The sequence below is a fragment of the Bacillus cereus group sp. MYBK222-1 genome (genome assembly GCF_051916425.1).
In the GTDB taxonomy this organism is placed as follows: domain Bacteria; phylum Bacillota; class Bacilli; order Bacillales; family Bacillaceae_G; genus Bacillus_A; species Bacillus_A paranthracis.
In genome coordinates, this window is sequence record NZ_JBQAGP010000003.1 from 112,925 (window position 1) to 228,267 (window position 115,343).

Here is a 115,343-nt window from a genome sequence, read left to right on the forward strand (position 1 = left end):
TCTTTTTATAAAAAGATACGTACAATTAAAACTCACTTCAATATACTATACCTACCTTTTTGACTTCCAAATCATCTTATTACATAAGGAGATGAACATATGAATCAATATATACGATATACAATAGCTGTCCTGTTTGCTATTATCGGCGGAACAATCTGCTTCTGGACAAACACTCAGCTTGGAGAGAATATCATTTTTAATGGAATCGAAACACTTGTAAGCGCTTCAATTTTAGGTGGATACATTTTCTTCCTCTTTAATCCAGAAGAAAATGCGCAAAAAACAATGTTATTAACAATGATCGGAATTGTCGGCGGATGTATTTCCTACTCAATGACTAACTATACATTACCACTTCAATTAAGCTCAGCTTTCTTCCACGGTCTATGGACTTGGTTCATTGCCTTCTGTCTAGCAGATGTATTCAACCTATTACAAGACAACGAAGAAGAAAACGGTCGCCAAATTGAAAGTAACTCGTAAGCTGGAAGAGATTCTTCCAGCTTTTTTTATGTTGGTTTGCAGACCCCGTCACCATAATAAAAAGAAGCTACTCTACAGCAACTCCTTCCCTATATACCCCATCTGGTAATCGCCGGAATATATCAGCGATTTTTCAAATATATCGACGATTTCTCCACTTATATCAGCGATTTTTTCATTATATCGACGATTCGACACAGGATATCGACTTACCGACATCTTTCGACACTAAAGACGCTCAACATACCCTATCCCCCAAGCAATTTACTGCCGAACTCTACGATTAAAAAGATAATTAATAAGATCGCGAGTATTTTTAATGCTACATATGCCACTTTAAAAACAACATAAATGAGCAAGACGATTAAAATAATCGTTAAAATTTCCATCTAGAATTCCTCCAAGCTTTGCTCTTCTTATCTTATTTTACTCGCCCCACACTTTTTATGGAACGGCATAAGAAGACATAGAAAAAAGAGGTTACCTCACCCATCGTAAGATACCCTCTTCTTTAGCTGCTCAAACCATTCTCTCTCTAATTGTAAATATCCCATTCCACTCTTCTCAGCGCTCTTCAATTCTTTATCAGCTTTCCTCATATAAATGTGTGACGCTTCCATATCGCCCTCTAAATATTTAATAATTCCTTGTGTGCGATAATATCCGTTTAGGTCCATTTTTGTAATAGCCTTCCCATGTTCCCTCGCTTCTTCTAAAGAAAGACTATCCATCTCATAAAGGGCTTTATATAAAAGGTACCAACTATGAAAACTACTAACGAAAAACTTATTTTCTTTCGTTACAGGTAGTTGAACAATTTGTTTTATATACGGTACGGCTCTTTCCATTCCCTCTTGATCCGCACGAGCCAAAAAGACGAGCATAAGTCTACTCATTATCTCTCTTATCCCTTTATTCTCTTTTATTTTTTCCTCACTCAGTTCTACCAATCTTTCATCCCAATCTCTCGGTCTTTTATAACTAAATAACTCACTCGATATTTGAATCTCATATAAATGATTTCTAGCTCTTTCATCATCTTTAATTAAAATAAGAAATTGCATCCCATCACTCATAAGCGTTCCTTTTATCGGCACAATTGTAACCGCAAAGATTGCAAAATGGAAAAAGGAAAAATATAAAAGATATTGATAATAACTCACCATATATATATAACCTGAAGTAATACCAAATAGTAAACTCGTAATCGGTCCACCTAAAGTAAGCCATGCCCACTTTTTCGAAAGGTTCGGTGTCTCTATAGAAGGTGGTACTAGTGTTGCAACGCCTCCAAAGTACGCCCATAATTTATTTTCTCGAATGCGTACTTTCCCCTTCTCTTTTTGAACAGTAATGGGTCCTACTGTCATAAATTTAAAATTCAAACCACCTATTACACCGAATGCTACATGCCCTAGCTCATGAATGGCTAATACTAACAATGAAATTCCAACTATTGCCCATAGATTCAAAATTACTTCTAATTTCCCAGTTCGGATTACTCCGTATAAAATGGACAAAACTAACGCCGCCGTCATAGTACCAGCTGGCCTTCTTAAAATATCCACCTTTTTCTCCCCTTAATAAATCATTTTTCTATGCATTTCGTACATATATGTTCCAACATGTAAAACCCAAACGAACGAAATCATAATGACCATAAAATAATCTTTCCCATCTAAAAGTACATACGCAATTGCCACTAACCATGCACAGGCAAGTGTCATATTTGTATATTGATATGCCTTATATCCCGCCTCATGAACAATTTGTTTTTGTCCTTCATCTGCATTCTTTGCCCACATTTCCATTGACTGAGAATACGTAACACTCTGTTCTGGATATAAAGCGTTATACCTTTTCCTCATTACAGACCCTAACCAAGTTATAGCAATAAAGCACACTGTAGATACCACAATACTTACACTAACAAAGAGCAAGCTCCCTTCTTTTGTATACGTTCTATAAAACGCAATAACTGAGCAAACAAACCATGATGGAATAATAATTTCCATTACTCGAAAATAAATAAGCACTATCCCTAACCTTCGTCCCTTAACATTTTCTTCTTCATCTTTCGTTTGTGCGAGTACTCTTGTACGCTTCCAAATATAATATATAGCTATTACGCCAAATAAACTCATCATGCCAATGCTAATAACAGGGGATATTTTACTAGTTCCCTCTGTTGCACTATCCCCTACTACATACCCTATGAACCCGCCACATATCACTCCTGCTAACAGCTTCAGTATAGCCAACATTTTCCCCTTTACTTTACCCTTCACCATCATCTTCCCCCTCCACTAACGTAAATATTTCCTCCACCGGTACATTGAAAATTTGTGCGATTTTTAACGACAATACGATAGATGGTGCATAATCCCCGCGCTCAATTAAACTAATCGTTTGCCGCGATGATCCAATCGCTTTCCCCAAATCCCCTTGTGATAAACGATGCTTTGCTCGCAATTCCCTCACTCGATTTTGAAGCTTCATATCTTCCCTCTTTTTCATTTATTTAATTAAAATTGTAAATAATATCCTTATTTTTGTCAATTATAATTGTCATTTTGACGTTAATAATTGACAATATAATCTATAAATTTTTAAACAGGTAAACAAAAACTTATTAAAATAAAAAAGGCAGTGCATCTGCACTGCCTTCCTAAATTCTGACATAGAATGGATTCCATATTAACTTGCGTTTTGTAATAATGCTCGTTTTAACTGTTTACGGAAACGAACTCCTAACGTAATTGCTACAATCGCAATCACTCCAAAAATAATTTTACCGATATGACCTTCTAGCGCTCCAAAAATATCATGTAAATTGCCACCTAGCCAGTAACCACCGATTAAGAAGAATGATACCCAAAATAGAGCACCTGAGTAAATTGTAATTGCAAAACGGCGGAACGGTAAGTTAATAATTCCCGCAAAGTATCCTGTAAAGTGACGTACACCAGGAATAAAGAAACCGATAAAAATCAAGAAGTATCCATACTTATCAAACCACATTCTTGTTAAGTCGATTTTTCTTTGTGTTAAAAATACGTATTTCCCATACTTTTGAACAAAGGGCATTCCTAATTTATTTCCTAAAAAGTATTGGATCGTCATTCCTACACTTGTCCCAATGAAGGATAGGATAATTAAAATCGGTAAACTTAAATCACCCTTATGTGCTAAAAATCCCGCATATGCTAACGTTGGCTCTCCCGGAAACGGAAGTGCAATATATTCTAACAGCAAACCAACAAGTACAACATAGTACCCGTATTGCTGAAATAATTCATGAATCCATTCCATGTCATCTCTCCTTTCAATCACGTGCAACTTCTTACTAATATTGTATAAAAAAATTGTCGAAATAACTATCACAATAGCTTACATTTTTATTACATTTTTGTAAGGCTCTCACTAAACTTTTCCGTTCTTTATTTACTTTCATTTTCAGACAACTTAACAAGTATATAACGTGAGAAACCAAGGCCTTAATATGCATTTTTTATCCATTTTTTAACACTTGAAAATCGTTATATTTTGTTCTTAATAAAAAACCACTACAAACTCATACGAACTTCATATTAGCTTCATATACGTATTGTAAGATTATATCGGAATTTGTTTAAAAATTTAACTAATATATGACTAAACATTAATTTGAATAAATATTAATCGCTTTTCGAAATTGAAAAAAGGGTGAATACGAAATGGAAGCTTATAAGATGCACGATTTTATTAATACAAATGTTGAATCTCACCAAAATGAAACCGTTTTTAATTTACACATATGTGAAACAAATGAATTTGACGTAAGTTTAACAAAGTCTACAACACTGTCTTTTATCGTTTCAAAAAAGAACATTAAGATTGTTACGAAAAAATGGATTAATTCAAATCAAGAAAGCATGATTGGCAAAAGCTACATCATTCCAACGAAAGCTTTTCACTACTTCTTACCAATTATTTCTGAAACGGAAGATGAATTAAATATTCAAGTTCAAAGTTTTGGACTACATGGCGAACTTTTATTAAATGAAAGATTACTTATTGATAAAAACAACAAACACAATGCCAAAATTACTACTTTCTTTGAAACATTAGATGAAAATGTAAATAAAGTATTACGAGGATTGCAAATTCATTGTATGTAAGACTATTACAATAGTAAAAAGGAGAATATAATGAAAAAACTATTATTAGGCGCACTATTATCATTAGGATTTTTAACTATTCCATTCACAAATGCTGAGGCAGCTACAACGAAAGATCAACTGATTGTAAACACACAGTTAAATAAAATGGATTATTATCAAAACGGAAAATTCATAAAAAGTTTTACTGTCGCTACTGGAAAAGCATCTACTCCTACACCTAAAGGTACTTTCCAAATCGTAAATAAAATTAAAAATCGTCCTTATTACACAGGCAAAATTAAAGGCGGCGATCCACGTAATCCGCTTGGTGACCGTTGGCTCGGACTAAACATGGCAGGAACTTACGGAACAACTTATGCGATTCATGGTACGAACAATAATCAGGCAATTGGTAAGTGGACAACACTAGGTTGTATTCGTATGTATAACAATGATATACACTGGTTATTTGAGCGTATTCCCCAGCAAGCTACTGTCACTGTAAAATAACCTCAAAGCGCGATTTACGTGTAGCCAAGAATTTTATGTCTTGGCTTATTTTATTTCTTCATTTACAGTAGCAAAACAACTGTATTTACATATATAATAGGAATAGATTGTGTTAGGTAACATCCAAACATTGATAAACATGGATATTAAAATTATACAGTTATAATATTTTATAAATTTTACAATACATACTATAATAGAATTACTGTAATTCTTAAATATTCAGTTTCACTAAACAACTCCCCTTGCTACTTTCATGATTATTTTATGGCGGGGGCTTATTATATGTATAAACAATCTGAGTCATCGAAAAAATGATGAATTCGAATATTGCAGTAAAAAGCGTTATTTAGGAGGTGTTACTATGACGCATATACTGGTGATTGAAGACAACCCAGATATACAAGAACTAATTCGTGAATTTCTAATGGCACAAAACTTTACTGTTGATGTCGTTGGTGCTGGAACAGAAGGTATACTTCTTTTCCAAAAAAATTCATACGATCTTGTCCTCCTTGATGTGATGTTACCAGATATAGATGGCTATAGTATTTGTAAAATTATGCGAGGACAATCTGATGTACCAATCATTATGTTAACAGGCTTACATAATGAAGAAAGTGAAATTAAAGGATTTGAATTAGGTATTGATGACTATATTACGAAACCGTTCCATTACACCGTATTTATTAAACGTGTAGAAGCTGTATTAAGAAGGGCAGCAACGAAGGAAGCCGAAGCTGCGACTATACTACAATTCCATGAATTGATGTTAAATTCTACAGCATACGCCGCTTATGTTCATGGTAATCAAATTGAATTGACAACAAAAGAATTTGAAATTATTTATACTTTACTGCAAAATCGAGGAAAAGTATTATCAAGAAGTGATTTGTTGAATAAGGTATGGGGCTATGAACATTATGGTGATGTAAGAGTTATAGATACACATATTAAAAACTTACGAAAAAAATTAGGAATTCCTTATATTAAAACGGTGAAAGGCATTGGCTACAAAATCGAGTCGTAGCAAAGACAACATCACCAAAAATATTTTCATCAAAACCTTATTATTTTGTATTCTTTTATCACTTTGTCTTTATCAAGTTATTTACTTCTTAGCTTCAAACTACGATAAAGAACGTTTTGCGAAAGAAAATGGAACGCATACTACAGAACAAGCGGATTCAGATAAACAAAACGATCAAAGTAAAACGAATCAAAATAAAGCTGTATCACAGGGGGACATGTTTAATTTCCAATCTGCTATTATAGATTATAATTCTCTCTCTACAGCTATCAATCACCTTTTGCAGCCTAGCCAAACTGCAAAAGCAAAAGAACATGCTCAAAATATTTCGGGGGAAAATAGCGCTTCTGCTCCATCTACAGAAATGGAAAAGCAAGTCGCTACTAATGATGCCTTACATAAACAAAATGCAGCAAGTAAAGCAAATGATGCACAAGATAATCCAAAATTAACAGATGTCCTGCAGCAATTAGCTCCACATATTGGCGCAACAATGCTTGCACTCTCTCTGCTCGGATCTTTAATTTATGCAAAACTAATTGCTAAACCTTTTCAATATATGAGTGATGCTTTAAAAGATATTATGAATCTTGATTTCTCAGATAAAAAGCTACTCAACAAAAATACGGATCAAACAGATTTTAATTTACAAGTAGCTGCTTCACAAATACCAAATATAGTGAAGAATTTACATGCAAGCAATCAAGATTTAAGAAATGAACTCAAAAAGGAACAACAATTAGAACAATCTCGTAAAGAATTTATGTCTATGGTTTCCCATGAATTAAAAACACCAATCGCAGCCGTTATGGGACAACTAGATGGCATGATTCACGGAATTGGAGCTTATAAAGATAGAGATAAATATTTAAAACGTTCCTATGAAATGATGCAAGACATTAACATATTAACGGAAAAAATGTCGGAATTATCCAAAATACAAAACCCTCAATTTAAACCTGATTTAAAAGTTATCTCATTAACTAATATTATTGAGGATGTTATGAAGAAAGTAGATTATTTCGTATCTGTAAAGCAGTTAAATGTTCAATCTAACATTAAACAAGATGTACAAGTTTTAGCTGATCCTAAATTTATTCAAACTGCCATTTTTAACATTATTTCAAATGCAATTCATTATACAATTGACCATCAGCATGTATATATAAAGCTTTATGAAAAGCCAAACGGTTACGCATTAGAAGTATTAAATACAGGTTCACAAATAGATGAGGATAAACTTGCTCATTTATTTGAGCCATTCTATCGCGCAAACCCTGACAAACACGGCTTAGTACAAGGTAGTGGTCTTGGGTTATACATTGTAAAACAAATACTAGATAAACATCAATTTCCTTATGGTATACAAAACACGCCTCAAGGTGTAAAATGTTCTATTGTATTCCCAAAAGCAATGTAAAAACCTACTACAATTTCATATCCCAAATTCATACTTCGTATGAGTGGCGGAATTTTGTAGAGTATATGACTCTGTTTCGTTCGCCCGTTATCCTATTTGGATAGCGGGCGTTTTTTATTATGTAAAAGGAGGATTTTCATGGAGAAATTTAAGTATTCATTACTCGTTTTATTCGGAGCTTGTAGCTACGGCGTACTTTCAACTATTTTCAAACTCGGATTCATTAATGGATTTTCAGCACATCAACTATTAGGAGGACAATATGTCTTCGGATGGATTGGTCTTCTTCTGCTCGTTCTTTTCGTTTCACGTCATAAAGTAACAAAAAAGCAATTCTTTTCCTTACTAACAGTTGGCACAACGATGAGTATGACCGGTATCTTCTACGCTATTTCTGTAGAAGAACTACCAGCATCTATCGCTGTCGTTCTACTTTTCCAGTTCACATGGATTGGTGTCGTTATTGAAGCAATTGCAAACCGAACATTTCCAAGCCGTGAGAAAGTTATATCTATCATTATTTTATTTGCTGGAACATTGTTTGCAGGCGGTGTCTTTGAAGGTCTCGGACAAAACTTTTCCACGAAAGGTATGATCTTTGGTCTATTAGCCGCTGTCTCTTTTTCATTCTATGTTTTCGCCAGTGGGCGTGTTGCTACAGAAGTTCCGCCTTATACGAAAAGCTTTCTTATGACAACAAGCGCTACGCTTATCGTATGCCTATTCTTCCCGCCAACCTTTTTAACAGATGGTGCCCTGCAAGCTGGCCTATGGAAATATGCTTTCTTCCTCGGATTATTCGGCGTTGTCGTACCTGTCATTTGTTTTTCGATTGGCGTACCGAAAGTAGGAACAGGACTTGGTACAATACTAGGTGCAGCTGAATTACCAACAGCCATTATTGCTTCTATTACACTTGTACATGAAGTCGTAACGTTCATGCAGTGGATTGGGATTATCGTTATATTACTTGGGATTTTCACTCCTCAACTTCTTACAGCTAGGAAAGAAAAAAAACGTAATCGCGTGTATAGTGCTTAAAAATATTAACTTGCTTATAAATGGAAATAAAGTTACAATGTGGTATAATTTCAAATCTATTTGGAGGTATAAATGACTATTTTAAGCGTAGCCTTTTTTGCCATTATGTGTATCTTCTTCCTAATAAGATATATGAAAGAAAAGAAATTTTACGATGTGCTCGTCATTCCTATTTGCATATATTCTGGAGCAGTCAAAACCCCTTTGGTGGAGTACTTAAACTTTAATACCACATTCAAAATAACATATGATATTGCAGCTATTATTCTCGTAATCCTTGCCGTGCTTTTCTTCTTAAAGGATAAGAAAGAGAATCCTACTGCATAACAAAAGACCTTTCATTTACTTGAAAGGTCTTTTTCTCTATCTCACTTTATTGCTCCATATAGCTTTTCTAACTCACGCTCAATTTGTTTTACATCAATCCGTTCAAATAGTGGTTGCACGCTATCAATTCTACTTGGCAACGTATGTTGAGGCTCCCAATTTCGGTTCACAATCGATAATGTGTTTCTAATTCTTTCACTTGAAAATGGTAAAAACGGTTCAAGGAGATTTGCAAAATTAGCGATTAGATAAACACAATTATAAATCGTTTCTTCGCATGAAACTGGATCATCCTCCCTTTGTTTCCAAGGCTGCCTCTCATCAAAGTATTTATTTGCAAAACGTACTGCATCAAATATTGATTCTAGCGCTACCTTAAATTTAGTTTGCTCAATCGCCTCTCCTACATGTTTATATAATCCTTCTACTTTATCTTTCAGCTCTACATCAATACTTCCTTTCGGCACGATACCACCATAATATTTTTCAATAAACTTTAATGCCCGGTTCACAAAGTTCCCGTATGCACCTAATAATTCACTATTATGACTGTAAATAAATTCTCGCCACGAAAAATCAGTATCGCGATTTTCTGGTGCGTTGACGGTTAAAAAGTAACGAATAGAATCTGGATCATAGCGTTCTAATATGTCAGGCACCCATACCGCCCAGTTTTTACTTGTAGATAATTTTCTTTTTTCCACTGTTAAATATTCATTTGAAACGATATGACGAGGAATTGCCCCTTCTCCTATTCCAAGCAATACCGCTGGCCAAATGACGGAATGAAATGGAATATTATCCTTTCCGTGTACATAATATGTTTTCGCTTCGCTATCCCAAAACTCTTGATCATCTTCCCCTGTTTTTTCAGCCCAATGTTTACTCGCTGAATAATAGCCTGTCACTGCTTCAATCCATACGTAAATTTTCTTATCTTCATACCCTTCTACTGGAATTGGTACCCCAATTGGTAAATCACGTGATACAGCCCTATCTAGTAATCCTTCCTTTACATATCTCTCTGTTAGTTGAATCGCATTGTCGCGCCATGTTCCTGTTTGTTTGGCGTTTTCTACAGCCGTTTTGATTTGCTCCTGAAATGTATGCAATGCAAAATAGAAATGCTCTGTTTCCTGTACGGATGGTGTACTACCACATAACTTACATTTCTTTTCTAACAAATCGAGTGGATCTAAAATAGCTGAACACGCATCGCATTGATCTCCTCTTGCTGCTTCATGGCAATGCGGACATATCCCTTCTACATAACGATCAGGTAAAAATTGTGTACACGTTTCGCAATATGCTTGTTCCACTGTTTTTTTATAAATATGTCCCTCTTCTAATAAACGTAAAAAAACATTTTGAACCGTTTCATGATGGTGCTCACTATCTGTACGTGTATAGCAATCATACGTAAAACCAAGGCTACGAAAACATCGCTGGAACTCTTCATGATACTTATTAGCAATTTCCTTCGCCGTCACACCTTCTTGTTTTGCCCGAATTGCAATTGGTGTTCCATTACAATCACTTCCCGAAACATACAACACATTCTCACCTTTTGCCCGATAATAACGTGCTAAAATATCTCCAGGTAACAAACTCGCAATATGTCCAAGATGTAACGAACCATTTGCATACGGCCAAGCGCCTCCAATAAAAATACTCATCTTACATTCCTCCTTTAAAATATAAAAAGCCCCGCCCTTATCTAAAAAAAGATAAGGGCGGGGCTGTATAAACAGTCGCGGTACCACCTTATTTCGCCAATTACTCACATAATTAGCCTTAACAAGTACGGAGCTATATGCTCTTATACTGTGGTTTTGATAACGAGTACCAACTCTCGTCGTCGCCTACTATTATCATTTGATAAGTTCAGGACGAAGCTCAAAGGCCATTGTTCAAATGAATATTCTTGCTTCTTCTCAGCTACCGAAGCTCTCTGGAAAGAATGTGTTCATCCTACTTTTCCTTTTCAACGCTTTTACGTATAACACGTATTTTACGACTTAATAACAGAAAAATCAAACTTTTATCTAGAAAGAAAAGGAAATTCCATCCCCCTGCCGAATACCTATACGTTCACAAAAGGAGTGATACGATTGAATCAAAAACAACTAAGCACACGTAATGAAAAAAGCTGGAATGCAGCTGCTTATGAAGCTTGGACGAATCGTCACGGGGCACCAGCTGATTATGCGAAAAAAATCATAGAAGACCCTATGCGTGAGGTAGATCACTATTTACCTTACATACAATCTCCGAAAGGAAAACGTATTATTAATTTACTCGGGTCAAAAGGAAATAAAGCTGTTGCTCTCGCTCTTTTAGGAGCTGACGTAACAGTTGTTGATATTTCAGCAAGTAATGCAAAATATGCAAATGAACTTGCGGACGCAGCCGGTGTCTCTATCGAATATGTCGTTTCTGATGTATTACATGTGCAGCTCTCCGAATCATTTGATATCGTATTGCTGGAACTCGGTGTACTCCATTATTTTTTAGATTTAAAACCGCTCTTTCAAAAAATTGCTACTTTACTTAAAGAAGATGGAATGCTAATCCTTCGTGACTATCACCCTGTTTATACTAAATTATTAGGAGTCGACCACCCATCATTTCGAGCAAATGGAAATTATTTTGATGAAGAATTGATTGAAGATGATGTTGCTTATAGCATCCTTCTTACAGAAGCGCAGAAAGAATCGTTACCTAAAACAACCATCCGTCGCTGGACGCTAGGAGAAATCATTACAACACTTGCAGAAGAACATTTTAAAATTGAAAAACTAGTTGAAGAACACGGGCCTCATCAAAGATGGGTCTTCCCTTCTACTGCACCGGAAGGAATGGAAGAGCGTGTACCGGGTCTCTATACATTAATTGCGACAGCATGCAAAAAAGGATCCCTTCACGGATAGGATCCTTTTTGCATGCTCACGCATATAAGTTGAGGTTGGAGATTACCATAATTCTGTAGAATAGGACACAAGATATTTCAACATTTCGTCTCTGACTTACGTCGTCAAAAAGGGGTATGACCAACATAACGAAGAGTAATGTCTTAGTTGATACTGATAATCGTTATCAACTAATTAGAAGTATACATGATGTTATTTCAAATTACAATAGCATTTCTCATTTTTATTGATGAATTTTTTGATATACAAATGTATACATTTTAAGAACATTTACTCATATCAATCTGCCATATTCCATTATCTGCTATAATTTTTATTGAACAGATTAATAACTTCATAATGATGTTTTTATTAATTCTGCTCTAAATATTTATAAATTATAATAAACAGTTTTTAAAAGGCAGGGGTAACGATGAAATATGTTAGTATTCGAAAAAAACTACTGTTCACACTCTTAAGCATTTCTTCTTTATTTAGCATTGCTCTTATTGTTATTCTTTCATTCGCTATAAGCCAAGCGAGCGAAATTGAAACGTTAAAAAATGATGTTTCCAAAAGAGCAACCATTTTAAAAGAACGTGGCGATTGGTTCCAAGCACAAGTTGCTGGTTTACAAGAATATTTACTGTCACATGATCAAAAAGGATTGGATAAATTCAACCGAGAAGGAAAAAAACTAGCTGATACGAGAGAAAAAGTAACCAGTGATAAAAAACTTTCGGAAGGAATGAAAGAAGCCATTTTAATGGGAGGAAAATGGCGAAGCGTCATAGATAATGAAGTCCTCCCTCTCGCTCGCGAAGGAAAATGGGACGAAGCATCCAAAATCGCTTTAGCTCAAACCGATTATGTAAATGACCTTTTAAGTCGTTTTACGAAATATGCAAATGAAGAAAATGATAAGCGTGACGCATTAATTGCCGACGTGGAGTCTTCTTCATCGCTTATTCAATATATTATTTTCTTATCACTTATTGCATGTACAGTAACGTCTATTTTATTAGCATGGTGGTTCTCTGGTAAGCTCGTTAAACCGATACGACAAATTGATGAGAAATTAAAAGAATTAGCTTCGCAAGATGGTGATTTAACTGCTAGATTGCATGTAACGAGTAAAGATGAAATTGGTGATATCGCCAATTCCTTTAATCAAATGCTCACTAATTTACAACGTATAATAAAACAAGTGCAACAAACATCAACAAGTGTAAAAGAAGCATCTGAAAATGTGTTTATCGAAACAACTGCTTCTATGGAAAATACGGCCAAAACTGAAGAGACTATGAATGCTCTTGAGCATAATATTCGTTCACAAGTTTCCAGCATCGAAGAAAGTTCAACTGCAATGGACGATATGGCAACAAGTGTTCAACGTATTGCAGAATCCGCCTCTTCTGTTGCTAGCCTAGCTGTTACTACTTCAGAAAAAGCTGATAGTGGGAATAAAGTCATTGAGAAATCTATTACACAAATGCATACCATTAATGAAGCTGTGAACGCTACATCACAAGTAGTAGAACGACTCATTACACATACAAATCATATTGATACTGCACTTCAATCTATTTCTAATATCGCGGAACAAACGAATTTACTCGCTTTAAATGCTTCCATTGAAGCGGCTCGTGCTGGTGAACATGGAAAAGGCTTCGCTGTTGTTGCCGATGAAGTACGAAAGCTTGCTGAACAATCTCAGCTAGCAGCAACTGATATTAACCATTTACTTCATCAAATTCAAGCAGATACAAAAATAGCAAATGAAATGATGACGCAAGGTCAATCAGAGGCTTCTGAAGGCATTACAGTCATTCGTACTGCTGGATCTTCATTCTCAGAAATTGTTAACCACATTAACAAAGTTTCTACACAAATGCAGGAGGTGTCTGCAACTGCTGAAGAAATGGCCGCAAGTTCTGAAGAAATGAACGCAGCTTTAAATAACATCGCTTCTATTTCAAATGAGGTTGCCGCCGAAACATCACAAACAGCAACTTCAGCTGGTGACCAAGTAACCAAAATGAGTGTCGTTGCTAAAAAAGCATCTGAAATGAAAACGACTGTACAAGAACTTGAAGTTCTCGTTTCTCATTTTAAAACAAATGCTTAAGGTGAAAAAAGAGAGATTTACAATCTCTCTTTTTTCACTTTAAAATATCTCTTTCTATCTCTCATTCCGTCTGCTATAATTCCTAAAGGAAAGAAGAAAGCTTTATTCCAGACGGAGTAAAGCTTTCTTTCAATTTTTCACATTAATTAATTCTAATACTATGATTTCACAAAGGAGGATTTTATTATATGAGTTTTATTAGCATTCGAAAAAAACTAATGTTCATGATGGGAACGATTTGCGCTTTATTTGGAATCGCCTTAGCTTTTATTTTATTTTTTGCCATTGATCAATCTCGTCAAGCTGAAGCATTACAAAAAGAAATTTCTCCTCTAGCAACACAATTAAAAGAGCGCGGGGATGCTTATCAAGTACAGCTCTCTGCTTTAAGAGGTTATTTATTACAACATGATCAAGTTGAATTTGACAAATTTAACGAAATGAGTAAACTTCTTGAAGATAAGAAGGATGAGCTTCTTTCAAATCCTAATCTTTCTCAATCTGTGAAAAGTACAATGGAATCAGGATTGGCTTGGAGAAAATTTATTGAAGAAAAAGTTTTCCCTCTTGCAAAAGAACAAAAGTGGGAAGAGGCCCTGCAAGTAGCTTATGCAGAAAATGGTACTGTTTATAAAGTAATTGGTGACTTCACAAATTACAGTAATGAACAAGCTAAGTTACGTGATCAATCTATTAAAAAAATTGATCAATCTTCACTACAAATTGAATATGTTGTTTTCTTATCACTTGTTATTTGTATTATTGTAGCTATGATTCTTGCATGGTGGTTCTCAGGTAAACTTGTAAAACCAATTCAACAAATTGATAGTAAACTAAAAGAATTATCATCTCAAGAAGGTGACTTAACAGCCCGCCTACAAGTAAACAGTAATGATGAAATTGGTACGATCGCAACATCATTTAATAAAATGTTAGAAAACCTACAACATATCATTAATCGTGTTCAAAAAACATCTGTAGAAGTACAAAACGCTTCTGAAAACATGCTAGAAAAGACGAATATATCACGCGAGGCAACGATAAAAGTTCAAAGCACAATGTCCAACTTAAATGAGAGTATTCAATCACAAGCCGCTAGCATGGAAGAAAGCTCAACTGCAATGGACGATATGGCAGTAAGTGTTCAGCGCATTGCTGAATCTGCCACATCTGTAACTGAACTTGCTGTAGCTACATCTGAACAAGCTAACGATGGAAATACTGTTATTCAAAAATCCGTTTCACAAATGACAACGATACACGACGCTGTAAATGCTACGTCAGAAGTGGTCGAACGTCTAATCACCCACACGAAATATATTGATACAGCTGTACAATCTATTTCTAATATCGCGGAACAAACAAACTTACTTGCTTTAAATGCATCTATCGAAGCAGCTCGTGCTGGCGAACAAGGAAAAGGCTTCGCTGTCGTAGCTGACGAAGTTAGAAAACTTGCTGAACAATCTAAAACTGCTGCAACAGATATTAACCAATTACTACATCAAATTCAACAAGACACTGAAACTGCGAGCTCTATGATGTCACAAGGCCGTTCGGAAGCATCTGAAGGCATTCATGTCATTCGTGAAGCTGGCAATTCTTTCACAACAATTGTGGAGCAAGTAAATAAAGTATCTACTCAAATGCAAGACATCTCAGCAACTGCTGAAGAAATGGCTGCAAGTGCTGAAGAAATGAACGCTTCACTGAATAACATCGCTTCTATTTCGACTGAAGTATCTAGTGAAACAGCGGCAACAGCACAATCTGCTGAGAAAAAAGTCGTTACGATGAATGAGATGACACAAACAGCTAAACAAATGAAACAAACAGTTGAAGAATTAGATCAACTCGTATCTCATTTTAAAACTGAATAGCCATTCCAAAAATATTCCTCTTCCAAGAGGAATATTTTTTTGAGCTCATTTCCTGCACTTTATGTATATATCCGTTATAATGAGAATCGATATCATTAATATGTAGGGGGTGCTACACATGTCACAACAAGCATTTGAAGAAAAGTTATATGCAAACTTAGAAGCTGTTATTGACCCTGAACTCGGTGTTGATATTATTAATCTTGGATTAGTTTATGACGTTACAGCAGATGAAAATAATAATGCTGTCATTACGATGACTATGACTTCTATCGGTTGTCCAATGGCTGGGCAAATTGTATCAGACGTAAAAAAAGTATTATCAACGAACGTACCTGAAGTCAATGAAATAGAAGTAAATGTCGTATGGAATCCGCCCTGGTCTAAAGAACGTATGTCACGTATGGCGAAAATCGCATTAGGTATTCGCGACTAAATACAGAAAGACCTGACATCCTAGTCAGGTCTTTTTCTCTTATTATTTTACGCCTACTGCATCATAAGCTTTCGTTACAGCTTGTACAGCTTTAGAGTTTTTACCATATAAATCTTCAGCTGACTGAAGTGCTGCTTGGCGCATCATCTTAAAGTCAGAGTTTGCAGTTAAATATTTCGTAAGAGCACGGTAATAAATTTTTTCTGTCGCTTCACGGCCTACTCCTGTTACTTTCACGCCGTAATGCTCCCCGCCTTCAGATACTAAGTATGCAGCTTTATTGTTAATACTACTGTTAATATGAACGCCGCCGTTATCAGCTGTTCCAGTGTAGCGTTTATTATAATGATCTGGGTAACCTTCACCTGGTTTTAATGGATTTGGAATAGACGCTGGATCTTTCAGAGAACGAAGTGCATCACCAGGTTTTCCAGGTGTATAAATGTCAGCACCTAAATCCCAGCTCTTCTTCTCAACCATGACACCCATAATATCAGATAACGATTCATTTAACGCACCTGACTCATTTTTATAAACAAGATTTGCTGTATGTTCCGTTACAGCATGCGTTAATTCGTGACCGATAACATCTAGTCCAGCAGATAATGGAATAAATGTCGTACCATCGCCATCACCATACATCATTTGTACACCATTCCAAGCTGCGTTATTCCAGCTTTCTCCAACGTGAACAGTCGAAATAAGCTTCGCGCCTTTATCATCGAAAGAGTTACGATTAAATGTCTTTTTGTAGTAATCATATACTTTTCCTGCGTTTACATGCGCATCAACTGCAGCTTTATCTTCGAAGAACTTAGATTTACTTTCAACTTCTTCTCCTGTATATCCAAGCCATTGTGAGAATAAATTAAACAAGTTTTCATCCATATTTTCTGCATCAAACGTATGGATACCTTGTCCTCGTTTACCATCAAACAAGTTGAATTGTCCTGTTTTCTCATCTTGAGCAATTTCAAATGATTGTCTAGCTCCTAGTACTCCGTAACCAAATCCTGTAATGTGATCTACAGCATTATATTTCTCAATCACATTTCCATTCGTTGCATCAACAAAATAATGCCAATATCCTGGAGCTGGCTTTGAAATCGATGCTTTCACTAAATATGCAAGATAGTAATTTCCATCTTTTTCATACACAAATAAATCTTTTTTCACACCGTCATAATTCTTTACTTTACCCACTTCTTTTTCAATATCTGCCTTTGCAATTGTTTCTGCTTGCTCTGCACTAATCTTTGCAAACTCAGGAATATTTTTATCCTCTAAATTCGGAATAACTTGTCCGAAGAATGCTTTTACATTATTCTCTTTATCTAGTGTAACTGTTTGATCTGAACCGTACACAGGAATGTTATTATGTTTCTCAACTAGCTTCACGTGTGTTGTACCGGATTCAGCATCTTTTTCTTCCCCAACGACATTAAAGTGTTTATCAATATTTCCTGCTAATTTGAACATATCTTTCTTACTCTCTAAATATTGAAAGACCGTTTCTTTTTTATCTAGTCCTTCCGGTGCTTTCCATTCTTCACCTATGTATGCAGGCGTTTTAAATTCTTGATGGTATTGAATTTTTTGTTCTTCCGCTTTCGTTGTCGTTGCTCCAAATGTTCCAAATCCCCCGGCGATAACAGTTAACGCTAATGCTGATGAAATGACTTGCTTTTTCACTATAACATTCCCCATTCCCTAAAGATTTTTGACACTTTTATACAGTTCTTGGTTTTCAAGTGGATACCTTTACCTAAAATTTGAGAAAGTTTTTTCTGACAATTCTACTCAAAAAAAGAGGACATCCTATCGGACGTCCTCTTTTTTATAAACATTTTATTGCTTTTTCAATTCAATTGCTAAATAGTGTGATTGCTCTTTCGCTTCAATATGAATATCTTCTTCAATCGCTTCTGCTGCATCACGCATAACAAGTGTCTCACCATTGATTACACTACTACCTTCAATTTGTACAACATACAATTGACGGCCTTCTTTCACTGGAAAATGAATTTCTTTTCCTGCTTCTAACGATAAAGAATATAAATTCGCATCTTGATGAATTTGAATTGGTGCCCCGCCTTCTACTTGAGATACCATATGAAACCATTCATTTTCACGCTTGCTCCAATCAAATGTAAACTCACCATAGTTTGGCTTATGATCCTCACGGTCTGGTAAAATCCAAATTTGTAATAAACGTAATGTTTCATTTCCTAAATTATGCTCACTATGAAATACACCTGTGCCAGCACTCATATATTGAACATGTCCACGCTCAATTGTTCCGCGGTTCCCCATGCTATCTTCATGTGTTAAAGCACCGTCTACAACGTACGAAATGATTTCCATATCGCGGTGTGGATGCATATCAAAACCAGTTTGCGGTGCTACTAAGTCATCATTAATTACACGTAATGCACCAAAGTTCATGTTATTAGGATTATAATAATTGGCAAAGGAAAAATGAAAATGTGTATTTAACCAACCGTGATTTGCTCTTCCCATATTTTTATGATCAACTTTTCTAAACATACCGTTCACCTCATATTATCTCGAATTCAAGATTTATTTTTAAATTTTTCTCACTGTAACTTTTTTAGTAATTGTAGTAATTGATGTTGTTCTTCTACATTTAAATTTTGAAACTGCTCCGCTTGGAATGTTTCTTGAGGCGGGACGATTTCTTCATATAAAGCTCTTCCCTTTTCTGTTAACGAAATATATTTTGTAGTACCTTCTTGTTCACGACGAATCCACTCAAGCTGCTCCATTTTATTTAAAAGCTGCGTAATATTTCCTTTCGTAACAAATAGCTTATTTCCAAGCTCTTGCTGCGTTAAACGATCATGCCCTCCAACTTGAGCTAGTACATCAAACTGAGCGGCAGATACATTCCATTCTTTCAAATGCTGATTCGTCTCACGAATACTTTTGTTATAAAAACGTGATAAACGAAACCATAGGAGTAAACCTAGTCTATCTTCTGTTTTCATTTCATCACCTCGCTCGTTTCATACCATTAGTTTAGAACTAAACTTTATAAAAGTCAATTACTTATTTTTAGTAAGAAACAAAGAAAGCACAGCGTCATTTCTCCACTATGCTTTACATTAGCTTTCTATTTTTATATTCATCTAACTTCCTCTCCGCGAACTTTCTCGCATCTTTCTCAATCCATCTATCTTCGTACAATTCACTTCCCACATATAATACTTCGCTCTTATGCTGCATTGCATGACGAAATTCATGCAGTAGTGTTTTAAGGACTTGCTCATACTCTTCCCACATACAAACAAAAATTAATTGTTTTTCTTTATGATAAAAACCACCTACCGGGAATAAAAATTCCTCTTCTTCTTCTCCTAATGATAAAAGGACATGATTCGCATCACACGTATCACAAAAAATAACCGGTGTTTTACATACTTCAATCAGTGAAAATAAATCGTCTCTAAGCCTTTTGACATCCCAAGGAAGCTCCGAATCCAACACATACCAATTCTCCACCTGTTGATATACATTTTGAAACTGGAGTTCCATTTCTCTTTATTCCCCTTTCCAAGCATCCTTTTTCTATATGTATGCCACAATATAGTAAATATTAAACGTATTCTTTCATCCTTGAAAAAATGCCAATCAAAAAGGAATCTATATCGACATAGATTCCTTTTTTATAAATATCTTGTACTTTTATTTTTAAAAATTTAGCTCTTCTTCCTATCCCACTTAAAGACTTTATTTAAAAATTTATATACATTCTTTGACTCTTTCGTCAGAAGTGGACCTAAGATAGATAGTATAAGCACGTATAGTGCTGAAAATGGCTTCAAGACTGACATTAAACCACCAGCGATACCGATATTGGCCATAATGATGGAGAATTCTCCTCTTGAAACAATTGTTAATCCAATATTTGTTGACGCTTTATGAGATAATCCAGCTTGTCGTCCTGCAATCATCCCTGCTATAAAGTTTCCGATGATTGTAAGAAGGACAGCACCTAACGTTAACCATATCGCTCCGCCCAGTGAGAACGGATCAATGCTTAATCCGAAACTGAAGAAGAAAATAGCTCCGAAAAAGTCTCTAAATGGAACAACGAGATGTTCAATTCTGTCACTATGCTCTGTCTCAGAGAAAACTAACCCTAAAAGAAGTGCTCCAATTGCTTCAGCAACGTGAATTGTTTCCGAGAATCCTGCAATAAAGAATAATGAAGCAAATACTACAATAATGAAAATTTCATCTGAACTAATATTGAGCAATTTATTTAATAACGGCGTCGCCTTTCTAGCTACAATAAAGAATAGAAGCATATATCCTAAAGCAATTCCGATTGAAGTAAGGGCACCTAAGAATGAAGCGTGATCCCCTAGAACTAATCCAGAAACGACTGATAAATATACAGCCAGGAATATATCTTCGAACATGATAATTCCTAAAATTAATTCGGTCTCATTATTACCAGTTCTTCTTAAATCCACTAACACCTTTGCAACGATAGCGCTAGAAGAAATCGTAATAATCCCCGCAATAATTAAGATTTCTAGTAAAGGGAATCCCATTATAAATCCGTATAATAACCCAAGTGAAAAGTTAATTAAAATATAGATCGTTCCACCAATCGCAATAGAACGTCCAGATTTAATTAGTTTTTTCATTGAAAACTCTAGTCCTAGATAGAACAGAAGAAACAGAACGCCAATCCGTCCAAGGAAGGAAATGACATTTGCACTTTCAATAAATTTGAAATCGATCACACCTATTGTCGGCGCATGTGGTCCCACTAGCATCCCAAGAACAATTAGAAACGGAATGACTGAGAATTTAAACTTTCCAGCAATTACTGCCGCAATTGCAACTAATACTAACGCTGTACCAACTTCAAAAATTAACGTATCCATCTAGTCAGTCCCCCTATTCGAAAGTAACTCATTAATAATTTTTTTAATTTCTTCTCTCTCGCCTGAAACTACAAGCATATCGCCTTCCTCAATTACTGTTTCTGGTCCTGGATTAAATAACTTTTTCATATTCTTTTTCATAACTGCAATAATCGTTACGCTATAGTTTTTTCTTATTTCAAGATCACCAATTGTTTTTCCAATTGCTGGCGCTGCATTCTCTACTTTAAACCACTCAATCGCTAAACCTTCAAAGACCATTTCAACATTTTCTAATGCTCTAGGTTTATACACCATTCCACCTAATATTGCTGCAATTTGTCTTGCCTCTGAGTCGCGTAATGAAATACTTGAGATACTTTCTTCATGGTCTGAATCAAAATGATACATTTCTCTACGTCCGTCATCATGAATAACAATTACCATCTTTTCATTACCTTTCGTAACGATTTGAAATTTATAGCCAATACCCGGAAGTTCACTTTCTCTAATATTCATCTTTAGCTCCTCCTCGAATTTTATTTAAATTTTCTGTTTTTCTATCTTTTGTTCATCCAATCCATTTTAGAAATTCTAACCATTCAGGATACCTGTGATTTGGAAATCTTTTATTGTAATAATAAGTGGCTCCTAAAAAGATACTAAAAGATGTAATGATAAAACATATATTACTTCTCATTTTCAAACTCTCAAGGCTTACTTTCCATAAAGATTCTTCTTTCAAATCATCCCCTCTTTCTCGCTTTACATTTAGTTTTTTAAAATGTAAATAATTCTAAAAATATTATCATGTAACATAATCATAACACAAAATAGATTTAAGTAACATGATTTTTTAGAAAAATTGATTCTCGTATATTTTTTGCATATAATTTTCTTATTACGGAAAAAAGGAAGTGTATTATATGGTTGATATCTTTAGCAGATTCCTTGAGGTAACGAATAATATTTTATGGTCATATATTCTTATTGCAATGCTAATCGGCTTCGGTCTTTATTTCTCTTTTAAATTGAAGTTTGTCCAAATTACTCATTTCGGTGAGATGGTCGGTTTAATTAGTAAAGGATTTAATCGAAAAGAAAAAAAGAAAGATAGCATCTCCCCGTTCCAAGCATTTTGCTTAAGTGCAGCTGCACGTATCGGTATCGGAAACTTAGCTGGTGTAGCATTAGCTATCTCAATGGGCGGACCTGGCGCAGTATTTTGGATGTGGTTTATCGCTATCCTTGGAGCAGCTACTAGTTTCGTAGAATGTACGCTCGCGCAAATTTATAAAGTAAAAGATGGAAGCAGATTCCGTGGTGGCCCAGCATATTATATGGAAAAAGGATTAAACAAACGCTGGATGGGTGTTTGGTTCTCACTTCTTATTACAGTTGCGTACGGATTAATTTTCAACTCTGTACAAGCAAACACAGTAACAATAGCATTTGAAAATGCTTTTGGACTAGAGCGAACGATCGTAGGAGCTCTATTAGCTTTATTAGTTGCAGTTATTATTTTCGGTGGTATTAAGAGCATTTCACGTATTACGGAAATGATTGTTCCTCCAATGGCAATCATTTATATTGGTGTGGCTATTTTTGTTGTTATTAACAACTTTACTATGTTACCAAGCATTTTTATGGAAATATTTAATGGCGCATTCGGTTTAGACCAAGCCATCGCTGGTGGTATTGGAGCAGCAATTAAGTTCGGAATTCAGCGCGGTCTATTCGCAACAGAAGCAGGTATGGGTAGCTCCCCTAACGCAGCCGCAACATCAGATGTATCTCACCCTGTCAAACAAGGACTTGTTCAAGCGTTAGGTGTTTTCGTAGACACGTTCTTAGTATGTACATCAACAGCATTTATCGTATTATGTTCGGGCCTTTACAAAGGAACAAACTTACAAGGTATCGAATTAACACAAAATGCATTAAGTTCACAAATCGGACCATGGGCAAGTACTTTCTTAGCAATTATTATTTTCCTATTCGCGTTCAGTTCTTTACTAGGAAACTACTATTATGGTGAAACAAACATCGCATTTATTAAAGAAAGCAAAACTTGGTTAATGATTTATCGCGTTGCAGTTGTCGGAATGGTATTCTTCGGATCGATCGCTGCCCTTCAAACAGTTTGGAGCTTAGCTGATTTATTCATGGGACTAATGGTATTGACAAACTTAATTGCCATCTCATTCCTAAGCAAATTCGCCTACGCAGCATTAGTAGACTATATGAAGCAAAAGAAACAAGGAAAAGATCCTGTTTTCGTTGCAAGTTCTATCCCTGGCTTACAAAATACAGAGTGCTGGGATGGACAGGATGTAGAAGAGAATAAAAAAGCTGTATAACAGCTAAAAGCGGAAGCGGCTCGTTCAGAACAAGAGCTATATATCAAACAAAATCCCTATTACTCTACAGTAATAGGGATTTTTATTTACACAGTTCATAATTTGTTCAAATTAATTCCAGCAAAAGGGTTGATTTATATGAATTCCTAGATTATAATAATTATAAATTAGTAATTGATATCACATAACAACTCAAAAGGAGATTGATCATAATGAACAAACAAGTAATCGAAGTATTAAACAAACAAGTAGCAGACTGGAGTGTTTTATTCACAAAACTACACAACTTCCATTGGTACGTAAAAGGACCTCAATTCTTCACATTACATGAGAAATTCGAAGAACTTTACACAGAATCAGCTACTCACATCGATGAAATTGCAGAACGTATTTTAGCAATTGGCGGCAAACCAGTAGCAACAATGAAAGAGTACCTAGAAATATCTTCTATTCAAGAAGCAGCATACGGAGAAACTGCAGAAGGGATGGTCGAAGCAATCATGAAAGACTACGAAATGATGCTAGTCGAACTGAAAAAAGGCATGGAAATCGCTCAAAACTCTGACGACGAAATGACATCTGACCTACTACTAGGCATCTACACAGAACTAGAAAAACACGCTTGGATGCTACGTGCGTTCTTGAATCAATAATAGACTTTAAAGCGGAAGCGGCTCGTTCAGAGTCGCTTTTTTCTATGGAATGGTCGCGCGTGCTGGTACATGAAATTTATATCAACGATTTTCCCTATATATCGACGATTTTTCAAATATATCAACGATTTTTTCATTATATCGACGATTCGACATAGGATATCGACTTACCGACAAATCACGACAATATTAGCACCTCCCTATCCCCTACTTTCATCAATATATTACAATCTCTTTTATGTTAAGATATAGGAAACACCCTTTAGTAAAATAGATCCAAAAAAGCTTTTCCATATTCATCATTTACTACTTAAATGGCGGGAGTGGTTCAGTTGAAAGACTACTTAATTAGAGCATTTTTTGCATTAATAACAGTTGGGATTGTCTTACTTATAGCTAATATTTTCAATATACGTATCGAGGTGAAAGACTATGCTTTCCTCGTTGTTGTAGCAATTAGTGGCGGCTGGGGTGGCTGGTACTTGTATAAAAAACAAAGTAATCAAAGTGATAAAGGCATTCCAAAGTAATACGGAATGCCTTCTTTTTATTTCCGCCTATAATAAATAATGAAATTCAAACCACTAATACAAACTATCCCAATAAACATATCAAACGAAACCGAATCTCCACCTAAATTATACTCATCAACAATAAACCCAGACATAAACAACGTGATCGCGGAAACACCGATACATAGTATCGAAATAAACCAAAGCGAAAACGCATTAATCAGCTCTTTCTTCTGTATTGAAACAATTAGCATAACAAGAATAGATGCTGCTAAAATACATTTAAAAACCGGCCTTAAAAATACGAATTCCTCCATCTATTTCTCCTTTTCCCAAAACATTACACCTTAACATTAACATATTTAACCAAATTAAAAACACATGCCTTTTGAAGATAAAATGACATGTGTTTCCAAAATTTCCTATACAATTGTATTATAATAATTGCTTCCACTTCGTTCCTAAAACAGGACGCTCGTAATTCTGTATTTCATGAATTAATTTATCGGCCGTCTCAGCGGCAACGATTAACTCTTTATTCGATGGATTCATGAATCCCTCTTCTGCTGCACGTTCAACCATTTGCAGAATTGGTCCATAAAAATCTTTTATGTTCAATAAACCAACTGGCTTATTATGTATACCAATTTGTGACCAACATACTGCTTCAAATAGCTCTTCAAACGTTCCATATCCGCCTGGTAGTGCAATAAAAGCATCCGCAAGCTCTGCCATTTTCGCTTTACGTTCATGCATCGTTTCTACTTCAATTAATTCTGTTAACCCTGTATGAACGATCTCTCCTCGGAATAGACCGCGCGGCATAACACCTGTTACACGACCACCTAAGCGAAGAACTTCGTTTGCTACTTCTCCCATTAATCCGACGCAAGAACCACCGTATACAAGCTCATAATCATTCTCAACAAACATTTTACCTAATTCAATTGCCTGCTCTTTGAACTCTGGTCTCTCCCCTAAATTGGAACCTGCAAACACACAAATCTTTCTCATCCTTACACCCCAGAACTATATATTGTTATGATACAATGAACATTGTACAACATATGGAGGGGATGAGAAAGAAATGGATATCGTCGCATTTGAAAGATGGGTTGAGGAATTTTACGAAAAACGAAGCTGGTCACAGTATAATGCCTTTATTCGGTTAAATTTCTTAACAGAGGAAGTTGGGGAAGTTTCACGCGTTGTTCGCGCAATCGAAATCGGTCGGGATCGTCCTGATGAAAACGCGAAAACAGAAGAAGAGCTAAAACAAGAACTAAAAGAAGAACTTGGTGATGTACTATCTAACCTTATTATTCTTTCACAAAAATATGATTTAGATTTGCAAGACATTATGGAAGCACACGTCACAAAGCTTTCGAAAAGGTTTGAAACACCTAAATGAGAATATTATCAATTATGATATAATATTCTTGTCACAATACTAAGGGGGATTTTATGTTATCTAAAAAATTGCACGACGCACTAAACGATCAAATGAACTTTGAATTTTACTCTGCCCACGCTTATATGGCAATGGCTGCTTACTGTACGGCGGAGAGCTATGATGGATTCGCTAACTTTTTCCTTGTACAAGCTGAAGAAGAACGTTTCCACGCAATGAAGCTTTACAACTACATTAATGACCGCGGTGAGCGCGCTATTATTACTGGATTTGATAATCCAAATAACGAATATGACTCTGTACTGAACGCTTTTGAAGTGGCACTTGAGCACGAGCGTGAAGTAACGAAACGTATTTACAACCTATCTGATATCGCCTGGGATGAGCGTGAACACGCAACAATTACATTCTTAAAATGGTTCGTCGATGAGCAAGTAGAAGAAGAAGCTTCATTCGATAGCATCATCCAAAAATTAAAACGTATTACAAGCGATTCAAACGCATTATTTATGCTAGATGCTGAATTAGAGAAACGTACATTTACGCCTCCAGCTGAGTAGTATTTCAATCACCTTAATGAATGGATTAAGGTGATTTTTTTATTTCTTCTCTAAGTTGAATAACCCTCGCCACATCCTTTTTATAGAGCCCAGAAACCTTTTCAACAAAGTCACTATGAGTAAAAGTTCCATCTCCTTCTTCTACTATACTCAAATGTCCATGTATAAATTTCAAAAACGCTCTAGCATCTTCTCCAGTTAAACGATTAATGTTATCTATAACCTCATCAAATTCCTTTAAACTATTCTGTGCTTTCACCCTAATTCCCCCTCTCCACACTATTTATCATACCAAAACAAAAAAAGCCGTTCATCCCTCTAGGCGAGAGATAAACGACCTCTTTACTATTTATTAAAGCATAACCCCAACGATAACCGCTGATAATATACTTACTAACGTTGCACCGTATACAAGTTTTAATCCGAATGATGATACAACGTTTGCTTGTTTGCCATCGATACTCTTCGTTGCACCTGCGATAATTCCGATTGATGAGAAGTTCGCAAATGATACAAGGAAGATAGATAAAATACCTACTGTACGAGCTGATAAATCACCAGCTACTTTACCAAGGTCAAGCATTGCAACGAATTCGTTCGTTACTAATTTCGTTGCCATAATTTGTCCTGCTGTTAGCATCTCTGATGTTGGGATACCCATTACGAATGCTAATGGTGAGAAAATGTATCCTAAAATGCTTTGGAATGTGATTCCGAAAATTGAATCGAACACACCATTAATTGCTGTAATTAATGCTACGAAACCAATTAACATCGCCGCTACTGTTACAGCGATAGAGAAACCAAGCATAATATATTCGCCTAACATTTCAAAGAATGTTTGCTTTTTATCTTCTTGTAATTCTAAAATGTCGTCTTCTTCTTTCACGTCATATGGATTAATAATATGAACGATAATGAATCCACTAAATAAGTTTAATACAAGTGCCGTTACTACATATTTTGGATCAATCATTTTCATATAAGAACCGACAATTGACATCGATACTGTAGACATGGAAGATGCACAAAGTGTGTATAAACGATTTTTCGGTAATTTGCTTAATTGATCTTTTACTGTAATGAATACTTCCCCTTGACCAACAATCGCAGCTGCTACTGCATTATATGATTCTAGTTTTCCTAAACCGTTCACTTTACTTAATAGGAAACCGACTGCACGAATGATAATCGGTAAAATTTTAATATGTTGTAAGATCCCAATTAATACTGCTAAGAAAATGATTGGTAATAATACCGTTAAGAAGAATGGTGCTTGTCCATCATTTGCTAGACCACCAAATACGAAATTAACCCCTGCTTCCGCAAATTTTAAAATAGCGCCAAACCCATCTGCAATCCCTTTTACTAATACAAATCCGACTTTTGTATTCAGTAAGAAATATGCAAGTACCAATTGAATGACAAGCATAAGTGCAATTGGTTTATATTTAATTTTCTTACGATCTGAACTGATAAGGAAACCTAGTACAAATACTACAAGTAAACCGACTAGAAACATTACTATTTTCATATGTGAATCCTCCACTTCTCCCACGAGTTATTGGTCGTATAACGTATAACGAATGACGTCTGACCATTGATGTTAAAAAAATTTAAAACCCCTAAATACTATTCAACTGTTATCTAAAATCAGTAAGCGTTTACATAAATTGCAATTTATTAAAGGTAGCCTCTTCTCTCCTACTATACTTGAAAGTCTGAAATTGATACCACCTACAAATCAAATTGTAAGCGTTATCTAACTGAAAAGCAATATAAATTTAAAAAGATTTTTATATGTTAATATATTCCTAATTAATTGGTTTTTCTATGCAAATTTACCATAAAAAAATAGCCCTAGCTATGAGCTAGGACCATCTTTTTTATAACATAACACCAACGATAATCGCTGATAAAATACTTACTAATGTCGCACCGTACACAAGGCGTAGACCGAATGATGATACAACATTTGATTGATTTTCATCGATACCTTTCGTTGCACCTGCGATAATTCCGATTGATGAAAAGTTCGCAAATGATACAAGGAATACAGAAAGAATACCAACTGTACGAGCTGATAAATCACCAGCTACTTTTCCAAGATCAAGCATCGCAACAAATTCGTTTGATACTAATTTCGTTGCCATAATTTGTCCCGCTGTTACCATCTCTGCTTGCGGAATACCCATTACGAATGCTAATGGTGAGAAAATGTATCCTAAAATAGCTTGGAATGTAATACCGAACATAGAATCAAACAAGCTATTGATTGCTGTAATTAATGCTACGAAACCAAGTAACATGGCTGCTACTGTTATCGCGATTGTGAAACCAAGCATAATATATTCGCTTAGCATTTCAAAGAATGACTGTTTTTTCTTATTTTCTAATTTCAGTGTATCTTCTTCTTCTGTAATATCGTACGGGTTAATAATATGAATAATAATGAAACCACTAAATAAATTTAATACAAGTGCTGTTACTACATATTTTGGTTCGATCATTTTCATGTAAGAACCGACGATTGACATCGATACTGTAGACATGGAAGATGCACATAATGTATATAAACGGTGTTTTGGGATTTTACTTAATTGATCTTTTACTGTAATAAATACTTCCGCTTGCCCAACAATGGCAGCTGCTACTGCGTTATATGATTCTAGTTTTCCTAGACCATTTACTTTACTTAACAACGTACCAATAGCACGAATAAATATCGGTAAAATTTTAAAGTGTTGCAGAATTCCAATTAAAACGGCAAAGAATACGATTGGTAATAACGCTGTTAAGAAGAATGAAACCTCTCCTTTATTAACAAGGCCACCAAATACGAAAACGATTCCAGCTTCTGCATATCCAAGAAGCGCGCCAAATCCATCTGAAATTCCTTTTACTAAAATATAACCAACTTGTGTATTTAATAAGAAATAAGATAATGCTAGCTGAATAATAAGCATAATTGCGATTGGTTTATACTTAATCTTCTTTCGATCGGAGCTTATAAGAAAACCGAGTACAAATACAACGAGTAATCCTACAAGAAACATAACAAACTTCATTAATAAAATCCTCCATTTAACTCTTCATTAACGTTGAACGTCTGACCACTAAAACAAGAAATAACCCGAACTTTCCATTTCCCCTCCAAAATCTTCAATCAGATAGGAAAAATCATAAAACCTCTTGTTTCAAAGGCATTTTCCATTCTAACATAAATCACAACTCATATCCGCACTTTTCTTTAAAAAATTACATTTTATTATAAAACACTCATTAATGTTCGTCTTTTACTACCGACAAAATCTGGATAAAACAAAAAATGAGCATCAAGTTTCACTTGATGCTCACCTCATTATACCGCTTTTTCTTTATCTGCTACTTGCTCTTCCCAGCACTCTGTATTTTTCAGACCTGGAATTGAATTCGCATAGAAGACTGGATCTTTTCCTTGTTTCTTTTGCTTTACATAATCTGATAATGCCGCAAAAGCGTACTTAGAAAGGAATACGATTGCCACTAAGTTAATAACAGCCATAATACCCATGAATAAATCTGCTAAATCCCAAACGATTTGAATTGTTGCTACAGAACCTAACATAACCATACCAAGTACAGCAATGCGGTAAGCTGTTAATAGCACTTTACTTCCATTTAAGAATTCAATATTCGTTTCACCATAGTAGTAGTTACCTACTAATGAACTAAATGCAAACAAGAAGATTGCAACTGCTACAAATATAGAAGCCCATGGACCGATATGTTGACTTAACGCTTGTTGCGTTAATTGAATACCATTTAAATCAGCTGCATTATGCACATCTGATAAAAGAATGATAAATGCTGTACAACTACAAATTAATAATGTATCTGTAAATACCCCTAAAGTTTGAATGAAACCTTGTTTAACTGGGTGCGTTACGTTTGCAGTCGCAGCCGCGTTCGGCGCACTCCCCATACCTGCTTCATTTGAGAATAATCCGCGTTTTACCCCTAATAAAATCGCAGCTCCTAATCCTCCGCCTACTACTTCTTTAATTCCGAAAGCATGTAAGAAAATTTCTTTAAATACATACGGAATTGCCGTAATGTTTGTTACAACAACGAATAATGCTACTGCTACATAAATAATTGCCATTACTGGAACAATCATTTCAACCGCACGTGCAATTCGCTTTACCCCACCAAAAATAATAACTGCTAGTAAACCAGCCATTACAAGACCTACTAATCTACTATCTGTTTTGAATGCCCCATCAAAAGCAGCCGCTACAGTATTAGATTGTACAGCATTAAAAATTAATCCAAAACTTACTGTTATTAATACAGAGAAAATAGCTCCAAGCCAGCGCTTATTTAAACCCTTTTCCATATAATACGCTGGGCCACCACGGAACGTATTCCCATCTTTCACTTTATAAATTTGCGCTAATGTGCTCTCGACAAATGCAGAAGCACCCCCAATTACCGCGATTAACCACATCCAAAATACTGCGCCTGGACCACCTGCTGAAATTGCAATAGCTACACCAGCTAAGTTACCAGTACCTACACGAGAAGCTGTACTCATACAAAAAGCCTGGAATGATGATACACCACTCTTCTCTTTTTGTGCTTTCCTCGTTTTCGAACTCGCCCCATCCCCAAGCAATCGAATCATTTCACCGAAGTAACGAACTTGGACAAATTTCACACGAAATGAAAAGTAAAGTCCTAACCCAATTAACATCGCAATAATGATATATGACCAAAGGACATTATTTATATCCCCAATTACCTTAGCTAAAAAATCCATAATTGCATTGCCCCCTCTTCCTAACAATAAGAAAATTATATTCTAAAAACTCTTAGTAATCAAGAACTTTATGTTAGGTTTTCTAACATAAGTAGGTTAACTTTCTTAACACATGTGTTTTTTTACGCAAAATTATAACTAGTACGCGCATTTATCCAATACTAAATCACTCATCCTATGTGACCAGCCATACCTTTAAGACAGTACGTTCCCTACAAATAATATGAGAAATGAACAAACAAAAATTATATTAACAATTACCTCTCATCCTTTTCATCCTTTACTACAACAAAAAAAGGCGAGCATCGAATTCAACTCGATGCTCGCCTTTTCATTTACACTGCTTTTTCTTTATCCGTTACCGCTGACTTATCCCAACACTCTGTATTCGTTAAACCAGGAATAGAATCTGCACGGAAGACTGGATCTTTTCCTTGTTTCTTTTGCCTTACATAGTCTGCCAATGCCGCATACGCAAATCGGCCAAGAAGTGTAATCGCAATTAAGTTTGTGATTACCATTAGACCCATAAATAAGTCTGCCATATTCCATACAACTTGAAGCGTCGCAACAGAACCGAATAATACCATTCCCACTACCGCAATACGGTAAATTGTTAACCAAGTTTTACTTTGTTTAATGAATTCAATATTCGTTTCACCATAATAGTAGTTTCCTAAAAGTGAACTAAACGCAAATAAGAAAATAATAATCGCTAAGAAGCTACTTGCCCATGGGCCAATTTGTGAACTTAATGCATTTTGTGTTAGTTCAATACCTTCTAAATTCGTTGCTTTATATGCACCAGAACATAGTACGATAAACGCTGTTGATGTACATACTAAGAATGTATCTACTAATACGCCAATTGTTTGAATAAAACCTTGTTTTGCTGGATGCGTTACATCAGCTGTTGCTGCCGCGTTCGGCGCACTACCCATACCTGCTTCGTTCGCAAATAATCCGCGCTGAATACCATATTTCATCGCAGCACCGATACCACCACCTACAGCTGAATCTAAACCGAATGCACCTTTAAAGATTTCTGTAAACACATCTGGTATTAAATAGAAGTTTTTAATGACAACGAAAATAGCTACCGCAATATAAATAAGCGCCATTGGCGGAACAATCATTTCCGACATACGTGCGATACTTTTTACACCACCAAAAATAATAACTGCAACTAATACAGCTAATACAATCCCAACAATATAACGTTCTAAACCAAATGCATTTTTAAACGCTAATGTAACTGTATTTGCTTGTACTGAGTTGAAAATTAAACCGTAACTAACTGTAATAAGGATAGAAAACCAAATTCCCATCCAACGTTTATTTAAACCTTTTTCCATATAATAAGCAGGACCACCACGGAAGCCACTGCCGTCTTTTACTTTATAAATTTGGGCAAGCGTACTTTCTACAAAACTTGAAGACGCCCCAATAATCGCAATAACCCACATCCAAAATACTGCTCCAGGTCCTCCCATAGAAATCGCTAAAGCTACCCCAGCTAAGTTACCGATACCAATACGGGCTGCTGAACTCATACAAAATGCTTGGAAAGAAGATACACTACCTTTTTTACGCGTCTTTCCAGTTAATCCATCACTCATTAATCGAATCATTTCCCCTAAATGAGTAATTTGTACGAATTTCAATTTAATAGAAAAATAAAGACCTAAACCAATTAACATTGCAATAAGAATATACGACCAAAGAATTGTATTCGTCGATGAAACGAATTGTTCCAAAATATTCATACAATTAACCCCTCCTTTTCTCCATAAAACGAATTATATTTAAAAAATATTTAAAAATCAACATTTTTCGACAATTTTCGATTTCCAAATATTAGAGGTTTCATGACTCCTCTTTTTAGCAAATGTACATACTAAAACAAAAAACAAATTCCTAAACAACCCATTGACAAAAATACCAACCTGTAACTATAATGATTACAACAGGTTGTAACAAACCTAATTACAATACATTCATTCACTTTCAGATATACACTTTAACAAAACACTTTGGAGGGATTTATTATGAAAATCGGAATTATTGGAGCAACTGGTAAAGCAGGAAGTCGTATTTTAAAAGAAGCATTGGATCGCGGACATGAAGTAACTGCAATCGTAAGAAATGCTGCAAAAATTACAGAAGAAAACGTAAAGGTTTTAGAGAAAGACGTATTCTCTCTTACATCTAACGACTTACAAGCATTCGACGTAGTTGTAAATGCATTCGGCGCTCCAGCAGGCGAAGAACACCTTCACGTAGATGCAGGAAACGTACTTATTGAAGCTATGAAAGGTGCACCAAATACAAAATTACTTGTAGTTGGCGGTGCTGGAAGCTTATTTGTAGACGAAGAGAAAACAACACGTGTATTTGAAACGCCAGGTTTCCCAAAAGAATACCTTGCAACAGCTCAAAACCAAGGTAAAAACTTAGAAATTCTGCAACAAACTAACGATATTACTTGGACATTCATCAGCCCTTCTGCACTATTCGCATTAGGAAAACGCACAGGTTCTTATACAGCTGGCAAAGACAATCTTCTTGTGAACGCAAAAGGTGATAGCTACGTAAGTTACGAAGACTTCGCAGTAGCAGCACTTGATGAAATCGAAAATCCAAAACACGTAAACGAACGCTTCACAGTTGTTTCTGAAGCTGAATAATAAAAAAAGCTCGTAAAACATAGTGTTTTACGAGCTTTTTATTATTGTACTTGTTCTAAACCATTTGGAGTAATCTTGAAGGAAATCTCTTTAAATTTCTTCGCATCTCCTTTTCCAAGTAACTCACCAGTTTTATACCAACTTAAACGATCAGATTCTGCATGATACACTTTTATCGTATCCCCATACTGGAATGGCGTACCGTTTACTTGCTCAGCAAAATTCTTTGAAGTTTCTTGTCCTTCTGCTGTTACATGTTTTTTCTCTTTTCCATTTCCATCATAAATTGTAAGACCTATATACTGTTCATTTACAAAACGGTAATGGATCGTATCATTTGTAAATGTTGCATGTAATTTCTTTTCATCATGGTTTAATGTAACAATCGAACGCGTTACATTGGACACACCTTGATATACTATACTATCTCCATATGTAACTTCTACAGGAACTTCTGTCACTTTCTTATTTCCAAAGCGATCTTTCGTTTCTACTTTCGCTGTTTGTTTACTAATCTTCGATGTATCTAGCATCCCTACAAAACCGACTACTTCTCCACCTTTTACTTCAACAAACTTCTTCGCATCTAATGTTTCACTGTTTGTTCCGATTACCACTTTTTGTGGCAACGCTTTTACTTCTTGCTGCGCTCCCATTTGTTCAAAACCGTGCGCTGTCACTTTAAAGAACACTTCGTTAACACCATACTTCGCATCAATGAATTCATTCTTTTTATACACTTTAAAACGATCAAATTCTTTTTGATAAATTTTTACTATATCACCATATTCAAAGGCCATACCGTTGAATTGTGCTGCAAATTCTTTTGTATTTTCAGATGCTCTTACTGATAAAGCTTTCTTTTCTTTTCCATCTTTATCATATACATTCATTCCCATATACTTCTCATCTGCAAATGAAGTATGCATTGGACCTTCTGAATCTGTTGTACTGAATTTCTTTTCTTCATGATTTAATGTAACAATCGATTTAATATTCGTTCCGTCGTGCCATGTACCGAAGAACATAATGCTATCTCCGTAAATCACTTCTACTGGCACTTCTGTTATTTGCTTATTTCCGAAACGATCTTTCGTTTCTACTTTTACTGTTTGTTTACCGATTTTCATTGTATTTGGTTTCTCCGCAAATCCAACTACTTCTCCGCCTTTTACTTCAACAAAGTTTTTCGCATCTAGCTTTTCAATTTCTGTTCCGACTACTACTGTTTGTGGCTTTGCTGTTACTTCTTGTAGCATGTCCATTCTCTCAAAACCTTTTTCTGTCACTTTGAAGAATAGTTCTTTCGTTCCTTGTTTCTCACCTTGACCAATAAGATTGTTATTTTGATACCATTTCAAACGATCTGGTTCCGCATGAAATACTTTCACTACATCTCCATACTCGAACTGCATACCATTCACTTGCTTCGCAAAGTCCTTTGAAGTTTCTTGCCCTTCTGCTGTTACATGTTTTTTCTCTTTTCCTTCTCCATCGTATAACGTCATTCCCATGTATAGCTCTTTATTAAAATATTTATGGATTTGACTATCCATATCAGTCGCATGGAATTTCTTATCATCATGCTTTAAAGTTACGATTGAAGCAATGTCATTGTTATATCCCACATATGCGATACTATCTCCATACGTCACTTCTAATGGTACTTCTGTCACTTTCTTATTTCCAAAACGATCTTTCGTTTCTACTTTTACTTTTTGTTCACCGATTTTTGTTGTATTTGGTTTTTCTACAAATCCAATTACTTCTCCATCTTTCACTTGAACAAAGTTTTTTGCGTCTAATGTTTCACTGTTTGTTCCGATTACTACTTTTTGTGGCAACGCCTTTACTTCTTGCTGGGCCCCCATTCGCTCAAAGCCCTTTTCTGTTACTTTAAATAATAATTCTTTCTCTACCTTTGCCTTACCTTGACCGATAAAGTCATTATTTTGATACCAATTAAAGCGATCTGATTCAGCGTGATACACTTTCACTACATCACCATACTCGAACTCTAACCCATTAATTGATTTCGCGAATTCTTCCGCATTTTCAACACCTTTTACTGTTGCTTTCTTTTTCTCATTTCCATTTTGGCCTAGTAATGAGAATTCAAAATACGTGTCTTCTTTAAAATAATAGTGTACTGGATTTGAATCGGCCATCGCACTAAACTTTTTCTGATCATGTTGCAGTGTTACGATGGATTTAATATTAGTATCATAATTAAGCCCTTTAAATACTAAACTATCACCATAACCAATATTCACTACAACAGGAATGAAATTCTTATTCCCTTTTTCATCCATAATCTCTACTTTTACAGTTTTTTCTCCAACTTCGGGCTTATCTTGCATAATTACGCCCGTTGTTTTGACACCCTTCCCTAAATTCTGTACGAGTTCTTTTGCCTTTTTCTCATCATATGTAGTACCAATTTCTACATTTTGGATTTTTGTATCATTCGGCTCACCGTATGGAACCTCATATAATCCAGTTTGTTTTTCACGAATTGGATTGCTGTCTGTAGATAACCATATTTCTTTTTCTAATTTCGGTAAATTTAATTTCTCTATCTTGTCTCTAGTATCATCCTTTGGAGTTAATCCCCATTTTTCAAAGAAAGGAGTTAAATTTTGACCAGCCAGCTTTGATGTCATGTAAATAAACAACTGCTTTTTCTCTTCATCAGATTTAGGCATTTCTGTATTTTGTAACATACGATACATCTGATGTAGTTTCGGATAAAATTGATCTCCATAAGCTAAATGCAATTGCCAAAACATAACCAACTTCTCGAACTCATTCATCTTCTCTTGTGCATCTGTTTGACCTAAATAAGCAAAAGCTGCCTTGTAGCGCTCCTCTTCTTCCAGCCTCGTTTGATGACCAAACTTAGTTTGAACTGCTAAAGAGTAAATATTAACGGTTACCTCTCCCAGGTCTTCCCACTCCCAAGGTGCCTGCTGATGTAAATGCCCAACTTCATGCCAAGGCCCCCATCCATCAGTTTTTAACTCTTTACTGTCTAATACATACTTCATCGCATTCTTAACATAAGAAGTGCGGTAATAGTATGCATTCATCCAATCGCCCTCTTCTGGATATCTATTTTCAACAAATTGAACATAGTGTTTTGGCGCTTTCGCCACTCCTACACTCTCTTCAGATAATCCCGAAATCTTATTTTCTATGCGAATGATTTGATCATGCAGCTTCAATAATTCTGTTGGATCTGTATTTTTCATATAATCTTGTACAGCATCATAGCTTGATGTGATTAGGCTTCTTTCTCCTCTTAATTCCACTGCATATGGATTCTCATACTTTTTCAGCATTTCATCCCAATCTTTTTTCGTATGCTTTCCTAATATGAATAATGGAAAATGACTTCCACCATTAGTAACTTCAGCTGTGATATCACCTTGATTGTTCGGGTTATAGAAATACAGTATCCCGCCCACTGGAGATGATATTACATTTTCACCAGGTGTTAAATCAAATTCCTTAGGGTCTTCTTCATCATACGCATGTGTTCCTATAAAAGCTTTAATAGACTTATCACCTTTTATTTTAATTTTCATTTCTTCATTTGGCTTTGCATAAATCCCAGTTGGTTCATTTGCCGCTAGTTCCCAGTCCACCTTTAAACGATCTCGTTCCTCAGTGACATCACCTTTTCCAGGCACATAAAACGTCCTCTGCTCCAAACGACTCTCTTTGCTCTCTTCCAACTTTCCACCTTTAACCTCTTCCAAAGGCGCTGCATATCCTTTCGATGCTTCAAAAGCTACTGGTGATAATAATGTGGATATGCATATACCAGCTACTAATACCCTACTCTTTTTCTTCTTCGACATAATCTGTGTCCCCTGTTCCTTTATTTAGAAAAACCATCCTATATATTTATTTAATGAAAAATCCTATTATTTTTATAAAAACATGTAATAAATAGACGAATACCTCGCGCACCTGTATCTATTACTACCGCATTTCCCTCCATGTATTCGCTTTCTTACTTTGTAAAATTTTTATGTAATATGTCCTCCTCACTTCTCTCTATTTGTGATGAGTTCTATTCGTACATAAAAAAAGAATAGCAAAAGATATCATTATAGTATTGTCATCTATACATCTAAAAATAAAAATAGCAATAGAATCTTACATTTTCTTCATATATGACCATCTATAGGTAGTTTTTCCAACTGAATTGTACATGCTTTCTACTTTGTTTGATAGCCTTTTCAATTAGAATAATGTTACAATTTTGTGAATTTAATCAGTTAATCTTAACGTTCGGATTTTATTATATTTGAATATCTTTCACAACATAAAAACAATGTTTTATTTGGTTAATAATTATCTTAATATAATTTTATGTTTCATAGATAAAAAGCATTGGTGTTAACCAATGCTTTTTTATCTTACCTTTTATATTGATTTGGTTTATGCGGTTCGTTTGGAGTATGTGGTTTATTATTATCATGACCATTTCCTTTTTTCCAACTTACTGATAACTCCGGACTTGTTTCTTCTTCACTGCGCTCAAGTAATACAACTGCATTTTGAATTGTTGGTGTACCTTTATGCGCAATGCCTTGTAGCTTCGTTAATTTCCCGATTACTTTAAAGCTAAATCCACCAGCTGGTGTTTGTTTCGGAACTAAAATGCGGAACTTTTCTCCTACATTAAATTCCGTTTTTGCTTCGCCTTTTTCATTTACAAATTTCGCTCCCGCTGGTGCACCTGTTGCTTGCACTTTATACGTTCCACTTTTTGCATTTGTTTCTACTGTATATAAGCCTGTTTCAAAGAAATCATTTTTCAATACTGCTTCTTGTTCTTCTGTAGGAGTTACACTCATTGTAATTTCTTGTAACTCTTCACTAGCACTTGCTTTTGCAACGATATCTTTCGTTACCTTTTCTACATTTTTATTGCGGAAATCTAAATCATTAATATCGATTTGTTTTAACGCATTCCATACTGCAAGCTGCGTTGCATAATGAGCTTCTCTCCAATCGGAAACACCTAATTCTTGCGGGCTCTTTTGTGGATATCCATTTAATAATACACGGTATACGTTAATATCCACTTTCCCCATTTCCGGTAAATCTTGACCGCTTGGAGATTTTAAATCTACATTTAAGCAAAAAGCAATTTTGCCATCTGCCGTTTTAATAAGCTCTGTTCGGATTGGTTTCTTCTTAGACTTACTGTAACTCCAATCCATTTGATACTTTGTATGGTCCATGACTTCTGCGAATGCTTTTTGAAGCGGGAATAACACAAATAAAACACTTAAAAACATAGCTAAAAGTTTGAACGATTGCTTTATATTCATGTTTACAGCCCCTTATAACAAACTTGATACTAAGTAGTATTTATTTAGAAACTATTTTTATGCAAAAAAAAAGAGTGCTTTTACGCACTCTTCTTTCTTACCCTAATCTTAGAAATCGAAGTTATCAGGATCTGGACCAACGCGGTGATTTTGGTTTAACGCATCGATTTTTTCCATATCTTCTTTCGTTAATTCAAAGTTAAATACATCAGCATTTGCAATGATACGGTGTTCTTTCGTTGATTTTGGAATTGTAATTACTCCATTTTGAAGATCCCAACGTAAAATCACTTGCGCTGTTGTTTTGCCGTGTTTTTCAGCAATCTCTTGTAATGTTTCGTTATCTAATAATTGACCTTGCATTAATGGTGACCATGCTTCCATTTGAATACCTTGTTCTTTACAGAAAGCTTGTAGTTCTTTTTGTGTTAAACGAGGGTGGTATTCTACTTGGTTAATCATTGGTTTAATTTCTGCATCTTTCATTACATCTTGTAAGTGATGGATTTGGAAGTTACTTACACCAATTGCACGTACGCGCTTTTCTTTATAAAGTGTTTCTAACGCTCTCCACGTATCTTTATATTTTCCTTCTGAAGGCCAGTGAACAAGATATAAATCTAAATAATCTAGTCCTAATTTTTTTAGACTCTCTTCGTATGCAGCGATTGTTGTTTCATATCCTTGGTCTGCGTTCCACACTTTTGAAGTGATGAATAAATCTTCTCTTGAAATACCAGTTGCTTCGATACCTGCACGGATTCCTTCACCTACAGCTTTTTCATTTCCGTAAATTGCAGCTGTATCGATGCTGCGGTATCCTGCTTTAATCGCTGATTTTACAGCTTCTACAAGTTCTGGTCCTTCTTCTACTTTAAATACACCTAAACCGAACCAAGGCATTTCTACACCGTTATTTAATACTGCTTTACTTTGTAAGTTTTTCATTTTATTTTCTCTCCTTTTATTTTACTTGATCTCTTTTTTCTAATGTCATGCTCCACGCTGTTAAAATCACAGCGGCTACTACCATAAGACCGCCTACCCAAGCAGTATGGATTAATCCTAACGAATTCGTTACAAGGCCACCTATATAAGAACCTAAAGCGATTCCTCCGTTAAATGCGGCAATATTAATTGCTGAAGCAACATCAACCGCACTCGGAACAAAGCGCTCTGCCAATATAACTACATATACTTGTAGCCCCGGAACATTCATAAATGCGAATAGTCCCATGAAAATAATTGTGATTAATCCAGCTACTTTAAATGGCGCTGTAAATGTTAAAACAAATAGTATAATCGCTTGAATTAAGAACATGTAAAATAGCGCTCGGATCGGATTATGATTCGATAATTTTCCGCCAACCATATTCCCTATCGCAATTGCAATTCCATACACTAATAAAATGATGGTAACGGTACTCGCTTCAAATCCTGTTACTTCTTGTAATAGTGGTGATAAATACGTAAATGTTACGAACGTACCGCCGTATCCAAGTGCAGTAATAATGAAAACAAGTAACAGTCTTCCATTTTTAATTAGTTTGAATTGATCACGAAACGATACAGGTACACCATTTTTTAAATTAGATGGGACGAGTATACTGTTTGCGATAAAAGCAATAATTCCAATTACGACAATCGCCATAAATGACGCTCTCCAGCCAAATTGTTGACCGATAAACGTTCCAATTGGTACACCTGTAATAGTCGCAACTGTTAATCCAGTAAACATAATCGCAATGGCGCTAGCACGTTTATTCTCTGGGACGATTGCAGCCGCAATTGTAGATCCTATCGACATAAACACACCATGTGCAAACGCAGATACAACCCTTGCGATAATTAATATAGTGAAACTTGTTGCTACTGCCGCGATCCCATTACCAATAATGAAAATAACCATAATCCACATTAATAATGTCTTTCTCGACATACTAGCCGTTAGCGCTGTTAAAACAGGAGCTCCTACTGCCGCACCTAATGCGTATAGGGAAACAGTTAAACCAGCTGTTGTAACAGAAACATTTAAATCTTTTGAAATAGATGGTAATAAACCGACACTAATAAACTCGGTCGTACCAATCCCGAACGCACTAATTGCTAGTGCTAATAAAGCAAACATACTTCTTCGATTCGTCTGAACTTCCGAAGATGGTACTGTATATGAACTCAATTGAATTCCTCCTTATTACAAGAAATCCAATCATAATAGTGCGATAAAAAGGCCCTTTTATCTTCTAAAAAAATATTTAATCTCTACAAATGCTATTATGAATGGTTTCATTCTTTTTTTGAAGAACGCACTTTAAAGTACGATAGGCACCAAAAAGTAACATAGTCACTTTTCAGTACCGTACTACTCATTTGCCTCTTACATGTGCTATTATGAAACATATTTAACATGATAAAAAGTACGTACTTTAAAGTGCTATAGGTACTAAAAAGTAACATTTGTATGATTTAACTTATTTTACTCACAATGGGAGGGTTTCATATGAAGCAATACAATATTCCTGTAGAGGCAACTTTAGAAGTTATCGGCGGCAAATGGAAAGTTGTTATCCTTTGTCACTTAACGAAAGGTACAAAGAGAACGAGTGAATTAAAACGCTCAATGCCTGGTATTACACAAAAAATGTTAACACAACAATTACGTGAATTAGAAGACGACGGCGTTATTCAAAGAAAAGTATACAACCAAGTCCCACCAAAAGTAGAATATTCTCTTACTGATTACGGCTGGTCTTTAGAATCCATTCTTGATTCTCTTTGTTCTTGGGGCGAATGCCATCTTGAAAAAGAAGGTAAGACATCGATGCTAATTGCGGAAGGCGAATAATAGGAAAAAGGAAAAAACGAACATGAATTTGTTCATTTTTTCCTTTTTTTCTTATTATATATGTACATTTCTAATTGAAACAAAATATTTTATACGCTTTCATACCTTGTCAGTACTACGTTATACGCTCGATATGAAATAATTAGGAATCATTTTTATGTTAACATAGGTGTATATAGTATATAATATAGGATATATATTATATACACTTTCCGGTAACGGAGCTTTTCCATTATGCGGACAAGCCATATATCGGACAGTTCATAAATAATAAGTAAGACGTTATGGTTTTAGATTTATGTTTGCAGCTTACTTGCTGTCATAAATTTAAAGGCATTTTATTGTGTTTTGTGAAACTTTGTATAAAGTTTCGTAACCGTTTACTATCTTACTTATCAAAAATAAGAGTATTGCTATCGTAAAGGAGAATTGGAGATGCCAGAAACTATGACTCAAACAAAGCCAGAACAAGAAACTGTACAAATTTCTGCTAGCCAAGGACAACTTGATGTACTTGATCAGTTGTTAAAACCTGAGGTACAAGAATCATTAACAACACTAGTAGAACAGCTTCCAAAGCTAACTGAGCTTGTTAACATTTTAACTAAGTCTTATGACTTCGCTCAAACTGTTGCTACTGATGAAGTATTAAAAAGCGACACTGTTGGTGCAATCACAGAGCTTGTAGAACCTGTAAAAGATACAGTGAAAAGCATGGCTGCTACTGCAATCGAAGCGAAAGATCGTGCTGACGAAAGCAACGAAGTTATCGGCCTATTCGGTCTTTTAAAATTACTAAAAGATCCACAAGCACAAAAAATGTTCCGCTTTGTGAACGCATATCTTCAAATTAGTGCAGAACGTAACAATAAATAAGTTAACTTATAACAACAATTAGTAAAGACGGGGGATATCATACTATGTCAAAACAAATTGTCATCTTAGGCGCTGGTTATGGCGGTCTTCTTGCCGCTTTAAACGTACGTAAATATTACAGCAAATCAGAAGCACAAGTTACAGTGATTAACCAATACCCAACACACCAAATCATCACTGAACTACACCGCCTTGCAGCTGGTAACGTGTCTGAGCAAGCAGTTGCAATGCCACTTACAAAGCTTTTCAAAGGTAAAGATATCGATCTAAAAATCGCAACAGTTGAGTCATTCTCAGTTGATAGCAAAGAAATCAAACTAGCTGGCGGCACTACTTTATCTTACGATGCACTTGTAGTTGCTTTAGGAAGTAAAACTGCTTACTTCGGTATTCCAGGACTAGAAGAAAACAGCATGGTATTAAAATCTGCTGCTGATGCAAACAAAATCTACAAACACGTTGAAGATCGTATTCGTGAATACGCGAAAACGAAAAACGAAGCTGATGCTACAATCGTAATCGGTGGTGGCGGATTAACTGGCGTTGAGCTAGTTGGTGAGCTTGCTGACATTATGCCTAAACTTGCAAAAAGCCACGGCGTAAATCCAAAAGAAGTGAAACTTCTTCTTGTTGAAGCAGGTCCAAAAATCCTTCCAGTATTACCAGACCACTTAATCGAACGTGCAACTACTAGCCTAGAAGCACGCGGCGTTACATTCTTAACTGGTCTTCCTGTAACAAACGTTGCTGGCAATGAAATCGACTTAAAAGACGGTCAAAAACTTGTTGCTAACACATTCGTTTGGACGGGCGGCGTTCAAGGTAACCCACTAATCGGTGAATCAGGTCTTGAAGTAAACCGTGGTCGTGCAACAGTTGATGCATACCTACAATCTACTTCTCACAAAAACGTATTCGTTGCTGGAGACAGCGCTGTTGTCTTCGCTCCAGACGGACGTCCATACCCACCAACTGCACAAATCGCTTGGCAAATGGGTGAGTTAATTGGATACAACTTATACGCAGCACTAGAAGGCAAAGCATTCGAAGAGTTCGCACCTGTAAACTCTGGAACACTTGCTAGTCTAGGACGTAAAGATGCGGTTGCTACAATCGGAGCAAGCAATACTCCACTTAAAGGCTTACCAGCATCATTAATGAAAGAAGCAAGTAACGTTCGTTACTTATCACACATTAAAGGTCTATTCAGCTTAGCTTACTAATCTGAATATAAGCCCGAATCATGCCCTGCATGGTTCGGGCTATTTTTATCCCACTTTAATGGGCAGTAAGACCCCCACCTCAAAATTCAGCGAAAGCAAAGCAGTTAGGTGGGGGGCGGGCTGCCCATAAAAGTCCGATTGGTGAGGGCTGATAATCAGTGGGGATGAGGAAAACCCCCACTGATTAAAGTTTCACTTTATCCGAAATTTTCTCTAACTTATTTATTCGGCAAAAAAATTATATACCCTTTAAATTTATCTAAATATACTGACTTTTTATAATGAAAGCTGTCCCGTTCGGAACAGCTCTTATTGTCGCTTTTTGTCGGTAAATCGATATATCGGGGAAATCGCTGATATATTCGGATTTGCGCTGATATATTTTGAAAATCGCCGATATGTTTCGAGTTACGGTCGATATATTCAAAAAATCGCCGATATAATTTTTAAACCTTCTTCATTATCCTAACTTCACAAGGCTGTAGTTCTTCTTCCCTTTACGAATAATAATAAATCGTCCATCAAATGAATTCTCTACCGTAACATCCGTACCTACATCCGTTACTTTTTCGCCATTCATAGAAATAGCTCCGTTATTAATATCTTCACGCGCTTGTCGTCTAGATGGTTCAATTCCTAGATCAACTAGCCATTCTACGATGTTTTTCGTCTCTTTTGAAGACTGGAATGTTGGCATTTCTTTAAAGCCTTGCTCAATTTCATCAGCTGTTAACGATTTAATATCTCCGCTAAATAACGCTGCTGTAATTTTCACAGCTTGTAGGAATGCTTCCTCTCCATGAACGAATTTCGTCATTTCTTCCGCTAATACTTTTTGCGCTTCACGTTTATGAGGCTCTGTTTCTACCTTCACTGCCAATTCATCGATGCGCTCTTTCGTTAAGAATGTAAAGTATTTCAAGTATTTAACGACATCACGATCATCTGTATTCACCCAGAACTGGTAAAACTCAAATGGTGTTGTTTTTTCAGGATCAAGCCAAACTGCACCACCTGCTGATTTACCAAACTTCGTACCATCTGATTTCAATAATAACGGAATCGTCAATCCAAATACTTTTGCTTCGTGCCCTTCTAACTTACGAATTAAATCTAAGCCACTCGTAATATTTCCCCATTGGTCACTACCGCCAATTTGCAGTTGAACATCCTCTTTCGTGTATAAATGATGGAAGTCCATCGCTTGTAAGATTTGGTACGTAAATTCTGTGAAAGAAATTCCTGTATCTAAACGACTTGCTACGATGTCCTTTGCTAACATGCTATTAATGCTAAAGTTTTTCCCGTAATCACGTAAAAACTCAATAATATTTATTTCATGTGTCCAGTCGTAGTTATTTACCATCTTCACTTCGCTATTTCCGCCAAAATCAAATAGCTTTTTCATTTGCGCTGTTAACGCATCCACATTATGTTGAACTACTTCTAACGTTTGAAGTTGGCGCTCTGATTGACGCCCACTCGGATCACCAATTGTTCCTGTTGCTCCGCCAATTAAAATAACTGGATGATGGCCAGCTAACTGGAATCTTTTCATCATCATAAACGGAATCAAATGTCCGATATGCATACTATCACCAGTCGGATCAACTCCGCAGTATAGCGAAATCTTTTTCTCTTCTACTAGCTTACGTAAACCTTCTTCGTCAGTCTGTTGATTAATGGCACCGCGCCATTCTAATTCATCAATAATGTTCATCTTTTGTCATCCCCTTTATTTTTTAAAAACAAAAAATCCCTATGTCTATGACATAGGGACGATGATTCACCGTGTTACCACCCAGTTTGTATAAATAGCATAGCTACTCATACCACTCTTAGCAATAATATCGATTGCCAATCCGCTTAGCATTACCTAAGATACTCCAGAGTGTAATTCGCAAATTTGTTTGTGCTAGGTTCCAGCATCCCCTAGCTCTCTCATTAACAGTGACAAACTGCTACTGGGCTCTTTCAACGTATGTTATTTGTTAAATTATTAGCCATTATATTGAATTGAAAACAAATTGTCAACAATACCCAAATATTATTTTAAAATAATTCGCAGTTTCATACGTATATGTTATTCTTTATCTTCTCCAATAATCCTTACTTCACGCTCTAACTTCACGCCAAATTTCTCTTCAACTGTTTTTTGTACGAAGTGAATTAAATCGATGTAATCTTGTGCTGTTCCGTTATCAACATTCACCATAAATCCAGCATGTTTTAGAGAAACTTCCACTCCACCAATTCGCTTACCTTGTAACCCTGAGTCTTGAATCAATTTACCAGCAAAGTTATTTGGTGGGCGTTTAAATACACTACCACATGAAGGATATTCTAGAGGCTGTTTTGACTCACGTTTAAACGTTAAATCATCCATTTTTGCTTTAATTTCTTCATGTACACCTTCTTCAAGTTCAAATCTCGCTTCAAGAATAATGTAATGGTTGTTCGCAAATACACTCTTACGATATCCAAATTCAAATGCTTCTTTCGTCAAAGTACGTAGCTCTCCATCACCTGTCATTACGACAGCTTCTGTTAATACATACGAAATTTCACCGCCGTATGCACCTGCATTCATATATAATGCTCCGCCAACTGAACCTGGAATACCACAAGCAAACTCAAGCCCCGTTAAGTTATGTTCTAGTGCAATACGTGATACGTCAATAATTGCTGCACCGCACTGTGCTACAATCGTCGTTCCTGTTACAGTAACACCTGTAATATGAATTAAACTTACTGTAATCCCGCGAATTCCACCATCTTTAATAATAACATTCGATCCATTTCCTAAAAACGTAACTGGAATATTATATTTGTTCGCATATTTAATAACTTCTTGAATTTCATCATAATTTGTCGGCGCAACGAACACATCTGCTTTTCCACCAACTTTAATATGCGTATGATTCTTTAACATTTCATCTTGTTTCACATGACCTTCAGGCAATACCGTACTTAAATATTCATAAACCTCTTGCATATTCATTTTATGATTCCTCTATTTCTATATTCTTTTTATCCCGTTATACGGGCCCATAATATCCCCACATACATGAACGAACTTAAAGTGGTGGATACAGTGTACCCAAAATCAATTCGAGACACCTATTAACCTCTTAATTTATAAGAGGTGCCACTCATATTAAAATATATATTGCATAATAAAGCAACCCAAATGGGCTACTAAACTTGACATGTCATCAGAAAGACAACAATTTGTAAAATATATTACTTTTTCAAAACACTACCCTTCAGTATCTTACTATACCACACGAAAATAAAGTGGTATTTTTTTGTAATCTTTACTTTATTTTCATCAACAAAAAAGATGCTTTTACATAGGTAAAGGCATCTTTTTCATTACTTATTTTAAATTACTTTTCGTTCTCTTCTTTTTCTTTATCAAACCATAGCAGTTCATCGTTATCCACTTCACCATTATAATTGATTAAGATTTCTTCTCCCGCTTTTATATCTTTATAAGCATAGAAGTTAAATGTATGATTCTCAAAGACAATATCATACGTCGCATTCGGTGTATATGAATGATTGAATAACATGCCGTATCCTAAAAGGATTGCCGTATGATTAATCCCATACTCAAATGCGTAGTCAGCAAGTAATGTTTTCTCAATGTGTTCATGCTGTTCATTCGGATAAGAGATAACTGGCGCTGCGTGTATCAACTCACCTTTTTTAATATCACGAGTTGCAAATACACCTCTATTAAATTCTCCATCACTAAGTTCAGAAGTCTTAACTTCGATCATATACGTCACCTATTTAATTCTTTCTTTGAAGTATTTTAATTCCGCTATTAGCTGAATTTCATCTTCTTAAGCTTGGCAGAAAACGAGCAGAAAAGCAATTAAAATCCGAGCAAGTCTTCGTTTAAATGAAAAAAGGGCACAAACGTTGTGCCCTTTTTAAGTGATATTACTTTTCTAAAATATCTTCTAACAATTTCACTTGCTCGCTAACAGTATGTAATGTCTTCACAGATGTATCATTTCGATGTTTTTCTTCTTCCACACTTGCTAACACTTCTTCTGTAGCCGCAGAAGTTTGCTGGATTACATTGGAAGCATGTGTAACATCCTTTACGATATTCGTCGTTTTAACTTGGAAACTTTCTTGATGACCGACGATTTCTCTCATTACATCATTAATTTCATCAATAAATTTCCCTAAATCCGTTACATTTGTTAAAACACTTACTAGCATTTCATTACATTCTTCTTGTACTCTTTCTGATTTCTCTACTTGCACTTCTACCTTACTTGCTTGATTACTAAAATCCTTCAAAATCCCTTGAATTCTTCCCGCAGAACGATTCGATTCTTCTGCAAGCTTTAATACTTCATTCGCTACAATCGCAAATCCTTTCCCATGCTCACCTGCTCTTGCAGCTTCAATATTTGCATTTAAAGCTAGTAAACTCGTCTGACTTGAAATATTCGTTATTACATCTACAATCTCATTAATTTGCTTCGACTGCATCATTAAATCTCTAAATATAACTCCTGATTGTGAAACAACATCATTTAAACTTTTCATATTTACTTCAAAGTTTCTTAAAGTATGTACACTACCCTTTGAAATTTCTAAGCTTTCATCAATACGAATCGATGCATTTCTTACTTGAGAAATGATTTGTTCAATATTTCCCTCCATATCATTCAATACTTCTACCGAACGATACATCATCTCTGATTGTGATTGCGTACCAACCGCTACCTCTTCAAAAGCGAAATTGATTTCACTCATTGACTCCATCGATGTATTCATATTTTGTCTTAAATAATTGAAATTACGATCTAGTTTTACAACCGTTTCCTCAATAAGTCTTTGCGTTTCTTCTAATTCCTGAGCTTTTCTCATTACTTCTTGCTTCTCATCACTTAAACGAGCCAGCAAGTTAGAGCCAATCTTCGTGACGCCCCACATTGCAATCGTAACAATCGCTAACAAACTTGCGAAGTTTGCAGCTTCAGATGCAGCTGTATAAGCAAAAAATTTCTCTGGCCAATAACTACAAAGAATAAATGTGATTACAACTGCCACTCCGCCTAGAATTACAACGAGACGTTCACTTAAATAAATAAGTGAAACTGCTAGTGTAAAATAGACCATTTGAAATACAGCTGGGCTTTCATTAAAAGCTTGTACCATAATGAAAGACATCATAAGCAACATAAATGTCATGATATATTTATACGTCGTTTCCATGCTTTTTATAAAAGTAAGAAGTGTTCCAAATACAACGACAGAAATGCCACAAACCCAAAACGCGATTGCTCTCTCTGTAAAAATATATCCGTAATACCCAATTGCGATGATTCCAAGGAAGAAACTACAAATCGTAATAAACAGCAATAAATGATTTTTCTGTGATTCTTTCTCAAGGTTAGAAAAACAAGTTTTCTTTAACCATTCCATATATAGTCCCACCTTCTGCACTTAATTACTTCAGCTTAAATACCGCACTCACTGGGTTATGATCACTATTTTCAAACTTTAAATCTTTTCCTTGCACATTTACAATCTCAACATTCGGTGAAACGATAAAGCCATCAATAATCGTGACGAAGTTTTCACCTTCTACATATTTCTTCACATCGTCTCTCACTGTCATAACAGACGGGTCTACAGCCCATTTAAAGCCACCATCAGTAAAGTCCTTCGGTAACTCTACTAACCACTCAGGACGCTCCTTCACAAACTTCGGATCACTTAATTGAACGTCAGAAACTAATTGATTCCAATCTCCGCCCATTATTACGTAATCACCATTTTTATAATGCTTGTTCATATATTCTTTTAAAAACTCTACTTGCTGTTTTCTAATTTTCCCGCCTTCATCGTACGCAGACAAATGTAAGTTTACAATTCTAACATGCTTTCCATTATTAACAGGGATTGTATGTTCAACAATCGCCCGATCTAAATCAAATAAACGCTTCGGCCAAGGCTCCATTCCAGGAAGCTGGAGTCTCTTCGCTTCTTGGACAGTGTATTTAGAAAACGTACTTAACCCAGCCTCCGCATATCCCATTGGATTTGTTATTGGCACTGGAACCCATTTCGTATCGTAGTTCTTGCCAAATGACGAAACATAATCAGGTAATCCTTTTTTCAAAAATTCATGTTCATTCACATCAAATGATCGAAGTGATTTTATATCAACTTCTTGTAGTAGCGCAAAATCACTATTCTCATTTTGTAAAAACGAAAGCATATTCTTTAGGTTAACTTCCGTTTGCTCTTTACTACTTGAACCAGATCCCTTTCCCCCATCCATAAAGAAATCTTGCTCCTGATCTAATCCAGCATATCCAATATTAAATGTTGTAACTTTAAATTCATTTCCTGTCGCTAATACGCGCTCTTTATTATTTTCCACCTTCAAACTTACACTATCCGCAGGCTGTTCTTTAGTAAGTGTCATATACCCTAAAAAAACACCTACAACTCCCAATGCTACTAAAATACATATAAGTACTATTTTTAATAACTTCTTCAAATAAACGCCCCTTTTCTAAAACACACAACTTAATTTTCCTTATTTTCAGTTAACTAAAACCGAATGACAGACATAACAAATATTTTATCATATCAAAAACCTTATATCACTATATTTAGTTTATAAACAATAACTCTTGCTCTTACATTATCAAAAATACAAAATCCCCTAACTCCTTCACTGGAAATCAAGCGCAATGTTTAGTACACTATATGTAATAATCATAGGCGATGGAGTTCGCCATAAACGCTGCTTAGCTAATGACTCCTACCAGTATCTACTGGTAGGAGTCTATTTTTTTGAGCAAGCTATTTAAAGAGGTGAGAAAATTGATTTATATTATCGTCGGCATTGCCGGTATATTAGGGGCCCTTTCTCGTTATTATTTAGGTCTTACGATTCATGAATCTTGGCATTATACATTTCCACTAGCTACATTACTGATTAACTTAGTCGGCTGCTTCTTATTAGCGTGGCTGACTACGTATATCGCTAAGCTCAACATCTTATCTTCAGATGTAATCACAGGCATCGGGACAGGATTCATTGGTTCTTTTACGACGTTTTCAACATTTAGTGTAGAAACTATTCAATTGATCAATCATTCCGAGTGGAGCATAGCCTTCTTATATGTATCATGCAGCATACTTGGTGGCCTCATTATGTCTGGACTTGGCTATACACTAGGTAATTTCTTACTTAAGAAACATCTTACGGAAGGTGATCACTTATGATAGAAGCTTTATTAGTCGCAACAGGAGGATTTTTCGGTGCGATTACGCGATTTGCAATTAGCAATTGGTTTAAAAAAAGAAATAAAACTTCCTTTCCAATTGCTACATTTCTCATTAATATAACAGGAGCGTTTTTACTCGGATATATAATTGGCAACGGAGTCACTACAGGTTGGCAATTATTATTAGGTACTGGATTTATGGGTGCATTCACAACATTCTCGACGTTTAAACTAGAATCTGTTCAGCTTCTCAATCGTAAAAGCTTTAGCACATTCCTTTTATATTTAAGCGCTACTTACATAGTTGGTATCCTCTTCGCATTCCTTGGAATGCAGCTAGGCGGAATATAAAAAAGAAAGCGACTCTTATCAGTCGCTTTCTTTCATAAGAAATAAGTCCCACCATATGGAATGGAAAAGAAACTAGCTGGATACACATCATAATTCACACTTTGCATCGGAAATTGTGAGTATGGCATATACTGTCCTTGCATCATTTGTGCCAAATATGCTTGTTGCTGCATTTGAATCGCTTGATTCATAGCATGAATGGTCTCCTGCGCCCCAGCAAGCGTAATAGCTGCCCCCACTTGTCTACCACTATAAAAATAATGATTCATCATTATTCAACTCACTTATTATTTTTCTTCCATATCGTATGTTTCTATTTCATGAGGAGTGTTTCATTCCGATTAATGGATCCCTCACTAATTAAACCTCATTTTATCTATTATTTTTTTTCAGCTTTGAAGTAATAAATCCAAATAGTAATACACCAATACCACTAAGGAACAATACATAACTTATCGGTACTAAGAAAAAGAAAGGTTCTTCAAGGAACCCATTCGCTCCTACTTTACTGTTTGAAGCATGTATCGTTAAAGAAATAATCGCTAAAATCATGAAAGAAATAGCTACTACGTATGTATTTTTCATTTCACATTCTCCTCTATTCATATAATTACCCTTAGATTGTTAACATCATATTACCCAAAACAACATTAACAGTCAATAATTATTTATTGTTTTACAATAAATAATTATTGACTGTTATAAACAAAAAGGTTTGCGAAGTATCTGAAATTGCCTCACAAACCTTTTCAAACATCAATATTTACACTTCAAATCTCTTACTTACTACAACATAAATCGCACACAACAGCACAAATATTCCAGCACAAATTAACAAAATTTCTACACTAAACATATCAGCCAATGGGCCAAATATTATCATTCCTAAAGGAAGCGCGCATGAATTAGCGATTTGTACAACACTAAACATCCGCCCATGCATAGAAGGTTCTACTTTTTCCTGTAATAACACGGTAACTGGTGTATTGAAGCACGGCATTGTTATACCAATTAAAAAATTAAATAGTAAATACATAATAAATATTGGTGCAATCCCTAATCCAATCATAAGCAGTCCATATAACGCACAAGCTAGCGCTGTTGTATGCATACGATTACGAAAGCCACCGCACGCCGCAATTAATACGCCACCAGCTGCTGCCCCCGCACTAAAAGTCATCTCGCTAGCAGTAAGTCTCCACATTTCTGCACCGAAAGAACGAGTTACCATTAAAGGTGTTAAAAAGGCAGCTGGACTTATTAAGATCATGACAATGATTAATAAAACAAGTAGCCTTTTAATAAATACATTTTCTTTTAAATAAACAAAACCTTCTTTTATACCTTGCAGATTAGATTTTTGCTTATTCCCTACATTCACATGTCCTTCTACTTGGATGATAAACATAATACTAATTCCGATCATAGCTGTCATAACATCAATAAAAAATGTCGCTTCAATGCTAGCAATGGAAAGAATTGCAGCACTTGCTGCTGGAGAAAGAAACATAATTAAAGATGTAATACTGCTATTGATCCCATTTACTTTCATAAGAAAATCTTTTGAAACGATTTGTGGGATTAACGCATTCACAGCTGGCGTTTGTACCCCTGTCCCAGCAGAACGAATGAGTAGCACTATAAAAAGTAACCAAATACTTTTATATCCTGTTAAAAATAAAATTGCTAAAACTAATGTAGCAATTGCTATAACCCCATCCGATAACATAATCATCTTTTTACGGTCGTAACGATCAATCCAAACACCCGCAAATAAAGAAATCGCAATTTGTGGTAAGAAACCACAAACGGTTGAAATGGTCAACATTACCCCTGACGATGTTGTAAGGGTGATATACCATATAATTGCGTACTGCACGAGAGATGAACCGAACAACGAAATAGTTTGAGCAGTCAAAAATAATATAATTTTCGTTTTCCAATTATTTTCACTCATATGCTTCACACCCCCTTAACTAATCCCTTCTCTATATTAAAAATACTATCTGCCCAATCAAGATAAAAACTTGCTTCGTGAGATACAAGTATAATGCTCCCCTTAAACTGTATTAATGCCTTTTGCAAAGCTTCCTTCGCTTCTGCATCTAAATGATTTGTCGGCTCATCTAAAATTAAGAAGTTACAAGGTGATAGTAATAATCCACACAGTTTCACCTTCGATTGTTCACCACCACTTAACGTACGAATTTCTTGCGAAACGTGCGTATCCTTCACTCCACACGCAGCTAAATGATGGCGTATTTCCTTCATATTCAGTTTAGGAAACTGTTCTGAAATAATTTGAAGCGGCGTTAAAGAATCATTGCTCCAATTTAAATCTTGCTCATAATATCCAATCTTTATTTGCTCTGAAAATTGAAATTCTCCAGAAATACTAACAATATTCCCAACGATTGTTTTTAATAAAGTAGATTTCCCTACTCCATTGAAACCTGTAATAACAAGTTTTTGCCCACCCATTACTGAAAAATTCAACTTTGGTAAGAGCGCGAAATCGTAGCCAACTTCAAGGTTCTTTACTTCAAGAACTGTCTGAACTGAAATGGGAAGTTCCTGAAAATGAATAGACGGCTTATGAGTAAAACTTGGCGGCGCAATTCTTTCCATACGTTGCAATTGCTTTCTACGTCCTTGTGCTATTTTTGAATTCACTCCAGCAATATTTCTACGAATATACTCTTCCGTTTTTTCAATTTTCTTTTGCTGTGCATAATATTGGCGAATATAATCTTTTCGCAAATGCTCCTTTTGTCTTACAAAATCTGAGTATTTGCCGTAATACTTCTTCACCGTTCCAAACTCTACATCACATATGCAAGAAGTCACTTTTTCTAGAAACTCAAAATCATGTGACACGACAATAAACGCCCCTTCAAAATTCATCAAATAATTAGCAAGCCATTCAACATGCTCTTTATCAAGAAAGTTTGTCGGTTCATCTAGTAATAAAATATTAGGCTCTTCTAATAAAAGCTTTGCTAAAATTACCTTTGCACGTTGTCCTCCGCTTAATTCACCAATAACACGATTCATCCCAATCGCATCAATACCTAAACCGGCTGCCACCTTATTTATGAAGCTGTCTACTGAATAAAAATCACGAGCCTCGAGCAGTCCTTGCATTTCTGCCGCTTTTAATAGTTGATTTTCATCTCCAGTCATCGCACTTTCTTCATATAACTTGTTCATTCTATCTTCCATTTCATACAAATCATTAAAGGCTCTCTTTAAATATTTTGAAATGGTATAACTCTCATCAATTTCTGCGTATTGATCAAGATGTCCGATTTGAATATTAGGTTGCCACTTAATGCTCCCCTTATCAGAAATAATTTCCCCCACCAATATTTTCATTAACGTACTTTTTCCTGCACCATTCTGTCCAACAATCCCCATATGTTCCCCTTTATGCAAATCAAAAGAAGCATTTTCGTATAATACTTTATCTATAAAACTATGTGATAAATTTTCAACTTTAAGTAAACTCATTTTTATTCCTCTTTTCCTGAAATTAAAAAAGCAGAGAGATAGCGTCATTCGACACTAGCCCTCTGCTTCGTGGTTTTTTCCATACTACTCCAATTTACAGTAAAAACTCATTGGAATAATATACACAAAGGGCCATAGACAAAGCATTGTCTATGGCCCCTTAATCTATTTTATACATCAGCTAAATAACCATAACGAAATAAGCATAGGTAGACTATACTTTTTTCAAAAAATTATTCAGCCGATGAATATAGAGGTTTTATCCCCCTTGATTAAGCTCCGTACAACGCTTCACCGTATACATTTGTGCGGAGCAAAGTTTTCTAATGAGTTTTACAAATTTTATATAAAGCATGTTCTGCACCTTCCTTAATACTTAAAAGGGATTTTAGCATACAGTTTTATGAAGCGTCAACATTACTTCAAAATCATTCAACTACTTATTTTCAAAATATTGCTTCTGAAACATACACATTCTTATGGCATTATGATAGTTACCATCAACGAAAAACTCGTCTAACAGTTCACCTTCTACCATAAATCCAACCTTTTTATAAACATGTACCGCTTTTTCATTTTCCTTATCCACCACTAAATAAATCTTATGCATATTTAATACAGAAAAAGCGTAATCCATCGCTAACCGCGTCGCTTCCGCTGCATAACCGTATCCTTGATAATTCGGGTCAATAATGATTTGGAATTCTGTTCTACGGTGAATATAATCGATTTCCACTAACTCAACTAACCCAACCATTTCATTATCTTTTTCAACGATAAATCGGCGTTCACTTTGATCGTGTATATGTTTATCGTATAAGTCTTGCAGCTCCACAAATGCCTCATACGGCTCTTCAAACCAATACGACATAATATGTGCATTATTATTCAGTTCGTGTACAAACTTTAAATCTTCTCGCTCTAATGGACGCAATTTCAATTCCTGACTCATTTCTATAACCTCCAAGTAAAAGAAACCTCTTCATTTAATTTCTCAATTTTTTTCAATTTCAAACGCCCTAATTTCATTGTAAACTTTCAAGTAACTTTAAGGTCAAGGTATAAAAAAGTAGTGCAAACTTATGTCTGCACTACTACTCTTTTCTCAAATCTCTCATATTCGATATGTATAAAGCAATAACTAAAACAAGAATTGCTCCTGCGTATAATAACGTCTCCATCGGTTCCTCATGAGACACAATAATCAATCGAATTAAGGCTGTAATTCCGATATAAATAAAATAACGTAACGGGAAATGATAGTTCGATTTAAAATACTTAATGATTAATGCTATGAACTCGAAGTATAAGAAATAGACGATGATACTTTCAACTAATTTATATGACGTATACTTCTTTGCTGAAAATATGTATTGAATAAAAGTAATCGTCTCGTTAATTAAAAAAATAGATAAGACAATGGATAATATAATTAACGCTATATTTAATATCCACTGTAAAACGCTTGCGATAAAATGATCAATATTGAATGATTTCATTTTCTCATTAAACTCCCCTTCGTATAAGTACGTATTTATTATAGCAAAATTATACTTACAGAAGTGTTAAATCAAATATGATCGTCCTCTCTCACTATCACTTCACCATTCGGATATTTATGCTCAATATAACCGCTTCCCCAATCACAAAGCACCTTCAAACCCTGTTTTAATGATTGTCCCTGTTCTGTCAGGGAATATTCAACTTTCGGCGGCACTTGATTGTATACTTTTCTAGTTACGAGCCCATCCTTTTCAAGCTCTTTCAATTGCTCCGTAAGCATTTTTTGTGTAATACCGGTTACCAATCGTTTTAACTCACCCGTTCTTGTAGGTCCGCTTGTTAAATGATATAAAATGTGGGATTTCCACTTACCTCCGATCACATCTAAAACGACTTCAATTCTATTGTTATACTCTTTTTTCATAACGAACTCCTTCTGTATTTTTATGGGCACTTTCTCGTGCCTATGTCACGAGATGGTGTCTATATCACGGAAAAGTGCGTACTTTTCATAATATCTGTACTATACCATAATGATGCATGTAAGCAACTTATAACAGAACATCAATTTAGTGGAGGTATTTTAAAATGAAAAAAGAAAATCGTACTGCAAATTTTTATGATGTGATTCGTGAGCGCCGTTCCGTTCGCTCCTATGATCCATCCGTTACAATCTCTGACGAAGAAATTAAAGAACTTTTAGAAGAAGCAATGTTAGCACCAAGTAGTTCTAACTTAAACCCATGGCGTTTCATGGTAATTACAGCTCAAGACTTAAAAGAAAAGCTTCATCCAATCGCTTTAAATCAACCACAAGTGTTAGAAGCATCTGCTATGATCGTAATTTTAAGCGAAAATAATGCTCATGAATTCGAACATATCAATAAAGTGAATGAGCGTGCAGTAGCTGCTGGATTTATGACAGACGAAATTAAAAATAGACTGAACAACAGTATTCGTGAGTTTTATGCACCTGTCAGTGACCAAGGAAAAAGAGAATGGCAAATGCTTGACGGTGGTTTGCTAGCTATGCAGTTAATGCTTGCTGCGAAAGCGAGAGGATATGATACAGTTCCAATGCTTGGCTATAACGCTGAAGAATTCCGCAAAGCATTTAACATTCCAGAAAACTTAACTGACGTTTTAATGATTGCATTAGGTAAAGCGAAAGATCCAGGATTCCCAACAGTTCGATTAACTGTAGATGAAGTAACCTCTTGGAATGGCGATTTTTAATCACCGGTTTCATCGTACTTTTGAAATGAAGTACGATGAAATCTATTAGTTAAACTATGATCGACTACTTGTACAAAAGAAAGGCGGAGAAAACAATGCTTGAAGTTTTAAATCGAATTAATGAACTAGCTAACAAACAAAAAGAAGCAGGTTTAACACAAACAGAATTAGATGAGCGTATAGAATTACGCGAGAAATACCTTCAAATGATTCGCGGCCAAATCCACACCACTGTTACAGGATTAAAAATATTAGATCCTTTAGGAAATGACGTAACACCTGATAAATTAAAAGAACGACAAAAGCTAGCACTAAAAACTGATAATAACGCATGAAATTACCAAAATCCTTTGTTACTTAATGATTCGTCTAGGTAAACATATTATTAGATGGATCATTAAGTTAACATCCACTTTCTATTTCTATATCCAAAATCCACAAACAAATTATCCCCATCTTTTCTTTGTATCCTTTAGCTTTTTCATAATGAAACTATATACCTCCAAATCGTTTCAAGACGTTATTACTTCCACATAGTCGCAATTTATATAATAACGGTACAGTACAAATAACGTGCTGAATCAATACGTATGGGGGAATAACGATGAATGAAGCGTTACTTTTAGTCGACATACAAAATGATTACTTTAAAGGCGGAAGTATGGAATTACATCAACCTGAAACAGCCGCACAAAAATCGAGGGAAGTATTGAAATTATTTCGTGAAGAGCATAAAACAGTTATTCACGTACAACATATTGCGAACAATGAAGGGGCTACTTTCTTCTTACCCGATACAGTAGGTGTCCAAATTCATGATGATGTACAACCGGTTGCTAATGAAAGAGTTATACAAAAACATCACCCTAACAGTTTTTTAAGAACCAATTTATTACAAACATTAAAAGCAGAGAAAATAGATCAACTAGTCATTTGCGGTATGATGACTCATGTATGTATTGATGCAACCGTACGCGCTGCCAGTGATTTAGGATTTCAATGTGTCGTAATTGAAGATGCTTGCACAACAAAAGATTTAGAATTCCAAGGAAATCTAATCCCCGCAGTACACGCTCATCAATCGTTCATGAGTGCATTAGAGTTTGGTGATATTTATGCAACAGTCATGTCAGCAAACTGTTTTATAAACAAAAGCAAATAAAGAATTACAGTTCCATATGAAAAAAGAAAGGATAAGTATCTTATTCTTTCTTTTTTTTCATTGTCTTAATGACAGTATTTATACGATAATCACCATAGTGTAAAACATGTGCAAGAGTCTCTTCTAATTGCTGATGCGAAGACGTGTGAAGAGTCATGACATAGCACCCATCGCCGCTTATACGATACATTTCAGTAATTAAGTCCGTTTTCTCGAAAAAATTTTGGATTTGATTATGATAATGTGGTGCATGCAAAAATAGCGTAACAAAGGTCATAATAGATCCTTCCAGCTTAGCTCTGTCGATATCTATCGTATATTTTTGAATGACACCTGCCTCTTCTAACTTATTAATTCGTTTCCCAACAGCCTGACCAGTCAAATGTACTATCTCTCCAATTTCTTTCCAGTTCATTCTAGCGTTTTCTTGTAGTAACTGTATAATTTTAAAATCTGTTGAATCAAACATGGACATCCCCCTTCCTATATGAAACAACTTCTATAAAATCTTCATTTCCCCCTACAGTCTAGCTCAAAAATTTCGCACTACAATTGATTGATTCTATTAAGAGTTAATCAATTGTTAGCGGCTTTCCTTCTTCTTTACTATGTATTTTATTAATTACTCGTAGGCGCTACAGCAAGCTAGCGATTTTTTTATAAATATGAAAATTTTTTAGGAATTAGTTTATCTTTTTTTTATGTTTTATTTAGAGGCAGTTTATACTCGAGTATTAACATAATAAACGTAGTAACTATTACTATAATCACAAACCGTACAACTTACATTTATAAAATGAGGAGACGATAAAAATGAACAAAAAAACGAAAGCACTATCATCTATATTGCTCGGATTCACACTAGCACTAACCGGGTGCGTTGGTACGAAAGCCGAAGAAAATCATAGTAAACCGAAACAAGAACAAGCTGCTAAAGAAACAAAAAAGGAAAATAAGTTAACGAAAGGCCAAAAAATGGATAACATTCTTAGCGACACAAATTGGCAAGGTACACGAGTATTAGATAAAGATAAAAATGACTTAACAAAAGAAAATGCAAACTTCATTGGTCTTGCAAAATATGATGCAAAGTCAGGAAGATATGAATTCTTTGACGCTAAAACAGGTGCAAGTCGTGGCGATAAAGGAACTTTCTTTATCACAAATGATGGGAAGAAGAGAATATTAATTTCAGAATCAATGAAATATCAAGCTGTTGTTGATATGACAAAGCTAAATAAGAATGTATTTACTTATAAACGAATGGGGAAAGATGCTAACGGTAAAGATGTAGAAGTTTTCGTTGAACATGTTCCATATAAAGAAAAAGAGCTTTCTTTCACTGATCCGGACAAGCAGCTGAACACAACTACAGGCGATATCGTTAAAAACGTTGATGGAGATAAGATTTTAGGCGGAACCCTTTGGCACGGAACTAAAGTATTAGATGAAGCTGGTAATGATATAACACAATTTAATTCGAATTTTATAAGTCTAGCAAAGTTCGATGACAAGTCTAATAAATATGAGTTCTTCAATAGCGAAACAGGCCAAAGCCGCGGTGATTATGGCTACTTCGATGTGTTGCACGAAAATAAAATAAGAGCTCATGTTTCAATTGGAAATAATAAATATGGTGCGGCTCTTGAACTTACTGAACTAAATAATAAGAAATTTACTTATAAAAGAACTGGTAAAGACCAAGCAGGGAAAGACATCACTGTATTTGTTGAACATGAACCTTATACAGGTGATATGAAACCACAATTTAGTTTTTAATTTGTTTGATTAAAAATCTATATTTGATATTTAGAACATGAAGAAGCATAAGCTGACCAAAACGGTCAGCTTATGCTTCTTTTTACATGTAACAACCACTACAGCTCTTCAATTACCTTCGTTAGCTTTTGAAGCGCTGATAAAAGATTTGTTAATTCTTCAGATAAAAAAACTGCTGCCTACAAAATATAGACAGCAGCTACAGTATACATTTTATAACTAATAAACAGCAATCGGCCCATAAGGACCTTTAATAATTTCTATTCTTGTTTCAAAAATATCTGTCAAAAGCGTTGAGTCCATAACTTCTTCTACTGTTCCAAAAGCAGCAATTTGTCCATCTTTCATCGCACAAATTTTATCAGAGTATTTAGCTGCAAAATTTATGTCATGCATAACAGTCAAAATTGTTCTTCCAAATTCATTAGCCGCACGTCTCAAATGCTCCATCATTTGAACAGATCGAGCAACATCAAGGTTGTTCAGCGGCTCATCCAAAAGTACATATTCAGTCTCTTGGCACAATACCATCGCTACATATGCCCTTTGTCTTTGACCACCAGAAAGCTCATCTAAATATCTATTCTCTAAATTAGTTAAATCTAGGAAGTCGATATATTTAGAAATAATAACTTCATCCTCTTTCGTTAATCTTCCCTTTGAATAAGGAAAGCGCCCAAATCCAACTAATTGTCTAACCGTAAGCCTCGTTACAAAATGATTTTCTTGTCGCAATATAGTTAAAACTTTTGCTAAGTCTTTTGATTTGGATTCAGAAACATCCATATTTGCTACCTGGATTTGTCCTTCGTCCATATCTAAAAGTCTACCAATCATCAAAAGTGTCGTTGACTTTCCAGCCCCATTCGGTCCAATTAAAGAAGTAAAGCCCGCTTTTGGTATTTCAATATCCAAAGGTCCTATTTTTACCTTATCCGTATAGAACTTTTTAACATTATCAATTTTTATCATAAAGCCCTCTTCCTTAAAACTATAGTTAAGAATATAATTCCACCAAATAATTCAATAATAACTGAAACTACACCTTGAGCATGGAATACATGATACATTAAAAAATATGCACTCGTCATTATTAAAAATCCGATTGCAAAAGCCATTGGGAAAATATATCTATGATCATAAGTTGACGCCGCCTGATAACTCAAAGTCGCTACTAAAAAGCCGTAGAAAGTAAGTGGCCCAATTAGAGCTGTTGAAATAGACATTAAAATAGCTACTAATACAAGCGTATAAATTACACTAGGTTGATATTTAACTCCAAAGGAAGTAGCAACATCTTTTCCTAGTGACAAAACGTTCAAATTCTTAGAATGAGCAAAAATTAATACCGCTATAATTATGACCATAGGAATTACAACCGGAAAATAAGCCGGATCTGCATGATTAACAGAACCAAATAATCTTGCTTGTAAAATATCAAATTCTGAAGGCGCAAGTAATTTTCTCATGAAAGTTGACACAGAATTTAGCCCGGTACCAATAATAATTCCCACTAAAAGCATAAGTTGTAAATTCCCGTATTTACCGGAAAGTAGCCATCCATAAAGTATCAAACTCATGAAGACCATAACAACGACTTGAAATAAAAATGATCCAATTCCATTAAAATTGATCAATGCACTAACACCAAAGAAGAATACTGTACTCGTTTGAATTGCTGAATAAAGTGATTCGAAACCTAAAAGTGACGGAGTAATAATCTTATTATTCGTAATGGATTGGAAAGCAACTGTCGACAAGCTATGGCAAACAGCTGCAATAATCATTGCAACAATAGCTACTATCCTTCTCTTAACAACTGGGATAAAAGAAGGTGAATCTATCGGAACTGGATTGTTATACACTAAAAGTCCATATGAAGAAAGAAGGCCTAAACCAATCAATGTGATTAGTAAAATCCAATAACGTCTTGCTTCTTTCTTAGAACGAAAAGCGCTAGCTGATCTACTTTCATTATGAAGGCTAGAATCGATTTCGACATTTTCTTTATTTTTATATTCTAATGTGATCATCGTAGCCTCCTTGGTTTTCTTTGTCTCAATAAAATAGTAATAAACACAACTGCTCCCACTGTTGCAAGTATTAAAGAAACAGGTAGTTCAAACGGCTTTATAATTGTTCGAGAAATGATGTCACAAGCAGTTATTGTCCCCATTCCGATCACACAAACCCAAGGTAAATTACTCCTAAGATCATCACCTCTAAACATAGAAACAATATTTGGCACAATTAACCCTAAGAAAGGTAAGTGCCCAATAACAGCTGCAACAATTCCAACTGCAACAGAGATAAGAGCGGTCCCAAAAAGAACAATTCTATTGTAATTAACGCCAAGGCTTGTTGCGACATCTTCTCCTAATCCAGCTAAAGTCAATCTATTCGCGTACATAAAAATAAGCAAAGTAATGATAACTATCAGCCATAAATATTCATATCTTCCTACCTGAATGTTAGCAAATGAACCTACAAACCAAGTTTCAATACTTTGCGTCATTTGAAAAAGAAGTCCCATAAAAGTAGACACTGCAGAAATAACTGCTCCAAGCATCAATCCAATAATCGGGACAATTAAAGACGAACGAAGCTTAACTCTTCTTAAAAATAGAAAGAAAATCATAGTTCCTATAAAAGAAAAAATGATTGCACCAGTCATTCTTTGAACTAACGTCGGGGAAGGAAACAATAAATACACAAAAAGCAGGCCTAAGCCTGACCATTCAATAGTCCCCGTTGTAGTAGGTTCAACAAAGCGATTCTGTGTAATGAGTTGCATGACAAGTCCTGCCATCGCCATCGCAGCTCCAGTAAGCATTAATGCAGCTGTTCTCGGAACGCGAGTGATGAAAAACATCTCTGTTCCGTCCTCTTGTCCACGTATATCATAAACTCCAGTAAACAGTGATATAATCCCTAAAATTACAACAATTATAATCGCTATTATAAAAGGTTTTGTCCATAATTTATTGTGATTATAAAACTGGGGTTGAGAAATATTCTCAACCCTAGAAATTATATTTTTTGACACTGTTTCGTACTCCTTTACACTACTTAGCTAAAGTTTTTGCCATATTTCCAAATAACTCTATATAAGTTTGAATTGATTCATTTGTGTAAGTATCTTCTGGTGCATAAATAACTTGTTTCTTAGAAACAGCAGTTGTGTTTTGAAGAGCAGGTGATTTAGAAATAACATCCTTAGCAGGTGTTGACTTAGCTGCATCAGATGTTGCAGCATCACGATCTAATACAAAAATCCAATCAGGATTTGTTTGTGCAATAGCTTCAACAGAAACGTCATCACCTTTATGACCTGCAGTAGAATTAGAAACTTCTAACGCTGGAGTCCAACCGAAAATTTCATACATTGGTCCCCAAACACGACCAGAGTGCGGCGCAGCAAAGCCAATATTACCACCAGTAACGATAACACTCATAACTTTATCTTTTCCGTTATAAGCAGATTTTGCTTTTTCAATAGATTTATCGAAATCAGCTACTAATTGTTTAGCTTCTTTATCTTTATTAAAGATTTTTCCTAAAGTAATTGTAGAATCTTTAAGTCCTTTTACTAAGTTTTCTCCAGGCTTAGTAGCTTTCTCAGAAACATCAAAATTAAGATCAATAACAGCTGCATTTGGCACTAATTTTTTGATTTCTTCGTAATGATCAGCAAATCTTTGACCAACAATTACAAGGTCAGGGTTTGCAGCGGCAATAATTTCAAGATTTGGTTCACGGTGATTCCCAATATTTTGAACTTTTTCATCCTTTTTATATGCTGAATCAGCAGGCATAATATCCTTTGGAGCAGCTGCTAATTTAATTCCCCAATCAGCTAAAGTTTCAAACGTTCTATTATCTAAAGCAACTACATTCTTTGGATTTACAGGAACAGTAACTTTTCCATGCGCATCAGTGATTTCAACCGTTTTTGGCTTATCACTACCATTATCTTTAGTAGCCTTCGAAGTTTCTTTACCTGAATCTGAGCAAGCTACTAACATTAAAGTGAAAATTGCTAGAATACTTACTAATTTTAAAAGCATAGTTTTTTTCATACGTATACTCCTTATTATGTAATTTATTTCGAAAATGATGACTTCCAAAGATTGAATTAGATAATAACTGCTATTCACCTAAATCAATATTGATAATCATTTTCATTTGAATATCCTGTAAATAAGTATAGTCATTAATTATGTGAAAATCTTGTGAATGGTGTGAGTTAATAAAATTAAAAATAAATTTGATACGGTCTCAACTAATGCGCAGCAGATCCATCCCCCACACCTTATAAAACATGGTTTTTACTGCAAAAAAATAACTATTTCCTGATAGCAATCTTCTTTTTATAGTTTCTGTCTTTTCATATTTCACAGAAACTACTTTATGATCTTATTTTTATCATTCAACCATTGAATAGCCTCTGCCATGTATTGTTTGAATATATCTATTTTTCTTCTCACACTTTAACTTTTTTCTTACATACCCAATATATAAGTCTACTACATTTGGATTTACGACTACGTTATGTCCCCAAACTTGGTTCAAAAGCATTTCACGGCTCAATATTGTATTTTTATTCTTGATTAAAAATACAAGTAAATCGTACTCACGCTTCGTAAGCGAGAGATTTTTACCACCTTTTTTCACAATATTGCTAGATGCATCAACAAAGAGATCTTTAAACTGATAAAAGGTTATCTCATTTTGCTGGTTACAGTTACTTCTCCTTAAAATAGCTTGCACCCTTGCTACTAATTCTTCTTTCGCAAATGGTTTTCTTATATAATCATCAGCTCCAGCTTGTAACCCTGCTACGCAATCCTTGCTAGAAATATTGTCGGTCACAATAATGATGGGTGTCATTTTAACAAGTCGTATTTTCCTGCAAATTTCTGGTCCAGATATACTTAATGAATCCCAATCTAATATGATAATATCCCAATCTTGTTCATATGCTATATTTAAACCTTCGTTTTCATTGTGAAGTTTTAAAATGAAATGGCCTTCTTCCGTTAAACCGCTTACGATTTTCTTTGCTAAAGACCGTTCATTTTTAATTACTAACACCTGCCTCACCGATGGTTCACCTCTACTTCAATATAACTTAGTTACATAAAAAATTATTTAAGATTTATAAATATTAAACCCCTAAAAAATCCATTAAAACAGCTTATTAGGAGAACTCTATATAATCTTACAATAGGTATAGATAGAAACACAAAACATATTAAGATTTGAATAAATTGATTTTATTGATAGAAACTCACCAATCGGGCATTTACGATCAGCTATAGTATCTACCTGCTTATCATCCATAACCATTTCTTTATTTTCTGTTTCAGGGGTACTGCCTCATCCCTATCAACTTAAGTATTTTATAAAAGAACAAAACAAAAAGAACCATAACCTCACCAACCTGGCAAGATTATGGTTCATATCATACAAAATAAAAAACCACCAAATATGTATTGGTGGAGACGGTGGGAGTCGAACCCACGTCCAAAAATATCGGCACTTAAGCTTCTACGAGTGTAGTCGATATATTAGCATTTCGCGAACTCTTCGGCCTATCGACAGGCTTCCAAGTTGCTAGTCTGGTTGTTCTCTTCCTTTGTCCTCAGACGGCGAACTCCGGCGTAGTCCACTTAGTTTGAGTCCCTTACCCTACCACATGGACGATGGAGGGAGGAACCTTTAGTGCAATTAAGCAGCTAAAGAAAGATTGTTTTGTTTGCCAATTATAGGCTTTGACGTTTTAACGAGGCCGATCCCCTCGACTCGCAACCTAAGCTCGAACTATCCCTGTCGAATCCGTAACGTCCCCATGATAAAAATGGAGCATACGAAGAAAATTTCGTGATAGCTACTAAGAGCTGTTTTTCAATGTGCAACAACCTTACATAAGTTATTATAACATACGCGCGCCGTTTTACAAATGTAAATATCTGTATTACATCTTTTGACGATCACGGAACGCGCGTGCAATTTCACGTTTTGCTTCTTTCTCTTTTAAATCGTGACGCTTATCATATTGTTTCTTACCTTTTGCTAAACCAAGTGCCATTTTCGCAAATCCATTTTTCAAATAGATTCTAAGCGGAACTAGTGCGTAACCCGTTTCTTTTGCAGCTCCTGCTAATTTATCAATTTCTTTTTTATGCAGAAGTAACTTTCTCGTACGAAGCGGATCGTGGTTGAAACGATTTCCTTGCTCGTACGTACTAATATGCATATTATGAACCCATACTTCACCATTATGTACACGTGCAAACGCATCTTTCAAGTTCACGCGTCCAGCGCGAATCGACTTAATTTCCGTTCCTTGAAGGACAAGCCCTGCTTCGTATGTTTCTTCGATGAAATAATCATGAAAAGCTTTTTTATTTTGTGCAATAACCTTACCTGAACCTTTTGGCATATAACGTCCCTCCTCTATTTTTACTATTGTAACAAATGTTACTAAAAAGCGAAAGTGGCTCGCCCAGAATGTGAGGTGGATAGAGCTTCTGACCTTGAGGCGTTCTTTGCCTCTAGAGAAGAAGCGAAGCCGCCGAACATTCTAGCCACTGTAGCTGGATTCCGATAAAAAGCGGAAGTGGCTCGCTTAGAATCTTTGGACATTGGAACTCCCGACAGAGAAGCGCTTTTTGCTTCGTCCGAGGGAGTGAAATGGCCAACAGATTCTAGCCACTGTAGCTGGATTTCAATAAAAAGCGAAAGTGGCTCGCTCAGAATGTGAGGTGGATGGAGCTTCTGACCTTGAGGCGTTCTTTGCCTCTAGAGAAGAAGCGAAGCCGCCGAACATTCTAGCCACTGTAGCTGGATTCCATAAAAAGCGAAAGTGGCTCGCTCTCAAGCCACCAATAAAAAAGAAAAAGCCCCGCTTTTTATCAAAGCGAAGCCATCCTTTTCTTACTTACGCTTTTTCTTTTTCTTCTTGAATCCTGGTACGTTTTCGAAGAATGCTTTTTTCTTCTTACCGTTACCATCTTTTTTCCCTGGTTGGCCAGCGGACGAGGATGCAGATCCTCTTCCTTTTCCTTTACCTTTGCCACTACGGTCAAATTTTCTACCTGTCCCACGTTCTCCGCCGCGCTCATTACTGCGCTCGCTACGTCCACCGCGTTTCTTTCTGCCTGTTCTTGGCTGTTCGATAACGACTGGGCGGTCTTTGAACTTACGACGAGGCGTACCTTTCATGCCAACGATTTCAAAGTCGATTGCACGCTCGTCTTTGTTTACGTTAATAACGCGAATTGTAATTTCGTCACCGATGCGGAATACGTTACCTGTACGTTCTCCGATCATTGCGAAATGCTGCTCATCATAACGGTAGTAATCATCCGTTAAGTAGCTAACGTGTACAAGACCTTCAATTGTATTTGGAAGCTCTACGAATAAACCGAAGTTTGTTACAGAGCTAATCATACCGTCATACTCTTCGCCGATCTTATCAAGCATATATTCTGCTTTTTTCAGCTCGTCTGTTTCACGTTCTGCTTCAACTGCACGACGCTCCATATTAGAAGAGTGCTCTGCAATCTCAGGTAATTTTTCACGCCATTTTGCTTGTGTTTCATTGTCGACTTTACCGTTAATGATGTATTCACGAATTAATCGATGAACAATCGTATCTGGGTAACGACGAATTGGTGATGTGAAATGTGTGTAGAACTCAGTTGATAAACCGAAATGTCCTAAGCTTTCTGCATCGTAACGTGCTTGCTTCATAGAACGAAGCATTACTGTAGAAATGACTACTTCTTCTGGTTGCCCTTGAACCATTTCAAGAATTTGTTGTAGCGCACGAGGGTGTACTTCATTTGCACGTCCTTTTACTGCATATCCGAAGTTCGTTACAAACTCGAAGAAACGCTCTAACTTATCTTCTTTCGGATCTTCATGGACACGGTACATGAATGGTACGTTCATCCAGTGGAAATGCTCTGCTACTGTTTCGTTCGCGACAAGCATAAATTCTTCAATTAACTTCTCTGATACAGAACGATCACGCATAACAACGTCTGTCGGTTTTCCTTCTTCATCTACTAATACTTTCGCTTCTTTAAAGTCAAAGTCGATTGCCCCGCGGCGCATACGTTTTTCACGTAAAATTTGTGCCAATTGGCCCATCTCTTTAAACATCGGTACGAGCGGCTCATAGCGTTTAATTAATTCTTCGTCCTCATCTTCTAAAATGCTTCTTACGTCAGCATACGTCATACGCTCTGTCGTTTTAATTACACTTTGGAAAATCTCGTGTTTAACAACGTCACCTAAATTATTGATTTCCATTTCACAAGATAACGTCAGACGGTCTACTTTCGGATTTAATGAACAAATACCGTTAGATAGACGATGCGGAATCATCGGAATTACACGGTCAACAAGATATACACTCGTCGCTCTTTCCGCTGCTTCTACATCAATTGGAGAACCTTCTTGAACGTAATGACTTACGTCCGCAATGTGAACACCAAGCTTGTAGTTACCGTTCTCAAGTTTCGTTACTGTAACAGCGTCATCTAAATCTTTTGCGTCTGCACCGTCAATCGTTACGATCATTTGGTCACGTAGGTCACGGCGATCTTTTAAATCTTCTTCTGAAATCGTTTCTGGTACACTGTTTGCGTGCTCCATCACTTCTTCAGGGAACGCTAAAGGCAAATGATGTTTATGGATAACAGATAAAATATCTACTCCTGGATCATTTTTATGACCTAGAATTTGAATAACTTCACCTTCTGCACTTAAACGATTCTCTGGATAGCTCGTAATTTTCACAACTACTTTATGACCTTCTACAGCACCCATTGATGCACTTTTCAATACGAAAATGTCACTTGTCCAGCGCTTATTGTCAGGTATAACAAATCCAAAGTTTTTCGATTCTGTATATGTACCAACTAACTCTTTCGTTCCGCGTTCTAAAATGCGTACAATGGAACCTTCTTGACGCGAACCACTCGATTGGGAACTAAGGCGTGCTAATACTGTATCGCCGTGAAGTGCACCGTTTAATTCTGTAGGCGGGATGAAAAGATCATCGTCTCCTGTTTTCTTCTCGTCTGGTACAACAAATGCAAAACCACGCGCATGTCCAATTAACTTACCACGTATTAAATTCATCTTTTCAGGAAGACCGTAACGGTTGCTACGAGTACGAATAACAAGTCCCTTTTCTTCCATCGTTACAAGTGCTTTTACGAAATCTTTAAAGCCCTCAGAACCTTCAATCCCAAATGCCTCTTCTAACTCTTGTATCGTTAGCGGTTTATACGCTTCTTCTCTCATAAATAATAACAACTTATCAATATGTTCTTGTATGATTTCTTCCAAGCAAAAATACCTCCTTTAAAACCTTATATTATTTAGTGTATCCGAAAGATAGGGGATGTATAAAGCGAAACTTCAATACTCCCCTTATGATTTTTACAGTTTTCACAAAAAATTCCTTATGAAAAAAAGAGGCAACTAGATCTTACCAATCTAGTTGCTCCAAGAAGTTATATACATCCTCATGTAGCTCGTCACGCTGCTTATCAAGTGTAATGACATGCGTAGAGTCTTCATACCATTTAATGTCTTTTAACGTTGATTCTACACCGTTATAAATAATGTTCGCACTATCTGTATTAATCATTTCATCATGACGCGCTTGTACAACAAATGTTGGTGCATAAATCATGTCCACATTGTTACGTACGTCAGCAATTAATTGTTGTAATGCTTTTAATGTATTCATCGGTGTCTTTTGGAATTCCAACATTTCTTGTTCGATTTGCTCTGGTGATTTTTGCTCACGCTTTTTATATTCGCGGGCATATGCCAATATACCTTGGTACATCGTTTCTTCACTCTTAATATACATTGGTGCACACATTGGTACTACACCTAAAACCGGTACTGTATAACCTAATTTTAGTGAAAATACTCCGCCAAGTGACAATCCAACGACAGCAATTTTCTCAAAACCTTTATCTTTTAAAAGCTGATATGCCTCCGTTACATCTTGCCACCAATCTTCAGGACCTGTATGAACAAGCTCTTCTGGTGGTACACCGTGCCCTTTATAAATTGGGGCATGACAAGTGTAGCCTTTCTTTTCTAAGAAACGCCCTAACATACGTACATCAGCTGAGTTTCCTGTGAATCCATGTAGTAATAAAACAGCGCGGTCTCCACCCTCAAATGTAAATGGTTTCGGAGATGCTAATTTCATCATGTACTTCTCCTCTTTCTCTTCTGTAATCTAGTCGTATTCTTTCTATATCTAGTGTACCATATTTATATTTCTATAATCTAATTAGAAACATCTTTCAAATGGCAAAACAAAAAAAGAAGAACCATTAGTACATCTTACTAACGCTTCTTCTTTCAATTCTATAAGTTTAAGTACGTAACACCAATTGTTAATGCGAAGAACAATACAGCTAAAACAATTGTAATACGGTTTAATACCGCTTCAATTCCACGTGCTTTTTGCTTACCAAATAATTGCTCTGCACCGCCTGAAATTGCACCTGAAAGGCCTGAGCTATTACTAGACTGCATAAGTACCATAACAATCATTAAAATCGATACAATAATAAGTAAAACGGATAATAACGTATGCACTTGGCGTACCTCCTACAAAGATTCAGTTATTGTAACTGTAGCATAAATTCTATAGAAAAGCGAGAGCTATAGAGGCGCTCTCGCTTTTCTTCCCTTACATAAACATCATTGCAAATAACGGTCCGAGCAAACATGTTAAAATGGCTGTTAATGTCATTGTTACCGATCCAATAACACCTTCATGTTCATTATTTTTCATCGCTCTCATCACGCCCATAATATGAGAAGCACATCCAAATCCGATACCTTTACCAACTGAGTTTGTAACGCGGCTCCATTTTAATAAAAGCGGGCCGGTAATTGTTCCCGTAATACCTGCAATAACAACGAAAGCTGCTGTTAATGACGGTACACCACCAACTTGCTCTGAAACACTCATCGCAACTGGCATTGTCACTGATTTTGGTAAAGAAGATAAAATTAAGCTTTTATCTGTTCCCATAAGTGACGCAATAGCAAAGTCACTTGCAATGGCAACTGTTGTACCTACTAGTACCCCGCCGGCAATCGGTACAACATATTTTTGAAGAACGTGGCGTTGTTTATAAAGAGGAATTGCAAATGCTACAACACCTGGTCCGAGCAGTTTTGCAATCCAGCCACCACCACTTTCCATATAATGTTGATACGGTATATCAAGCACGATAAATAGGAAAGCCATTAATCCTGTTGCTACAAGCATTGGAATGGTGAATGGTGTTGGAAATAATTTATAGATTTTTTTAGATAATTGATATAATAGCACCGTAAAAAGAACCCAACCGATCCCGATTAATATTTGACTCATCGCGACTCTCTTTCCTTTCTATTCGCAAGATATTGTCCTGTATGTCCTGCGACAATAATGATTAAAAATGTACTCGCTACAACTGTAATGAAAAGAGAAATTCCTTTACTCATAAAAAAAGCACCGTAATTCATTAGGCCAAGCGTTGGCGGAATTAATAAAAACGGCATAATAGCAACGAGTGTCTCTGCTCCTAAATCGAACCATTTCACTGGAAGAACTTTTAGGCTAAGTAAAACAAGTAAGAGGAACATTCCAATCAAACTTCCTGGGATCGGAATATTTAACATTTCTTGTACCCAAGTTCCAACCATATAAAAAACGTAAAGAGCAGCAATTTGGACAAGAATCTTTGTAAATTTCATGTTCATCATCCCTCTTGTTTATACGATCTTCTGTTAATATCTTTATCATAGTATAAATTGTAAAAAGCTGCAATTTATCAACTTGACAGCAAAAAACGCCTATGTTATACGCTTACAACCTTGATATGACTACATTTATAAACAAAAATTAAGTCAAAAACCTTGACCTAATATAAGAAGTTTTTATTTTCTGAATTTTAAAGGTTGTTATTTCAATAAAATAATCTTTTTATCCTTAAGCTTACATATATATAAACATGATAGGTGGTGAACATATGCCCAAAAAAGTTCTTATTTTTTGTGATCCTGGCATTGATGATACGATGGCTCTCCTCTTAGCGTTCTTTATCGATGAAATAGAAATCATCGGCATTGTTGCTGATTACGGCAATGTTCCAAAAGAGATGGCCGTACAAAATGCTCATTTTCTTAAGAATGAAACAAGGAATAGAAATATTAAGATATTCGGTGGTTCAGAACGCCCTCTTACTGGTGCCCCGCCTGCTTTTTTTACAGAAGTACACGGGAAACAAGGGCTTGGGCCAATTATTCCAAATGGGAATGTGACTAACGGAGAAATGGAGAATTTCTTTGAAGTGATTCCTCTTATTGAACAGTATAAAGATGAATTAATCATTGTAAGTTTAGGAAGACTTACCTCTCTAGCAATTTTATTTATCATGTGCAAACAGTTAATGAAACAAATTAAATCTTACTACGTAATGGGCGGTGCCTTTTTACATCCTGGTAATGTTACCCCTATTTCTGAAGCAAACTTTTATGGTGATCCTACTGCCGCTAATATAGTCCTTCAATCCTCACCTAACATGTACATCTATCCATTAAACGTCACCCAATATTCCATCATTACACCAGAAATGGCTGAATATATTGAAGCAAAAGGAAAAGCCCCACTCGTCAAACCGTTATTCGATCATTATTACTACGGCTATTATAAAAATGCTCTACCACATTTAAAGGGTAGCCCCTTCCATGACACAATGCCAATACTCGCTTTACTTGATAACTCTATGTTTACGTATCACAAATCCCCTATCGTTGTCATGACAGAATCCTCTGCACAAGGAGCAAGCATAGGGGAATTTCGTTCTTTAGTGAACCAAAAGCCATTTATTGATTGGCCGGGTCATCAAATTGCAATTGATTTTGATTATAACAGTTTCTTTAAACATTTCATGTCACTTATGACGGGGGAACAATTTTAGCATAAAAAAACAGACCGTGATTTCTCACGGTCTGTCGTTATTTTCTACAATTATCGTTTGATGTTGTAGAAAGATTTGATACCATCGTAAACAGCGATTTCGCCTAGTTCGTCTTCGATGCGTAATAATTGGTTGTACTTAGCAATACGGTCAGTACGGCTCATAGAACCAGTTTTGATTTGGCCAGCGTTAGTTGCAACTGCGATGTCAGCGATTGTAGCATCTTCAGTTTCACCAGAACGGTGAGATACAACTGCTGTGTAACCAGCACGTTTAGCCATTTCGATAGCTTCGAAAGTCTCAGTTAAAGTACCGATTTGGTTAACTTTAATTAAGATTGAGTTAGAGATACCTTTTTCGATACCTTCAGCAAGTTTTTGAGTGTTAGTTACGAATAAATCGTCACCAACTAATTGTACTTTGCTTCCAAGACGCTCAGTTAATAATTTGTGACCATCCCAGTCGTTTTCGTCTAAACCATCTTCGATAGAGATGATTGGGAAGTCTTTGCAAAGCTCTTCGTAGAAATCAACCATTTCTGCAGAAGTTAAGCCAGTACGGCCTTCGCCTGCAAGGTCATATTTACCAGTTTCTTTGTTGTAGAATTCAGAAGAAGCAACGTCCATTCCTAAGAATACGTTCTCGCCAGCTTTGTAACCAGCTTTTTCGATAGCTTCGATGATTACTTCTAATGCTTCACGGTTAGAACCAAGGTTTGGAGCGAATCCACCTTCGTCACCTACTGCAGTGTTAAGACCTTTGTCATGTAATACAGCTTTAAGTGCATGGAATACTTCAGCACCCATACGGATTGATTCTTTGAATGTTGGAGCACCAACTGGTAAGATCATGAACTCTTGGAAGTCTACGTTGTTATCAGCGTGAGAACCACCGTTGATGATGTTCATCATTGGAGTTGGTAATTGTTTTGCATTGAATCCACCAAGGTAACGGTATAATGGAAGACCTACGAAGTCAGCTGCTGCGTGAGCTACTGCCATAGATACACCAAGGATAGCGTTAGCGCCTAGTTTACCTTTGTTTGGAGTGCCATCTAATTCGATCATAGCACGGTCGATACCAGCTTGGTCAGTTACATCGAAACCAACGATTTCTGGAGCGATAATTTCGTTAACGTTGTTTACTGCGTTAACAACACCTTTACCAAGGTAACGAGATTTGTCACCGTCACGTAATTCTACTGCTTCGTGTTCACCAGTAGATGCACCACTTGGTACGATAGCGCGTCCGAAAGCGCCGCTTTCTGTGTAAACTTCTACTTCTACAGTTGGGTTACCACGAGAGTCAAGGACTTCGCGAGCGTAAACATCAATAATTGTTGACATAATAAATTCTCTCCTTTTTATATAAGCAAATTATTTAATAATTGTTTTACCTGTCATTTCTTTCGGTTGCTCAACACCAAGAAGTGTAAGCATAGTTGGAGCGATATCACCTAAGATACCACCTTCACGTAATTCTACGTCGTTCTTAGTAACAATGAAAGGAACCGGGTTAGTTGTATGAGCTGTCATTGGCTCTCCTTCAGAAGTTAATTCTTCATCCGCATTACCATGGTCAGCAGTAATAAGTGCTACACCATCTTTTGCAAGAATCGCTTCTACAACTTTTCCTAAACATTCGTCAGTTGCTTCTACTGCTTTAATTGTTGGTTCCATCATCCCAGAATGGCCAACCATATCACAGTTCGCAAAGTTAAGAATGATAACATCATGTTTATCATTTTCGATTTCATTTACTAAAGCGTCCGTTACTTCGTAAATGCTCATTTCAGGTTTCAAGTCATACGTTGCAACCTTCGGTGAGTTAATTAAGATACGTTCTTCTCCTGGGAATTCAGCCTCACGACCACCGCTAAAGAAGAATGTAACGTGCGGATACTTTTCAGTTTCCGCGATGCGAAGTTGCTTTAATCCCGCTTGCGCAACAACTTCACCTAAAGTGTTATCAAGGTTCATTGGCTTGAATGCCACGTAACCATCTACTGTTTCACTAAAGTGTGTCATACATACGAATTCTGGAATGTGAGGTACTTTTTCACCACGATCGAACTCACGGAAGTCTTCGTTTGTAAATACACGAGCAATTTGAATTGCACGGTCTGGACGGAAGTTATAGAAGATAACTGCATCATCATCATTGATTGTTGCAACTGGCGTGTTATCTTCGTTAACAATTACAGACGGCAATACGAATTCATCGTAGATACCATTTGCATAAGAGTCTTCTACACACTCTTCTGCTGATTTATAAGTAGGTCCTTCACCATTCACCATAGCACGGTAACATTTTTCTACGCGATCCCAACGCTTGTCACGGTCCATGGAGTAATAACGACCAGAGATAGTCGCGAATTGTCCTACTCCTGTTTCTTTAATTACTTCATTTGTTGCATCGATATAGCTTTGTGCTGTTTTTGGTCCAACATCGCGGCCATCTAAGAATGCATGAATGTATACTTTCTCAACGCCTTCTTTAGCTGCTAAGCGAAGAAGAGCAAACATGTGGTTCATGTGACTGTGCACACCACCGTCAGAAAGTAAACCGAATAAATGAAGTGCAGTACCTTTTTCTTTTACGCTTTTAATTGCACTTTGGAACGTTTCGTTCTTATCGAACTCACCTTCACGAATTGCAACGTTTACGCGTGTTAAGCTTTGATATACAATGCGGCCAGCACCGATATTTAAGTGACCAACCTCAGAGTTACCCATTTGACCTTCTGGAAGACCTACTGCCTCGCCACAAGCTGTAAGCGTTGTGTGAGGAAATTTGTTCCAGTAACCATCAAAATTAGGTTTCTTAGCTTGTGCTACAGCATTCCCGTAAGTTTCTTCACGAAGTCCGAAACCGTCAAGAATAATTAGAGCTGTTGGCTTTCTCATTTTACCGCCTCCAGAAGACCTAAGAACGAAGCAGGCTCTAAGCTAGCACCGCCAACTAAAGCGCCGTCGATGTCAGATTGTGCCATGTACTCTTTAATGTTTTCTGGTTTTACGCTACCGCCGTATTGAATACGAACAGCTTCTGCAGCAGCTGGAGAAACAGCTTCTGCAACAACTTTACGGATGTGCGCACATACTTCGTTTGCATCTGCAGAAGAAGAAGATTTACCTGTACCGATAGCCCAGATTGGCTCATAAGCGATAACAGTTGCTTTAACTTGCTCTTCAGTTAAACCTGCAAGTGCTTTTGTCACTTGACCTGCTACTAGATCAAATGTTTTTCCGCTTTCGCGCTCTTCTAAAGTCTCACCACAACATACGATTGGTGTTAAACCATGTTCAAATGCTGCGATAGTCTTTTTGTTTACTGACTCATCTGTTTCAGCAAACATTTCACGACGCTCAGAGTGGCCAAGTACTACATAGCCAACTTTTAAGTCGCTAAGTGCTACTGGGCTAATTTCGCCAGTGAATGCACCATTTTTTTCGAAGTGCATGTTTTGTGCACCTACTTGTAAATCAGTTCCTTCAGTCGCTGCTACAAGGCGCTCTAAGAATAGAGCTGGAGAGCAAACTACTGCATCAACAGCTGAAGCTGCTGGGATTTGACCTTTAACTTCCTCTACGAAGCTAACTGCTTCAGATAGAGTTTTATTCATTTTCCAGTTACCTGCGATAATTGGTTTACGCATGCTTTGCACCGTCCTTTTTCTTTGGCTGCTACTTATTTGTCGTTAAGACAAACTACACCTGGAAGCTCTTTACCTTCCATGAATTCTAATGACGCACCGCCGCCAGTAGAAATGTGGCTCATTTTATCAGCCATACCGAATTTTTCAACAGCTGCTGCAGAGTCACCACCGCCGATAACAGAGTATGTACCTTCTGCATCTGCTAATGCTTGTCCTACTGCTTTTGTACCTTGTGAGAATGGAGTCATTTCGAATACACCCATTGGTCCATTCCATACAACAAGCTTAGAGTTTTTAATTACATCTGCATAAATTTCACGTGTTTTAGGACCGATGTCCACGCCTTCCCAGTTAGAAGGGATAGAGTCGATACCAACGATTTTAGTTGTTGCAGTTTCAGAGAATTCCTCAGTGATTACAACATCAACTGGCATGTAGAAGTTTACGCCTTTTTCTTTTGCAAGTTGCATAAATTCTTTTGCTAGTTCGATCTTGTCGTCTTCACATAGAGATAGACCAATTTCATGACCTAAAGCTTTAACGAATGTGTAAGCAAGTCCGCCACCGATGATTAAGTTATCTACTTTGTCTAATAGATGACGAATTACACCGATTTTATCTTTTACTTTCGCCCCACCGATGATAGCTGTGAATGGACGATCTGGGTTAGAAAGTGCTTTTCCAAGAACATCTAACTCTTTTTCCATTAGTAAACCAGATACTGCTGGTAGGTAGTCCGCGATACCTGCTGTAGAAGCGTGAGCACGGTGAGCTGCACCGAATGCATCGTTTACGAAGATGTCAGCAAGAGCTGCAAATTCTTTCGCAAGTTCTGCATCGTTCTTTTCTTCGCCCGCATAGAAACGTACGTTTTCAAGAACTAATACGTCGCCTTCGTTCATTGCTGCAACCATTTCTTGTGCAACTGGTCCGAATGCTTCGTCTGCTTTTTTAACATCTTTACCAAGAAGCTCGCCTAAACGTGCTGCTACTGGAGTAAGACGTAATTCTTCTACTACTTGACCTTTTGGACGGCCTAAGTGGCTTGCTAAAATAACTTTCGCACCTTGCTCCACTAAATATTGAATTGTAGGAAGAGCTGCACGGATACGAGTTTCATCTGTAATTTTGCCTTCTTTCATAGGTACGTTGAAGTCAACGCGGCAAAATACACGCTTACCTTTTAAATCTACGTCACGAATTGATTTTTTGTTCATTGGATTTCCCTCCGACTACTAGTTAGGATTGACAAAACCCACTCAAAAGCTTAACACATTTGCTTTTAAAACGAAAGAAGAGAGAGAGGGAACAAACCCTCTCCCTCGTTTTGTCATTGATAACTTATATAATTAAGAATTAAAGACCTTTTGAAGTCATGTAAGCTGCTAGGTCTACTACGCGGTTAGAGTAACCAGTTTCGTTATCGTACCAAGAAAGTACTTTAACCATGTTACCTTCCATTACCATTGTAGATAATGCATCGATTGTAGAAGAAGCTGTACATCCGTTATAGTCGATAGATACTAATGGCTCTTCGCTGTATCCAAGGATACCTTTTAATTCGCCTTCAGCTGCTGCTTTGAATGCTGCATTTACTTCTTCAACTGTTACTTCTTTGTCAAGTTCAACAACTAGGTCAACTAGAGAAACGTTAGCAGTTGGAACACGTACAGCGCCACCGTTTAATTTACCTTTAAGTTCTGGTAATACTAATGCTACTGCTTTAGCTGCACCAGTAGATGTTGGGATCATGTTTTCAGCTGCTGCACGAGCACGACGTAAATCTTTGTGTGGTAAGTCTAAGATTTGTTGGTCGTTAGTGTAAGAGTGAATTGTTGTCATCATTCCGCGTTTTACGCCGAATTTTTCGTTTAATACTTTAGCGAATGGAGCTAAGCAGTTTGTAGTACAAGAAGCGTTAGATACTACGTTGTGGCTAGCTGCATCGTATTGTTCGTGGTTAACACCCATAACTACAGTGATATCTTCGTCAGAAGCTGGAGCTGAGATGATAACTTTTTTAACTGATCCACCTAAGTGTTTTTCAGCGTCTGCTTTTTTAGTGAAACGGCCAGTAGATTCTACTACGATTTCTACTCCGTAGTCGCTCCATGGTAATTGTGCTGGGTCACGCTCAGCGATAACTTTAATTTCTTTACCGTTAACAACAATGCTGCTTTCGTTAGCAGATACTTCTGCGTTTAAAGTTCCGTGAACTGTGTCATATTTTAAAAGGTGAGCTAAAGTTTTAGCATCTGTTAAGTCGTTGATTGCTACTACTTCTACCTCTGGGTTGTTAAGTGCTGCGCGGAATACGTTACGTCCGATACGTCCAAATCCATTAATACCAATTTTAGTCATTTGAATTTCCTCCTTGGGGGATTATATTAAAGGGTAATACCCTTTGTTAACTGTTTTGCTGCACCTTCATCTGTAATTAGAATTGAAGTGTGCCCTTGTTTAATTACAGCCTGTATTGCCTTTGCCTTTGAAGAACCTCCAGCGACTGCAACAACGTGAGATACATTTTGTAAATCCTCTAGTTGCATACCAACTGTTCTTACTTTATGAACAACATTTCCTTGTTCATTAAAGTAGTAACCGAAAGCTTCGCCAACTGCTTCGCTTGCCTGAATCTTTAACCAATCTGCTTCTGAAGTATTTCTGCGACGTGCCATTGTTAACGCATCACCTATTCCATGAATGACGATATTGGAAGATCGAATCAACTCAAGAACTTCTTTCACGGAAGGCTCTGTCACAATAGACGCATATGCTTCGCTGCTAACATGGTCTGGAACATACAATAAGCGATAATTACTCATCGTATTTTGCGCCATTTTGGCACAAATGGTATTGGCTTCTAACTCGACGCCTTCTCCAATTCCACCACGTGCTGGGACAAATAGCATATGTAAATCTTTGCAATCAAGCTGCATCATGTCCGCAACAGCAGCTAGCGTAGTTCCTCCAGCCACAGCAACGATATTATTCGCTGTCAGACGGTCTTTTATACAAGTCACACAAGCACGGCCCATCTCCAGTTTGACCCAAGGCGATTCATCACTATCACCAGGGACAACGAAAACTTCATCCAAGTCTAATGTTTCCTTAAGTTGCTTTTCTAAAACCTTTAACCCGGAAATTTCTTTCATAAAGTCTTCCAAAGCAAGAACTAAAGCTGTTCCTTCTTCTGTCAAAGTCATTCCAGAAGAAGCGACGTGAACTAAGTTTTGTTCTTTCAAAACTTGAACTTCACTTCGCAATACTCGTTCTGTCATACCGAGACTTGCTGATAAATTTCTTCTTCCAATTGGCTGCATAAGCCTAATGTATTGAAGAATTTGCATTCTCGTTTGCATAACAGGTAGCAGATCAGGTAATAATTTTTTTGTGTTCTGAATCCATGAGCGCATATCTTTTCTCCTCACTACATCGGTTCATTTTCCCTCATGGTCACTTTACGTCCCGTAGTGACATTTTGTGTCCCACATAGGTTAAAAAAATAATCCCTGCTACGTGTATTATTGTAACAGGAGATAGAAACTTATTCAACTCTTAACTGCATTCTTTATATAGTTTATTATGACACCTTTGTGAATGTTACCATATTCTACTTGTTTTCCGTCTATTTCTACAACCGGAATCATTAGATGATATTTTTCTAAAAAGTCATTATCTTCATATATATCTATTTCCTCAATTTGAAAAGAATATTCACATTGTACTTCCTGTAAAACTTGTTTCGCCTTCACGCAAAGGCCACAATCATTTTTTGTATACAGTACAACTTTCATCTTCTTCACCTATCCGATCGTTTTTCGTAATGACGACGCTGGGATGTGCATTTGCTCTCTATACTTCGCCACTGTTCTTCGAGAAATAACGATTTCATGCTCTTCTTCTAACAATTTTGAAATCTTTTGATCTGAAAGTGGCTTTTTCTTATTCTCTGCCTCAACAAGCGTTTGAATAAATTGTTTTACACGCTTTGTAGAGACTGCTTCATCTTCAGTAGTCGAAACGGCATTACTAAAGAACGATTTCATCTCAAATAAACCGTGTGGTGTTTGCACATATTTATTTCGCGTTGCGCGACTAATTGTCGATTCATGCACACTTAACTCTTCGGCTACTTCTTTTAAAGCAAGTGGCTTTAAATACTCCGGACCTTTCCAGAAGAAATCACGTTGTTTTTCCATAATAATGGTCATTACTTGCAAAAGCGTTTGTTTTCTCTGTTTCAAACTACGCATAATCCACTGCACATGCTGATACTTTTCTGAAACGTAAGATGCTACTTCACTTTCACTATTATTAAGAAGCGCACTATATTCAGAATGAATTTCAATTCTCGGCATATTTCTCTCATTCATTTGTAAAACGAGACGATCACCATCTTTTTTCACCGCCATATCAGGCACAATATAAAGTGGTTTATCAGAAGAAAACGCAAGACCTGGTTTCGGCTGTAATGACGTAATACAGTTCACCGCCGATTGCAATTCCTCATTACTACACTTCAACACTTGAACGAGCTTTCGCCAATCTTTCTTCACGAAATAAGCGAAATGGTCTTCTACAACCTCTTCTGCTAATCCATCCCGTCTTTGTAAGCGCTTCAATTGCAAAGTTAGACATTCCTGAATATTACGCGCCCCTACCCCTGCTGGCTCCAGTGATTGGACAAGCTCTACAGAGCGGTCAACTACATGAAGTGGTACGGAAAGAAGATTTGCTAACTCTTCATTCGTTTCTTGTAAATACCCATTTCCATCCATGTTCATAATAATGAAAGAAGCTACTTTTCGCTCTTCTTCCTCTATTTTATAATACTGTATTTGATTTAATAAATGTTGCTGAATCGTTGTAGAATCCACACTGTAGATTTCCATCTGATTCTCGACTTGTTTGCTGGTACTTTTACTGTTGTTAGAGCTCTTTTTCTTCTCCCTCTCAAAACCACCTAACTCAATAAGGGGATTCTCTAACGATTGCTCATACAAAAACTCCGATAATTCTTGTACATTATACTGGAGCATTGTAATCGCTTGCCTTAACTCTTGTGTCATTGCCAAACGTAAGCTTTGTTCTTGTAAAAGACTTGCCTTCAAACTAATCTCCCCCTTGTTTCTATTGTACAATAAGTTTGGTAAAAGGAGAATGCTATCACAGACACCCATTCCAAAATATTATTAATTTATATGTATTAATGAGATTTACAACTTACAACCGAAATTTGAATAATATTGAAAGAAAATAATAACGGAATTAATTTATAATCAAGTACTAATATTAAATCTTATTATCAGATATAACAAGAGAGAAATAAAAAAAGTCCTAACCTACAAAACGTAAGTTAGGACTTTTTGACGCGCCCAGAGGGATTCGAACCCCCGGCAGACGTGGTACCGGAAACCACCGCTCTATCCGACTGAGCTATGGGCGCATGATAATAGAAAACACTTCATTTTCTTCTCATAATAATAGCAATAAAATCCATCTAAATCAATAAAAATATCCCCGTAATCCTTTATGACGCTTAGTTATGAGTATATTAACAAAGCACCCACCCCTAAATTTTCCAATCATAAATTCACCCCAACTCACAAATTATAATCTTTGAATTGATATTCCAAAGGGGGCTTCATTCAATGACTGTAATTACGAAATTAAAACAAACTGTTTCTGGATTAAAAAGTGCACAAGCTAGCTTAGAGGGATTCGCTCTTGATACGGATAATCAACAAGCTAAGCAACTTTTCCAAACAGCTGCACAGCAAACACAAACGATTATCGATTCTTTAAACCCACGCGTTGAAGAAGTCCAACAAGAAGAACCACAATACTCACAGCAATAACGAATCAGTCTTGCTGTGAAATAGAAAAAGGATGATATGCAGTCATCCTTTTTCTATCACATTACATATTGCAATAGAAATGGAATGATAAATATGCAAAAACTCGGACTCATAACCGTATTATTTGCCCTTCTATTTAGCTCTTTTACCGGATGTGATAATAGTCCTTTAGATAAAAAAGTGAAAGAAGAAGCAAAACGAACGGAGAAAGAGAAAGGTCCAAAGTTAACAAAAACGAGTATGGAATCCTTTAATCAATCTATATCACAAGGAGCCAAGAAAAGAGCTCTCACTATGGATGAAATTATAAAAAGTACAGCAGTAAATTCAAATTTAGATCTCTACATAGCAGTTACACCTGAGCATCACGAAAGATTTGGATTAAAACCTCTCCGTAAGAAGCTCCAAAAGCAGCTAAGTGATGAGCACCCCACTTTCGATGTTCGTGTAAGTACAGATAAAAAAATCTTTATGTTACTTGAAAAGCTTGAAAGAAAAATTAAGGAAAAGAAAGTATCTAAAGATGAAATTAATAAACAATTAAAATTCATTGGTAAAAAAATGGAGTCTAACACTTAACGCTTTTTAAAAGAAAAGGAAGGTTTGCAATGTCTAGTAAAGATAAAAACTTAACCCCTGTGCAACAGGAATATAAAAAATTCGAGCAAGAACGCGAACCGAAGCGTCCTGTCTTAAAAAACTGTATAAAAGCCTTTTTCGTTGGTGGTTTCATTTGCCTAATTGGGCAACTCATTTCTACTTTTTATATTACGTATTTCGATTTCACTGAACGCTCAGCAGGGAATCCAACAGTAGCAACTCTTATTTTCATCTCGATGTTACTAACTGGGTTCGGCGTATATGATCGTCTCGGTCAATTTGCAGGTGCTGGGACAGCTGTACCTGTCACTGGATTTGGTAACTCTGTTGTCGCCGCATGTATCGAGCACCGGACGGAAGGGTTTGTCCTTGGCGTTGGCGGTAACATGTTTAAATTAGCCGGCTCCGTTATTTTATTTGGTGTATTTTCAGCTTTCGTCATCGCACTTATTAAAACGATTCTCGTTCAATGGGGAGGGCTATAAATGTTACAAGGACACCGAACGTGGGTATTTGAAAACAAACCAGTTATTATTTCGACAGGAGTCGTCGGCGGGCCGTTTGAAGCAAAAGGAAAAATCCCCGAAGACTTCGATATCCTTCATGAAGATTTATGGCTCGGACAAGATTCCTATGAAAAAGCACATAAAATTTTGTTCGAAGAAGCTTGTAGCCGCGCCACTGAAAAAGCAGAACTTCGTAAAGACGATATCCAATTTGTACTCGCAGGAGATTTAATTAATCAAATTACCCCTACAAGCTTTGCTTGCCGTACACTGGGTACTCCTTATCTCGGACTATTCGGCGCTTGTTCTACTTCTATGGAAGGTTTAGCACTTGGGGCGAGTATCGTAAATGCAAAAGGCGCAAAATATTTATTAACTGGTGCATCCAGTCATAATACAGCTGTAGAAAAACAATTCCGCTATCCTACCGAATATGGCGGACAAAAGCCACCTACCGCGCAGTGGACAGTAACTGGAGCAGGAGCCGCTATTTTAAGTGATACTGGAAACGGCCCTAGGGTAACATCAGCCACAATCGGAAAAGTGGTTGATATGGGATTAACAGATCCGTTTAATATGGGAGGCGCAATGGCTCCAGCCGCCGTCGATACAATTGAGGCCCACCTACGCGAACGCCAAATCGACGCCTCTTACTACGATTTAATCGTAACCGGTGACCTCGGACATGTCGGCCGCGAAATTGCTTATGACTTATTACATAAACACGGAACGAAAGTAACGAGCGAACAGTTTCAAGATTGCGGGCTGCTCATTTATAGAGAAGGGCAACCTGTCATAGCTGGGGCTAGTGGACCAGGATGTTCCGCAACAGTCGTGTACGGTCATTTATTAAACAGAATGAAAAGAGGAGAGTTCAAAAAAATACTTGTCGTTGCGACAGGCGCTTTACTATCTCCACTTACATTCCAACAAGAAGAAACGATTCCGTGCATCGCTCACGCCGTTTCAATTGAATTCGGAGGTGCAACGCAATGATTTTTTTCTGGGCTTTCGTCATTGGCGGACTCATATGTGTAATTGGCCAACTTATGTTTGATGTCGGCAAACTAACACCCGCTCATACAATGGCAACACTCGTTGTTGCTGGAGCTATATTAGATGGATTCAATTTGTATGAACCATTAATTGACTTCGCTGGAGCTGGGGCAACCGTACCTATTACAAGCTTTGGTAATGCCCTCGTTCACGGCGCAATGGAAGAAGCCGCAAAACATGGCATCGTTGGCGTTATTACCGGCATGTTTAAAGTAACAAGCGCCGGTGTATCCGCAGCTATTATTTTCGGCTTCATCGGAGCATTGCTATTCAAACCGAAAGGATAAGGTGTTTGTATGACAGTTATTGCTAGTGTTAAAACCTGCCTTGCTAGTGTAAGGGGGGCTCAAGCAAGTTTAAGCTCCCTTTCTTTAAATTCACAAGATGAAGAATCAAAACGTGTATTTCATGAATGTATGTTAGAAATGGACAGCATCATCGCTGATTTACAGAATAGAGTTTCAGTATTAGAACGTGAAGAACCTCAATATAAAGGGTTTTAAGTAGACTGGAGGAAATGACTATGTCTCACCTGCCGGAATGGACACTTGTCATTCTTCGCTCTGTATTCATATTAATTATTTTATTCGCTATTACGAAATGGTTAGGGAAAAGACAAATCTCTCAGCTCTCCTTCTTTGAATACATAGCCGGAATGACAATCGGTGACATCGCTGCCCAAGTATCTACAGGGCTCGATTCAAAATTTTTTCACGGCGTCTTTGCGATACTCATTTTCGCTGTGGTACCTTTTTTAACAGGAATCCTCTCTTTAAAGAACAAAACAGCTCGGGACTTCTTTGAAGGGAAATCTACCGTATTAATAAAAGACGGAAAGATACTCGAAGACAACTTAAAGAAAGAAAAATATACAAGTGATGAATTACTGGAACTTCTCCGTGGAAAAGGTGCTTTCAGCGTAGCTGATGTTGAATTTGCTGTCTTAGAACCGAGCGGAGAATTAAATGTATTATTAAAGAAAGATTCCCAGCCACTTACAGCAAAAGACATCGGTTTAAAAGTAGCAAACGAAAAAGAACCACAAACTGTTATTATGGATGGCAATGTCTTAGATGAACCGCTATCCGCAAGTGGACATAACCGCGCTTGGCTACATGCTGAACTAGAAAAGCTCGGTGTTGTTATCGAAAATGTCTTTCTCGGTCAAGTTGATTCATACGGACAACTGACTATCGACATTTATAATGACAAACTACAAATGCCTTCTCCTCAAAACAAACCTTTATTATTAGCATCATTAAAAAAATGTCATGCTGATCTTGAACTATTTTCCTTAGAAACAAAGTCGAAATCAGCGAGCGAAATGTATAGTAAAAACGCGAAACAAATCGAAAAGATTTTAAATAAAGTAACCTATCTTTTAAAAGAATAGATATCGAAAGAACGCTTCAGTCAAAAGGCGTTCTTTTCTTTTTTTTCTACAGTTTTTATAACGTTTAAATTTATGTAATTCGGTTATGATGTTGAAGATACATAAGCAGGGAATTTCAAAAACATAGCGAATATTTCATGGTACAACTACATATTTTTTTGATTTAAAGTGGTTTCGTTTGACCTTTATTGACCATAATTGTATTATAAGACTAAGAAAGCTTTATAAGGAGGAAATAACAGATGAATTTAATTCCTACAGTAATTGAACAAACAAATCGTGGAGAACGCGCTTACGATATTTACTCTCGACTATTAAAAGACCGCATCATTATGCTTGGTAGCGCAATTGATGACAACGTAGCTAACTCAATCGTTTCCCAGCTTTTATTCTTGGAATCTCAAGATCCAGAAAAAGATATTCACATCTACATCAACAGCCCTGGTGGTTCTATCACAGCAGGTATGGCAATTTACGATACAATGCAGTTTATTAAACCGCAAGTATCAACAATCTGTATCGGTATGGCTGCATCTATGGGTGCATTCTTACTTGCAGCAGGTGAAAAAGGAAAACGTTATGCACTTCCAAACAGTGAAGTAATGATTCACCAACCACTTGGTGGTGCACAAGGTCAAGCGACTGAAATCGAAATCGCTGCTAAACGTATTCTATTCTTACGTGAAAAACTAAACCAAATTCTTGCTGACCGCACAGGTCAACCACTTGAAGTGCTACAACGCGACACAGACCGCGACAACTTCATGACAGCAGAAAAAGCTTTAGAATACGGTTTAATCGATAAGATCTTTACAAATCGTTAATAGATATTTAAAGCTCCAGCGGCTTATTTAGAGTCGCTGGAGCTGGATACATAAAAAAGCGCCTATTACAGGGCGCTTTTTTATAGTTAAATCTCCGCACGAACATACCCCACTCAGTATCCCTCTAAATATATCGGCGATTTTTCAAATATATCGACCGTAACTCCAATTATATCGGCGATTATTTTAATATATCGACGTTTCGACACAACTTATCGACTTACCGACAATTCTCGACAAGAACGCACATCTCACATACCCCCACCAACAAGCCCCAAACAACAAAAAAGCTATCGCACATGCGCGATAGCTTCTTATTGTACATATGCAGCTAATGCCTCTAAAGCCTCTTCTGCATCTGAACCTTCTGTTGTAATTGTTATCATGCTACCAGTTCCAATTGCTAAGCTCATAATCCCCATTATGCTCTTTGCATTTACTGTCTTCCCATCTTTTTCGATGAAAATATCTGCATGAAAGCGATTGGCCTCTTGTACAAACAACGCAGCCGGACGTGCTTGTAAACCGTTTTTTAATGAAACCTGAACTCTTTTTTGAACCACAGCTCCATTTCCCCTTTAACCTCTTATTTTTTTGCTACCGTTTCCCCCGCGCGTAATTTCTCTGCAATATCATCAATTTTACGCAAACGATGATTAATACCCGATTTACTAATTTTCCCCCCGGATACCATCTCACCTAACTCTTTCAATGTTACATCTTGATAATCTCTTCGTAATTGCGCAATTTCTCGTAATTTATCCGGCAATATATCAAGACCAACTGTCTCATCAATATAACGGATATTTTCAATCTGCCTTAGCGCTGCACCAATTGTTTTATTTAAATTAGCTGTTTCGCAGTTCACTAAGCGATTTACAGAATTACGCATATCACGTACGATTCGAATGTCTTCAAATCTTAAAAGTGCATTATGAGCACCTATAATATTTAAAAACTCTGTAATCTTTTCTGCTTCTTTCAAATACGTAATGTACCCTTTTCTTCTTTCCAACGTCTTACTATTTAAATCAAATCCGTTCATCAGTTCACATATAGCATCATTATGTTCCTTATATAACGAAAAGATCTCTAAATGATAAGATGATGTTTCTGGGTTATTTACTGAACCACCTGCTAAAAATGCACCGCGTAAATACGATCGTTTACAACATTTCTTCTCAATTAATTCTTGTGATATATTTCGAATAAATGAAAAGTCGTCTCGAACGATATGAAGATCAGCTAATATTTCGCGTGACTTCTCAACAAGCCTTACGATATATACATTGTTTTTCTTCAATCGCATTTTTTTACGAACAAGTAATTCTACCGTCACGTCATATCCTTTTTTCAAAAGCGTATAAATCCTTCTTGCAATTGCCGCATTTTCCGTTTGAATATCGATTGATAGACGACGATTTGAAAAAGAAAGCGATCCGTTCATGCGAAGTAACGCTGATAATTCTGCTTTCTCACAGCATTCCTTCATCTCCAGATTCGTCAACTCTTTCTTTGTTTCTGATGCAAATGACACAGTCAACACCTCCTTATACGATTATTGTGGAACAAAAATCTTGTCCTATATGAAATGAGGAGCGTTACCTCAAACGAGGCAACGCACATCTACAACAGTGAATATAAAATAGAAGCTAGTTTTAATGTATCGTGTCTTACAACACGGTCATCATACTTCGCTAATTGATCTTGAATCACGTTAATATTATTTTCAGTAAAACGCTCTTCATCTACTACAACTGGCGCTGACATTTCTTCCTCATATAACTGACGTAATTCACAAGGAATATCACGGTTATTTACAATTGCAGTATCGATAAATGGTTCACCTAAATGATCATGTAACGCCTGCACATGATCAAACGCAGTATATCCCATCGTTTCACCAGCTTGCGTCATAACATTACACACATATACCTTCTTTGCTTTTGCAGCAAGAACAGCGTCCCCGATTTTGTTAACAACTAAATTCGGTAATATACTCGTATACAAACTTCCTGGACCGAAAACAAGTAAATCAGCTCGTTTAATCTCAGTCAACGTTTCATGTAACGGCTCTACATCTTCTGGAGTTAAAAAGACACGGTTAATTTTCTTTCCGAAATAAGGAATCTTTGATTCACCTGTTACAATTTCTCCGTCTTCTAGTTCCGCATGTAGTACTGCACTTTGATTCGCTGCTGGTAATACACGTCCTCTAACATTTAAAACTTTACTCGTTTCTGTAATAGCATGGAAGAAGTCTCCTGTAATCGAGGTCATACCTGCCAATAATAAATTTCCTAACGCATGACCTTTCAGTCCATCTCCCGTTGTGAAACGATGCTGAAATAAAGCTTCCACCAGTGGCTCTACATCTGATAACGCAACAAGTACGTTACGAATGTCACCTGGGGGTGGAATTTCTAGCTCATCACGTAATCTACCTGAACTGCCACCATCATCAGCGATTGTAACAACTGCTGTAATATCAACCGGATATTGTTTTAATCCTCGTAATAAAACAGAAAGTCCCGTTCCGCCTCCCATGATAACAATTTTGGGTTTTCTCTCTTTTTTCATCCCTTAATGACCCTTTCTCTTCTCCACATCACGATGAGATACATGAACGCTATACTCTGGTTTCAGATGTTTCCCAAGGTATTCTGTAAGCGTAACAGAACGATGCTGTCCACCTGTACATCCAATTGCAATTACAAGTTGACTCTTGCCTTCTCTTTTATAATGAGGCAGCATGAAAGTGATAAGATCAGTCAATTTCTCTAAAAACTTATGCGTCTCATTAAATTTCAGCACATACGATGAAACTTCTTCATCTAGTCCTGTTAATGGCTTCATATGTGGAATGTAATATGGATTTGGTAAAAAACGAACATCAAATACTAAATCTGCATCAATTGGAATACCGTACTTAAATCCAAATGACATAACATTTACACGAAATGCTTGCTCAGTTTCAGTTGAAAATAGGTGAACAATTTTTTCACGTAATTCTTTCGGTTTTAAATCAGATGTATCAAGCACAATATTCGCGCGTGCCTTCATATCTGTTAATAAATTACGCTCTGCTTCGATTCCCTTTAACGGCAGACCAGTTGGTGCAAGTGGATGCGAGCGTCTCGTTTCTTTATAACGAGTTACAAGTGTGCTATCTTTCGCATCTAAGAATAAAATATGAGGAATAATCCATGTACGTTCTGATAAATCATCAAGCGCTTCCCATAAATGTTCGAAAAACTCTCGGCCACGTAAATCAATACCAAGTGCTACTTTATTCATTTTTCCTTTTGAATCCGCCATAAGCTCAATAAACTTTGGCAATAACATCGGTGGTAAATTATCTACACAGAAATATCCTAAATCTTCAAAACTTTGTAAAGCTACTGTCTTTCCAGCTCCAGACATTCCTGTAATAATTACCATTTTTATATCATTATTCTCTGTCATCGTATCCTCTCCTTGACGGTTTAACTCGGATCTAATCGATATGAAAGCAACTCAAAATCTGGGGTATATACAAATGTACCGTAGATTATGCCATTTCCTTTAATTAAATAATCAATAATGTGATAATCTCCTGGTGCCATTGCTAAATCATCAATTTTATCAAATGTATGCCAACCAATGATGCCTTCTTCGCTCTCTAGTTTGTTTTCTCCTGCAAAATCTGTCGCTAAAAAGGAGAACATCATCCATTCAGAAACAACTTTATCACCTTCTTGGATGACAAAGGTGAAGACCCCCTTTAACGCTGGGTTCTTTAAATAAATACCTGTTTCTTCACGATACTCGCGAACAACGGAATCTCTTACAGTCTCACCACGCTCCATTTTCCCGCCTGGTGCAACCCACCAATTCCGGCGAGGTTTTTGGAGTAAGAGTACTTCATTATCTCTAATTAACACACAGTTTGTCACTCTTTGCATGTTTCTTCACCTCAGCTACTTGCAGCAAATTTCTCACTGCATACTCATTTCATTATACTATCAAAAACAGTTTGCTACAACGAAGGAGCCAGTCCCCCTTTCGCTAAGCACTGCTACTCAACAATTTTAAAAAAGCTTTTTATAACAAGCAATGTAAATGCCTGGACTTTCCGTGAATAGCATGAAAAATCCCCTTAACGACTTTTATCGCCAAGGGGACTCCAGCGCCCTTACTTCTTACCGAAATAAGTAACAATCGCAAATCCTAAAATAAAGGTAATAATTGAACTTATAATTGAAAATCCTCCAGTTGGAATACCAGGGAACACAATTACAATCGAACCGATAACTAGTCCAATAATTGCCGCAAATGTCATACTTTTATATCGATCTAATAAGAAACTAATTCCTTTACTACTTACAACGAACCCTACCATAACGCCAGCACCAATAACTGCAATTAAAGGTAAGTTGAGTGTAGTTAAAGCATTAATTGCTGTCGGATATACACCAATAATTAATAAAATAAACGATCCGCTAATTCCAGGAAGTAACATCGCCATACTAGCCATCCATCCTGCGAAAAATAAACCAATTGCATTTAAAATTGTTAACGTCGTAATTGGATCTGCTGTCTTATCTGGTTTAAAGAAAGCTGTGATGGCAACAAGAATTGCTGCAACGATTAATAAAACAATGTGCTTACCTTTAAACGACGACTTTGCATCAGCTTCTCTCATTAACATCGGTAATATACTAATAATTAAACCGAGGAAGAAAAATTGAGTCGGTTCATAATGATTTGCAAGTAAATATTTAATAACGTGACTTAACGTTAAAAACGCTGCTGCCACACCAGCTGCAAGTGGAATTAAAAATCCTAAATGTTTTTTCCATTCACGACTAAAGAATCCGCTAATTGCCGCAAGCAATTGTTCATAAATCCCTAACACAACAGCGATTGTACCGCCGCTCACACCAGGAATTAAATCACTAACACCCATACAAAATCCACGATATATATTACGCCATTCCATACTGAATAAATTCCTCATTTCTTATAGTGATTTTTTCCGTAAAGTCCAGTATATCAATAAGAAAGCTTATAATCCCAATATTTTTTGACAAAACTTTGACATTTTCACACAAAAAAAGAAGAAAGCTCCTATCGGTAGCTTTCTTCTCAAAAGGTATATTATCCCTTATTTTTCTGATACAGTTTTTAGTTCTTCTAATAATTCTTCTACGTAATGTTGTGCACTTTGTGCTGCAATACTACCATCACCTGTTGCAGTTACAATTTGACGTAGCATTTTTTCACGAACATCACCTGCTGCGAAAATACCAGGAACTTTCGTTTCCATACGCTCATTTGTTTCAAGGTAACCATTTTCATTTGTAATACCTAGTTCAACAAATGGTTTTGATAGTGGTAACATACCGATGTATACGAATACGCCGTCAGTTTTGACTTCTTTCTCTTCTCCACTGTTTACATCTACAAGTGTTACACTTCCTACTTTACCATTTGCTTCGTTAATTTCTTTTATCGTGTGGTTCCAAATGAAGTCTACTTTTTCGTTTTGGAAAGCACGATCTTGTAAAATTTTCTGTGCGCGAAGCGTGTCACGACGGTGAACGATCGTTACTTTTGATGCGAAGCGTGTTAAGAACACACCCTCTTCAACAGCAGAATCTCCGCCGCCAATAACTACAAGTTCTTTACCTTTAAAGAATGCGCCATCACATACCGCACAATATGATACACCGCGGCCGCCAAGTTCTGTTTCACCTGGTACACCGATTTTTTTATACTCTGCACCACTTGCAACGATAATTGCACGTGCTTTATATTCTTTTTTACCAGCAATAATTGTTTTGTATTCTTTACCATCGATGACTTCTTTCACATCACCGTATGCATATTCAGCACCAAATTTCTTCGCATGCTCGAACATTTTATTTGATAAGTCTGGTCCTAAAATAGACTCATAACCTGGGTAGTTTTCTACATCTTCTGTATTTGCCATTTGCCCGCCTGGAATACCACGCTCAAGCATTAATGTGCTTAAATTCGCACGAGATGTATATACTGCAGCTGTCATACCAGCTGGTCCTGCACCAATAATAATGACATCATAAATTTTTTCTTCTGACACACTATTCACTCCTATCCATTCCTACACAATTAAGTTACCCTCATTATACTGTTCGCATCATTTTTTTCCCAATGATTTGCTTATCTATGTGTGCGTACGCTTAACAGCTTGCACATACTTTCGAACAGTCGCTACAGATACATTATACACATCTCCGAGCTCCGACTGTGTCATCTTATTTCCTTGTTCACTGCGTACGATATATTCAACCGCAGCTGACCAGCCGTATACATTTGTAAAAACTGCCCCAGATGTATGTAAACGTATGAACGTACAAAACCAAAATTGTAAACACTCTTCGATTAATTCATCATCTTTTTTCGTATAATTGTATAAAGCATCCGCGATTCGCGCGCACTGTTCAAATTGCTGTAAATCAGCTGGAATACTCTTATGGCTATTCAGTAAAAAGAAATACTTTGCAAGTTGCGATACGATTGGAACACCATTCTTCGCCTGCGTTACATCAAAGAAGAATCCAACCTTCTCCGGCGTTGATAATTCATTCATTAAATATAAAGCTAGCATTTGTTCCTCTAGCGTCGCACTTTGCTGGAATGATTTTCGTAATTCTTCAAATAACACATTTTGTCCTTCATCCGCTAAATTCAATGCATTCCACGGTTCTTTTCCCTTTTTATCAGGGTGCAATTCTACAACATGTTGCCACATTTTTTCAGCTACTTGCTGATCTTTCACCATATACGCAGAATATGCAAACCAATAATAGAAACTAACGTCTCCTTCGTATCCTTGACGCTTTAATAATTTGAACCATTTATATGCAGGCTCGAAATGACCAATTGTTGCAAGTGTCGTCCCAAGTTTCAAACGATGTTCAAACGAAATCGGATATACCGAAACTAACTGAGCAGCTAACACCTCTACTTGTTTATGCTCTCCAATTGAATATAGAAAAATAAGTGTATTACAAAGCGCATGTATATTACCAGGATTTTTCTCTAAAATCATTTCCGTTAATTTCAGTGCCTTATCTACATTACCAGATTGAAAATGCGCAATGGCTAAATTATTATGCCCTGACCAAAATTCCGGATAGTCTTTCGTAACAATTTCTAATGTAGCAATTGCTTCTTCCAATTGTCCATTACGAATATAACGATTGGCTTCTTCCTGCATAACAATTAAATCATCTTCATCCTCAATCTCTTCCGCACCCATCGCTTCTTCTTCCATAATTTCAAGTAATTCTAATGTATCTTCAACAAATTCCTTCTCTTCTGCAACTTCTAAATAGCGATCCGCATACTTCTTCGCCTGCTGAAATAGACCCATATACGCATAATTATTTGCAATAAAATAATAACATTGTTCAAGTTCTGGATTAGATCTAACAAGCTTAAAGAAGGTTTGATTCGACTCTTGATATTCACCAGCCTCAGATAATACTGTTGCTAATTGACATAAAATAAACGGCTCCTTCTCGCTTTGTGCCGCTCTTCGAAAATATTTAATTGCATCTTGCAATTTTTGTCCTTTGTAAGCCCTCATCCCTTTTTTATAAAAGAAGTCCGCTAATTGATTAAAAGAGATAACTTGTCCGTTCTCCTTATATATTCTTTGATTTTTCCCCATATATCCTCCAGTTTTTTGTTTTCTTCGTTCACACATTCTTCTATCTATAAGTATAAACGATTCCGTAAAAAACAAAACAGTATATTATACTCAATTATTTCCTTTTTATTCATTAAAAAAGAAGAGAAATGTTACATTTCTAGTATGAACCTTCTCTAGCCTCCATTTGCTCTTTCGTATAAATAACACGCATTGGATTCCCACCCACGAAAGCACCGCCTGGCACATCTTTATGAACAAGTGTGCCAGCTGAAACAATCGCGCCATCCCCAATTTTCACACCTGGTAATATAGTCGTATTTGCCCCGATCATCACTTCGTTTCCAATAACGATCTCTCCAAGTCGATATTCGCGAATTAAATATTCGTGCGCTAAAAGCGTCGTGTTATAGCCAATAATCGAATTATCTCCCACAGTTATCTTTTCCGGGAACATAATATCCGGCATTACCATGAGCGCAAACGATGTTTTCTTTCCTACTTTCATCCGCAAAAATGTGCGGTACAACCAATTTTTTACAGATAAAAATGGCGTGTAACGTGCAATTTGGATAATAATAAAATTCTTCATTACCTTCCAAAAAGACACTGTCTTATACACATTCCATAATGAATTTTCTCCTGAAACAGGATAGCGCGTTGTCCGTCGCACTTCACTCGCTCCTCTACTTATCTTTACGAACGATTCATGTCGGACAAAATCGGCAATAAATCACTCATTTTATCTAGCATAAAGTCTGGCTTGTAAGCCTCTAAATACGCTCTACCTTTCAATGTCCATGAAACCGCAGCTGTTTTCGTACCCGCATTTTGTCCGCCAACAATATCATGATGATTATCCCCAACCATCAATGCTTCTTCCGGTTTCGCATCTAATAACTGAAGCGCTTTTTGAAGTGGCTCTGGATGTGGTTTCACATGCTCGACATCATCAATTGTCACAACAACATCAAAAAACTCATCAAGCTTCGATAACTTTAATCCCATCTCAACAGTTTGTCGTGCTTTCGTTGTAACAATACCAACCTTATAGCCTTGTTTCTTCAACTCTTGAACTGTTTCATATACAGTTTCATATTCTTCTACTAATTCATCATGATGATCATGATTAAATTGACGATAACTCGTAATTAACTCTTCAACCTTGCTTTCATCAATCTTACTGAACGTATCATGCAAAGACGGACCGATAAATGGTAATACATCTTCACGCTTATATTGATTTGGATAATATGTATGTAAAGTATGTAAAAAAGAAGAAATAATAAGTTCGTTTGTATTAATTAATGTTCCATCTAAATCAAATAACACTGTATTTATTCTCATTGTCTTAGTCCTTTCTCTTTCCTGAATATGAAAGAAGCAGCATCTTATAATAAGATGCTACTTTTCTCTAATTTTCTAAATATCTTTTATCAGCTTGCCCCATTTTTCGTCTCACAATAATGAAAATAATAGAAATAACAACAAGTCCAATTGACATTACTTGTGCAATACGAAGTGGCCCTAGCATTAAACTATCTGTACGTAACCCTTCTACGAAGAAGCGTCCTACTGAATACCAAATTAAATATGTGAAGAATAATTCCCCGCGGCGTAAATTCACTTTTCTTAATGCAAGTAATAAAATGACACCTGCAAAATTCCATAATGATTCATATAAAAACGTCGGGTGGTAGTACACACCATCAATGTACATTTGATTAATAATGAAATCTGGTAAATGAAGACCTTCTAAAAACTGTCTCGTTACTTCATCACCATGCGCCTCTTGGTTCATAAAGTTTCCCCATCGGCCAATTGCTTGTCCTAGTAAAATACTTGGCGCAGCAATATCTGCCAACTTCCAGAATGAAACCCCGCGGCGTTTCGCAAAAAGAATCCCTGTAATAACAGCCCCGATTAAACCACCATGAATCGCCAAGCCACCTTGACGAATATTAATAATTTGACTCGGGTTTTGCGCGTAATATTCCCATTCAAAAATAACATAGTACATTCTTGCAAATAGAATAGCGATCGGTACTGCAATTAATACAAGGTCAACAAATGTATCTTTTGGAATACCTAGCCTTTCTCCTTCGCGAGTTGCTAGCCAAAGACCTAATAGCACACCTGTACCGATAATAATCCCGTACCAATAAACAGGAAACGGTCCAAGTTGGATAGCTACGCGGTCAAGCTGTGGTACAGAACCTAACAGCATATGTATGACCTCCCTCTCCAATGTTTACTCCTGATTTCCTAACTCAATCGCACTCATTAATCGTTCTGAGAACTGCTGTGCTGCATTGACTCCCATACGTTTTAAACGGAAGTTCATCGCTGCCACTTCAATAATAACAGCTAAGTTTCGACCAGGGCGAACTGGAAGTGTAATCTTCGTAAGTTCTGTATCAATAATCTTCATCTTCTCTTCATCAAGACCTAAGCGATCATAATTTTTCTTTTGATCCCAAATTTCAAGATTAATAACAAGTGTAATACGCTTATAATTTCGCACTGCCCCTGCACCGAATAACGTCATAACGTTAATAATGCCTAGACCTCGAATTTCTAATAAATGCTCAATTAAATCTGGAGAGCTTCCGACCAACATGTCTTCATCTTCTTGGCGAATTTCTACACTATCATCCGCAACAAGGCGATGACCACGTTTTACAAGTTCAAGAGCTGTCTCACTCTTACCGACACCACTTTGCCCTGTAATTAAAACACCAACGCCGTAAATATCTACTAACACACCATGAACAGCTGTTGTTGGCGCTAACTTACCTTCTAAATAATTTGTTAAACGACTTGATAGTCTTGTTGTCGTTTGAGAAGAACGTAATAAAGGCATGCCTGATTCACGTGATGCTTGCAGTAACTCATCTGGTACATCTTGATTACGAGTTACAATAATACATGGCGTCTCCTCAGTACAAAGCGCTTTCATTCTCTCTTGTTTTTGATCTGACGTTAACGTGTCAAAGAATGTAAGCTCCGTCTTTCCAAGAAGCTGCACGCGATCAGCTGGATAATATGTAAAAAATCCTGCCATTTCAATTCCAGGTCGTGATAAATCACTTGTATCAATTGGACGATGAATTCCTTCTTCACCACTTATTAACTCCAATTGAAATTGTTCAATTAAATCTTTTGTCCTTACTTTCGGCATATGTATAAACCTCCACTCCGCTGCGGGTTCAGTCTCATTTGATGTAAAATTCCATTCTATCGGATATTGTACCATTTTTTTCTGGAAACAAGAAATACGGTTTCTAATAAATAGAAAAAAACATTTCATACATATCATGAAATGTTTTTCTTTTTGTCATTTTCTCTTTTTTTCATATAAAGGTTCCACAATTGCCTTTTCAATAATCATATTAAAAATTGAAATACAAATTGCCGCAACGATCGCTACACCGAAACCTGATATATTAAATGCGTCTCCTAATAATGAATCTGCTATTTTTAACGTAATCGCATTAATAACAATTAAGAAGAAACCGAAAGTTACAACAGTAATTGGTAGCGTAATTAAAATTAAAAACGGTTTTACGAACACATTTAAAACAGCCAAAATAATACTCGCAATAATTGCAGTTTGTATATTTGCTACGTAAAACGCGTCTGGTGCAATCCCTTTTAAAAGTCCCGATACAGCGATTAACACAACGCTATTTACAAGAAGTGATACAATCCATCTCATTTTCTTACACATCCTTTTAAACATATATCTTTCATCATACGCTAATAGATAATAAACGCAAGTATGATACGAACACTTATATCAACTTATTCTACTCTTCATACTTGTATACCTACTAACACTTCTTTGCGAAATAAGGCCCACACCATCTATGCTCATGCGTTTTCACAAAGGTCCAAGTGAAATCTTTATCTACAATGTAAATATCGCCTTTATACATATCATCCATACTTAATAAACTTGCATCTTTTATTAGTAGTACATCATCACAGTGTTGATAGAAGATGTAGCACTCCTTTTTCACTTCATTATGAAACGTGTTTTCCACTTCTTCTCCCTCTACACACTTCTTTCTCTCATAACTAAATATGTGCCAAAGATACCCACATGCATACTTATCTCCATAAAGGAAAATGTCTTCTTTTTCTTCATCACTTAAATGATTTGCAAAATAATCCTCACAGCGTTTCCGAAAATATACACCCCACTTTTGGAACTCTCTTACCTTCATATTTTTCTTTCGCAACACATCTAAAAACTCCACCTTCTCCCCCTATACAATAAAAACCGAGTGTCATTGCCACTCGGTTTTTCATAATACCTTATTGTGATAGTTCTACTTCTTTTATCTTCTCTTTCATTCTTGCTTTATCACGATTTAAAATCTCTTTTAAATACTTACCCGTATACGAGCGCTCTTCTTTCACTACTTGCTCTGGAGTTCCGGAAGCAACGATTTGTCCACCTTTGTCTCCGCCCTCCGGTCCAAGGTCAACGATATAATCCGCTGTTTTTATCACATCTAAATTATGTTCAATTACAAGTACCGTCTCACCGCTCTCAACAAGACGTTGCAACACTTCTAGAAGACGTGCAATATCATGCGCATGTAAACCAGTCGTTGGCTCGTCTAAAATGTATAGTGTACGTCCTGTAGAACGACGATGCAATTCAGAAGCTAATTTCACACGCTGTGCTTCACCACCAGATAACGTCGTAGCTGGTTGCCCTAATTTCATATAACCAAGTCCAACATCTACAAGCGTTTGAAGTTTACGCTTAATTTTTGGGATATTAGCGAAGAACTCTACTCCGTCTTCAATCGTCATCCCCAACACTTCAGAAATATTTTTATCTTTATATTTCACTTCTAACGTTTCACGGTTGTAACGTTTACCGTGACAAACTTCACACGGCACGTATACGTCTGGTAAGAAGTGCATTTCGATTTTTATAATTCCATCACCACGGCACGCTTCACAACGTCCACCTTTTACATTAAAGCTGAAACGTCCTTTTTGATATCCGCGTACTTTCGCTTCATTCGTTTGGGCAAACACATCACGAATATCATCAAACACACCTGTATAAGTCGCTGGGTTAGAACGTGGTGTACGTCCAATTGGCGATTGATCAATATCGATTACTTTATCTAAATGCTCAAGACCTTTAATCTCTTTATGAGTACCTGGCTTCGCTTTCGCTTTATATAACTTTTGCGCTAACGATTTATATAATACTTCATTAATCATCGTACTTTTACCAGAACCAGATACACCCGTTACCGCTACAAACGTACCAAGCGGGAATGACATTTTCGCGTTCTTTAAATTATTCTCTTTTGCACCGACGATTTCCACTTTTCGTCCGTCACCTTTACGTCTTTCAAGTGGAACTGGAATAAACTCTTTACCGCTTAAATACTTACCGGTTAGCGAATTCTCGTCTTGCATCACTTCAGCTGGTGTACCTGCTGATACGACTTGTCCACCGTGAATACCTGCGCCAGGCCCGATATCAAGTAAATAATCAGCTGCCATCATCGTATCTTCATCATGCTCAACAACAATTAACGTATTACCTAAATCACGCATTTCTTGCAATGTACGAATAAGACGATCGTTATCGCGCTGATGCAAACCGATAGAAGGCTCATCAAGAATGTAAAGTACGCCAGTAAGACGAGAACCAATTTGCGTTGCTAAACGAATACGTTGCGCCTCACCACCTGATAAAGTTCCTGCGGCACGACTTAACGTTAAATAATCTAAACCGACGTTCACTAAGAACCCAACGCGCTCCTGAATTTCTCTTAAAATTAAATGAGCAATTTTTTGTTGTTTCTCTGTTAGCTCCACACTTGAGAAGAATTCCTGTACTTCTTGAACAGAATATTTCGTTACATCAGCAATCGTTTTTCCGCCAACGAAAACAGCTAAACTCTCAGGCTTTAAACGTCCACCTTTACACTTCGGACAAGCTTGCTCTGCCATATACTTTTCCATTTGCTCACGAACGTAATCCGAACTCGTTTCACGATAACGACGTTCAATATTTGGAATAACACCTTCAAATAAAATCTCATTTTCCTTTACTTGACCAAATTCATTCACATAACGGAAATAAACTTTCTCTTCTCCGCTTCCGTACAACACTTTATCAAACAAATCTTTCGGTATATCTTTCACAGGCACATCCATATCAACGCCGTAATGATTACATACAGATTGTAAAAGTTGTGGGTAATATTGTGAACTTGTCGGCTCCCAAGGCGCAATCGCATGTTCATTTAATGATAAATCCCAGTTCGGAATAACAAGTTCTAAATCTACCTCTAACTTTGAACCAAGCCCATCACAAGAAGGACATGCCCCGAAAGGACTATTGAATGAGAACATACGCGGTTCTAATTCTCCAATTGAAAAACCACAATGCGGACAAGCATGATGTTCACTAAATAGAAGTTCCTCTTCTCCCATAACATCGATTAGCACTCGTCCCCCGCCAAGCTTTAATGCACTTTCAAGAGAATCTGCAAGACGGCTTGCGATCCCTTCTTTTACAACAATACGGTCTATTACAACTTCAATGGAATGCTTCTTATTTTTATCTAACGCAATATCTTCAGACACATCAAGCATTTCACCATCAACACGTACACGAACATATCCTTGCTTCTTAATATCTTCAAGCACTTTCACATGTGCACCTTTACGACCAGAAACGATAGGAGCTAGCACTTGTAATTTCGTACGTTCAGGATATTCAAGTACACGGTCTACCATCTGCTCTACTGTTTGTGACGTAATTTCAATGCCATGATTCGGACAAATCGGTGTACCAATTCGCGCAAATAATAAACGTAAATAATCATAAATCTCCGTTACCGTTCCAACAGTTGAACGCGGATTACGACTCGTCGTTTTTTGATCAATTGAAATTGCTGGTGACAATCCTTCAATCGTATCTACATCCGGTTTATCCATTTGCCCTAAAAATTGGCGTGCATACGCAGATAACGATTCTACGTATCTGCGCTGCCCTTCTGCATAAATCGTATCAAATGCTAATGATGATTTCCCCGAACCAGACAATCCCGTTACAACGACAAGCTGATTTCTCGGAATGGTTACATCAATATTTTTTAAGTTATGTGCTCTAGCACCTTTTACAACAATAAAATCCTTGCTCTTACTCACTCTTTTCACCCTTCCGCTTTTAATTCTAATAGTAAATCTCTTAATTCAGCTGCACGCTCGAAGTCTAACGCTTTTGCTGCTTCTTTCATTTCTGCTTCCATCTTCGCAATTGTCTTTTCACGCTCTTTTTTCGTCATCTTCTTAGCTGGCGTTGCTTCATATGTTTCCGGCTCTTCAGCAGCTGTCGTTGCACGGATTACATCACGCACACCTTTTTGAATCGTTTTCGGCGTAATACCATGTTCTTCATTGTAAGCTTCTTGTATACTACGACGACGCTTCGTTTCTTCAATCGCAATTCCCATCGATCTCGTTATACGATCTGCGTACATAATAACGCGGCCGTTTTCATTACGTGCTGCACGGCCAATTGTTTGAATTAATGAACGTTCTGAACGCAAGAATCCTTCCTTATCAGCATCTAAAATCGCTACAAGGGATACTTCTGGAATATCTAATCCTTCTCGCAATAAGTTAATACCAACGAGAACATCAAACTTACCAAGGCGAAGATCTCGTATAATTTCAATACGTTCTAACGTTTTCACTTCAGAATGCAGGTAATTCACCTTAATTCCTACATCTTTTAAGTAGTCTGTTAAATCCTCTGACATCTTCTTCGTTAAAGTCGTAATTAATACACGTTCATTTTTTGCAATGCGATCTTGAATTTCTCCTAATAAATCGTCAATTTGCCCTTCAATTGGTCGTATATCAATTGGCGGATCTAAAAGCCCTGTTGGACGAATAATTTGTTCTATTACTTCTGGCGACTGCTCTAATTCATACGGTCCTGGCGTTGCTGAAACGTAAATAACTTGATTCGTTTTCTCTTCAAACTCATCAAAAGTGAGCGGTCTATTATCTAAAGCTGATGGCAGACGGAATCCATGATCCACAAGTACTTGCTTACGCGCTTGGTCCCCGTTATACATCGCTCTTACTTGCGGCACTGATACGTGCGACTCATCCATAACAATTAAGAAATCTTCCGGGAAATAGTCTAATAACGTATACGGCGTTGCCCCCGCTGGACGAAGTGTTAAATGACGGGAATAGTTTTCAATACCTGAACAAAAGCCCATCTCACGCATCATTTCTAAATCATAACGTGTACGCTGCTCTATACGCTGCGCTTCTAACAACTTGCCGTTATCATTTAATTCCTTTAAACGCTCTTCTAGTTCTTTTTCGATATTTTCAATAGCGACCTTCATCTTTTCTTCACGTGTAACGAAGTGAGATGCTGGGAAGATTGCTACATGATCACGTTCTGCTAATACTTCCCCCGTTAACGCATTTACTTCGCGAATACGATCAATTTCATCGCCAAAAAACTCAATTCGAATACAATGCTCGTCAAGTGATGCCGGGAAGATTTCAACTACATCTCCGCGCACACGGAATGTACCACGCTTGAAATCAATATCATTACGACCATACTGCACATCAACAAGTTCACGAAGCAATTGATTGCGATCCTTTTCCATACCAACTCGAAGTGAAACAACTAACTCGCGGTATTCTTCTGGAGAACCTAAACCATATATACACGAAACACTCGCAACGATAATTACATCATCCCGTTCAAATAATGCAGACGTTGCCGAGTGACGCAATTTATCAATTTCATCATTAATCTGTGCGTCTTTTTCAATAAACGTATCTGTTTGCGGCACATACGCTTCTGGTTGATAATAATCGTAATAACTAACAAAATATTCAACTGCATTATTCGGGAAAAAGTCTTTCAACTCACTATATAACTGTCCTGCTAACGTTTTATTGTGAGCCATGACAAGTGTTGGCTTTTGCACTTCTTTAATGACATTTGAAATCGTAAATGTCTTACCCGTTCCTGTTGCTCCAAGCAACACTTGCTTTTTCTTTCCGCTATTAATTCCCTCTACAAGCTTCTCTATAGCTACCGGCTGATCACCTTGTGGGGAATACGCTGAGACAATTTCAAATTGATGTTCCACGTAAGATCCGACCTCCTCATAAAAATCTGTATTATTATTTTACCACGAATGCCCATAAAAAACCTAAAAAAACGAACAGATATTCGGTAAAGTTTTCGACAATATATATAGAAAAAGGAAGGAGAGTACACTTCCTTCCTTATCAAATCTTCTTCCGCATGAGCAAACAGTAAGCACCACACTGATTAAGATTCCACTTCATTTAAAATCAGCTCTTTTTCCTACTGTCATCCTCTCCTATACAAACTATCGGTATACTAAAAAAGCTACTTTCCTCTAAGAAAGTAGCTTCTCTTTCCCCTTCTCCTTCTTCGGAAAAAGAACATATGAAAATGAAATAACTGTATCCACTAAAAGTATAATCGCCCAAACTTGGCTAACCCGACTCGCTGCTTTATTTAAAACAATTCCCGTTTCTAACCAATTACGCCATTGTTCAACCGGGGCAAGACCGTACAGAAAGAAAAAGAAAATATGCACAACAACAAACAAACTAAGGTGCAATACCCAATTTTTCATTTCCTGCTTCGCATAAGCCATACCTGTTAATTCTACCTGTTCTTCTATAATAGGCGCCGGCTCATTCCGCCATTTCGCAACTAATTTTTGCGCAAATATATCAAGCTTCTTCAAATCCTTTTTCCCGTAGAAGACTGCATACAATAAAATGATTACAGTAATGATTTGAAAGTTAGAAAACTTTCCTGTTTGATAATAGTCCACTACCCCTAAAGTTAAAATAAACACTTCATTTACGAGTAGCACAATTCCCATAATAAAACTCGCCTTTTTCAAACGAAATCCGTAACGGAGTAAAAAGAAACCGATAGCCGCTAACCAAAATACAATTTCTGCCCCAATTAAAAAATACCAACGATATTCTGCGAGTATACTCATTTAGCCCTCTCCTTTTCATCATAGATACGAAAAGCTTCATCCATATATAGTAAAAGTTCTTCTTCAATCGGATACAGGCTCATTTTCTGTGAATCTTCCTTCGATTTTCTAACTTCCCATAACTTATCTAAAAACGCTTCATCACCATTAGCCATTTCTAAACATTTCTGCATTAATTTCTTCGTTGCCCCTTGTACCTCATCACTAGCTACTTCTTTACCGTCTTTCATAAAAGTACGGAATTGCTTTAATAAATCTACCCATTCTAAAACATTCGTATCTTCCTTACTCATGTTTGGTAAATTATGAAGCAATTTTTGTTCTTCCTTTGAAAATACTTCATTTTGAAATATTTCACGTATACGAGAAGACTGCTTCGAAAGCTGAATCAGTTCAAACATAACTTTCCAATCGAGTTCTCCTTCCACATCTACCGAATAAACAACTGCTTGTAAAACACTCTCCATTCGATTAAATTTCTTTTGTTCTTCTTGTACAAACCGAAGTTGTTTTTCAAGCGAATTTTTTAAATCTAGCTCACCTTTTACTAACATATTCGCAGTTTCTTTTAATGAAAATCCCATTTCCTTTAAAAACAAAATTTGTTGCAAACGAATAACGTCCGCTTCACTATATAACCGATGTCCACCCTCTGTTTTACCACTCGGCTTTAATAAATCTATTTGATCATAATAACGTAATGTACGTACCGTAACCCCTGTTTCTCTCGTCAATTGTTGAATTGAAATCACTACCATCACCTCTTCTCCTTCATTATAAAAGATGACGTTACGTAACTTTCAAGTGTTTTGTAAAAAAAATACAAAAGGCTGTTTATACGCTTCGTATAAACAGCCTTTACGGAAATAACCCCTTTTGCACAGCACGACCACAAAATAAAATAAGTGCCCCAACAACAACACTCGTTGCTGTTTTATGATAATGAGCTGAAACTAATAAATAATACGATAAACCTACAGTACCAAGCATAATACAAATACTCGGCACTGGATTATGAGAAAAGTTCTGCATTCCCCAAAACAAAGCAAAAATAGCCGTAGCGACACATAATACCGGTAATCCCATCCCAGTTCCCCTTTTTCTATCTATTCCTTGTTGCTAACACGCTCGTCGATGCCATACTTATTAATAGACCAAAAATAGCAATATATAATAACTCATTTACATGTACTACTAGCCTGTCTAAATACTTATTTACACAAAGATACATAATGAACAAGAAAACGAAGCTTGTCATACTAATCGTAAAATATGACTTCATCTTGTTCACAACTCGCTCATCAATCGACGGTATTCCCTCTTCTTTCAAACGCTTCTGTTCTCTATATTCCGCAATGCCATATAAAATGACTAGTGCTACATTCGATATGAAAATAGTTCTCCACGAAATACTTAACATTATTAAACTCGCATTTAAAATAAGCTCCGCTAAAAATAAACTTCCTATAAACCTTATAACATCTTGCTTACTCATACATGATCCGCCTCTTTTTGATTTCTATACTTCCACTTCGGCCAATAGTTCACAAGAAAATACACCCACTGTCCTAGTACAAATAAAACAAATGGCATACCAGCACTTCCGTAAACAATTAAATTGTACAAACTCCATATGGCTAAACTAATCGCTAAAAACAACCCTAAATATTTAAACGCTTTATCTGACTGAAATCTCTCAAACTCATCCTGCATTTTTCTCTCCCCTTACTCTAGCGTAAATATTTCTTCCACCTTCACTCCAAAATATTTGGCAATTTTTAAGGATAACTCTAGACTCGGATTGTAATGATGGTTTTCAATCGCCACGATTGTCTGCCGCGTCACCTGCATCGCCTTTGCCATTTCAACTTGTGTTATATGATGTTGCTTTCTTAATTCTTTAATTTTATTTTTTACACCCATAGGCTCCACCTTCAAAAGTAAAGATATCTTTACTTAAATTATAAATATTTTCCAGTTGTAAGTAAAGGTATCTTTACAAATTTTAGAAAAATATTTCACTGAACATCTTTTCTAACAAAGTACAGAGGGAATTAAATTTATATCAGCGATTTCCTAAATATATCAGCGCAACTGAAATTATATCGGCGATTCCCCAAATATATCAGCGCAACTCCATTTATATCGGCGATTTTTTCAATATATCGACTTACCGACAAATACCGACATCTGTAGCACTATAAACATAAGAAAGAAGCTGTCCCAAAATATCTTTTGGAACAGCTTCTTCCTACTACATAAATCCTAACGCATATACAAGAACATATCCAAGCACCGATAAGCAAACCGAGCCAATTAGCCCTGCCACGAATGCTTTGCTTCCTAACTTCCGGAACGTTTTAAACTCTACATTTAAGCCAAGCCCCGCCATCGCCATTGCGATAAGCATATAAGCGATGACTACAATATATCCCGCAACAACTTCTGGAATCACGCCAAGAGAATGCACCGCACTCATCGCTAAAAATCCGAAAATGAACCACGGAATTGGAAGGTCGCGCCATGATCTTTTTTCCTTGCTTCCCTCACTCTTACCAAACCATAATCCAATTAAAATCGCTACTGGTACAAGCATTGCAACGCGCGTTAACTTCACGATAACTGCGATGTCTACAGCCGTACTTCCTCCTGGCGCCGCAGCTGCTATGACATGAGCGATTTCATGCAGCGTCGCACCCGAGAATACACCGTAGCCGTACGGAGAAAAGCCAAGCACTGGATATAATAACGTATAAATAAGCGTAAATATCGTACCTAAAATAGCAATGATTGCAGCCCCAACTGCCGTTTCATCATCTTTTGCTTTCACTTGCGGCGCAATTGCCACGACCGCTGCCGCGCCACAAATCGCTGTTCCGCATGCTGTTAAAATTCCAAGCTTCTTCTCTACTTTAAATACTTTCGTTAGTCCGTATACAACGAAAATCGTAAATGTAATAACAACCGCTGCGATGACCAATACTTTCGGTCCCGCCTTCGCAATATCAACAAGATTTAATCGCATTCCAAGTAAGATGATCCCAAAGCGCAGCAACTTCTTACTCGCAAAGTTCGTCCCCGCAATCGCATCATGAGGAACTCCAATTGCCGCACGCCAAACCATCCCAATTAGAATAGCAATTACTAATTGTCCCATAATATTTAAAAATGGAAGCTCCGCTAAATATTTCGCCACAATTGCGATTAATAATGTAATCCCAATCCCTTGCGAAAATCCAAAACGCTTCTTCTTTTGTATAACAAGTGTTTGTTCCACTTTGAACCACTCCAATAATCATATTGGAACATGCATGTTCTTTCTACTTACATTATAAGAGAGTTTCTATAATAAGTTTAATATCAATACCAAATCTCTATCATCAGAAATACTTATGATAAGATGATAGAAAAAGAAAGGAGCAGATGATATGAACGTAGACATTTTAAAAATTTTTGTTACGGTTGTTGAACAGAAACACTTCTCTCGTGCAGCAGAATTATTAAACCTTTCACAGCCTGGCGTAAGTATGCACATTCGCAACTTAGAAAACGAATTTGGAACTACGCTTATTCAGCGATCCCCGAAGCACGTTCAAGTGACCGAGGCCGGAAACATATTATATATACACGCAAAGCAAATGCTCTCTCTTTATGAAGATGCCAAACAAGAAATTAATGAACTACATAACGTTGTAACAGGAACGCTTCGCATCGGTGCTAGTTTTACAATTGGCGAATACTTACTTCCAAAAATACTCGCTAATTATGCCAATGAAAATCCACTCGTCGAAGTTCATACCCTTATTTCAAATACAGAAGACGTTTTGCAAAGCCTTCGCTCTAATCAAATTGATATCGGCTTAGTAGAAGGTCAAGTTGTATACGCCGACGTTGACGTTGAAACGTTTATGCAAGATGAAATGAAACTCGTCGTCCCGCCAAACCATCCACTACTCCGCACAAATGAAATAAATGAAAGGACACTCCAAGATCAAGTGTGGGTATTAAGAGAAAGCGGTTCTGGAACACGTGCTTATAGCGATCGCTTTATTCATCAACACCATTTAAAAATGAAACGATTCTTTACCTTTAGTAGTATCCAAAGCGTAAAGGAAGCTGTCGCTGCCGGGCTTGGCATCGCTATCCTTTCTGATTGGACTGTACGGAAAGAGCTACTGGCAAAAGAACTATTCCACGTCGAAGTTCCAGATGAACAACTCATCCGTCCATTCTCCATCGTGCGCGGCAAATACTTTATTCCGTCTAAAGCTATTCAAGTGTTTCTAAATCATGTAAATTCTTTTGCGAAAAAACAGCATTGACCTTCACATTAGTGTGAAGGTTTACAATACATGTAAAAGGAGTGAAACGCATTGCGAATTGGGGAGTTATCAAAAGAAACTGGCGTTAGCGAAAGGTCACTAAGACATTACGAAGAAAAGGGATTGCTCCCTTCGAAGCGCCTCGCAAATGGCTATCGTGATTTCGATGAAAGTGCTATCGAAAAAGTGGAGCTTATTCAAATGTACTTACAAATCGGCTTAAATTTAGAAGAGACGGCAAGGATGCTGCGCTGCCTTGAAATTGAACCGCACTTATACGACAATCCGTGCAGCAGCATCCTTACGCTTTATGAAGATAAACTTAATGAAGTAACAAAGCAAATCTCATTGCTTTCCAATATTCAAACGAATTTGCAAAAACACGTTTCACTCCTAAAACAAGCAAAAGAAAAGGAATGATTACATGTTTGTTATACACGGCAGTTCAAGACAAAATGGAAATACGGAAGCTTTAACACATATGATGGTTGATGGAATTGAAACAGAACAAATTTATTTACGTGATCACACAGTCTATCCTATTACAGACCAGCGTCATGATGCAGAAGGATTCCAACCTGTAGATGATGACTACGAGCAGTTAACGAAACGCATGTTAGAGCACGACACAATTATCTTTGCTACACCATTATATTGGTACGGGATGAGTGGTCATATGAAAAACTTCATCGATCGCTGGTCACAAAGCTTGCGTGATACATCCCTTCATTTCAAAGAAAAAATGAAAGGCAAAAAAATGTACGTTGTTATCGTTGGCGGCGATAATCCGAAACTAAAAGCATTACCACTTATCTCCCAGTTCCAATACATCTTTGAGTTTGTTGGTTCATCGTTTGAGGGTTATATTATTGGAGATGCGAATGGATTAGATGAAATCCAAAATGATGCTGAGGCGCTAGCTAAGGCACAAGTTTATAATAACGAATTCAAAAATCACAAGCTGAAATAAGTTTGACAAACTTATTTGTATGCGCATACAATAAAAGTAATATTATGAAAGGAAGGTACTTTGACCAATGAAGTTCTAATTCTCTTATTTATTTCATCCATCACAAATAGTGAACAAAAATGATGAAAACTAGCAGAGGATTAGTCTGTCCATTTGTCGATACTTTCTTTCGAAACGATCATGTGAAAAATCGTTTATTTATGTACGATTTTTACATGCAAGGGCGACGTTTATCCTCTCTAGTGAAACTAGGGAGGTTTTTTTATGACTATTTTATTCGCACGTAATATTGAAAAGAGCTTTGGTGATCGTACACTATTTACGTTACCATCACTGGAAATTCAAGCGCAGGATCGCATAGGAATTGTTGGAATCAACGGTGCTGGTAAATCTACGTTATTACAAATATTAAGTAAAGAAATAGAAGCTGACACTGGCATAGTAACTCATCATAGTTCTATCAGCATCATTCCTCAGCTTAGCGAGGAAGTACCGGAAACCACTTCTTCTCTCGCAAAAGGAAAATGGAGCATTTCAAACGTTTCAAATTCAATGAGCGGCGGTGAACGAATGCGTCTAAAGATTGCCCATGCTCTTGAACAGAATGCAGGCATTTTATTCGCTGATGAACCAACAAGCCACTTAGATATGGCCGGTACAGAACAATTAGAAAAGGCACTTTTATCTTATAAAGGGGCACTTATTTTAATATCACATGATCGTGACTTTTTAGATGCGATATGTACAAAAATCATCGAAATCGAAGATGGTACGATTCAAGAGTATAAAGGTAATTATTCAAACTATCGCAAGCAAAAAGAACGTGAGCGAATACAAAAACAAGCAGAATATGAGCAATATGTACAAGAAAAAAATCGTTTAGAGCAGTCCATTTTACAAAAAAAGCAACGTGCTTCTAGCATGACAAAAATCCCAACACGGTTCAGTTCATCTGAATCTAAACTTTATAAATTAAGTGGGGCTCATGGCCAAGAACAGGTTAGTAAAGCAGCGAAAGCATTAGAAACACGTCTCGAAAAACTAGAAAAGAAGGAAAAGCCAAAGGATCTTTCTCAAGCTCAGTTTGACGTGCAATACCATACACCTATTCATAGTAAAGTGGCAGTACAGTTCAATAAAGCGACAAAGAAAATAGGTAATCGTACACTATTTAAAAATCTGAATGGAACTATTGCTCCAGGTGCAAAGCTTGCTATTTTAGGCGCAAACGGAAGTGGAAAAACGACTTTGTTCAACATGCTTCTCGCAAACGAGCGTGGCATTCAGCTCTCAAAGAGTTGTAAAATTGGATACTTCGAACAAACACTATCTATTTTAAAAACAGATAAAACCATTTTAGAAAATGTTCTAGAAGAAACAAATTATACAGAATCGTTCGTTCGCACAATACTTGCAAGGCTTCTATTCCGCCGTGAAGATGTTCATAAGCCTGTGCACGTTCTAAGCGGGGGTGAGCGAATGAAGGTTGCACTCGCAAAAGTATTTTTAGGAAACTATAATATGCTTCTGCTCGATGAACCGACAAACTATTTAGACTTAGCAACGCAAGAAGAATTAGAAAGCATGTTACAAGAATATCCTGGCACTATACTTTTCATTAGCCATGACCGTGCCTTTATTCGCTCTGTGGCAGACCATATTCTAAAAGTAGACGAGAGTGAACCTAGAGTATTCCACGGCAATTACGAGCAATACACCAAGAGAACAACCGAGGATTCTGTAAATGTTACTGAACAAGAATTGTTACGATTACAAACAAAATTAACAGAAATCATCGGCCGAATTTCCATACAAAATCATCACGATGACATCACATCTCTCGAACAAGAATACGAAACATTATTAGTTCAAATCCGGAAATGTAAAGAAGCGCTCTAATGTCTTCCCTATATATCGACGGGACCTGCCGCATTTCCCAAGAAATATTGAATCTTCGACATAGCATATAAAAAGCCGTGCATCAGCACGGCTTTTTACTTCAGATACGAACAGCAGTCCCGCTCACAGCAACCATTAGCATTCCTTCGCGAACGACTTCATAATCCACATCGATACCAACGATGGCATTCGCATTTTTTTGTCTTGCGAGAGTTTTCATCTCTTCCATTGCAATGTCACGTGCTTCTTTCAATTTGCTTTCGTAAGCGCCTGAGCGACCACCGACAACGTCACGGACAGAAGCAAAAAGGTCACGAACGATATTCGCCCCCATAATCGCTTCTCCATTCACGATATCGACATAATCAATAATTTCTTTCCCTTGAATTGTAGAAGTTGTTGTTACAATCATACCGTATAGCCTCCCATATAAGATTTCCACTTACTTATGGTGCGCTAATTCGGCAAAAATTATATTTACGAACTAAACTGCGCTTCGTATAACCTGCTGTATCCTCCGCCTTGCTCAATTAATTCATCATGTGAACCTTGTTCTGCAATCCCATCTTTATTTACAACGACGATGCGATCTGCATTTTTAATCGTTGCCAGTCTATGAGCGATAACTAACGTCGTACGGCCGACAGATAGTTCAGCAAGTGATTTTTGAATCGCAAGTTCCGTCTCTGTATCTAATGCGGAAGTCGCTTCATCTAATATTAAAATTGGCGGGTTTTTCAAGAACATACGAGCAATAGCTAGACGTTGCTTCTGTCCGCCTGAAAGTTTCACGCCGCGCTCACCGATAACAGTATCTAAACCGTCTGGTTGTGAGTAAATTAAATCTTCTAATTGCGCACGTTTTACTGCCTGCCAAATTTCAGCCTCTGATGCTTTTAAATTTCCGTAAGCAATGTTTTCGCGAATCGTTCCTGAGAATAAGAACACATCTTGCTGCACGATTCCAATTTGCTTACGGAGTGAAGATAACGTCATGTCTTTCGTATCAATACCATCAATTTGAATCGATCCAGATGATTGCTCATAAAAGCGTGGTAATAAACTACATAACGTCGTTTTTCCAGCTCCAGATGGCCCAACGAACGCAACTGTTTCACCTGCATGTATTTTCAAACTAATATCATTTAAAATCGGTTCTTTGTTTTCATATCCAAATGTAATGTTGTTATATTGAATATCACCATGTACATGTTTTACTTCCATTGCATCTTTAGAGTCCACAATATCTGGCTCTGTTTCAAGAAGCTCTACATACCTTTTAAAACCGGCGATCCCTTTCGGATAGCTTTCGATTACCGCATTAATTTTTTCAATTGGACGGAAGAAAATATTCGTTAATAGAACGAATCCGATAAATCCACCGTACGTTAATTCTCCTTGCAGAACAAACCACGTACCGCATATTAAGACGAAGAGCGTTACGAGACGCATAAGCATATAACTAATTGACGAATTTAGCGCCATAATTTTATACGCCATTAATTTCGTTGTACGGAAACGAGCGTTGTTAACAGCAAATTGCTCTTTCTCAAACTTTTCATTTCCGAATGCTTGTACAACGCGAATACCACCAACGTTGTTCTCAATACATGCATTGAAATCAGCAACATCTGAGAATAAACGTCTAAATGTACCTGTCATTTTTTTATTGAAGTAAAGTGCCAACCATAATAAGAATGGAATGACGAAGAACGTTAATAGCGCTAACTTCCAGTTGATCATCATCATAAATGAAAATGCCCCAACTAAAGTCATAACGGCAATAAATAAATCTTCTGGCCCGTGGTGAGCAATTTCCCCAATCTCCATTAAATCGTTTGTAAGGCGTGAAATTAAATGACCTGTTTTATTATTATCAAAAAATCTGAATGATAGCTTTTGAATATGATCAAATAATTTCTGCCTCATATCTGTTTCAATGTTAACACCAAGCATATGTCCCCAATATGTAACGACATATTGTAAGCCTGCATTTAACATATAAACTGCGAGTAAACCGAAACAAGCCCATAAAATAAGCGTCCAGTTTTGCCCTGGCAATAACTTATCAATAAATTGATTTACGATAAGCGGGAAGCCGAGTTCTAATAATCCTGCGACAACCGCACAAGAAAAGTCGAGTATAAATAAACCTTTATACGGTTTATAGTACGAGAAAA

General features: G+C 36.7%; 119 protein-coding genes, 1 tRNA gene, 1 other RNA gene, 1 riboswitch and 2 other annotated features (1 of these 124 cut by a window edge). Of the genes, 39 read left to right on the forward strand and 82 right to left on the reverse strand.

Going from position 1 to position 115,343, the window contains the following annotated elements; translation table 11 throughout:
* Positions 1-99 precede the first annotated feature (99 nt).
* The gene (locus tag ACTFR9_RS16570; RefSeq protein ID WP_001077770.1) at positions 100-486 is read left to right on the forward strand and encodes a DUF3938 domain-containing protein; all 387 of its coding nucleotides are present in this window, start codon (positions 100-102) and stop codon (positions 484-486) included.
* Between the two features lie 248 nt (positions 487-734).
* Here the strand turns inward: ACTFR9_RS16570 and ACTFR9_RS16575 are convergent, their stop codons facing one another.
* The 5 genes from ACTFR9_RS16575 to ACTFR9_RS16595 form a co-directional block, all read right to left on the reverse strand.
* Positions 735-875: a DUF3985 family protein gene (locus tag ACTFR9_RS16575; protein WP_000404784.1), complete on the reverse strand. Its 141-nt coding sequence runs from the start codon at positions 873-875 to the stop codon at positions 735-737.
* 96 nt (positions 876-971) lie between these two features.
* Complete coding sequence (locus tag ACTFR9_RS16580) at positions 972-2,024, reverse strand: hypothetical protein (protein ID WP_157829329.1); 1,053 nt, start codon at positions 2,022-2,024, stop codon at positions 972-974.
* Between the two features lie 42 nt (positions 2,025-2,066).
* The gene (locus ACTFR9_RS16585) at positions 2,067-2,780 is read right to left on the reverse strand and encodes a DUF3169 family protein (protein WP_002163474.1); all 714 of its coding nucleotides are present in this window, start codon (positions 2,778-2,780) and stop codon (positions 2,067-2,069) included.
* Positions 2,764-2,985: a helix-turn-helix transcriptional regulator gene (locus ACTFR9_RS16590; protein WP_000776167.1), complete on the reverse strand. Its 222-nt coding sequence runs from the start codon at positions 2,983-2,985 to the stop codon at positions 2,764-2,766. Before ACTFR9_RS16590 ends, ACTFR9_RS16585 begins: the two co-directional genes overlap by 17 nt.
* 198 nt (positions 2,986-3,183) lie before the next feature.
* Positions 3,184-3,798: a DedA family protein gene (locus tag ACTFR9_RS16595; protein WP_000454757.1), complete on the reverse strand. Its 615-nt coding sequence runs from the start codon at positions 3,796-3,798 to the stop codon at positions 3,184-3,186.
* A 404-nt stretch (positions 3,799-4,202) separates the two neighbouring features.
* Here ACTFR9_RS16595 and ACTFR9_RS16600 point away from each other — a divergent pair, with 404 nt between their 5' ends.
* The 6 genes from ACTFR9_RS16600 to ACTFR9_RS16625 all read left to right on the forward strand — a co-directional run bounded on the left by ACTFR9_RS16600 (position 4,203) and on the right by ACTFR9_RS16625 (position 8,956).
* The gene (locus ACTFR9_RS16600; RefSeq protein WP_000388752.1) at positions 4,203-4,646 is read left to right on the forward strand and encodes a DUF3978 domain-containing protein; all 444 of its coding nucleotides are present in this window, start codon (positions 4,203-4,205) and stop codon (positions 4,644-4,646) included.
* Positions 4,647-4,676: 30 nt separating this feature from the next.
* Positions 4,677-5,138, forward strand: a complete 462-nt coding sequence (locus tag ACTFR9_RS16605) for a L,D-transpeptidase (protein WP_000734937.1) — start codon at positions 4,677-4,679, stop codon at positions 5,136-5,138.
* Positions 5,139-5,502: 364 nt separating this feature from the next.
* Positions 5,503-6,168, forward strand: coding sequence for a response regulator transcription factor (locus tag ACTFR9_RS16610; protein WP_000148833.1), 666 nt, complete (start codon positions 5,503-5,505; stop codon positions 6,166-6,168).
* A complete protein-coding gene (locus tag ACTFR9_RS16615; RefSeq protein ID WP_048557415.1) occupies positions 6,146-7,588 on the forward strand; it encodes a sensor histidine kinase in 1,443 nt (480 codons plus the stop codon). The genes ACTFR9_RS16610 and ACTFR9_RS16615 overlap by 23 nt, the downstream gene beginning before the upstream one ends.
* Positions 7,589-7,726: 138 nt before the next feature.
* Entirely contained in the window at positions 7,727-8,629 is a 903-nt protein-coding gene (locus tag ACTFR9_RS16620; protein ID WP_000410516.1) for an EamA family transporter, read from the forward strand.
* 72 nt (positions 8,630-8,701) lie between these two features.
* Complete coding sequence (locus ACTFR9_RS16625) at positions 8,702-8,956, forward strand: hypothetical protein (RefSeq protein ID WP_000154156.1); 255 nt, start codon at positions 8,702-8,704, stop codon at positions 8,954-8,956.
* A gap of 41 nt (positions 8,957-8,997) precedes the next feature.
* Here ACTFR9_RS16625 and metG read toward each other — a convergent pair whose 3' ends face one another.
* Positions 8,998-10,632 (reverse strand): methionine--tRNA ligase, encoded by a 1,635-nt coding sequence (metG, locus tag ACTFR9_RS16630; protein ID WP_101218686.1) that lies wholly within the window; start codon positions 10,630-10,632, stop codon positions 8,998-9,000.
* Positions 10,633-10,682: 50 nt separating this feature from the next.
* Positions 10,683-10,953, reverse strand: a binding site (T-box leader).
* A 114-nt stretch (positions 10,954-11,067) separates the two neighbouring features.
* On the opposite strand from metG, the gene ACTFR9_RS16635 reads away from it, so the two are divergent.
* The 4 genes from ACTFR9_RS16635 to ACTFR9_RS16650 all read left to right on the forward strand — a co-directional run bounded on the left by ACTFR9_RS16635 (position 11,068) and on the right by ACTFR9_RS16650 (position 16,309).
* Positions 11,068-11,886 carry a class I SAM-dependent methyltransferase gene (locus tag ACTFR9_RS16635; RefSeq protein WP_101218684.1) on the forward strand — a complete coding sequence of 273 codons (819 nt, stop codon included), beginning with the start codon at positions 11,068-11,070 and terminating at the stop codon, positions 11,884-11,886.
* 412 nt (positions 11,887-12,298) lie between these two features.
* A complete protein-coding gene (locus ACTFR9_RS16640) occupies positions 12,299-13,993 on the forward strand; it encodes a methyl-accepting chemotaxis protein (protein WP_000878422.1) in 1,695 nt (564 codons plus the stop codon).
* Between the two features lie 188 nt (positions 13,994-14,181).
* A complete protein-coding gene (locus ACTFR9_RS16645) occupies positions 14,182-15,873 on the forward strand; it encodes a methyl-accepting chemotaxis protein (RefSeq protein ID WP_000008428.1) in 1,692 nt (563 codons plus the stop codon).
* A 118-nt stretch (positions 15,874-15,991) separates the two neighbouring features.
* The gene (locus ACTFR9_RS16650) at positions 15,992-16,309 is read left to right on the forward strand and encodes a metal-sulfur cluster assembly factor (protein ID WP_000082521.1); all 318 of its coding nucleotides are present in this window, start codon (positions 15,992-15,994) and stop codon (positions 16,307-16,309) included.
* Between the two features lie 42 nt (positions 16,310-16,351).
* Here ACTFR9_RS16650 and nprB read toward each other — a convergent pair whose 3' ends face one another.
* The 6 genes from nprB to ACTFR9_RS16680 form a co-directional block, all read right to left on the reverse strand.
* Positions 16,352-18,001 (reverse strand): neutral protease NprB, encoded by a 1,650-nt coding sequence (nprB, locus tag ACTFR9_RS16655; protein WP_139264481.1) that lies wholly within the window; start codon positions 17,999-18,001, stop codon positions 16,352-16,354.
* A 156-nt stretch (positions 18,002-18,157) separates the two neighbouring features.
* Positions 18,158-18,856, reverse strand: coding sequence for a pirin family protein (locus tag ACTFR9_RS16660; protein WP_000488945.1), 699 nt, complete (start codon positions 18,854-18,856; stop codon positions 18,158-18,160).
* A 50-nt stretch (positions 18,857-18,906) separates the two neighbouring features.
* On the reverse strand, positions 18,907-19,317 hold the full coding sequence (locus ACTFR9_RS16665) for a MarR family winged helix-turn-helix transcriptional regulator (protein WP_000845457.1): 411 nt from the start codon (positions 19,315-19,317) through the stop codon (positions 18,907-18,909).
* A 112-nt stretch (positions 19,318-19,429) separates the two neighbouring features.
* Positions 19,430-19,864 carry a DUF3920 family protein gene (locus tag ACTFR9_RS16670; RefSeq protein WP_000422825.1) on the reverse strand — a complete coding sequence of 145 codons (435 nt, stop codon included), beginning with the start codon at positions 19,862-19,864 and terminating at the stop codon, positions 19,430-19,432.
* Positions 19,865-20,028: 164 nt separating this feature from the next.
* Positions 20,029-21,228 carry a cation:proton antiporter gene (locus ACTFR9_RS16675; RefSeq protein ID WP_000380207.1) on the reverse strand — a complete coding sequence of 400 codons (1,200 nt, stop codon included), beginning with the start codon at positions 21,226-21,228 and terminating at the stop codon, positions 20,029-20,031.
* On the reverse strand, positions 21,229-21,726 hold the full coding sequence (locus tag ACTFR9_RS16680) for a cation:proton antiporter regulatory subunit (protein WP_001026067.1): 498 nt from the start codon (positions 21,724-21,726) through the stop codon (positions 21,229-21,231). It abuts the gene before it with no gap.
* A gap of 407 nt (positions 21,727-22,133) precedes the next feature.
* On the opposite strand from ACTFR9_RS16680, the gene ACTFR9_RS16685 reads away from it, so the two are divergent.
* The 3 genes from ACTFR9_RS16685 to ACTFR9_RS16695 all read left to right on the forward strand — a co-directional run bounded on the left by ACTFR9_RS16685 (position 22,134) and on the right by ACTFR9_RS16695 (position 24,750).
* Positions 22,134-23,567 carry an alanine/glycine:cation symporter family protein gene (locus ACTFR9_RS16685; RefSeq protein WP_000227570.1) on the forward strand — a complete coding sequence of 478 codons (1,434 nt, stop codon included), beginning with the start codon at positions 22,134-22,136 and terminating at the stop codon, positions 23,565-23,567.
* Positions 23,568-23,779: 212 nt separating this feature from the next.
* The gene (locus ACTFR9_RS16690) at positions 23,780-24,220 is read left to right on the forward strand and encodes a Dps family protein (protein ID WP_001041890.1); all 441 of its coding nucleotides are present in this window, start codon (positions 23,780-23,782) and stop codon (positions 24,218-24,220) included.
* A gap of 332 nt (positions 24,221-24,552) precedes the next feature.
* Positions 24,553-24,750 (forward strand): hypothetical protein, encoded by a 198-nt coding sequence (locus ACTFR9_RS16695; RefSeq protein ID WP_000656325.1) that lies wholly within the window; start codon positions 24,553-24,555, stop codon positions 24,748-24,750.
* 17 nt (positions 24,751-24,767) lie between these two features.
* Here the strand turns inward: ACTFR9_RS16695 and ACTFR9_RS16700 are convergent, their stop codons facing one another.
* Together ACTFR9_RS16700 and ACTFR9_RS16705 are read right to left on the reverse strand one after the other, a co-directional pair.
* The gene (locus tag ACTFR9_RS16700; RefSeq protein WP_000390889.1) at positions 24,768-25,049 is read right to left on the reverse strand and encodes a hypothetical protein; all 282 of its coding nucleotides are present in this window, start codon (positions 25,047-25,049) and stop codon (positions 24,768-24,770) included.
* Between the two features lie 118 nt (positions 25,050-25,167).
* Complete coding sequence (locus ACTFR9_RS16705; protein ID WP_001998590.1) at positions 25,168-25,731, reverse strand: TIGR00730 family Rossman fold protein; 564 nt, start codon at positions 25,729-25,731, stop codon at positions 25,168-25,170.
* Between the two features lie 88 nt (positions 25,732-25,819).
* Between ACTFR9_RS16705 and ACTFR9_RS16710 the strand changes: the two genes are divergently transcribed.
* Both ACTFR9_RS16710 and ACTFR9_RS16715 read left to right on the forward strand, forming a co-directional pair.
* On the forward strand, positions 25,820-26,143 hold the full coding sequence (locus tag ACTFR9_RS16710) for a MazG nucleotide pyrophosphohydrolase domain-containing protein (RefSeq protein WP_000355736.1): 324 nt from the start codon (positions 25,820-25,822) through the stop codon (positions 26,141-26,143).
* A 53-nt stretch (positions 26,144-26,196) separates the two neighbouring features.
* Complete coding sequence (locus ACTFR9_RS16715) at positions 26,197-26,703, forward strand: ferritin (RefSeq protein WP_000949389.1); 507 nt, start codon at positions 26,197-26,199, stop codon at positions 26,701-26,703.
* Positions 26,704-26,728: 25 nt separating this feature from the next.
* Here ACTFR9_RS16715 and ACTFR9_RS16720 read toward each other — a convergent pair whose 3' ends face one another.
* The 5 genes from ACTFR9_RS16720 to ACTFR9_RS16740 all read right to left on the reverse strand — a co-directional run bounded on the left by ACTFR9_RS16720 (position 26,729) and on the right by ACTFR9_RS16740 (position 33,270).
* Entirely contained in the window at positions 26,729-26,962 is a 234-nt protein-coding gene (locus ACTFR9_RS16720; protein WP_000647293.1) for a hypothetical protein, read from the reverse strand.
* A 93-nt stretch (positions 26,963-27,055) separates the two neighbouring features.
* On the reverse strand, positions 27,056-28,237 hold the full coding sequence (locus ACTFR9_RS16725; protein WP_000706846.1) for a NupC/NupG family nucleoside CNT transporter: 1,182 nt from the start codon (positions 28,235-28,237) through the stop codon (positions 27,056-27,058).
* A gap of 352 nt (positions 28,238-28,589) precedes the next feature.
* A complete protein-coding gene (locus ACTFR9_RS16730; protein ID WP_000673861.1) occupies positions 28,590-29,771 on the reverse strand; it encodes a NupC/NupG family nucleoside CNT transporter in 1,182 nt (393 codons plus the stop codon).
* Between the two features lie 293 nt (positions 29,772-30,064).
* On the reverse strand, positions 30,065-31,504 hold the full coding sequence (locus ACTFR9_RS16735) for an alanine/glycine:cation symporter family protein (RefSeq protein ID WP_000346385.1): 1,440 nt from the start codon (positions 31,502-31,504) through the stop codon (positions 30,065-30,067).
* A gap of 335 nt (positions 31,505-31,839) precedes the next feature.
* The gene (locus tag ACTFR9_RS16740) at positions 31,840-33,270 is read right to left on the reverse strand and encodes an alanine/glycine:cation symporter family protein (RefSeq protein WP_001022943.1); all 1,431 of its coding nucleotides are present in this window, start codon (positions 33,268-33,270) and stop codon (positions 31,840-31,842) included.
* Positions 33,271-33,552: 282 nt separating this feature from the next.
* Here ACTFR9_RS16740 and ACTFR9_RS16745 point away from each other — a divergent pair, with 282 nt between their 5' ends.
* Positions 33,553-34,191 (forward strand): NAD(P)-dependent oxidoreductase, encoded by a 639-nt coding sequence (locus tag ACTFR9_RS16745; RefSeq protein WP_000689898.1) that lies wholly within the window; start codon positions 33,553-33,555, stop codon positions 34,189-34,191.
* Between the two features lie 41 nt (positions 34,192-34,232).
* Here the strand turns inward: ACTFR9_RS16745 and ACTFR9_RS16750 are convergent, their stop codons facing one another.
* The 4 genes from ACTFR9_RS16750 to ACTFR9_RS16765 all read right to left on the reverse strand — a co-directional run bounded on the left by ACTFR9_RS16750 (position 34,233) and on the right by ACTFR9_RS16765 (position 41,667).
* The gene (locus ACTFR9_RS16750; RefSeq protein WP_000038274.1) at positions 34,233-38,054 is read right to left on the reverse strand and encodes a putative mucin/carbohydrate-binding domain-containing protein; all 3,822 of its coding nucleotides are present in this window, start codon (positions 38,052-38,054) and stop codon (positions 34,233-34,235) included.
* 564 nt (positions 38,055-38,618) lie between these two features.
* Entirely contained in the window at positions 38,619-39,539 is a 921-nt protein-coding gene (locus tag ACTFR9_RS16755) for a thioester domain-containing protein (RefSeq protein WP_001022541.1), read from the reverse strand.
* Positions 39,540-39,647: 108 nt separating this feature from the next.
* Complete coding sequence (locus ACTFR9_RS16760; RefSeq protein ID WP_000793541.1) at positions 39,648-40,487, reverse strand: aldo/keto reductase; 840 nt, start codon at positions 40,485-40,487, stop codon at positions 39,648-39,650.
* Between the two features lie 16 nt (positions 40,488-40,503).
* Positions 40,504-41,667 carry an MFS transporter gene (locus ACTFR9_RS16765; protein WP_163262942.1) on the reverse strand — a complete coding sequence of 388 codons (1,164 nt, stop codon included), beginning with the start codon at positions 41,665-41,667 and terminating at the stop codon, positions 40,504-40,506.
* 372 nt (positions 41,668-42,039) lie between these two features.
* Here ACTFR9_RS16765 and ACTFR9_RS16770 point away from each other — a divergent pair, with 372 nt between their 5' ends.
* From ACTFR9_RS16770 to ACTFR9_RS16780, 3 genes are all read left to right on the forward strand, one after another.
* Positions 42,040-42,384: a winged helix-turn-helix transcriptional regulator gene (locus tag ACTFR9_RS16770; protein ID WP_000816344.1), complete on the forward strand. Its 345-nt coding sequence runs from the start codon at positions 42,040-42,042 to the stop codon at positions 42,382-42,384.
* A gap of 435 nt (positions 42,385-42,819) precedes the next feature.
* Positions 42,820-43,260: a DUF1641 domain-containing protein gene (locus ACTFR9_RS16775; RefSeq protein ID WP_001115309.1), complete on the forward strand. Its 441-nt coding sequence runs from the start codon at positions 42,820-42,822 to the stop codon at positions 43,258-43,260.
* A 44-nt stretch (positions 43,261-43,304) separates the two neighbouring features.
* Positions 43,305-44,483, forward strand: coding sequence for an NAD(P)/FAD-dependent oxidoreductase (locus tag ACTFR9_RS16780; protein ID WP_000043204.1), 1,179 nt, complete (start codon positions 43,305-43,307; stop codon positions 44,481-44,483).
* Between the two features lie 460 nt (positions 44,484-44,943).
* On the opposite strand, the gene tyrS is transcribed toward ACTFR9_RS16780, so the two are convergent.
* The 5 genes from tyrS to ACTFR9_RS16805 all read right to left on the reverse strand — a co-directional run bounded on the left by tyrS (position 44,944) and on the right by ACTFR9_RS16805 (position 51,021).
* Positions 44,944-46,203, reverse strand: coding sequence for a tyrosine--tRNA ligase (gene tyrS, locus ACTFR9_RS16785; RefSeq protein ID WP_001021075.1), 1,260 nt, complete (start codon positions 46,201-46,203; stop codon positions 44,944-44,946).
* Positions 46,204-46,254: 51 nt separating this feature from the next.
* Positions 46,255-46,470: a binding site (T-box leader), on the reverse strand.
* 96 nt (positions 46,471-46,566) lie between these two features.
* Positions 46,567-47,484 carry a UDP-N-acetylmuramate dehydrogenase gene (murB, locus tag ACTFR9_RS16790; protein ID WP_001057091.1) on the reverse strand — a complete coding sequence of 306 codons (918 nt, stop codon included), beginning with the start codon at positions 47,482-47,484 and terminating at the stop codon, positions 46,567-46,569.
* A gap of 388 nt (positions 47,485-47,872) precedes the next feature.
* Positions 47,873-48,268, reverse strand: a complete 396-nt coding sequence (locus ACTFR9_RS16795) for an SET domain-containing protein (RefSeq protein WP_000573649.1) — start codon at positions 48,266-48,268, stop codon at positions 47,873-47,875.
* Between the two features lie 166 nt (positions 48,269-48,434).
* A complete protein-coding gene (locus ACTFR9_RS16800) occupies positions 48,435-49,937 on the reverse strand; it encodes a DUF4077 domain-containing protein (RefSeq protein WP_076868883.1) in 1,503 nt (500 codons plus the stop codon).
* Positions 49,938-49,962: 25 nt separating this feature from the next.
* The gene (locus ACTFR9_RS16805; RefSeq protein WP_076855977.1) at positions 49,963-51,021 is read right to left on the reverse strand and encodes an endonuclease/exonuclease/phosphatase family protein; all 1,059 of its coding nucleotides are present in this window, start codon (positions 51,019-51,021) and stop codon (positions 49,963-49,965) included.
* Between the two features lie 217 nt (positions 51,022-51,238).
* Positions 51,239-51,298: riboswitch (Fluoride riboswitch) on the forward strand.
* Positions 51,299-51,350: 52 nt separating this feature from the next.
* On the opposite strand from ACTFR9_RS16805, the gene crcB (ACTFR9_RS16810) reads away from it, so the two are divergent.
* Both crcB (ACTFR9_RS16810) and crcB (ACTFR9_RS16815) read left to right on the forward strand, forming a co-directional pair.
* Positions 51,351-51,755: a fluoride efflux transporter CrcB gene (gene crcB, locus ACTFR9_RS16810; RefSeq protein WP_000639336.1), complete on the forward strand. Its 405-nt coding sequence runs from the start codon at positions 51,351-51,353 to the stop codon at positions 51,753-51,755.
* Positions 51,752-52,108 carry a fluoride efflux transporter CrcB gene (gene crcB / locus ACTFR9_RS16815; RefSeq protein WP_000568597.1) on the forward strand — a complete coding sequence of 119 codons (357 nt, stop codon included), beginning with the start codon at positions 51,752-51,754 and terminating at the stop codon, positions 52,106-52,108. The genes crcB (ACTFR9_RS16810) and crcB (ACTFR9_RS16815) overlap by 4 nt, the downstream gene beginning before the upstream one ends.
* Positions 52,109-52,140: 32 nt before the next feature.
* Here the strand turns inward: crcB (ACTFR9_RS16815) and ACTFR9_RS16820 are convergent, their stop codons facing one another.
* From ACTFR9_RS16820 to ACTFR9_RS16850, 7 genes are all read right to left on the reverse strand, one after another.
* Positions 52,141-52,380: a DUF3947 family protein gene (locus tag ACTFR9_RS16820; RefSeq protein ID WP_033671843.1), complete on the reverse strand. Its 240-nt coding sequence runs from the start codon at positions 52,378-52,380 to the stop codon at positions 52,141-52,143.
* Between the two features lie 100 nt (positions 52,381-52,480).
* A complete protein-coding gene (locus ACTFR9_RS16825) occupies positions 52,481-52,714 on the reverse strand; it encodes a DUF3955 domain-containing protein (RefSeq protein ID WP_002028818.1) in 234 nt (77 codons plus the stop codon).
* A 157-nt stretch (positions 52,715-52,871) separates the two neighbouring features.
* Positions 52,872-54,065 (reverse strand): MFS transporter, encoded by a 1,194-nt coding sequence (locus tag ACTFR9_RS16830; RefSeq protein WP_229136636.1) that lies wholly within the window; start codon positions 54,063-54,065, stop codon positions 52,872-52,874.
* A 5-nt stretch (positions 54,066-54,070) separates the two neighbouring features.
* Positions 54,071-55,618, reverse strand: coding sequence for an ABC-F family ATP-binding cassette domain-containing protein (locus ACTFR9_RS16835; RefSeq protein WP_000054842.1), 1,548 nt, complete (start codon positions 55,616-55,618; stop codon positions 54,071-54,073).
* Positions 55,619-56,054: 436 nt separating this feature from the next.
* Positions 56,055-56,570, reverse strand: a complete 516-nt coding sequence (gene speG, locus ACTFR9_RS16840) for a spermidine N1-acetyltransferase (protein ID WP_000076825.1) — start codon at positions 56,568-56,570, stop codon at positions 56,055-56,057.
* Between the two features lie 142 nt (positions 56,571-56,712).
* The gene (gene psiE, locus ACTFR9_RS16845; protein WP_000834704.1) at positions 56,713-57,117 is read right to left on the reverse strand and encodes a phosphate-starvation-inducible protein PsiE; all 405 of its coding nucleotides are present in this window, start codon (positions 57,115-57,117) and stop codon (positions 56,713-56,715) included.
* A 71-nt stretch (positions 57,118-57,188) separates the two neighbouring features.
* Positions 57,189-57,545 carry a winged helix-turn-helix transcriptional regulator gene (locus ACTFR9_RS16850; RefSeq protein WP_076855978.1) on the reverse strand — a complete coding sequence of 119 codons (357 nt, stop codon included), beginning with the start codon at positions 57,543-57,545 and terminating at the stop codon, positions 57,189-57,191.
* 164 nt (positions 57,546-57,709) lie between these two features.
* Between ACTFR9_RS16850 and ACTFR9_RS16855 the strand changes: the two genes are divergently transcribed.
* The 3 genes from ACTFR9_RS16855 (at position 57,710) to ACTFR9_RS16865 (ending at position 59,519) form a co-directional block, all read left to right on the forward strand.
* A complete protein-coding gene (locus tag ACTFR9_RS16855) occupies positions 57,710-58,357 on the forward strand; it encodes a nitroreductase family protein (RefSeq protein ID WP_076855979.1) in 648 nt (215 codons plus the stop codon).
* Between the two features lie 95 nt (positions 58,358-58,452).
* Positions 58,453-58,692 (forward strand): DUF896 domain-containing protein, encoded by a 240-nt coding sequence (locus tag ACTFR9_RS16860; RefSeq protein WP_073542762.1) that lies wholly within the window; start codon positions 58,453-58,455, stop codon positions 58,690-58,692.
* Between the two features lie 269 nt (positions 58,693-58,961).
* Positions 58,962-59,519, forward strand: coding sequence for a cysteine hydrolase family protein (locus tag ACTFR9_RS16865; RefSeq protein ID WP_076855980.1), 558 nt, complete (start codon positions 58,962-58,964; stop codon positions 59,517-59,519).
* A 40-nt stretch (positions 59,520-59,559) separates the two neighbouring features.
* Here the strand turns inward: ACTFR9_RS16865 and ACTFR9_RS16870 are convergent, their stop codons facing one another.
* Entirely contained in the window at positions 59,560-59,988 is a 429-nt protein-coding gene (locus ACTFR9_RS16870; RefSeq protein WP_229136635.1) for an Lrp/AsnC family transcriptional regulator, read from the reverse strand.
* Positions 59,989-60,332: 344 nt separating this feature from the next.
* Between ACTFR9_RS16870 and ACTFR9_RS16875 the strand changes: the two genes are divergently transcribed.
* The gene (locus tag ACTFR9_RS16875) at positions 60,333-61,298 is read left to right on the forward strand and encodes a DUF4822 domain-containing protein (RefSeq protein ID WP_076856392.1); all 966 of its coding nucleotides are present in this window, start codon (positions 60,333-60,335) and stop codon (positions 61,296-61,298) included.
* A 219-nt stretch (positions 61,299-61,517) separates the two neighbouring features.
* On the opposite strand, the gene ACTFR9_RS16880 is transcribed toward ACTFR9_RS16875, so the two are convergent.
* From ACTFR9_RS16880 to ACTFR9_RS16935, 12 genes are all read right to left on the reverse strand, one after another.
* Positions 61,518-62,270, reverse strand: coding sequence for a siderophore ABC transporter ATP-binding protein (locus ACTFR9_RS16880; protein ID WP_000590068.1), 753 nt, complete (start codon positions 62,268-62,270; stop codon positions 61,518-61,520).
* A complete protein-coding gene (locus ACTFR9_RS16885; RefSeq protein WP_071728215.1) occupies positions 62,267-63,331 on the reverse strand; it encodes an iron chelate uptake ABC transporter family permease subunit in 1,065 nt (354 codons plus the stop codon). The genes ACTFR9_RS16880 and ACTFR9_RS16885 overlap by 4 nt, the downstream gene beginning before the upstream one ends.
* The gene (locus ACTFR9_RS16890) at positions 63,328-64,344 is read right to left on the reverse strand and encodes an ABC transporter permease (RefSeq protein ID WP_000041817.1); all 1,017 of its coding nucleotides are present in this window, start codon (positions 64,342-64,344) and stop codon (positions 63,328-63,330) included. Before ACTFR9_RS16890 ends, ACTFR9_RS16885 begins: the two co-directional genes overlap by 4 nt.
* Positions 64,345-64,363: 19 nt before the next feature.
* The gene (locus tag ACTFR9_RS16895) at positions 64,364-65,377 is read right to left on the reverse strand and encodes a siderophore ABC transporter substrate-binding protein (RefSeq protein ID WP_000753431.1); all 1,014 of its coding nucleotides are present in this window, start codon (positions 65,375-65,377) and stop codon (positions 64,364-64,366) included.
* A gap of 346 nt (positions 65,378-65,723) precedes the next feature.
* Positions 65,724-66,401 carry a response regulator transcription factor gene (locus ACTFR9_RS16900; RefSeq protein WP_001250243.1) on the reverse strand — a complete coding sequence of 226 codons (678 nt, stop codon included), beginning with the start codon at positions 66,399-66,401 and terminating at the stop codon, positions 65,724-65,726.
* 393 nt (positions 66,402-66,794) lie between these two features.
* Positions 66,795-67,149, reverse strand: a transfer-messenger RNA (tmRNA) gene (ssrA, locus tag ACTFR9_RS16905).
* 126 nt (positions 67,150-67,275) lie between these two features.
* Positions 67,276-67,743, reverse strand: coding sequence for an SsrA-binding protein (gene smpB / locus ACTFR9_RS16910; protein ID WP_001123902.1), 468 nt, complete (start codon positions 67,741-67,743; stop codon positions 67,276-67,278).
* Between the two features lie 494 nt (positions 67,744-68,237).
* Positions 68,238-70,664: a ribonuclease R gene (gene rnr / locus ACTFR9_RS16915; protein WP_229136633.1), complete on the reverse strand. Its 2,427-nt coding sequence runs from the start codon at positions 70,662-70,664 to the stop codon at positions 68,238-68,240.
* Positions 70,665-70,806: 142 nt separating this feature from the next.
* Entirely contained in the window at positions 70,807-71,547 is a 741-nt protein-coding gene (gene estA / locus ACTFR9_RS16920) for a carboxylesterase (RefSeq protein ID WP_000761976.1), read from the reverse strand.
* A gap of 161 nt (positions 71,548-71,708) precedes the next feature.
* Entirely contained in the window at positions 71,709-71,942 is a 234-nt protein-coding gene (gene secG, locus ACTFR9_RS16925) for a preprotein translocase subunit SecG (protein WP_000557262.1), read from the reverse strand.
* A gap of 94 nt (positions 71,943-72,036) precedes the next feature.
* Positions 72,037-72,729, reverse strand: coding sequence for an LrgB family protein (locus tag ACTFR9_RS16930; protein ID WP_000078304.1), 693 nt, complete (start codon positions 72,727-72,729; stop codon positions 72,037-72,039).
* Complete coding sequence (locus ACTFR9_RS16935) at positions 72,726-73,094, reverse strand: CidA/LrgA family holin-like protein (RefSeq protein ID WP_000673222.1); 369 nt, start codon at positions 73,092-73,094, stop codon at positions 72,726-72,728. The genes ACTFR9_RS16930 and ACTFR9_RS16935 overlap by 4 nt, the downstream gene beginning before the upstream one ends.
* Positions 73,095-73,369: 275 nt before the next feature.
* Between ACTFR9_RS16935 and ACTFR9_RS16940 the strand changes: the two genes are divergently transcribed.
* Positions 73,370-74,320, forward strand: coding sequence for a nucleoside hydrolase (locus ACTFR9_RS16940; protein ID WP_001125031.1), 951 nt, complete (start codon positions 73,370-73,372; stop codon positions 74,318-74,320).
* A gap of 50 nt (positions 74,321-74,370) precedes the next feature.
* Here the strand turns inward: ACTFR9_RS16940 and eno are convergent, their stop codons facing one another.
* The 9 genes from eno to ACTFR9_RS16985 form a co-directional block, all read right to left on the reverse strand.
* Positions 74,371-75,666, reverse strand: coding sequence for a phosphopyruvate hydratase (gene eno / locus ACTFR9_RS16945; RefSeq protein ID WP_000103957.1), 1,296 nt, complete (start codon positions 75,664-75,666; stop codon positions 74,371-74,373).
* Positions 75,667-75,696: 30 nt separating this feature from the next.
* Positions 75,697-77,226 carry a 2,3-bisphosphoglycerate-independent phosphoglycerate mutase gene (gene gpmI / locus ACTFR9_RS16950; RefSeq protein ID WP_048557389.1) on the reverse strand — a complete coding sequence of 510 codons (1,530 nt, stop codon included), beginning with the start codon at positions 77,224-77,226 and terminating at the stop codon, positions 75,697-75,699.
* Positions 77,223-77,978: a triose-phosphate isomerase gene (gene tpiA / locus ACTFR9_RS16955; protein WP_001231036.1), complete on the reverse strand. Its 756-nt coding sequence runs from the start codon at positions 77,976-77,978 to the stop codon at positions 77,223-77,225. The genes gpmI and tpiA overlap by 4 nt, the downstream gene beginning before the upstream one ends.
* Positions 77,979-78,010: 32 nt before the next feature.
* Positions 78,011-79,195, reverse strand: a complete 1,185-nt coding sequence (locus ACTFR9_RS16960; RefSeq protein ID WP_001036342.1) for a phosphoglycerate kinase — start codon at positions 79,193-79,195, stop codon at positions 78,011-78,013.
* A 139-nt stretch (positions 79,196-79,334) separates the two neighbouring features.
* Positions 79,335-80,339 carry a type I glyceraldehyde-3-phosphate dehydrogenase gene (gene gap / locus ACTFR9_RS16965; RefSeq protein WP_000161231.1) on the reverse strand — a complete coding sequence of 335 codons (1,005 nt, stop codon included), beginning with the start codon at positions 80,337-80,339 and terminating at the stop codon, positions 79,335-79,337.
* 26 nt (positions 80,340-80,365) lie between these two features.
* Positions 80,366-81,394 carry a gapA transcriptional regulator CggR gene (gene cggR / locus ACTFR9_RS16970; protein WP_001258187.1) on the reverse strand — a complete coding sequence of 343 codons (1,029 nt, stop codon included), beginning with the start codon at positions 81,392-81,394 and terminating at the stop codon, positions 80,366-80,368.
* Positions 81,395-81,529: 135 nt separating this feature from the next.
* Positions 81,530-81,775, reverse strand: coding sequence for a glutaredoxin family protein (locus tag ACTFR9_RS16975; RefSeq protein WP_440049001.1), 246 nt, complete (start codon positions 81,773-81,775; stop codon positions 81,530-81,532).
* A 9-nt stretch (positions 81,776-81,784) separates the two neighbouring features.
* A complete protein-coding gene (rpoN, locus tag ACTFR9_RS16980) occupies positions 81,785-83,092 on the reverse strand; it encodes an RNA polymerase factor sigma-54 (protein ID WP_229136631.1) in 1,308 nt (435 codons plus the stop codon).
* Between the two features lie 259 nt (positions 83,093-83,351).
* Positions 83,352-83,427: transfer RNA gene (locus ACTFR9_RS16985), tRNA-Arg, on the reverse strand.
* A gap of 205 nt (positions 83,428-83,632) precedes the next feature.
* On the opposite strand from ACTFR9_RS16985, the gene ACTFR9_RS16990 reads away from it, so the two are divergent.
* The 8 genes from ACTFR9_RS16990 (at position 83,633) to clpP (ending at position 88,218) form a co-directional block, all read left to right on the forward strand.
* Positions 83,633-83,839 (forward strand): DUF1657 domain-containing protein, encoded by a 207-nt coding sequence (locus ACTFR9_RS16990; protein WP_000216166.1) that lies wholly within the window; start codon positions 83,633-83,635, stop codon positions 83,837-83,839.
* Between the two features lie 93 nt (positions 83,840-83,932).
* A complete protein-coding gene (locus ACTFR9_RS16995) occupies positions 83,933-84,418 on the forward strand; it encodes a YhcN/YlaJ family sporulation lipoprotein (RefSeq protein WP_001170598.1) in 486 nt (161 codons plus the stop codon).
* A 29-nt stretch (positions 84,419-84,447) separates the two neighbouring features.
* The gene (gene spoVAC, locus ACTFR9_RS17000) at positions 84,448-84,924 is read left to right on the forward strand and encodes a stage V sporulation protein AC (protein WP_000095407.1); all 477 of its coding nucleotides are present in this window, start codon (positions 84,448-84,450) and stop codon (positions 84,922-84,924) included.
* On the forward strand, positions 84,925-85,941 hold the full coding sequence (gene spoVAD / locus ACTFR9_RS17005; RefSeq protein WP_000938956.1) for a stage V sporulation protein AD: 1,017 nt from the start codon (positions 84,925-84,927) through the stop codon (positions 85,939-85,941).
* Positions 85,938-86,288 (forward strand): stage V sporulation protein AE, encoded by a 351-nt coding sequence (gene spoVAE, locus ACTFR9_RS17010; RefSeq protein ID WP_000575919.1) that lies wholly within the window; start codon positions 85,938-85,940, stop codon positions 86,286-86,288. The genes spoVAD and spoVAE overlap by 4 nt, the downstream gene beginning before the upstream one ends.
* Before the next feature lie 9 nt (positions 86,289-86,297).
* Positions 86,298-86,504, forward strand: coding sequence for a DUF1657 domain-containing protein (locus tag ACTFR9_RS17015; RefSeq protein WP_000215908.1), 207 nt, complete (start codon positions 86,298-86,300; stop codon positions 86,502-86,504).
* Positions 86,505-86,524: 20 nt separating this feature from the next.
* Entirely contained in the window at positions 86,525-87,394 is an 870-nt protein-coding gene (locus ACTFR9_RS17020) for a DUF421 domain-containing protein (protein WP_000018916.1), read from the forward strand.
* A gap of 242 nt (positions 87,395-87,636) precedes the next feature.
* Positions 87,637-88,218 carry an ATP-dependent Clp endopeptidase proteolytic subunit ClpP gene (gene clpP, locus ACTFR9_RS17025; RefSeq protein WP_001049162.1) on the forward strand — a complete coding sequence of 194 codons (582 nt, stop codon included), beginning with the start codon at positions 87,637-87,639 and terminating at the stop codon, positions 88,216-88,218.
* A 314-nt stretch (positions 88,219-88,532) separates the two neighbouring features.
* On the opposite strand, the gene ACTFR9_RS17030 is transcribed toward clpP, so the two are convergent.
* The 23 genes from ACTFR9_RS17030 to ACTFR9_RS17140 all read right to left on the reverse strand — a co-directional run bounded on the left by ACTFR9_RS17030 (position 88,533) and on the right by ACTFR9_RS17140 (position 109,249).
* Complete coding sequence (locus ACTFR9_RS17030; RefSeq protein ID WP_000250307.1) at positions 88,533-88,781, reverse strand: HPr family phosphocarrier protein; 249 nt, start codon at positions 88,779-88,781, stop codon at positions 88,533-88,535.
* Positions 88,782-88,804: 23 nt separating this feature from the next.
* Positions 88,805-89,755, reverse strand: coding sequence for a DNA-binding protein WhiA (gene whiA, locus ACTFR9_RS17035; protein ID WP_000006561.1), 951 nt, complete (start codon positions 89,753-89,755; stop codon positions 88,805-88,807).
* 89 nt (positions 89,756-89,844) lie between these two features.
* Complete coding sequence (locus tag ACTFR9_RS17040) at positions 89,845-90,798, reverse strand: gluconeogenesis factor YvcK family protein (RefSeq protein ID WP_000712175.1); 954 nt, start codon at positions 90,796-90,798, stop codon at positions 89,845-89,847.
* A gap of 3 nt (positions 90,799-90,801) precedes the next feature.
* Positions 90,802-91,683 carry an RNase adapter RapZ gene (gene rapZ, locus ACTFR9_RS17045; RefSeq protein WP_000138457.1) on the reverse strand — a complete coding sequence of 294 codons (882 nt, stop codon included), beginning with the start codon at positions 91,681-91,683 and terminating at the stop codon, positions 90,802-90,804.
* A 20-nt stretch (positions 91,684-91,703) separates the two neighbouring features.
* Positions 91,704-92,162 (reverse strand): NUDIX hydrolase, encoded by a 459-nt coding sequence (locus ACTFR9_RS17050; protein ID WP_001190080.1) that lies wholly within the window; start codon positions 92,160-92,162, stop codon positions 91,704-91,706.
* 230 nt (positions 92,163-92,392) lie between these two features.
* Positions 92,393-93,199 carry a DUF368 domain-containing protein gene (locus tag ACTFR9_RS17055; RefSeq protein WP_000455203.1) on the reverse strand — a complete coding sequence of 269 codons (807 nt, stop codon included), beginning with the start codon at positions 93,197-93,199 and terminating at the stop codon, positions 92,393-92,395.
* A 165-nt stretch (positions 93,200-93,364) separates the two neighbouring features.
* Complete coding sequence (gene trxB, locus ACTFR9_RS17060) at positions 93,365-94,321, reverse strand: thioredoxin-disulfide reductase (RefSeq protein WP_001288072.1); 957 nt, start codon at positions 94,319-94,321, stop codon at positions 93,365-93,367.
* A gap of 84 nt (positions 94,322-94,405) precedes the next feature.
* Complete coding sequence (locus tag ACTFR9_RS17065; protein WP_440049002.1) at positions 94,406-95,917, reverse strand: tetratricopeptide repeat protein; 1,512 nt, start codon at positions 95,915-95,917, stop codon at positions 94,406-94,408.
* A gap of 139 nt (positions 95,918-96,056) precedes the next feature.
* The gene (locus tag ACTFR9_RS17070) at positions 96,057-96,569 is read right to left on the reverse strand and encodes an acyltransferase (protein ID WP_001255062.1); all 513 of its coding nucleotides are present in this window, start codon (positions 96,567-96,569) and stop codon (positions 96,057-96,059) included.
* A 23-nt stretch (positions 96,570-96,592) separates the two neighbouring features.
* Entirely contained in the window at positions 96,593-97,243 is a 651-nt protein-coding gene (gene ppaX / locus ACTFR9_RS17075; RefSeq protein WP_001222399.1) for a pyrophosphatase PpaX, read from the reverse strand.
* A gap of 67 nt (positions 97,244-97,310) precedes the next feature.
* On the reverse strand, positions 97,311-98,123 hold the full coding sequence (gene lgt / locus ACTFR9_RS17080; protein WP_000924232.1) for a prolipoprotein diacylglyceryl transferase: 813 nt from the start codon (positions 98,121-98,123) through the stop codon (positions 97,311-97,313).
* Positions 98,124-98,147: 24 nt separating this feature from the next.
* Complete coding sequence (gene hprK / locus ACTFR9_RS17085) at positions 98,148-99,077, reverse strand: HPr(Ser) kinase/phosphatase (RefSeq protein WP_001127244.1); 930 nt, start codon at positions 99,075-99,077, stop codon at positions 98,148-98,150.
* A gap of 156 nt (positions 99,078-99,233) precedes the next feature.
* Positions 99,234-99,614 (reverse strand): phage holin family protein, encoded by a 381-nt coding sequence (locus ACTFR9_RS17090; RefSeq protein ID WP_001267308.1) that lies wholly within the window; start codon positions 99,612-99,614, stop codon positions 99,234-99,236.
* A gap of 115 nt (positions 99,615-99,729) precedes the next feature.
* Positions 99,730-100,158 (reverse strand): DUF4275 family protein, encoded by a 429-nt coding sequence (locus ACTFR9_RS17095; protein ID WP_229136630.1) that lies wholly within the window; start codon positions 100,156-100,158, stop codon positions 99,730-99,732.
* A gap of 58 nt (positions 100,159-100,216) precedes the next feature.
* The gene (uvrA, locus tag ACTFR9_RS17100; RefSeq protein WP_000045569.1) at positions 100,217-103,093 is read right to left on the reverse strand and encodes an excinuclease ABC subunit UvrA; all 2,877 of its coding nucleotides are present in this window, start codon (positions 103,091-103,093) and stop codon (positions 100,217-100,219) included.
* Between the two features lie 5 nt (positions 103,094-103,098).
* Complete coding sequence (uvrB, locus tag ACTFR9_RS17105; RefSeq protein WP_000401007.1) at positions 103,099-105,075, reverse strand: excinuclease ABC subunit B; 1,977 nt, start codon at positions 105,073-105,075, stop codon at positions 103,099-103,101.
* A 276-nt stretch (positions 105,076-105,351) separates the two neighbouring features.
* Positions 105,352-105,972 carry a hypothetical protein gene (locus ACTFR9_RS17110; RefSeq protein WP_000025190.1) on the reverse strand — a complete coding sequence of 207 codons (621 nt, stop codon included), beginning with the start codon at positions 105,970-105,972 and terminating at the stop codon, positions 105,352-105,354.
* Entirely contained in the window at positions 105,969-106,730 is a 762-nt protein-coding gene (locus tag ACTFR9_RS17115) for a MerR family transcriptional regulator (protein WP_000260368.1), read from the reverse strand. Before ACTFR9_RS17115 ends, ACTFR9_RS17110 begins: the two co-directional genes overlap by 4 nt.
* A 100-nt stretch (positions 106,731-106,830) precedes the next feature.
* Positions 106,831-107,058 (reverse strand): hypothetical protein, encoded by a 228-nt coding sequence (locus tag ACTFR9_RS17120; RefSeq protein ID WP_000524119.1) that lies wholly within the window; start codon positions 107,056-107,058, stop codon positions 106,831-106,833.
* 16 nt (positions 107,059-107,074) lie between these two features.
* Positions 107,075-107,467, reverse strand: a complete 393-nt coding sequence (locus tag ACTFR9_RS17125; protein WP_046198072.1) for a hypothetical protein — start codon at positions 107,465-107,467, stop codon at positions 107,075-107,077.
* Complete coding sequence (locus tag ACTFR9_RS17130) at positions 107,464-107,685, reverse strand: hypothetical protein (protein WP_001150194.1); 222 nt, start codon at positions 107,683-107,685, stop codon at positions 107,464-107,466. Before ACTFR9_RS17130 ends, ACTFR9_RS17125 begins: the two co-directional genes overlap by 4 nt.
* A 12-nt stretch (positions 107,686-107,697) precedes the next feature.
* A complete protein-coding gene (locus ACTFR9_RS17135; protein ID WP_000538359.1) occupies positions 107,698-107,895 on the reverse strand; it encodes a helix-turn-helix transcriptional regulator in 198 nt (65 codons plus the stop codon).
* A gap of 331 nt (positions 107,896-108,226) precedes the next feature.
* Positions 108,227-109,249 carry a YeiH family protein gene (locus ACTFR9_RS17140; RefSeq protein WP_046198069.1) on the reverse strand — a complete coding sequence of 341 codons (1,023 nt, stop codon included), beginning with the start codon at positions 109,247-109,249 and terminating at the stop codon, positions 108,227-108,229.
* 151 nt (positions 109,250-109,400) lie between these two features.
* Between ACTFR9_RS17140 and ACTFR9_RS17145 the strand changes: the two genes are divergently transcribed.
* From ACTFR9_RS17145 to abc-f, 4 genes are all read left to right on the forward strand, one after another.
* On the forward strand, positions 109,401-110,294 hold the full coding sequence (locus ACTFR9_RS17145; RefSeq protein WP_163257846.1) for a LysR family transcriptional regulator: 894 nt from the start codon (positions 109,401-109,403) through the stop codon (positions 110,292-110,294).
* Between the two features lie 51 nt (positions 110,295-110,345).
* Complete coding sequence (locus tag ACTFR9_RS17150) at positions 110,346-110,714, forward strand: MerR family transcriptional regulator (protein ID WP_001219201.1); 369 nt, start codon at positions 110,346-110,348, stop codon at positions 110,712-110,714.
* A gap of 4 nt (positions 110,715-110,718) precedes the next feature.
* Entirely contained in the window at positions 110,719-111,264 is a 546-nt protein-coding gene (locus tag ACTFR9_RS17155; RefSeq protein ID WP_048557379.1) for a flavodoxin family protein, read from the forward strand.
* A gap of 264 nt (positions 111,265-111,528) precedes the next feature.
* On the forward strand, positions 111,529-113,163 hold the full coding sequence (gene abc-f, locus ACTFR9_RS17160) for a ribosomal protection-like ABC-F family protein (protein WP_229136629.1): 1,635 nt from the start codon (positions 111,529-111,531) through the stop codon (positions 113,161-113,163).
* Positions 113,164-113,263: 100 nt separating this feature from the next.
* Here the strand turns inward: abc-f and ACTFR9_RS17165 are convergent, their stop codons facing one another.
* Positions 113,264-113,575, reverse strand: coding sequence for a YbjQ family protein (locus ACTFR9_RS17165; protein WP_000637521.1), 312 nt, complete (start codon positions 113,573-113,575; stop codon positions 113,264-113,266).
* A gap of 65 nt (positions 113,576-113,640) precedes the next feature.
* A protein-coding gene (locus ACTFR9_RS17170; RefSeq protein WP_000944619.1) for an ABC transporter ATP-binding protein crosses the window boundary here: on the reverse strand, positions 113,641-115,343 show its 3' portion. The gene runs 13 nt beyond the window's last position; 1,703 of the gene's 1,716 nt are visible here — the last part of the coding sequence; the start codon falls outside the window, past its right edge — the gene reads right to left on this strand; it ends in the stop codon at positions 113,641-113,643.

Bases quoted from the DNA above. Each gene is read 5' to 3' on its own strand.
- ACTFR9_RS16570 (WP_001077770.1), top strand. From the start codon at position 100: ATGAATCAATATATACGATATACAATAGCTGTCCTGTTTGCTATTATC.
- ACTFR9_RS16575 (WP_000404784.1), bottom strand. From the start codon at position 875: ATGGAAATTTTAACGATTATTTTAATCGTCTTGCTCATTTATGTTGTT.
- ACTFR9_RS16580 (WP_157829329.1), bottom strand. From the start codon at position 2,024: ATGACGGCGGCGTTAGTTTTGTCCATTTTATACGGAGTAATCCGAACT.
- ACTFR9_RS16585 (WP_002163474.1), bottom strand. From the start codon at position 2,780: ATGATGGTGAAGGGTAAAGTAAAGGGGAAAATGTTGGCTATACTGAAG.
- ACTFR9_RS16590 (WP_000776167.1), bottom strand. From the start codon at position 2,985: ATGAAGCTTCAAAATCGAGTGAGGGAATTGCGAGCAAAGCATCGTTTA.
- ACTFR9_RS16595 (WP_000454757.1), bottom strand. From the start codon at position 3,798: ATGGAATGGATTCATGAATTATTTCAGCAATACGGGTACTATGTTGTA.
- ACTFR9_RS16600 (WP_000388752.1), top strand. From the start codon at position 4,203: ATGGAAGCTTATAAGATGCACGATTTTATTAATACAAATGTTGAATCT.
- ACTFR9_RS16605 (WP_000734937.1), top strand. From the start codon at position 4,677: ATGAAAAAACTATTATTAGGCGCACTATTATCATTAGGATTTTTAACT.
- ACTFR9_RS16610 (WP_000148833.1), top strand. From the start codon at position 5,503: ATGACGCATATACTGGTGATTGAAGACAACCCAGATATACAAGAACTA.
- ACTFR9_RS16620 (WP_000410516.1), top strand. From the start codon at position 7,727: ATGGAGAAATTTAAGTATTCATTACTCGTTTTATTCGGAGCTTGTAGC.
- ACTFR9_RS16625 (WP_000154156.1), top strand. From the start codon at position 8,702: ATGACTATTTTAAGCGTAGCCTTTTTTGCCATTATGTGTATCTTCTTC.
- metG (WP_101218686.1), bottom strand. From the start codon at position 10,632: ATGAGTATTTTTATTGGAGGCGCTTGGCCGTATGCAAATGGTTCGTTA.
- ACTFR9_RS16640 (WP_000878422.1), top strand. From the start codon at position 12,299: ATGAAATATGTTAGTATTCGAAAAAAACTACTGTTCACACTCTTAAGC.
- ACTFR9_RS16645 (WP_000008428.1), top strand. From the start codon at position 14,182: ATGAGTTTTATTAGCATTCGAAAAAAACTAATGTTCATGATGGGAACG.
- ACTFR9_RS16650 (WP_000082521.1), top strand. From the start codon at position 15,992: ATGTCACAACAAGCATTTGAAGAAAAGTTATATGCAAACTTAGAAGCT.
- ACTFR9_RS16660 (WP_000488945.1), bottom strand. From the start codon at position 18,856: ATGTTTAGAAAAGTTGATCATAAAAATATGGGAAGAGCAAATCACGGT.
- ACTFR9_RS16665 (WP_000845457.1), bottom strand. From the start codon at position 19,317: ATGAAAACAGAAGATAGACTAGGTTTACTCCTATGGTTTCGTTTATCA.
- ACTFR9_RS16670 (WP_000422825.1), bottom strand. From the start codon at position 19,864: ATGGAACTCCAGTTTCAAAATGTATATCAACAGGTGGAGAATTGGTAT.
- ACTFR9_RS16675 (WP_000380207.1), bottom strand. From the start codon at position 21,228: ATGGATACGTTAATTTTTGAAGTTGGTACAGCGTTAGTATTAGTTGCA.
- ACTFR9_RS16680 (WP_001026067.1), bottom strand. From the start codon at position 21,726: ATGAATATTAGAGAAAGTGAACTTCCGGGTATTGGCTATAAATTTCAA.
- ACTFR9_RS16685 (WP_000227570.1), top strand. From the start codon at position 22,134: ATGGTTGATATCTTTAGCAGATTCCTTGAGGTAACGAATAATATTTTA.
- ACTFR9_RS16690 (WP_001041890.1), top strand. From the start codon at position 23,780: ATGAACAAACAAGTAATCGAAGTATTAAACAAACAAGTAGCAGACTGG.
- ACTFR9_RS16700 (WP_000390889.1), bottom strand. From the start codon at position 25,049: ATGGAGGAATTCGTATTTTTAAGGCCGGTTTTTAAATGTATTTTAGCA.
- ACTFR9_RS16710 (WP_000355736.1), top strand. From the start codon at position 25,820: ATGGATATCGTCGCATTTGAAAGATGGGTTGAGGAATTTTACGAAAAA.
- ACTFR9_RS16715 (WP_000949389.1), top strand. From the start codon at position 26,197: ATGTTATCTAAAAAATTGCACGACGCACTAAACGATCAAATGAACTTT.
- ACTFR9_RS16725 (WP_000706846.1), bottom strand. From the start codon at position 28,237: ATGAAAATAGTAATGTTTCTAGTCGGTTTACTTGTAGTATTTGTACTA.
- ACTFR9_RS16730 (WP_000673861.1), bottom strand. From the start codon at position 29,771: ATGAAGTTTGTTATGTTTCTTGTAGGATTACTCGTTGTATTTGTACTC.
- ACTFR9_RS16735 (WP_000346385.1), bottom strand. From the start codon at position 31,504: ATGGATTTTTTAGCTAAGGTAATTGGGGATATAAATAATGTCCTTTGG.
- ACTFR9_RS16740 (WP_001022943.1), bottom strand. From the start codon at position 33,270: ATGAATATTTTGGAACAATTCGTTTCATCGACGAATACAATTCTTTGG.
- ACTFR9_RS16745 (WP_000689898.1), top strand. From the start codon at position 33,553: ATGAAAATCGGAATTATTGGAGCAACTGGTAAAGCAGGAAGTCGTATT.
- ACTFR9_RS16750 (WP_000038274.1), bottom strand. From the start codon at position 38,054: ATGTCGAAGAAGAAAAAGAGTAGGGTATTAGTAGCTGGTATATGCATA.
- ACTFR9_RS16755 (WP_001022541.1), bottom strand. From the start codon at position 39,539: ATGAATATAAAGCAATCGTTCAAACTTTTAGCTATGTTTTTAAGTGTT.
- ACTFR9_RS16760 (WP_000793541.1), bottom strand. From the start codon at position 40,487: ATGAAAAACTTACAAAGTAAAGCAGTATTAAATAACGGTGTAGAAATG.
- ACTFR9_RS16765 (WP_163262942.1), bottom strand. From the start codon at position 41,667: ATGTTTGCTTTATTAGCACTAGCAATTAGTGCGTTCGGGATTGGTACG.
- ACTFR9_RS16770 (WP_000816344.1), top strand. From the start codon at position 42,040: ATGAAGCAATACAATATTCCTGTAGAGGCAACTTTAGAAGTTATCGGC.
- ACTFR9_RS16775 (WP_001115309.1), top strand. From the start codon at position 42,820: ATGCCAGAAACTATGACTCAAACAAAGCCAGAACAAGAAACTGTACAA.
- ACTFR9_RS16780 (WP_000043204.1), top strand. From the start codon at position 43,305: ATGTCAAAACAAATTGTCATCTTAGGCGCTGGTTATGGCGGTCTTCTT.
- tyrS (WP_001021075.1), bottom strand. From the start codon at position 46,203: ATGAACATTATTGATGAATTAGAATGGCGCGGTGCCATTAATCAACAG.
- murB (WP_001057091.1), bottom strand. From the start codon at position 47,484: ATGAATATGCAAGAGGTTTATGAATATTTAAGTACGGTATTGCCTGAA.
- ACTFR9_RS16795 (WP_000573649.1), bottom strand. From the start codon at position 48,268: ATGATCGAAGTTAAGACTTCTGAACTTAGTGATGGAGAATTTAATAGA.
- ACTFR9_RS16800 (WP_076868883.1), bottom strand. From the start codon at position 49,937: ATGGAATGGTTAAAGAAAACTTGTTTTTCTAACCTTGAGAAAGAATCA.
- crcB (WP_000568597.1), top strand. From the start codon at position 51,752: ATGATAGAAGCTTTATTAGTCGCAACAGGAGGATTTTTCGGTGCGATT.
- ACTFR9_RS16820 (WP_033671843.1), bottom strand. From the start codon at position 52,380: ATGATGAATCATTATTTTTATAGTGGTAGACAAGTGGGGGCAGCTATT.
- ACTFR9_RS16825 (WP_002028818.1), bottom strand. From the start codon at position 52,714: ATGAATAGAGGAGAATGTGAAATGAAAAATACATACGTAGTAGCTATT.
- ACTFR9_RS16830 (WP_229136636.1), bottom strand. From the start codon at position 54,065: ATGAGTGAAAATAATTGGAAAACGAAAATTATATTATTTTTGACTGCT.
- ACTFR9_RS16835 (WP_000054842.1), bottom strand. From the start codon at position 55,618: ATGAGTTTACTTAAAGTTGAAAATTTATCACATAGTTTTATAGATAAA.
- speG (WP_000076825.1), bottom strand. From the start codon at position 56,570: ATGAGTCAGGAATTGAAATTGCGTCCATTAGAGCGAGAAGATTTAAAG.
- psiE (WP_000834704.1), bottom strand. From the start codon at position 57,117: ATGAAATCATTCAATATTGATCATTTTATCGCAAGCGTTTTACAGTGG.
- ACTFR9_RS16850 (WP_076855978.1), bottom strand. From the start codon at position 57,545: ATGAAAAAAGAGTATAACAATAGAATTGAAGTCGTTTTAGATGTGATC.
- ACTFR9_RS16855 (WP_076855979.1), top strand. From the start codon at position 57,710: ATGAAAAAAGAAAATCGTACTGCAAATTTTTATGATGTGATTCGTGAG.
- ACTFR9_RS16860 (WP_073542762.1), top strand. From the start codon at position 58,453: ATGCTTGAAGTTTTAAATCGAATTAATGAACTAGCTAACAAACAAAAA.
- ACTFR9_RS16865 (WP_076855980.1), top strand. From the start codon at position 58,962: ATGAATGAAGCGTTACTTTTAGTCGACATACAAAATGATTACTTTAAA.
- ACTFR9_RS16870 (WP_229136635.1), bottom strand. From the start codon at position 59,988: ATGTTTGATTCAACAGATTTTAAAATTATACAGTTACTACAAGAAAAC.
- ACTFR9_RS16875 (WP_076856392.1), top strand. From the start codon at position 60,333: ATGAACAAAAAAACGAAAGCACTATCATCTATATTGCTCGGATTCACA.
- ACTFR9_RS16880 (WP_000590068.1), bottom strand. From the start codon at position 62,270: ATGATAAAAATTGATAATGTTAAAAAGTTCTATACGGATAAGGTAAAA.
- ACTFR9_RS16885 (WP_071728215.1), bottom strand. From the start codon at position 63,331: ATGATCACATTAGAATATAAAAATAAAGAAAATGTCGAAATCGATTCT.
- ACTFR9_RS16895 (WP_000753431.1), bottom strand. From the start codon at position 65,377: ATGAAAAAAACTATGCTTTTAAAATTAGTAAGTATTCTAGCAATTTTC.
- smpB (WP_001123902.1), bottom strand. From the start codon at position 67,743: ATGCCAAAAGGTTCAGGTAAGGTTATTGCACAAAATAAAAAAGCTTTT.
- estA (WP_000761976.1), bottom strand. From the start codon at position 71,547: ATGAAATTAGCATCTCCGAAACCATTTACATTTGAGGGTGGAGACCGC.
- ACTFR9_RS16930 (WP_000078304.1), bottom strand. From the start codon at position 72,729: ATGAGTCAAATATTAATCGGGATCGGTTGGGTTCTTTTTACGGTGCTA.
- ACTFR9_RS16935 (WP_000673222.1), bottom strand. From the start codon at position 73,094: ATGAAATTTACAAAGATTCTTGTCCAAATTGCTGCTCTTTACGTTTTT.
- ACTFR9_RS16940 (WP_001125031.1), top strand. From the start codon at position 73,370: ATGCCCAAAAAAGTTCTTATTTTTTGTGATCCTGGCATTGATGATACG.
- eno (WP_000103957.1), bottom strand. From the start codon at position 75,666: ATGTCAACAATTATTGATGTTTACGCTCGCGAAGTCCTTGACTCTCGT.
- gpmI (WP_048557389.1), bottom strand. From the start codon at position 77,226: ATGAGAAAGCCAACAGCTCTAATTATTCTTGACGGTTTCGGACTTCGT.
- tpiA (WP_001231036.1), bottom strand. From the start codon at position 77,978: ATGCGTAAACCAATTATCGCAGGTAACTGGAAAATGAATAAAACTCTA.
- ACTFR9_RS16960 (WP_001036342.1), bottom strand. From the start codon at position 79,195: ATGAACAAAAAATCAATTCGTGACGTAGATTTAAAAGGTAAGCGTGTA.
- gap (WP_000161231.1), bottom strand. From the start codon at position 80,339: ATGACTAAAATTGGTATTAATGGATTTGGACGTATCGGACGTAACGTA.
- cggR (WP_001258187.1), bottom strand. From the start codon at position 81,394: ATGCGCTCATGGATTCAGAACACAAAAAAATTATTACCTGATCTGCTA.
- ACTFR9_RS16975 (WP_440049001.1), bottom strand. From the start codon at position 81,775: ATGAAAGTTGTACTGTATACAAAAAATGATTGTGGCCTTTGCGTGAAG.
- ACTFR9_RS16990 (WP_000216166.1), top strand. From the start codon at position 83,633: ATGACTGTAATTACGAAATTAAAACAAACTGTTTCTGGATTAAAAAGT.
- ACTFR9_RS16995 (WP_001170598.1), top strand. From the start codon at position 83,933: ATGCAAAAACTCGGACTCATAACCGTATTATTTGCCCTTCTATTTAGC.
- spoVAC (WP_000095407.1), top strand. From the start codon at position 84,448: ATGTCTAGTAAAGATAAAAACTTAACCCCTGTGCAACAGGAATATAAA.
- spoVAD (WP_000938956.1), top strand. From the start codon at position 84,925: ATGTTACAAGGACACCGAACGTGGGTATTTGAAAACAAACCAGTTATT.
- spoVAE (WP_000575919.1), top strand. From the start codon at position 85,938: ATGATTTTTTTCTGGGCTTTCGTCATTGGCGGACTCATATGTGTAATT.
- ACTFR9_RS17015 (WP_000215908.1), top strand. From the start codon at position 86,298: ATGACAGTTATTGCTAGTGTTAAAACCTGCCTTGCTAGTGTAAGGGGG.
- ACTFR9_RS17020 (WP_000018916.1), top strand. From the start codon at position 86,525: ATGTCTCACCTGCCGGAATGGACACTTGTCATTCTTCGCTCTGTATTC.
- clpP (WP_001049162.1), top strand. From the start codon at position 87,637: ATGAATTTAATTCCTACAGTAATTGAACAAACAAATCGTGGAGAACGC.
- ACTFR9_RS17040 (WP_000712175.1), bottom strand. From the start codon at position 90,798: ATGAAAAAAGAGAGAAAACCCAAAATTGTTATCATGGGAGGCGGAACG.
- rapZ (WP_000138457.1), bottom strand. From the start codon at position 91,683: ATGACAGAGAATAATGATATAAAAATGGTAATTATTACAGGAATGTCT.
- ACTFR9_RS17050 (WP_001190080.1), bottom strand. From the start codon at position 92,162: ATGCAAAGAGTGACAAACTGTGTGTTAATTAGAGATAATGAAGTACTC.
- ACTFR9_RS17055 (WP_000455203.1), bottom strand. From the start codon at position 93,199: ATGGAATGGCGTAATATATATCGTGGATTTTGTATGGGTGTTAGTGAT.
- ACTFR9_RS17065 (WP_440049002.1), bottom strand. From the start codon at position 95,917: ATGGGGAAAAATCAAAGAATATATAAGGAGAACGGACAAGTTATCTCT.
- ppaX (WP_001222399.1), bottom strand. From the start codon at position 97,243: ATGAGAATAAATACAGTGTTATTTGATTTAGATGGAACATTAATTAAT.
- lgt (WP_000924232.1), bottom strand. From the start codon at position 98,123: ATGCTGTTAGGTTCTGTACCACAGCTTGACCGCGTAGCTATCCAACTT.
- hprK (WP_001127244.1), bottom strand. From the start codon at position 99,077: ATGCCGAAAGTAAGGACAAAAGATTTAATTGAACAATTTCAATTGGAG.
- ACTFR9_RS17090 (WP_001267308.1), bottom strand. From the start codon at position 99,614: ATGAGATGGATTGTATCACTTCTTGTAAATAGCGTTGTGTTAATCGCT.
- ACTFR9_RS17110 (WP_000025190.1), bottom strand. From the start codon at position 105,972: ATGAGTATACTCGCAGAATATCGTTGGTATTTTTTAATTGGGGCAGAA.
- ACTFR9_RS17115 (WP_000260368.1), bottom strand. From the start codon at position 106,730: ATGGTAGTGATTTCAATTCAACAATTGACGAGAGAAACAGGGGTTACG.
- ACTFR9_RS17120 (WP_000524119.1), bottom strand. From the start codon at position 107,058: ATGGGATTACCGGTATTATGTGTCGCTACGGCTATTTTTGCTTTGTTT.
- ACTFR9_RS17125 (WP_046198072.1), bottom strand. From the start codon at position 107,467: ATGAGTAAGCAAGATGTTATAAGGTTTATAGGAAGTTTATTTTTAGCG.
- ACTFR9_RS17130 (WP_001150194.1), bottom strand. From the start codon at position 107,685: ATGCAGGATGAGTTTGAGAGATTTCAGTCAGATAAAGCGTTTAAATAT.
- ACTFR9_RS17135 (WP_000538359.1), bottom strand. From the start codon at position 107,895: ATGGGTGTAAAAAATAAAATTAAAGAATTAAGAAAGCAACATCATATA.
- ACTFR9_RS17145 (WP_163257846.1), top strand. From the start codon at position 109,401: ATGAACGTAGACATTTTAAAAATTTTTGTTACGGTTGTTGAACAGAAA.
- ACTFR9_RS17155 (WP_048557379.1), top strand. From the start codon at position 110,719: ATGTTTGTTATACACGGCAGTTCAAGACAAAATGGAAATACGGAAGCT.
- abc-f (WP_229136629.1), top strand. From the start codon at position 111,529: ATGACTATTTTATTCGCACGTAATATTGAAAAGAGCTTTGGTGATCGT.
- ACTFR9_RS17165 (WP_000637521.1), bottom strand. From the start codon at position 113,575: ATGATTGTAACAACAACTTCTACAATTCAAGGGAAAGAAATTATTGAT.